At 63.3% G+C, this 111,633-nt stretch carries 110 protein-coding genes and 4 tRNA genes (2 of these 114 cut by a window edge); 42 read left to right on the top strand and 72 right to left on the bottom strand.

Annotated features, from left to right (window positions below; all coding sequences use genetic code 11):
* Positions 1–1,356, top strand: partial view of a UvrD-helicase domain-containing protein gene (locus AC07VS_RS01330; protein WP_494749994.1) — the 3' portion only. It extends 603 nt beyond the left edge of the window; 1,356 of the gene's 1,959 nt are visible here — the last part of the coding sequence; its start codon lies beyond the left edge, outside the window; its stop codon occupies positions 1,354–1,356.
* Between the two features lie 441 nt (positions 1,357–1,797).
* Here the strand turns inward: AC07VS_RS01330 and AC07VS_RS01325 are convergent.
* Both AC07VS_RS01325 and hrcA read right to left on the bottom strand, forming a co-directional pair.
* A tRNA-Ile gene (locus AC07VS_RS01325) sits at positions 1,798–1,874 on the bottom strand.
* Between the two features lie 46 nt (positions 1,875–1,920).
* Positions 1,921–2,925, bottom strand: coding sequence for a heat-inducible transcriptional repressor HrcA (hrcA, locus tag AC07VS_RS01320; RefSeq protein ID WP_492347199.1), 1,005 nt, complete (start codon positions 2,923–2,925; stop codon positions 1,921–1,923).
* Positions 2,926–2,954: 29 nt separating this feature from the next.
* Here hrcA and AC07VS_RS01315 point away from each other — a divergent pair, with 29 nt between their 5' ends.
* From AC07VS_RS01315 to rapZ, 3 genes are read left to right on the top strand one after another with little or no spacing between them, the layout of a single operon-like run.
* Positions 2,955–3,851, top strand: a complete 897-nt coding sequence (locus AC07VS_RS01315; RefSeq protein WP_494656657.1) for an NAD kinase — start codon at positions 2,955–2,957, stop codon at positions 3,849–3,851.
* Between the two features lie 2 nt (positions 3,852–3,853).
* The gene (gene recN, locus AC07VS_RS01310) at positions 3,854–5,566 is read left to right on the top strand and encodes a DNA repair protein RecN (RefSeq protein ID WP_494749993.1); all 1,713 of its coding nucleotides are present in this window, start codon (positions 3,854–3,856) and stop codon (positions 5,564–5,566) included.
* 3 nt (positions 5,567–5,569) lie between these two features.
* Positions 5,570–6,421, top strand: a complete 852-nt coding sequence (rapZ, locus tag AC07VS_RS01305; RefSeq protein WP_492347202.1) for an RNase adapter RapZ — start codon at positions 5,570–5,572, stop codon at positions 6,419–6,421.
* On the opposite strand, the gene mutY is transcribed toward rapZ, so the two are convergent.
* The 3 genes from mutY to mutM form a co-directional block, all read right to left on the bottom strand.
* A complete protein-coding gene (gene mutY / locus AC07VS_RS01300) occupies positions 6,415–7,467 on the bottom strand; it encodes an A/G-specific adenine glycosylase (RefSeq protein ID WP_494749992.1) in 1,053 nt (350 codons plus the stop codon). The genes rapZ and mutY overlap by 7 nt on opposite strands.
* Before the next feature lie 4 nt (positions 7,468–7,471).
* The gene (locus AC07VS_RS01295; RefSeq protein WP_492347204.1) at positions 7,472–9,427 is read right to left on the bottom strand and encodes a dynamin family protein; all 1,956 of its coding nucleotides are present in this window, start codon (positions 9,425–9,427) and stop codon (positions 7,472–7,474) included.
* A gap of 71 nt (positions 9,428–9,498) precedes the next feature.
* Positions 9,499–10,314, bottom strand: coding sequence for a bifunctional DNA-formamidopyrimidine glycosylase/DNA-(apurinic or apyrimidinic site) lyase (gene mutM, locus AC07VS_RS01290; RefSeq protein ID WP_494749991.1), 816 nt, complete (start codon positions 10,312–10,314; stop codon positions 9,499–9,501).
* 20 nt (positions 10,315–10,334) lie between these two features.
* Between mutM and AC07VS_RS01285 the strand changes: the two genes are divergently transcribed.
* The 7 genes from AC07VS_RS01285 (at position 10,335) to pth (ending at position 16,154) form a co-directional block, all read left to right on the top strand.
* Positions 10,335–12,098: a tetratricopeptide repeat protein gene (locus AC07VS_RS01285; RefSeq protein ID WP_494749990.1), complete on the top strand. Its 1,764-nt coding sequence runs from the start codon at positions 10,335–10,337 to the stop codon at positions 12,096–12,098.
* Positions 12,099–12,145: 47 nt separating this feature from the next.
* Positions 12,146–12,613, top strand: coding sequence for a lipoprotein insertase outer membrane protein LolB (locus AC07VS_RS01280; RefSeq protein ID WP_494749989.1), 468 nt, complete (start codon positions 12,146–12,148; stop codon positions 12,611–12,613).
* 27 nt (positions 12,614–12,640) lie between these two features.
* Complete coding sequence (gene ispE, locus AC07VS_RS01275) at positions 12,641–13,513, top strand: 4-(cytidine 5'-diphospho)-2-C-methyl-D-erythritol kinase (RefSeq protein ID WP_494749988.1); 873 nt, start codon at positions 12,641–12,643, stop codon at positions 13,511–13,513.
* Between the two features lie 20 nt (positions 13,514–13,533).
* Positions 13,534–13,610: transfer RNA gene (locus AC07VS_RS01270), tRNA-Gln, on the top strand.
* 47 nt (positions 13,611–13,657) lie between these two features.
* Positions 13,658–14,632 (top strand): ribose-phosphate pyrophosphokinase, encoded by a 975-nt coding sequence (locus tag AC07VS_RS01265; RefSeq protein ID WP_019576050.1) that lies wholly within the window; start codon positions 13,658–13,660, stop codon positions 14,630–14,632.
* A gap of 107 nt (positions 14,633–14,739) precedes the next feature.
* A complete protein-coding gene (locus AC07VS_RS01260) occupies positions 14,740–15,363 on the top strand; it encodes a 50S ribosomal protein L25/general stress protein Ctc (protein WP_492347209.1) in 624 nt (207 codons plus the stop codon).
* 134 nt (positions 15,364–15,497) lie between these two features.
* Positions 15,498–16,154 carry an aminoacyl-tRNA hydrolase gene (gene pth / locus AC07VS_RS01255; protein WP_494749987.1) on the top strand — a complete coding sequence of 219 codons (657 nt, stop codon included), beginning with the start codon at positions 15,498–15,500 and terminating at the stop codon, positions 16,152–16,154.
* On the opposite strand, the gene AC07VS_RS01250 is transcribed toward pth, so the two are convergent.
* The gene (locus AC07VS_RS01250; protein ID WP_492347211.1) at positions 16,145–16,402 is read right to left on the bottom strand and encodes a YfhL family 4Fe-4S dicluster ferredoxin; all 258 of its coding nucleotides are present in this window, start codon (positions 16,400–16,402) and stop codon (positions 16,145–16,147) included. The two genes, pth and AC07VS_RS01250, sit on opposite strands and share 10 nt — an antisense overlap.
* 285 nt (positions 16,403–16,687) lie before the next feature.
* Here AC07VS_RS01250 and AC07VS_RS01245 point away from each other — a divergent pair, with 285 nt between their 5' ends.
* The 7 genes from AC07VS_RS01245 (at position 16,688) to AC07VS_RS01215 (ending at position 24,863) form a co-directional block, all read left to right on the top strand.
* Positions 16,688–17,638 (top strand): ABC transporter permease, encoded by a 951-nt coding sequence (locus AC07VS_RS01245; RefSeq protein WP_492347212.1) that lies wholly within the window; start codon positions 16,688–16,690, stop codon positions 17,636–17,638.
* Positions 17,635–18,528 carry an ABC transporter permease gene (locus tag AC07VS_RS01240; RefSeq protein WP_494656651.1) on the top strand — a complete coding sequence of 298 codons (894 nt, stop codon included), beginning with the start codon at positions 17,635–17,637 and terminating at the stop codon, positions 18,526–18,528. Before AC07VS_RS01245 ends, AC07VS_RS01240 begins: the two co-directional genes overlap by 4 nt.
* Before the next feature lie 25 nt (positions 18,529–18,553).
* Entirely contained in the window at positions 18,554–19,570 is a 1,017-nt protein-coding gene (locus tag AC07VS_RS01235) for an ABC transporter ATP-binding protein (RefSeq protein WP_492347214.1), read from the top strand.
* Positions 19,567–20,436 (top strand): ATP-binding cassette domain-containing protein, encoded by an 870-nt coding sequence (locus AC07VS_RS01230; RefSeq protein ID WP_494656649.1) that lies wholly within the window; start codon positions 19,567–19,569, stop codon positions 20,434–20,436. The genes AC07VS_RS01235 and AC07VS_RS01230 overlap by 4 nt, the downstream gene beginning before the upstream one ends.
* A gap of 153 nt (positions 20,437–20,589) precedes the next feature.
* Positions 20,590–22,077, top strand: coding sequence for an ABC transporter substrate-binding protein (locus AC07VS_RS01225; protein WP_492347216.1), 1,488 nt, complete (start codon positions 20,590–20,592; stop codon positions 22,075–22,077).
* A gap of 3 nt (positions 22,078–22,080) precedes the next feature.
* A complete protein-coding gene (locus tag AC07VS_RS01220) occupies positions 22,081–23,505 on the top strand; it encodes an amidase (protein ID WP_494749986.1) in 1,425 nt (474 codons plus the stop codon).
* A complete protein-coding gene (locus AC07VS_RS01215; RefSeq protein ID WP_494749985.1) occupies positions 23,502–24,863 on the top strand; it encodes a tetratricopeptide repeat protein in 1,362 nt (453 codons plus the stop codon). Before AC07VS_RS01220 ends, AC07VS_RS01215 begins: the two co-directional genes overlap by 4 nt.
* A gap of 1 nt (position 24,864) precedes the next feature.
* On the opposite strand, the gene AC07VS_RS01210 is transcribed toward AC07VS_RS01215, so the two are convergent.
* The 8 genes from AC07VS_RS01210 to AC07VS_RS01175 form a co-directional block, all read right to left on the bottom strand.
* Positions 24,865–25,113, bottom strand: coding sequence for a hypothetical protein (locus AC07VS_RS01210; protein ID WP_494656646.1), 249 nt, complete (start codon positions 25,111–25,113; stop codon positions 24,865–24,867).
* 4 nt (positions 25,114–25,117) lie between these two features.
* Entirely contained in the window at positions 25,118–26,122 is a 1,005-nt protein-coding gene (locus AC07VS_RS01205; RefSeq protein WP_494749984.1) for a hypothetical protein, read from the bottom strand.
* 111 nt (positions 26,123–26,233) lie between these two features.
* Positions 26,234–27,100, bottom strand: a complete 867-nt coding sequence (locus AC07VS_RS01200) for a DUF429 domain-containing protein (RefSeq protein WP_492347222.1) — start codon at positions 27,098–27,100, stop codon at positions 26,234–26,236.
* Between the two features lie 2 nt (positions 27,101–27,102).
* Complete coding sequence (locus tag AC07VS_RS01195) at positions 27,103–27,984, bottom strand: EamA family transporter (RefSeq protein WP_494656644.1); 882 nt, start codon at positions 27,982–27,984, stop codon at positions 27,103–27,105.
* Between the two features lie 46 nt (positions 27,985–28,030).
* Entirely contained in the window at positions 28,031–28,453 is a 423-nt protein-coding gene (locus AC07VS_RS01190) for a BLUF domain-containing protein (RefSeq protein WP_027478319.1), read from the bottom strand.
* A gap of 2 nt (positions 28,454–28,455) precedes the next feature.
* Complete coding sequence (gene folE, locus AC07VS_RS01185; RefSeq protein ID WP_492347224.1) at positions 28,456–29,157, bottom strand: GTP cyclohydrolase I; 702 nt, start codon at positions 29,155–29,157, stop codon at positions 28,456–28,458.
* Between the two features lie 140 nt (positions 29,158–29,297).
* Positions 29,298–30,509: a cardiolipin synthase ClsB gene (gene clsB, locus AC07VS_RS01180; protein ID WP_492347225.1), complete on the bottom strand. Its 1,212-nt coding sequence runs from the start codon at positions 30,507–30,509 to the stop codon at positions 29,298–29,300.
* A gap of 2 nt (positions 30,510–30,511) precedes the next feature.
* Positions 30,512–31,267: an endonuclease/exonuclease/phosphatase family protein gene (locus AC07VS_RS01175; RefSeq protein WP_492347226.1), complete on the bottom strand. Its 756-nt coding sequence runs from the start codon at positions 31,265–31,267 to the stop codon at positions 30,512–30,514.
* 132 nt (positions 31,268–31,399) lie between these two features.
* On the opposite strand from AC07VS_RS01175, the gene AC07VS_RS01170 reads away from it, so the two are divergent.
* Positions 31,400–33,178: a response regulator gene (locus AC07VS_RS01170; RefSeq protein WP_494656641.1), complete on the top strand. Its 1,779-nt coding sequence runs from the start codon at positions 31,400–31,402 to the stop codon at positions 33,176–33,178.
* Positions 33,179–33,192: 14 nt separating this feature from the next.
* Here the strand turns inward: AC07VS_RS01170 and nudB are convergent, their stop codons facing one another.
* The 12 genes from nudB to AC07VS_RS01110 form a co-directional block, all read right to left on the bottom strand.
* Positions 33,193–33,654, bottom strand: coding sequence for a dihydroneopterin triphosphate diphosphatase (gene nudB / locus AC07VS_RS01165; protein ID WP_494749983.1), 462 nt, complete (start codon positions 33,652–33,654; stop codon positions 33,193–33,195).
* A gap of 97 nt (positions 33,655–33,751) precedes the next feature.
* Positions 33,752–35,560 carry an aspartate--tRNA ligase gene (aspS, locus tag AC07VS_RS01160; protein ID WP_492347229.1) on the bottom strand — a complete coding sequence of 603 codons (1,809 nt, stop codon included), beginning with the start codon at positions 35,558–35,560 and terminating at the stop codon, positions 33,752–33,754.
* Positions 35,561–35,587: 27 nt separating this feature from the next.
* A complete protein-coding gene (locus AC07VS_RS01155; RefSeq protein ID WP_027478325.1) occupies positions 35,588–36,214 on the bottom strand; it encodes a DUF502 domain-containing protein in 627 nt (208 codons plus the stop codon).
* A gap of 11 nt (positions 36,215–36,225) precedes the next feature.
* Positions 36,226–36,588: an FmdB family zinc ribbon protein gene (locus AC07VS_RS01150; protein ID WP_494749982.1), complete on the bottom strand. Its 363-nt coding sequence runs from the start codon at positions 36,586–36,588 to the stop codon at positions 36,226–36,228.
* Positions 36,589–36,686: 98 nt separating this feature from the next.
* The gene (locus AC07VS_RS01145; protein ID WP_492347232.1) at positions 36,687–38,141 is read right to left on the bottom strand and encodes a high affinity choline transporter 1; all 1,455 of its coding nucleotides are present in this window, start codon (positions 38,139–38,141) and stop codon (positions 36,687–36,689) included.
* Between the two features lie 47 nt (positions 38,142–38,188).
* Positions 38,189–39,754: a ubiquinone biosynthesis regulatory protein kinase UbiB gene (gene ubiB / locus AC07VS_RS01140; RefSeq protein ID WP_494749981.1), complete on the bottom strand. Its 1,566-nt coding sequence runs from the start codon at positions 39,752–39,754 to the stop codon at positions 38,189–38,191.
* Complete coding sequence (locus tag AC07VS_RS01135) at positions 39,751–40,305, bottom strand: hypothetical protein (protein WP_492347234.1); 555 nt, start codon at positions 40,303–40,305, stop codon at positions 39,751–39,753. The genes ubiB and AC07VS_RS01135 overlap by 4 nt, the downstream gene beginning before the upstream one ends.
* Positions 40,306–40,393: 88 nt before the next feature.
* Positions 40,394–41,401, bottom strand: coding sequence for a Tim44 domain-containing protein (locus AC07VS_RS01130; protein WP_494749980.1), 1,008 nt, complete (start codon positions 41,399–41,401; stop codon positions 40,394–40,396).
* A gap of 61 nt (positions 41,402–41,462) precedes the next feature.
* Entirely contained in the window at positions 41,463–42,194 is a 732-nt protein-coding gene (gene ubiE, locus AC07VS_RS01125) for a bifunctional demethylmenaquinone methyltransferase/2-methoxy-6-polyprenyl-1,4-benzoquinol methylase UbiE (RefSeq protein WP_492347236.1), read from the bottom strand.
* Positions 42,195–42,276: 82 nt separating this feature from the next.
* Positions 42,277–42,690 (bottom strand): gamma-butyrobetaine hydroxylase family protein, encoded by a 414-nt coding sequence (locus tag AC07VS_RS01120; protein ID WP_492347237.1) that lies wholly within the window; start codon positions 42,688–42,690, stop codon positions 42,277–42,279.
* 160 nt (positions 42,691–42,850) lie between these two features.
* Positions 42,851–43,837, bottom strand: a complete 987-nt coding sequence (locus AC07VS_RS01115) for a Bug family tripartite tricarboxylate transporter substrate binding protein (RefSeq protein ID WP_492347238.1) — start codon at positions 43,835–43,837, stop codon at positions 42,851–42,853.
* Positions 43,838–43,868: 31 nt separating this feature from the next.
* On the bottom strand, positions 43,869–47,753 hold the full coding sequence (locus AC07VS_RS01110) for a DUF3683 domain-containing protein (RefSeq protein ID WP_494749979.1): 3,885 nt from the start codon (positions 47,751–47,753) through the stop codon (positions 43,869–43,871).
* Between the two features lie 440 nt (positions 47,754–48,193).
* Between AC07VS_RS01110 and ugpB the strand changes: the two genes are divergently transcribed.
* From ugpB to ugpQ, 5 genes are all read left to right on the top strand, one after another.
* Positions 48,194–49,501 (top strand): sn-glycerol-3-phosphate ABC transporter substrate-binding protein UgpB, encoded by a 1,308-nt coding sequence (gene ugpB, locus AC07VS_RS01105; RefSeq protein WP_494749978.1) that lies wholly within the window; start codon positions 48,194–48,196, stop codon positions 49,499–49,501.
* A gap of 147 nt (positions 49,502–49,648) precedes the next feature.
* Complete coding sequence (ugpA, locus tag AC07VS_RS01100; protein WP_492347241.1) at positions 49,649–50,530, top strand: sn-glycerol-3-phosphate ABC transporter permease UgpA; 882 nt, start codon at positions 49,649–49,651, stop codon at positions 50,528–50,530.
* A 48-nt stretch (positions 50,531–50,578) separates the two neighbouring features.
* Positions 50,579–51,427: a sn-glycerol-3-phosphate ABC transporter permease UgpE gene (gene ugpE, locus AC07VS_RS01095; protein WP_492347242.1), complete on the top strand. Its 849-nt coding sequence runs from the start codon at positions 50,579–50,581 to the stop codon at positions 51,425–51,427.
* 12 nt (positions 51,428–51,439) lie between these two features.
* Positions 51,440–52,456, top strand: a complete 1,017-nt coding sequence (gene ugpC, locus AC07VS_RS01090) for a sn-glycerol-3-phosphate ABC transporter ATP-binding protein UgpC (RefSeq protein WP_492347243.1) — start codon at positions 51,440–51,442, stop codon at positions 52,454–52,456.
* Between the two features lie 25 nt (positions 52,457–52,481).
* The gene (gene ugpQ / locus AC07VS_RS01085) at positions 52,482–53,231 is read left to right on the top strand and encodes a glycerophosphodiester phosphodiesterase (RefSeq protein WP_492347244.1); all 750 of its coding nucleotides are present in this window, start codon (positions 52,482–52,484) and stop codon (positions 53,229–53,231) included.
* A gap of 68 nt (positions 53,232–53,299) precedes the next feature.
* Here ugpQ and AC07VS_RS01080 read toward each other — a convergent pair whose 3' ends face one another.
* Positions 53,300–53,578: a hypothetical protein gene (locus tag AC07VS_RS01080; RefSeq protein WP_492347245.1), complete on the bottom strand. Its 279-nt coding sequence runs from the start codon at positions 53,576–53,578 to the stop codon at positions 53,300–53,302.
* A gap of 120 nt (positions 53,579–53,698) precedes the next feature.
* On the opposite strand from AC07VS_RS01080, the gene hemA reads away from it, so the two are divergent.
* The 6 genes from hemA (at position 53,699) to paeA (ending at position 59,893) form a co-directional block, all read left to right on the top strand.
* The gene (hemA, locus tag AC07VS_RS01075; RefSeq protein ID WP_492347246.1) at positions 53,699–54,973 is read left to right on the top strand and encodes a glutamyl-tRNA reductase; all 1,275 of its coding nucleotides are present in this window, start codon (positions 53,699–53,701) and stop codon (positions 54,971–54,973) included.
* A gap of 119 nt (positions 54,974–55,092) precedes the next feature.
* Positions 55,093–56,178: a peptide chain release factor 1 gene (gene prfA, locus AC07VS_RS01070; protein ID WP_494749977.1), complete on the top strand. Its 1,086-nt coding sequence runs from the start codon at positions 55,093–55,095 to the stop codon at positions 56,176–56,178.
* Positions 56,175–57,017, top strand: coding sequence for a peptide chain release factor N(5)-glutamine methyltransferase (gene prmC, locus AC07VS_RS01065; protein WP_494749976.1), 843 nt, complete (start codon positions 56,175–56,177; stop codon positions 57,015–57,017). The genes prfA and prmC overlap by 4 nt, the downstream gene beginning before the upstream one ends.
* Before the next feature lie 48 nt (positions 57,018–57,065).
* Entirely contained in the window at positions 57,066–57,392 is a 327-nt protein-coding gene (grxD, locus tag AC07VS_RS01060; RefSeq protein ID WP_492347249.1) for a Grx4 family monothiol glutaredoxin, read from the top strand.
* Positions 57,393–57,522: 130 nt separating this feature from the next.
* Entirely contained in the window at positions 57,523–58,518 is a 996-nt protein-coding gene (locus AC07VS_RS01055; RefSeq protein WP_494656631.1) for an AAA family ATPase, read from the top strand.
* Between the two features lie 73 nt (positions 58,519–58,591).
* On the top strand, positions 58,592–59,893 hold the full coding sequence (gene paeA / locus AC07VS_RS01050; protein WP_494749975.1) for a polyamine export protein PaeA: 1,302 nt from the start codon (positions 58,592–58,594) through the stop codon (positions 59,891–59,893).
* A gap of 31 nt (positions 59,894–59,924) precedes the next feature.
* Here the strand turns inward: paeA and AC07VS_RS01045 are convergent, their stop codons facing one another.
* Both AC07VS_RS01045 and AC07VS_RS01040 read right to left on the bottom strand, forming a co-directional pair.
* A complete protein-coding gene (locus AC07VS_RS01045) occupies positions 59,925–60,569 on the bottom strand; it encodes a lytic transglycosylase domain-containing protein (protein WP_492347252.1) in 645 nt (214 codons plus the stop codon).
* Between the two features lie 27 nt (positions 60,570–60,596).
* Positions 60,597–62,342: a proline--tRNA ligase gene (locus AC07VS_RS01040; protein WP_492347253.1), complete on the bottom strand. Its 1,746-nt coding sequence runs from the start codon at positions 62,340–62,342 to the stop codon at positions 60,597–60,599.
* Positions 62,343–62,434: 92 nt separating this feature from the next.
* Here AC07VS_RS01040 and AC07VS_RS01035 point away from each other — a divergent pair, with 92 nt between their 5' ends.
* A complete protein-coding gene (locus AC07VS_RS01035) occupies positions 62,435–63,100 on the top strand; it encodes an RNA pyrophosphohydrolase (protein WP_492347442.1) in 666 nt (221 codons plus the stop codon).
* A gap of 57 nt (positions 63,101–63,157) precedes the next feature.
* Here AC07VS_RS01035 and proB read toward each other — a convergent pair whose 3' ends face one another.
* The 4 genes from proB to rplU all read right to left on the bottom strand — a co-directional run bounded on the left by proB (position 63,158) and on the right by rplU (position 66,085).
* A complete protein-coding gene (gene proB / locus AC07VS_RS01030) occupies positions 63,158–64,294 on the bottom strand; it encodes a glutamate 5-kinase (RefSeq protein ID WP_494656630.1) in 1,137 nt (378 codons plus the stop codon).
* A gap of 43 nt (positions 64,295–64,337) precedes the next feature.
* Entirely contained in the window at positions 64,338–65,408 is a 1,071-nt protein-coding gene (cgtA, locus tag AC07VS_RS01025) for an Obg family GTPase CgtA (protein WP_494749974.1), read from the bottom strand.
* 92 nt (positions 65,409–65,500) lie between these two features.
* Positions 65,501–65,761 (bottom strand): 50S ribosomal protein L27, encoded by a 261-nt coding sequence (gene rpmA, locus AC07VS_RS01020; RefSeq protein WP_019576099.1) that lies wholly within the window; start codon positions 65,759–65,761, stop codon positions 65,501–65,503.
* A gap of 12 nt (positions 65,762–65,773) precedes the next feature.
* Positions 65,774–66,085: a 50S ribosomal protein L21 gene (gene rplU, locus AC07VS_RS01015; RefSeq protein ID WP_084461703.1), complete on the bottom strand. Its 312-nt coding sequence runs from the start codon at positions 66,083–66,085 to the stop codon at positions 65,774–65,776.
* Positions 66,086–66,302: 217 nt separating this feature from the next.
* Here rplU and AC07VS_RS01010 point away from each other — a divergent pair, with 217 nt between their 5' ends.
* The 8 genes from AC07VS_RS01010 to AC07VS_RS00975 all read left to right on the top strand — a co-directional run bounded on the left by AC07VS_RS01010 (position 66,303) and on the right by AC07VS_RS00975 (position 72,996).
* A complete protein-coding gene (locus AC07VS_RS01010) occupies positions 66,303–67,232 on the top strand; it encodes a polyprenyl synthetase family protein (protein ID WP_492347443.1) in 930 nt (309 codons plus the stop codon).
* Positions 67,233–67,301: 69 nt separating this feature from the next.
* Positions 67,302–67,378, top strand: a tRNA-Pro gene (locus AC07VS_RS01005).
* A gap of 131 nt (positions 67,379–67,509) precedes the next feature.
* Positions 67,510–69,240, top strand: coding sequence for a type IV-A pilus assembly ATPase PilB (pilB, locus tag AC07VS_RS01000; RefSeq protein WP_494656629.1), 1,731 nt, complete (start codon positions 67,510–67,512; stop codon positions 69,238–69,240).
* Positions 69,241–69,257: 17 nt separating this feature from the next.
* Positions 69,258–70,472: a type II secretion system F family protein gene (locus tag AC07VS_RS00995; RefSeq protein ID WP_492347257.1), complete on the top strand. Its 1,215-nt coding sequence runs from the start codon at positions 69,258–69,260 to the stop codon at positions 70,470–70,472.
* Positions 70,472–71,329, top strand: a complete 858-nt coding sequence (locus tag AC07VS_RS00990; protein WP_494749973.1) for a prepilin peptidase — start codon at positions 70,472–70,474, stop codon at positions 71,327–71,329. The genes AC07VS_RS00995 and AC07VS_RS00990 overlap by 1 nt, the downstream gene beginning before the upstream one ends.
* A 5-nt stretch (positions 71,330–71,334) precedes the next feature.
* Positions 71,335–71,955, top strand: a complete 621-nt coding sequence (gene coaE, locus AC07VS_RS00985) for a dephospho-CoA kinase (protein ID WP_494750092.1) — start codon at positions 71,335–71,337, stop codon at positions 71,953–71,955.
* A 20-nt stretch (positions 71,956–71,975) separates the two neighbouring features.
* Positions 71,976–72,731 carry a cell division protein ZapD gene (gene zapD / locus AC07VS_RS00980; RefSeq protein WP_492347260.1) on the top strand — a complete coding sequence of 252 codons (756 nt, stop codon included), beginning with the start codon at positions 71,976–71,978 and terminating at the stop codon, positions 72,729–72,731.
* 43 nt (positions 72,732–72,774) lie between these two features.
* A complete protein-coding gene (locus AC07VS_RS00975) occupies positions 72,775–72,996 on the top strand; it encodes a DNA gyrase inhibitor YacG (protein ID WP_494749972.1) in 222 nt (73 codons plus the stop codon).
* A 19-nt stretch (positions 72,997–73,015) separates the two neighbouring features.
* On the opposite strand, the gene AC07VS_RS00970 is transcribed toward AC07VS_RS00975, so the two are convergent.
* The 5 genes from AC07VS_RS00970 to AC07VS_RS00950 form a co-directional block, all read right to left on the bottom strand.
* A complete protein-coding gene (locus AC07VS_RS00970; protein ID WP_494749971.1) occupies positions 73,016–73,453 on the bottom strand; it encodes an NUDIX domain-containing protein in 438 nt (145 codons plus the stop codon).
* Positions 73,446–74,321: an ATP-binding protein gene (locus AC07VS_RS00965; protein WP_492347263.1), complete on the bottom strand. Its 876-nt coding sequence runs from the start codon at positions 74,319–74,321 to the stop codon at positions 73,446–73,448. Before AC07VS_RS00965 ends, AC07VS_RS00970 begins: the two co-directional genes overlap by 8 nt.
* A gap of 18 nt (positions 74,322–74,339) precedes the next feature.
* Positions 74,340–75,569 carry a bifunctional glutamate N-acetyltransferase/amino-acid acetyltransferase ArgJ gene (gene argJ / locus AC07VS_RS00960; RefSeq protein WP_492347264.1) on the bottom strand — a complete coding sequence of 410 codons (1,230 nt, stop codon included), beginning with the start codon at positions 75,567–75,569 and terminating at the stop codon, positions 74,340–74,342.
* Positions 75,570–75,674: 105 nt separating this feature from the next.
* On the bottom strand, positions 75,675–78,428 hold the full coding sequence (gene secA, locus AC07VS_RS00955; RefSeq protein ID WP_492347265.1) for a preprotein translocase subunit SecA: 2,754 nt from the start codon (positions 78,426–78,428) through the stop codon (positions 75,675–75,677).
* A 163-nt stretch (positions 78,429–78,591) separates the two neighbouring features.
* Positions 78,592–79,542 (bottom strand): M23 family metallopeptidase, encoded by a 951-nt coding sequence (locus tag AC07VS_RS00950; RefSeq protein ID WP_492347266.1) that lies wholly within the window; start codon positions 79,540–79,542, stop codon positions 78,592–78,594.
* Between the two features lie 32 nt (positions 79,543–79,574).
* Here AC07VS_RS00950 and AC07VS_RS00945 point away from each other — a divergent pair, with 32 nt between their 5' ends.
* Complete coding sequence (locus AC07VS_RS00945; RefSeq protein ID WP_492347267.1) at positions 79,575–79,883, top strand: hypothetical protein; 309 nt, start codon at positions 79,575–79,577, stop codon at positions 79,881–79,883.
* Positions 79,884–79,908: 25 nt separating this feature from the next.
* Here AC07VS_RS00945 and AC07VS_RS00940 read toward each other — a convergent pair.
* The 6 genes from AC07VS_RS00940 to petA form a co-directional block, all read right to left on the bottom strand.
* A tRNA-Thr gene (locus AC07VS_RS00940) sits at positions 79,909–79,984 on the bottom strand.
* 61 nt (positions 79,985–80,045) lie between these two features.
* Complete coding sequence (locus tag AC07VS_RS00935; RefSeq protein ID WP_492347268.1) at positions 80,046–80,546, bottom strand: ClpXP protease specificity-enhancing factor; 501 nt, start codon at positions 80,544–80,546, stop codon at positions 80,046–80,048.
* Between the two features lie 24 nt (positions 80,547–80,570).
* Positions 80,571–81,182, bottom strand: a complete 612-nt coding sequence (locus tag AC07VS_RS00930) for a glutathione S-transferase N-terminal domain-containing protein (RefSeq protein ID WP_019576115.1) — start codon at positions 81,180–81,182, stop codon at positions 80,571–80,573.
* 94 nt (positions 81,183–81,276) lie between these two features.
* Positions 81,277–82,059: a cytochrome c1 gene (locus AC07VS_RS00925; protein WP_492347269.1), complete on the bottom strand. Its 783-nt coding sequence runs from the start codon at positions 82,057–82,059 to the stop codon at positions 81,277–81,279.
* A gap of 19 nt (positions 82,060–82,078) precedes the next feature.
* Positions 82,079–83,488 (bottom strand): cytochrome b, encoded by a 1,410-nt coding sequence (locus AC07VS_RS00920; RefSeq protein ID WP_492347270.1) that lies wholly within the window; start codon positions 83,486–83,488, stop codon positions 82,079–82,081.
* 11 nt (positions 83,489–83,499) lie between these two features.
* Complete coding sequence (petA, locus tag AC07VS_RS00915; RefSeq protein WP_492347271.1) at positions 83,500–84,114, bottom strand: ubiquinol-cytochrome c reductase iron-sulfur subunit; 615 nt, start codon at positions 84,112–84,114, stop codon at positions 83,500–83,502.
* 236 nt (positions 84,115–84,350) lie between these two features.
* Between petA and mscL the strand changes: the two genes are divergently transcribed.
* Complete coding sequence (gene mscL / locus AC07VS_RS00910) at positions 84,351–84,788, top strand: large conductance mechanosensitive channel protein MscL (RefSeq protein ID WP_494656625.1); 438 nt, start codon at positions 84,351–84,353, stop codon at positions 84,786–84,788.
* A 67-nt stretch (positions 84,789–84,855) separates the two neighbouring features.
* On the opposite strand, the gene pdxA is transcribed toward mscL, so the two are convergent.
* Both pdxA and AC07VS_RS00900 read right to left on the bottom strand, forming a co-directional pair.
* Entirely contained in the window at positions 84,856–85,929 is a 1,074-nt protein-coding gene (pdxA, locus tag AC07VS_RS00905) for a 4-hydroxythreonine-4-phosphate dehydrogenase PdxA (protein ID WP_494749970.1), read from the bottom strand.
* A 13-nt stretch (positions 85,930–85,942) separates the two neighbouring features.
* Positions 85,943–86,695, bottom strand: a complete 753-nt coding sequence (locus AC07VS_RS00900) for a Nif3-like dinuclear metal center hexameric protein (protein ID WP_494656623.1) — start codon at positions 86,693–86,695, stop codon at positions 85,943–85,945.
* Positions 86,696–87,067: 372 nt separating this feature from the next.
* On the opposite strand from AC07VS_RS00900, the gene AC07VS_RS00895 reads away from it, so the two are divergent.
* The gene (locus AC07VS_RS00895) at positions 87,068–88,219 is read left to right on the top strand and encodes a trypsin-like peptidase domain-containing protein (RefSeq protein WP_494749969.1); all 1,152 of its coding nucleotides are present in this window, start codon (positions 87,068–87,070) and stop codon (positions 88,217–88,219) included.
* A gap of 94 nt (positions 88,220–88,313) precedes the next feature.
* Here the strand turns inward: AC07VS_RS00895 and tatC are convergent, their stop codons facing one another.
* The 26 genes from tatC to AC07VS_RS00765 form a co-directional block, all read right to left on the bottom strand.
* Positions 88,314–89,114, bottom strand: a complete 801-nt coding sequence (gene tatC / locus AC07VS_RS00890; protein ID WP_492347276.1) for a twin-arginine translocase subunit TatC — start codon at positions 89,112–89,114, stop codon at positions 88,314–88,316.
* A gap of 89 nt (positions 89,115–89,203) precedes the next feature.
* Positions 89,204–89,659: a Sec-independent protein translocase protein TatB gene (tatB, locus tag AC07VS_RS00885; RefSeq protein ID WP_492347277.1), complete on the bottom strand. Its 456-nt coding sequence runs from the start codon at positions 89,657–89,659 to the stop codon at positions 89,204–89,206.
* Between the two features lie 103 nt (positions 89,660–89,762).
* Complete coding sequence (gene tatA / locus AC07VS_RS00880; protein ID WP_492347278.1) at positions 89,763–90,008, bottom strand: Sec-independent protein translocase subunit TatA; 246 nt, start codon at positions 90,006–90,008, stop codon at positions 89,763–89,765.
* 70 nt (positions 90,009–90,078) lie between these two features.
* Positions 90,079–90,438 carry a histidine triad nucleotide-binding protein gene (locus tag AC07VS_RS00875; protein ID WP_492347279.1) on the bottom strand — a complete coding sequence of 120 codons (360 nt, stop codon included), beginning with the start codon at positions 90,436–90,438 and terminating at the stop codon, positions 90,079–90,081.
* 158 nt (positions 90,439–90,596) lie between these two features.
* Positions 90,597–90,965 carry a phosphoribosyl-ATP diphosphatase gene (locus tag AC07VS_RS00870; RefSeq protein WP_492347280.1) on the bottom strand — a complete coding sequence of 123 codons (369 nt, stop codon included), beginning with the start codon at positions 90,963–90,965 and terminating at the stop codon, positions 90,597–90,599.
* Positions 90,966–90,976: 11 nt separating this feature from the next.
* Entirely contained in the window at positions 90,977–91,381 is a 405-nt protein-coding gene (gene hisI / locus AC07VS_RS00865) for a phosphoribosyl-AMP cyclohydrolase (RefSeq protein ID WP_492347281.1), read from the bottom strand.
* 70 nt (positions 91,382–91,451) lie between these two features.
* A complete protein-coding gene (gene hisF, locus AC07VS_RS00860; RefSeq protein ID WP_492347282.1) occupies positions 91,452–92,231 on the bottom strand; it encodes an imidazole glycerol phosphate synthase subunit HisF in 780 nt (259 codons plus the stop codon).
* A complete protein-coding gene (hisA, locus tag AC07VS_RS00855) occupies positions 92,231–92,977 on the bottom strand; it encodes a 1-(5-phosphoribosyl)-5-[(5-phosphoribosylamino)methylideneamino]imidazole-4-carboxamide isomerase (protein ID WP_492347283.1) in 747 nt (248 codons plus the stop codon). The genes hisF and hisA overlap by 1 nt, the downstream gene beginning before the upstream one ends.
* Positions 92,978–93,011: 34 nt before the next feature.
* Entirely contained in the window at positions 93,012–93,668 is a 657-nt protein-coding gene (hisH, locus tag AC07VS_RS00850; RefSeq protein ID WP_492347284.1) for an imidazole glycerol phosphate synthase subunit HisH, read from the bottom strand.
* 62 nt (positions 93,669–93,730) lie between these two features.
* Entirely contained in the window at positions 93,731–94,354 is a 624-nt protein-coding gene (hisB, locus tag AC07VS_RS00845; RefSeq protein WP_019576132.1) for an imidazoleglycerol-phosphate dehydratase HisB, read from the bottom strand.
* A complete protein-coding gene (gene hisC, locus AC07VS_RS00840) occupies positions 94,351–95,457 on the bottom strand; it encodes a histidinol-phosphate transaminase (RefSeq protein WP_494749968.1) in 1,107 nt (368 codons plus the stop codon). The genes hisB and hisC overlap by 4 nt, the downstream gene beginning before the upstream one ends.
* Before the next feature lie 4 nt (positions 95,458–95,461).
* On the bottom strand, positions 95,462–96,790 hold the full coding sequence (gene hisD, locus AC07VS_RS00835; RefSeq protein ID WP_494749967.1) for a histidinol dehydrogenase: 1,329 nt from the start codon (positions 96,788–96,790) through the stop codon (positions 95,462–95,464).
* Positions 96,791–96,829: 39 nt separating this feature from the next.
* Positions 96,830–97,471 (bottom strand): ATP phosphoribosyltransferase, encoded by a 642-nt coding sequence (gene hisG / locus AC07VS_RS00830; RefSeq protein ID WP_019576135.1) that lies wholly within the window; start codon positions 97,469–97,471, stop codon positions 96,830–96,832.
* Between the two features lie 21 nt (positions 97,472–97,492).
* A complete protein-coding gene (gene murA / locus AC07VS_RS00825) occupies positions 97,493–98,770 on the bottom strand; it encodes a UDP-N-acetylglucosamine 1-carboxyvinyltransferase (protein ID WP_494749966.1) in 1,278 nt (425 codons plus the stop codon).
* 65 nt (positions 98,771–98,835) lie between these two features.
* Entirely contained in the window at positions 98,836–99,078 is a 243-nt protein-coding gene (locus AC07VS_RS00820; RefSeq protein WP_492347288.1) for a BolA family protein, read from the bottom strand.
* A 68-nt stretch (positions 99,079–99,146) separates the two neighbouring features.
* Positions 99,147–99,902 (bottom strand): ABC transporter permease, encoded by a 756-nt coding sequence (locus AC07VS_RS00815; protein WP_494656619.1) that lies wholly within the window; start codon positions 99,900–99,902, stop codon positions 99,147–99,149.
* The gene (locus tag AC07VS_RS00810; protein WP_492347290.1) at positions 99,899–100,828 is read right to left on the bottom strand and encodes an ABC transporter ATP-binding protein; all 930 of its coding nucleotides are present in this window, start codon (positions 100,826–100,828) and stop codon (positions 99,899–99,901) included. Before AC07VS_RS00810 ends, AC07VS_RS00815 begins: the two co-directional genes overlap by 4 nt.
* 90 nt (positions 100,829–100,918) lie before the next feature.
* On the bottom strand, positions 100,919–101,188 hold the full coding sequence (locus AC07VS_RS00805) for an STAS domain-containing protein (RefSeq protein ID WP_492347444.1): 270 nt from the start codon (positions 101,186–101,188) through the stop codon (positions 100,919–100,921).
* 2 nt (positions 101,189–101,190) lie between these two features.
* Positions 101,191–101,832, bottom strand: coding sequence for an MlaC/ttg2D family ABC transporter substrate-binding protein (locus AC07VS_RS00800; protein ID WP_492347291.1), 642 nt, complete (start codon positions 101,830–101,832; stop codon positions 101,191–101,193).
* A gap of 89 nt (positions 101,833–101,921) precedes the next feature.
* A complete protein-coding gene (locus AC07VS_RS00795; protein WP_494656618.1) occupies positions 101,922–102,668 on the bottom strand; it encodes an MlaA family lipoprotein in 747 nt (248 codons plus the stop codon).
* A gap of 23 nt (positions 102,669–102,691) precedes the next feature.
* Positions 102,692–103,180, bottom strand: a complete 489-nt coding sequence (gene mlaD, locus AC07VS_RS00790) for an outer membrane lipid asymmetry maintenance protein MlaD (protein ID WP_492347445.1) — start codon at positions 103,178–103,180, stop codon at positions 102,692–102,694.
* 54 nt (positions 103,181–103,234) lie between these two features.
* The gene (mlaE, locus tag AC07VS_RS00785) at positions 103,235–104,017 is read right to left on the bottom strand and encodes a lipid asymmetry maintenance ABC transporter permease subunit MlaE (RefSeq protein WP_492347293.1); all 783 of its coding nucleotides are present in this window, start codon (positions 104,015–104,017) and stop codon (positions 103,235–103,237) included.
* Positions 104,014–104,838: an ABC transporter ATP-binding protein gene (locus AC07VS_RS00780; protein ID WP_492347294.1), complete on the bottom strand. Its 825-nt coding sequence runs from the start codon at positions 104,836–104,838 to the stop codon at positions 104,014–104,016. Before AC07VS_RS00780 ends, mlaE begins: the two co-directional genes overlap by 4 nt.
* Before the next feature lie 157 nt (positions 104,839–104,995).
* A complete protein-coding gene (locus tag AC07VS_RS00775; RefSeq protein ID WP_492347295.1) occupies positions 104,996–106,462 on the bottom strand; it encodes a glutamate synthase subunit beta in 1,467 nt (488 codons plus the stop codon).
* Between the two features lie 35 nt (positions 106,463–106,497).
* Entirely contained in the window at positions 106,498–111,273 is a 4,776-nt protein-coding gene (locus AC07VS_RS00770) for a glutamate synthase-related protein (protein ID WP_492347296.1), read from the bottom strand.
* A 190-nt stretch (positions 111,274–111,463) separates the two neighbouring features.
* Positions 111,464–111,633: the 3' portion of a transposase gene (locus tag AC07VS_RS00765; protein ID WP_494749965.1), read on the bottom strand. 544 nt of this gene lie beyond the right edge of the window; 170 of the gene's 714 nt are visible here — the last part of the coding sequence; the start codon falls outside the window, past its right edge — the gene reads right to left on this strand; it ends in the stop codon at positions 111,464–111,466.

Below are 111,633 nucleotides of genomic sequence, written 5' to 3'. Positions count from 1 at the left end.
CTGCGAAGGATTCTTCAAGACCGTCATCCGGTTGTGCTTATCGACGAGTCGCAAGATACGATGAAGTCGATGCTCAACGCGCTCATGATTCTTGCCGAGCCGCGTGGAGCGGGCTTGACTCTTGGTCTTCTGGGTGATCATCGACAGCGCATCTTCAGCGACGGCTATGAAGACCTGCCAACCCTCGTGCCAGAAGGTTGGGCAAAGCCGGAGCTGCAAATGAACCATCGCAGCCAGCGTCGCATCGTGGATCTGATAAATCGTGTCTGGGAAGCCAAGCTGGAGGGGCGAACGCAGCCGGCTAACGGTGTTGTGCAGCGGCCTCGAACTGAAAAAGACAGGGGTACGGTTCGCATCTTCGTTGGGAGCACCGCGCTCACGGGGGACGACAAGGCCAAGCTGGAGAACTGGTGTGCAGAACAGATGGCAGATGCTACGCAGGTTGAAGATTGGCGTGATGGCAACTACCAGTTGCTGGCGCTTGAGCACAAGTTGGTTGCCACGCGGGGCTCTTTTCTCAACGTCTACCAAGCCATGGAGCTGCTTGACCCGAATGCAGCGGCTCCCGTCGGAAGCGGCGAGAACAAAGGACCGTCGGCAGCGCGTCTCCTCTTGGACGAACTAGCTGGCCTCGCTCGATGTGTCAGGCCAGACGGGTCGATAGATGAGTCTGCGGCCACCGACCTACTGCGTCACTATGGAAGCCTCGATGGGCTGCCTGTTGATATGCAGCTACGAAATACGCGAATTCAGGAGATGCATGCGAGCATCCTTGAATTCGCTAAGGGTGTGAGCAACCCCGACTCGACTGTGAGAGAGGTGCTTTCACCGATTCTCGCGGCGCGACTTTTTGACGTGGACTCTCGACTCGGGGATGCCTTCGCCGACAAATCTCCTCCTCCCCCGGCTCCGATACCGCGAAAGGAAAAGGAGACTACGGAAGCTCGAATCCGTCGCGGGTGGTGTGCACTTTTCGTGGCTCCGTGGCGAGAGCTGGAGCGGTATCGCCGGTACTTGGCCGGCGAATCCGAGCTGGCCACCCACAGAATTGTGAAGGGGTCTGAGTTCCACCATGTGATGGTGGTGATGGACGACCAACAGGCTGGAACTCACCAGATCTCCTACGACAAGCTGTTTGGGGCTAAGTCTCTTAGCGATACCGACCTGAAGCACGCAGAGAATGGCAAGGAGACGACCATCGATAGAAGTCTACGGCTGCTCTATGTCACTTGCAGTCGAGCGAAAGAGTCGCTCGCGCTGGTGCTCTGGTCGGAAGCGCCCCACGAGGCGCTGAAGAGGATTCGGGGCAGCGGTTGGTTTGAGGCGCACGAAGTGCAGGCGATTCAACCTATATAAGTAAGGCTGCCATGCGGCTTGCCCTAAACGGTCGCCTGCTTAGGGTCGGCAGCGCACCTCGGCAGCATCATGTAGCAGCGGTTATCTGCAATGCCAACAGGGCAAGCTTTCCAGGAGACATATACCGGCAGTTTGGTAGCGTCCTGCGATGTGCCACTGCTGTTGATGTCGAGCGTCTGCTTCCCAGCTGATACCGTGAGTTCAGCGGAAGCCGGCGACCGACAGCTCCCGCTGCACAACAGTCCATCGAAACGAATCAATGCGAGGCATCCGGAAGCCTTGCTTAACCCCAACCTTACGTCATAAAGCCCGGCGCGAAGCCGGGCTATATGACCTTCGACGCGCAGAGCAACACTCGGAATCTGGCTACACAGTGGCTACACGGCCCATGAAAACAAAAATCCCGCTATTGTTTAGATAGCGGGATTTCTTTATGCAGCTTGGTAGGGCGTGAGGGACTTGAACCCGCGACCAAAGGATTATGAGTCCTCTGCTCTAACCAACTGAGCTAACGCCCCCCAACCTGAGCCCGTGACCGGGTCAGGATCTTTGTATTGTAAGAGGCTACTTGTTGTGGCTCAGGGCGTTGGTGACCAATTTCGCTGTGATGTCGACGATCTGGATCATGCGGTCGTAGGGCATGCGGGTGGGGCCGATGACGCCGAGGGTGCCTACGATCTGGCCGTCGACTTCGTACGGTGAACTGACGACCGACAGCTCTTCGAAGGGTACGGTTTTGCTTTCGCCACCGATGAAGATGCTCACGCCGTCGGCCTGGCTGGAGATATCGAGCAGGCGCATGAGCTGGGTTTTCTGCTCGAACAGGTCAAAGGCCCGTCGCAGGTGACCCATGTCGCCCGAAAAATCGCTGACCGACAGAAGGTTGCGCTCACCCGAGATGACCACCTCGTCCTGGGCCTGGGTGAGTGCGTCTGAACTGACATTGACGGCCGCCTGCATGAGCGCCGCGATTTCGGCGCGCAGGCTTTCGACTTCGCCCTTGAGTCGTTCGCGCACCTGTTCGATGGCCAGACCGGCATAGTTGGCGTTGAGGAAGTTGGCCACTTCCAGCAGTTGAGACTGGGTGTAGTCGGCCTCGGTGAAGATGACGCGGTTTTGCACGTCGCCGTCGGGCGAGACGATGATCACCAGCAGGCGGCGATCAGACAGGCGCAGAAACTCGATGTGGCGAAACACCGAGGTGCGCCGGGGGGCCATGACCACGCCCACAAACTGGGACAGGTTGGACAGCAGGTGGGCCGCATTGGCGATCACCTTCTGGGGTTGCTCAGGGGCCAGCTGGGGCGTCAACAATTGTTCACGCTGTACTGTCAACATGGTGTCCACAAACAGCCGATACCCCCGCGCCGTGGGAATGCGACCGGCCGAGGTGTGGGGGCTGGCGATCAGGCCCAGGTCCTCGAGATCGGACATGACGTTGCGGATGGTGGCCGCCGACAATTCCAGGCCCGAAGCCTTGGACAGCGTGCGCGATCCGACCGGCTGGCCATCAGCGATATAGCGCTCGACCAGAGCTTTCAACAACAACTTGGAACGGTCATCGAGCATGGCGCAATTTTAATGATGTAATTTATCGAATGAAGTCCAAATTCCACCACGTTGCCCTGATCGGCAAGTACCAGACTCATGGGCCTGGCGCCAATGCCGTCAACTCGCGTGAGGTGCTGGATGACATCGCGCATTTTCTGGCCCGCCAGGGCTGTGAGGTGGTGCTGGAAAGCGAGACCCAGGCTAACACGGGCCTGGGCTCCTATGCCACGCTGACTGTCGAAGAAATCGGCGCCCGCTGCGATCTGTGCCTGGTAGTGGGTGGCGATGGCACCATGCTGGGCATCGGGCGCAGGCTGGCCTGCCATGGAGTGCCCTTGATCGGCATCAACCAGGGGCGGCTGGGTTTCATCACCGACATTCCCCTGGAAAACTACCAGACCACGCTGCGCCCCATGCTGCGGGGTGAATACGAAGAAGACCATCGCAGCCTGATGCATGCGCAGGTGATGCGTGATGGCCACGTGGTGTTTGATGCCCTGGCACTGAACGATGTGGTGGTCAACCGGGGCGGCACCTCGGGCATGGTCGAGCTGCGGGTGGAGGTGAACGGTCATTTTGTGGCCAATCAGCGGGCTGATGGCCTGATCATTGCCTCACCCACCGGCTCCACGGCTTATGCGCTGTCGGCCGGCGGGCCCTTGATGCACCCGTCGATCCCGGGCTGGATCCTGGTGCCGATTGCGCCCCACACGTTGTCCAACCGGCCGATTGTGCTGGCCGACACGGGCGAGGTGGCGATCGAGATCGTGAGCGGGCGCGATGTGAGCGCCAATTTCGACATGCAATCGCTGGCCTCGCTGATGCTGGGCGACCGGATCATCGTGCGCCGCTCGGTGCACCGGGCCCGGTTTCTGCACCCGCGCGGCTGGAGCTACTTTGACACCCTGCGCAAGAAAATGCACTGGAACGAGGGAGGTTCCTGACCGTGGCGCTCAAACGCATAGCCCTTCGCGACTTCGTGATCGTGGAGCAACTCGAACTGGACCTGGCATCGGGTTTCACGGTGCTCACCGGCGAGACCGGTGCGGGCAAGTCGATCTTGATTGACGCGGTGCAACTGACGCTGGGCGCCCGGGCCGATGCCACGGTGGTGCGTGACGGCGCGGCGCGCGCCGACCTGTGTGCCGAGTTTGACCTGACCCCCGAGGTGCGCCACTGGCTGGAGGAAGCCGCCCTGGAGGGCGACGACCAAAGCCTGTTGCTGCGCCGCACGGTGGACGCCCAGGGCAAGAGCCGGGCCTGGATCAACGGTACGCCGGCCACCGCCACCCAATTGCGCCAACTGGGCGATCTGCTGCTCGACATTCATGGCCAGCATGCTTGGCAAAGCCTGACCCGCCCCGAGTCGGTGCGCAGTCTGCTGGATGCCTATGCCCAGATTGACAGCCGGGCCATGCAGACCACCTGGCAACAATGGCGCACGGCGTTGGGTGCCCTTGAGCACGCCCGCGCCGCCCAGGCCACGCTGCTGCGCGAGCACGAGCGCCTGACCTGGCAGATCGGCGAACTGGACAAACTAGCCCCTGGGGTTGATGAGTGGGACGAACTGAGCAATCAGCACACCCGCCTGTCCCACATGCACACCTTGCTTGAGGCCGCTCAGGGTGCCGTTGAAACACTGGAGGGCGAGGATGCCGGCGCCCTGGCCCTGCTGGCCCGCGCCCAGGCACGCCTGCAAGACCATGAGCACCTGGAGCCCGAATTCAAGGCGATCGCTGATGTGCTGGCCTCCAGCCTGGCCCAGGCCGAAGATGCGGCGCACTCGCTCAACGCCTGGCTGCGCCGCACCGACCTCGACCCCGACACCCTGGCCGAACTGGACCACCGCCTGACGCAGTGGATGGGCCTGGCGCGGCGCTACAAGCGCCCCCCGGCGGATCTGCCCGCCCTGCTGGCTGACTGGAAGCGAGAGTTGCAGACGCTGGACGCCGCGGCCGATCTCGACAAGCTTGAAAGCGCAGCCGCGCAAACCGAAAAAGCCTTTCTGGCCGAGGCACGGCAGGTTTCGCGCCAACGTGCCGTGGCCGCGCCCCAACTGTCGCGAGCCATTACCGCCGCCATGCAGTCGCTGGGCATGAAGGGGGGGCGCTTTGAGGTGGCCCTGCCCGCAGCCAGCAGCCCAGGGGCCTGCGGACTGGAAGACGTCGAGTTTCTGGTGGCCGGCCATGCCGGCACCACGCCACGGCCCGTGGGCAAGGTGGCCTCGGGCGGCGAGCTGTCGCGCATTGCCCTGGCGATTGCCGTCACCACCAGTCGCCTGGGCCAGGCTCAGACGCTGATTTTTGACGAGGTGGATTCAGGTGTGGGCGGCGCCGTGGCACAGACCGTGGGCCAACTGATGCGGCAACTGGGCCAGGACCGGCAGGTGCTGGCCGTGACCCACCTGGCCCAGGTGGCGGCCTATGCGCACCAGCACCTGCAGGTGTCCAAGCTGTCGGGGCCCCGTGGCACCCGCAGCAGCGTGGCCCCCATCGCTGGCGGCACCCGCGTCCAGGAGGTGGCACGCATGCTGGGCGGCGATGTGCAATCGGCCGCCTCGCTGGCGCATGCCCGCGAGATGTTGGACCTGGTGCCACCGGGCGCGCTGCCGGAACCCGTTGTCGCGGCAGTGCCGGTGACGCGCAAGAAAAGGGCCTGAACCATGGAAATCGTCCTCATCACCGGCATGTCGGGCTCGGGCAAATCGGTGGCGCTGCATGCGCTCGAAGACGCCGGCTTCTACTGCGTGGACAACCTGCCCCCCGAGTTGCTGCAGCCTCTGGTGGCCCTGGAGCAAGAGCACCACGCCCACAAGCTGGCCATCGCCATGGATGTGCGCAGCGCCACCTCGCTGCCCCAGGTGCCGCAACAGCTGCGTGCGCTGCGCGACGCCGGCATCACGGTGCGGCCCCTGTTTCTGGACGCCACCACCGACATCCTGGTGCGGCGCTACTCGGAAACCCGGCGCCGCCACCCGCTGTCGCAGGGGGCCACGCAAGAGCGCGCCCTGGTTCAGGCCATCGAACTTGAGCGCGAACTGCTGGCCGACCTGCGTGAGCAGGCCCATGTGATCGACACCAGCTTCATCCGGGCGGCCCAGCTGCAGCGCCATGTCAAGGACCTGGTCTCAGCGCCAGCCAGCCAGCTGACGCTGGTGTTCCAATCCTTCGCATTCAAGCGCGGCATTCCGGTAGATGCCGATTTTGTATTTGACGTGCGCATGCTGCCCAACCCGCACTACGAGCCTGAACTGCGCGCCTTGACCGGCAAGGACCCCGCGGTGGCCGATTACCTGGCGGCCAGCCCTCCGGTGCGCGAGATGCAGCGCCAGGTGGCCGAGTTTGTGGCCAATTGGCTGCCCTCGATGGCCAGCGATCACCGCAGCTACGTCACCGTGGCCGTGGGCTGCACTGGGGGCCAGCACCGCTCGGTGTACCTGGTGGAGCAACTGTCACGGCATTTCGCGACCGACTGGGTCACCCTGAGCCGGCACCGCGAACTCGACAGTCACTGAGCCTCAAGCAGGCGCCGCACTGGCGTGGGCAGGCCCAGCGCAGGCCAGTCGGCGGCCGCTACCCAACGCCCCTCCAGGCCTGGCACCGGGGGCTGATCGGCCTGGGCACAGCGCCATTGAACCGGGTGCAGGTACAGATCGCGGTGGGTGAGCACATGCAGAAAAGCCGGCAGTGCCTGCACCGAGGTGCCAGCCGGGCTGATCGGCAATGCGGCCTCGCTGTCGAAAACGGGCAGGCATTCCAATTCGGCCCAAATGCCTTTTTGCGGGCGACGCTGCAGCCAGACCTGGCCCTGCGGGCCCACTGGCCACAACAACCACCAGCTTTCGGCACGCCGTTTGAGTTTGCGGGTACGCACCGGATACCGTTCGGGCTCGCCCTCGGCCAGGGCCCGGCAGGTACCCTGCAGCGGGCACAGCAGGCAGGCCGGCTTGCGCGTGGTGCAGACCGTGGCCCCCAGGTCCATCAGGCCCTGGGTGTAGGCCGGCATGTCGGGTGAACGGCCAGCATCATCTGGGGCCGGCGCGTCGGGCAGCAGGGCCGTGGCCAGATCCCACAGGCGGCGCTCGTGGGCCGCCACGGCCAGGTCATCGCCAAAGCCCAGCGCCCGGGTCAATACCCGCTTCACGTTGCCATCCAGGATCGCCACCCGCTCTTCAAAACAGAAGGACGCGATCGCTGCCGCCGTCGAGCGGCCAATGCCCGGCAAAGTGGTCAGCAACTCGGCGCTGCGCGGAAACGCGCCGCCGTGCAGGCTCATCACCTGGCGGGCACAGGCATGCAGGTTGCGCGCCCGGCTGTAGTAGCCCAGGCCACTCCACAGGCCCAGCACCTCGTCCTGTTCGGCCGCGGCCAGCGCAGCCACGTCGGGAAAGCGCGCCAGAAAGCGGTCAAAGTAATCCAGCACGGTCGACACCTGCGTCTGCTGCAGCATGATTTCCGACAGCCAGACCCGATACGGGTCGCGGGTGTTTTGCCAGGGCAGATCATGGCGCCCATGCTCGCGCTGCCAACGGACGACCCGTTGGGCCAGTGTTTCAGTCATTTGCTCACCCGGTGATGGTTTCAGGGCGCTGGGGAACCTGGTCGACCGCTTCGAGCAGGTCCTGGGTCAGGCCCTGCAGCTGGCGCGACTGGCGCTCAAGCTGCTGTTCACTGGCCTCGATTTCGGCAATCCGGTCGGCCAGGCTGGTGGCCGCCTGCTGGATGCGATCGATCGCCTCCAGCCGACGGATGAAGCTGCGGCGGCGCTCGCGCACCTGGGCGTCCATTTGCGCCATGGCGGCCCGGCTCCAGAGCTCCAGGTCGTTGGCGGCCGATTCAAGCACCACGCGCAGGCGCGTGCCCAGGGCTCGCACCAGGCGCTCGCCAAACGCCGGCTGCGCCAAGCGCAGCACGTTGCCCAGGCTCAGGTACTGCAGGTGATTGCTCTCGATCCGCAGCAGCTCGGCTTCATAGCGGGTCATGTCGGGCGCGGTGGGCACCTGCAGCGAAAAGCCATATTCGGCATTGAACTGCTTGAACGAGCTCGACAACATGGTCTGCAACTCGCCGCTGGCACTGATGGCGCTTTTCAGCACCCGGCGCAATTCGGCAAAGGTGTCCAGATAGGCCTTGCGCGCGCCCAGCTTGATGCCGGGCTGGCGCAGCGCCTGCGCCAACTGGCTGAGGATGATCTTGAGGTTGCTGGCCGACAGCGTCTGCAAAGCCTCGCGCTGCAGCTTCAGGTGCACCGATTTGACGGCCTGCACACGGGCATTGCTTTCGTCGAACTCACCCTGCTCCTGCTCGATCCGGATGCGCATGCCATGGATCACCGAGGCATTCTTGCCGCGCAGGCCATTGAGTTCGAGCATCTGCTCGGCCAGGTCGCGACGGCGGATGTTGAACACGCGCCCCAGCTCGGTTCGCAAGTCCCCCACGCCCTGCGCCACCGCCTGCTGAAGAATCGCACGGCGACTGCCCAGCAGGCCCTGACCCAGCGCGTCTTCCAGCGCCGGCAGGCGGCTGGCCGCCAGCAAGGCCGCATCGTTCGACACCTTGGCCACCAGCCCCTTCTGGGCCGACACGGCCAGCACCTGCTCGACCGGCACGCCCAGCATCTCAGCCGACTGGGCACGCTGGCGCTGGATCTGGGCCTCGATCTGCTCGGGGCTGCTCAAGGCATCCCACAGGGTGTCGATCTTGTTGAGCACCACCAGGCGCGACACCGACGACCCCTCGGGGGGCGCCAGGTGATCGCGCCACATGGTGAGGTCGGAGCGGGTCACGCCGGCATCGGCGGCCAGGATGAACACCACGGCGTGCGACTGCGGGATCAGGCTGACCGTCAACTCGGGCTCGGCCCCCACCGCGTTCAGCCCCGGGGTGTCCAGGATCACCAGGCCCTGCTCCAGCAAGGGGTGCGCCAGGTTGATCAGTGCATGGCGCCAGCGTGGCACCTCGATCAGGCCTGCCGCATCGGGCAAGGGGTTGTCTTCGGGGGTTTCGTCATGCCAGAAGCCCAGGGCACGCGCCTCGTCCTGGGTGACCCGGATCACATCCGAGACTTTCTCAAGGGTTTGCGCCAGCGCTTCGGGGTCTTGCAGGTCAAGGTCGATGCGAGTCCACTGCGCGGGCCGTTCGCGCCATTCGGCCAACGCCAGGGGTTCAAGCCGCGTCTGCACCGGCAGCAGCCGCAGGCAGGCCGGCAGATCCGGCTCGTAGCCCAGTTCGGTCGGGCACATGGTGGTGCGCCCCGCGGCAGCCGGCATGATGCGGCGCCCGTAGCCGGCAAAGAACAAGGCGTTGATCAGCTCAGATTTGCCGCGAGAAAACTCGGCCACAAAGGCCACGGTGACCTTGTCGGCGCGCACCTGGGCCTCCAGGCGCTGCAGTTGGCCCTGCACGGCGGCATCTGCCAGGCGGTGCGTGCGCGCCCATTCGCCCAGCTGCTTCAGGCGCAGCGCAAAATCACGCCGCCAAGCCCCATGCTGGTCGAATTGTTCATTGAAAGTTGTGCCCACGGCGGCCCCGAAACGATGTGCGATTGACTATAGCATCGGCCCCTGTTGCGCCAAGGCTCATGCCGGCACACTCAGGCATGCTGGCATTGCGGGCAATAGAAGGTGGAGCGTTGACCCTGCTTGAGCTGCCGCACCAGGCTGCCGCAGGCCCGGCAGGGCTGGCCGGCACGCCCGTACACCATGGCCTCCAGCTGAAAGTACCCCGACTGCCCCTCGGCGTTGCTGAAGTCACGCAGGGTGCTGCCGCCTTTTTCGACCGCCCGCGCCAACACGTCGCGGATGGCACCATGCAGGCGCCGCGCCCGCGCCAGGCTGATGCGGTCAGCCCGGGTGGTGGGGCGGATGCCCGCCAGGAACAAGGCCTCGGAGGCGTAGATGTTGCCCACGCCCACGACCACATCGCCCGCCAGCAGCACCTGTTTGATCGCGGAGCGCCGCTGTCGCAAACCGGCATGGAAGTTCTCCACCTGAAAATCATCGCCCAGCGGCTCCAGGCCCAGGTGATCCAGCAGCTTGCGCGCCACGGGGTCCGACTCATCTCGGGCATGCACCACGGCGCCAAAACGGCGCGGGTCATGCAGGCGCAACAGGCCTTGGCTGGTGAGCAGGTCAAAGTGGTCGTGCACCCCCGCCGGGGCTGCGACCGCGCCAAAAGTCACGCTGCCCGACATGCCCAGGTGCAGCAGCAGCAGGCCCTGATCCAGGTCCAGCAACAGGTATTTGCCGCGCCGCCTGACGCCTCTCACCTGCCGACCCACGAGCGTGGAAGGCTCGCAGCCCAAGGGCCAGCGCAGCGGCTTGCCCAGGCTGACAGACAGCACCTGGGCGCCTGCGATGCGATCGGCAAAACTGCGCCGGGTGACTTCAACTTCGGGTAATTCAGGCATTGCACATTTCGTTTGCAAGCATGGATTATTATGAGTCGATGAAGCCTTTTCGCCGCTTGGTTCCTGTTGCCGCCGCCGTCCTGCTGGCCCTTCTTCAGCCAGTTCAGGCCCAGACGCCTCCCGCGCCCAAGCGCGAAGCCCCAGAGCCCCCTTCGCTCATGGATGCCCAACTGTTCTATGAGATCTTGCTGGGCGAAATGAACGCCAAGGGGGTTGACCCTGCGACCGGCTTTGCTCTGATCCTCGACAGCGCCCGCCGCACCAACGACAGCCGTCTGTATCAGCGCGCCATGGAGATCGCACTGCAGGCACGCTCCGGCGACTCGGCATTGCAGGCGGCGCAAAACTGGCGCCTGGCCCAACCCGATTCCCGCGAAGCCAATCGCTACGTGCTGCAGATCCTGCTGGCGTTGAACCGGGTCAGCGACTCGATCCCGGCCCTGCAACGCGAACTGGCACTGGCTTCTGCCGCTCAAAAGCCCCAATTGCTGGCGGCCATCCCCGCGCTGTATGGGCGGGTTGGCGACCGCGCCCTGGCCGCCAAAGTGGTTGAAGAAGCGCTCGACAAAGAACTGCGCGACCCCGAGATGGCCGGCGACGCCTGGGCTGCCGTGGGCCAATTGCGCCTGGCAGCCGGCCAGACGCCGCAGGCCCTGGAGGCCGCCCAGGCCGGCTTGAAGCTGCAACCGGCCTCAGAGGCGCCGGTGCGCCTGGCGCTGCAGATCATGGGCCCCAAGAGTCCCACCGCAGAACCCCTGGTCAGAGGCTATCTGGACCGCTATCCCAAGAAGGGCGAGATGCGGATTGCCTACGCCCGCACCTTGCTGGACGCCCAGCGCTACAACGACGCCCAGCAACAGCTCACCACCGTCACCGTCAACCAACCCGAACTGGCCGAGGCCTGGCTCATCCTCGGTGCCCTGCAGACGGAAGAGAACCAACAAGCACAGGCCCAGAAGTCGCTGGAGCACTATCTCGGCCTGGCCAGCGCACAAGCCGAATCCGAAGCACGTCAGCGCGGGCTCTCGCAGGCCTATCTGTCGCTGTCCCAACTGGCAGAGAAACGGCAAGACTACGCGGCAGCCAACGCCTGGTTGAGCAAGATCGACAGCCCCTCGCTGCAGGCCACGGCGCGCACCCGGCGCGCCGCCATTCTCGGGGCCCAGGGCAAGGTCGACGAGGCCCGCGCACTGTTGCAGACCTTGCCTACCAACACACCCAGCGAAGCACGCACCCGGCTGATGGCCGAGGTGCAATTGCTGCGCAGCCAGAAGGCCTATGACGCCGCCCTGCAGTTGCTGGACTCGGCCCTGCAATCGAGCCCGGACGACACCGACCTGATGTACGACCTGGCCATGATGGCCGAGAAGCTCGGGCGCTTCGAGCAGATGGAAAAACTGCTGCGCGACATCATGGCGCAGCAACCCGAGAACCAGAACGCCTACAACGCGCTCGGCTACTCGCTGGCAGACCGCGGCGTGCGCCTCGACGAGGCCCACCAGCTGGTGAGCAAAGCACTGGAGCTGGCCCCCAACGATCCCTTCATCAGCGATAGCCTGGGTTGGGTGGAGTTCAAACGGGGCCGCTTGCAGGAAGCCATCCAGATCCTGGACAAGGCGTTCCAGAGCAAGCCCGATCCCGAGATCGCGGCTCACTTGGGCGAAGTGCTGTGGGTTGCCGGCCAGCGCAGCCGGGCCACCGCCGTCTGGAAGCAAGGCATGGCACTGAGCCGGGACAACGAAACACTTCAGGACACGATGCGCCGGTTCAACGTCAAGCCATGACCCCAACACCGCGCCACCTGCGCAGACAGTTGCTCATAGCCGGCGCCATGTCTGCGCTTGGGTTGCTGGGCTGCGCCAGCGGCAGGCGCGCTTTGCCCGACGATGGCTCACCGCGCCCCGCTCATTTTTGGAGCGGGCGCCTGGCCTTGAAGGTGGAAGGCGACGCCCCTCAATCCTGGTCGGCCAGCTTCGAGTTGCTGGGCACGCCCGAGCAAGGCTCGCTCGATCTGTTCAGCCCGCTGGGCAGCACGGTGGCTCACCTTGAATGGTCAGCCGATCAAGCCCTCTGGCAGGCGCGGGGCGAAACCCGCCGATACGCCACACTGGAGCAGCTGGCCGCCGACGCCACCGGCACACCCGTGCCGATCGCGGCATTGTTTCATTGGCTGCAAGGCCAGCAGCCCACCCTGCCCGGCTGGCAGGCCGACCTCAGCCAGCTTGACAACGGGCGGCTGACAGCCCGGCGCGAGCAACCTCAACCTGCCCTCGAATTGCGCATCGTGCTGGAGCGCTGAACCGCAGGCGAGCCGGATAATGAGCCCATGAAGGCGATTTACGACGTTCCGGCCCCCGCCAAACTCAACCTGTTCCTGCACATCACCGGGCGCCGCCCGGATGGCTACCACTTGCTGCAGTCGGTGTTCATGCTGATCGATTGGTGCGACACGCTGCATTTCGAGCGACGCCCCGATGGCCGCATCGAACGCACCGACCTGACCGACCCCTTGCCCGCCGATGACCTGGCAGTGCGTGCCGCCCGCTTGTTGCAGCAAGCCGGCCAGGTGCAAGAGGGGGTGCACATCAGCATCGACAAGCAGATCCCGGCGCAGGCCGGCATGGGGGGGGGCTCATCGGATGCCGCCACCACCTTGCTGGCCCTCAACCGACTCTGGAAGCTCAACTTCAGCACCGAACGCCTGTGCGAACTGGCGATCCGGCTGGGTGCCGATGTGCCGTTCTTCATCCGGGGCCGCAACGCCTGGGTCGAAGGAATTGGTGAGATAATCCGGCCGTTGGAAAATTCTGCGCAGTGCCCGCCGGCGCGTTTCATCGTGGTGAAACCTGAAGCCGGACTGGAAACTGCAAAAATTTTTTCATCGCCTTTGCTGGAGTGGTCAAAAAACGCTGCTACAATCGAAGGCTTCGCTGCTGATCACTACCGATACGGTAAAAATGACCTGCAGTCAGTTGCTCAGCAACTTTGTCCTGAAGTTTCAAATGCCATCAATTGGCTGAAACAACAAGATTTAGATGCTAGAATGACGGGCTCAGGAAGTGCTGTGTTTTCACACATCACTGACTCGGTAGATCTGAAAGATGCGCCAGGCATCTGGAAGATCCGAGAGTGCAGCAACATGGAAGCTCATCCATTATTGGGTTGGGCTTCTAGCGAAAAGTTGTCGGTGGGTGTCTAGCTTTAGACATCAACCTGTGTAGGGGAGTCGCCAAGTTGGTTAAGGCACCGGATTTTGATTCCGGCATTCGAGGGTTCGAGCCCTTCCTCCCCTGCCAAATTCTTTGCACGCACAGGCCAATTTCCTTCAGACCGCTGGACGCTCATGCAAGCCACCCCTCCTGATTTCATGGTTTTCACGGGCAACGCCAATCCTGGTCTGGCCGCTGAAATTGCAAAAAACCTCGGCACCACGCTCGGCGCGGCCCATGTGGGTCGTTTTTCCGATGGTGAAGTCACTGTCGAGATCAATCAAAACGTTCGTGCTCGCGATGTGTTCGTGGTTCAGTCCACCTGCGCTCCGACCAACGAAAACCTGATGGAACTGCTCATCATGGTCGATGCCCTCAAGCGTGCATCGGCCGAGCGCATCAGTGCCGTGATCCCCTATTTCGGCTACGCCCGCCAGGACCGCCGTCCTCGCTCCACCCGCGTGCCCATTTCCGCGAAAATCGTCGCCAACCTGTTGCAGACCGTGGGCGTGGCCCGCGTGCTGACCATGGATCTGCACGCTGACCAGATCCAGGGTTTCTTCGACATCCCGGTGGACAACATCTACGCCTCGCCCGTTCTGCTGGGCGACCTGCGTCAAAAGAACTACGAAGACCTGATCGTCGTGTCGCCCGATGTGGGCGGCGTGGTGCGCGCACGCGCCCTGGCCAAACAACTGGGCTGCGATCTGGCCATCATCGACAAGCGTCGGCCCAAGGCCAACGTGAGCGAGGTGATGCACGTGATCGGCGAAATCGAAGGCCGCAACTGCGTGATCATGGACGACATGATCGACACCGCCGGCACGCTGGTGAAGGCGGCCGAGGTTTTGAAAGAACGCGGCGCCAAGAAGGTGTATGCCTATTGCACCCACCCGATCTTCTCGGGCCCGGCCATCGAACGCATCTCCAAGGGCTCGGCCCTGGATGAAGTCGTGGTCACCAACACCATTCCCTTGAGCGATGCCGCCAAGGAATGCAGCAAGATCCGCCAACTCTCCGTGGCTCCGCTGATCGCCGAAACGATCCAGCGCATTGCCCGCGGCGAGTCGGTGATGAGCCTGTTCTCCGATCAAGACGGTCAAAACTGACCCGCATTGCCTCGGTAGAACACACAGAGGGCTGACGGCCATGTGCCGCCAGCCCATTTTCAAATCAGGGTCGCACTGGTCGCGGTCGACCCCATCAGGAGTTCACTATGAAATTCGTCGCTTTTGAGCGCGCCAAGCAGGGTACGGGTGCGAGCCGCCGTCTGCGCATCACGGGCCGCACGCCCGGTATCGTCTACGGTGGTGAGGGCAAAGAACCCCAGCTGATCGAGCTGGACCACAACGCTCTGTGGCACGCCCTGAAGAAGGAAGCCTTCCACGCCTCCATCCTGGACATGGAACTGAACGGCCAAGAAGGCAAGGTTCTGCTGCGCGACGTGCAATACCACCCGTTCAAGCAACTGGTTCTGCACATTGACTTCCAACGCGTCGATGCCAAGACCCGCCTGTCGATGAAGGTGCCTCTCCACTACAGCGGTGAAGAAGAATCGCCTGCTGTGAAGGGCGACAAGTGCCTGATCAACCACGTTGTGACCGAACTCGAAGTCGCCTGCCTGCCGGCCGACCTGCCTGAGTTCATCGCCGTGGACCTGAAGAACCTGACCAAGGGCGTGTCCCTGCACCTGGCCGACATCCAATTGCCCAAGGGCGTGACGGCTGTCACCCATGGCAAGAAGAACCCGGTTCTGGTGTCGGTGGTGGCTCCGGTGGAAGAAGTCATCGCTCCGGTGGCTGCTGCGCCTGCGGCTCCCGCCAAGAAGGGCAAGAAGTAATCTCAGGCCTGGCCTGTTTTTACCCACCCCTCGGATGGCAGGCCTTCAAGCCTGCCCTCTGCGCCAGACGGCCCACCTCGGTGGGCCGTTTTGCATGGAGCATCCCCATCAGACCCCGCAGATAATCTCTCCCCATGATCAAGCTGTTTGTAGGCCTGGGCAACCCCGGCACCGAATACGAAGCCACCCGACACAACGCCGGTTTTTGGTGGATTGACGAGCTGGCACGCACCCTGAAAGTCAGCCTGACGCCTGACAAGGCCTACCACGCCAAGGTGGCACGGGCCAATGTCAGTGGGCAGACGATCTGGTTGCTGGAACCACAGACCTTCATGAACCTGTCGGGCAAATCGGTGTCAGCGCTGGCGCGCTTCTACAAAATTCAGCCTGAAGAGATCCTGGTGGTGCACGACGAACTCGACGTGGTGCCTGGCGAAGCCAAGCTCAAACTCGGTGGCAGCCACGCCGGGCACAACGGGCTGCGCGACATCCACGCCCAACTGGGCACCGACCGCTACTGGCGACTGCGACTGGGCATCGGCCACCCTGGCGTGAAATCGGAAGTGGTGAACTGGGTGCTCAAGAAACCGGCGCCCGAGCAACGCGAAGCCATCGAGATCTGCATCGAGCGCACCCTGAAGGCGGCGCCGGCCTTGATGGAAGGGCAGATGGAGAAGGCCACGCTGCTGATCCACACCAGCAAACCGCCGCGGCCCAAGCCCCCGAAGCCGGCCCCAAAGGCTGAGGCTGAACCAACCCCAGACGCCACGCCCCAAGCGCCTCAGGCCTGAGCCGCGCCCTGAAGGCGCAAGTACTTCTGCATCAGCGTCTCAGAGTTCTCGACCCGCTGCGGATTCACCGGAATGCAGGCCACAGGGCATACCTGCACACACTGGGGCTCGTCAAAGTGCCCCACGCACTCGGTGCATTTGTCGGGGTTGATCTCATAGATCTCGGGCCCCAGAAAAATCGCCTGGTTGGGGCACTCGGGCTCGCAGACATCGCAATTGATGCATTCATCGGTGATCATCAGTGCCATGCGCACTCCTTGGCACGTCGCGCAGACGGCCGCTTCAACGGTAGACAGGGCTTGCAAAGCATAGGCTCCATTATCCCGCGATCGCCCTGCCCACTCTGCGGCCACAGGCATTCAGCGCAAATGCAGGGCGGCTGCCTATTGGTTAAGTGAACACTCCATTCATTTGTCGCTTTTCTGCGGCACTCCGCAAGCGCGACAACCAGACGCGGCAGTTTCCGATATGCTGATCTGCTTTCACGGAAACAACCCCAACGCCACGGCCCTGCCCTGGCAGCCCAGCGGCCCATGAGTCTGTTCCTGTTCAAACGCTTTCTGACCTTTCTGGCCACCCTGGTCGGAGCGTCTGTCGTGATCTTCACCGTGCTGGAGATCCTGCCGGGCAATGCGGCCCAGATGCTGATGGGGCCTGACGCCGCGCCAGAGGCTGTGGCGGCCCTGGCCACCCAGTTGGGGCTCGACCAACCCGCACTGACACGCTACGGCCACTGGGTGGTCGGCATGCTGCAGGGCGATCTGGGCAACAGTTACACCTACAGCACCCCCGTGCTTGAGCTGGTGCTGGAGCGCTTGGCCCTGACCGTTCCCCTGGCCCTGCTGGCCATGCTGATCACCACCTTGATCGCCTTGCTGGCCGGGCTGTATGCCGCCTCGCACCACAACAAGGCCGGCGACGTTGGGGTGATGAGCCTGGCCCAGATCGGCATCGCCATCCCCAATTTCTGGTTTGCCATCCTGTTGATCCTGCTGTTCTCGGTACACCTCAAATGGTTCTCTGCCGGCGGCTTTCCGGGCTGGGAGGATGATCCACTGGAGGCACTCAAAGCGCTGCTGCTGCCCGCCATCTCGCTGGCCGTGGTGCAGGCGGCCATCCTGGCACGCATCACCCGCTCGGCCGTCCTGGAAGTGATGCGCGAAGACTTTGTGCGCACCGCCCGGGCCAAGGGCCTGAGCCGGCGTGCCACCTTGTGGCGCCACGTGCTGCGCAATGCCCTGATCCCGGTGATCACCGTGATGGGCCTGCAGTTCGCCAACCTGCTGGCGGGCACCATCGTGGTCGAGAACGTGTTCTTTCTGCCCGGCCTGGGGCGGCTGATCTTCCAGTCGATTGCCAACCGTGACCTGATCGTGGTGCGCAACTGCGTGATGCTGCTGGCCAGCATGGTGGTGGTGGTGAACTTTGTGGTCGACCTGCTGTATGCCGTGATCGACCCCCGTGTGAAAGCCAGCGACATATGAACCCGCAGCCCCATACGGCCCCACCAGGCGCCCTACCCAACACCGCGGCAAACCCGCCCGGCTTCGCAAAGCGGGCCGCCCGGCACCCCAGCTTTGTGCTGGGGGGTGTGCTGACCGTGCTGCTGATCCTGGCGGCTGCCCTGTCCTACGCCTGGACACCCTGGTCGCCCTACGAGGTCGACCTCAGCCTCAAGTTGCAGGGCCCATCGTGGCAGCATTGGCTGGGCACCGACACCTTCGGGCGCGACGTGGCTTCACTGCTGCTGGTGGGTGCACGCAGCTCGATCGCGGTGGGCCTGATCGCGGTCGGCATCGGCATCGGCCTGGGTACGGCCCTGGGCCTGCTGGCCTCGGCCCGCCGAGGCTGGACCGAGGAACTGGTGATGCGCCTGGCCGACTTCACCTTCGCGTTTCCGGCCATCCTGTCCGCCATCATGCTGACGGCGGTCTTCGGGGCCGGCATGGTCAATTCGATCATCGCCATCGGCATCTTCAACATCCCCACCTTTGCCCGCGTCACCCGGGCCTCGGCCAATGCGGTCTGGTCGCGCGAGTTCGTGCTGGCCGCCCGGGCCTGCGGCCGCAGCACCTGGCAGATCACCCGTGACCATGTGCTGCCCAACATCGTTTCGGTGCTGGTGGTGCAGGCCACCATCCAGTTCGCACTGGCCATCCTGGCCGAGGCCGCGCTGTCCTACCTGGGCCTGGGCACCCAGCCGCCCCAACCCTCCTGGGGCCGCATGCTCAGCGAAGCGCAGAGCATGCTGTTCCAGGCGCCACTGCTGGCGGTGTTCCCGGGCCTGGCCATCGCGCTGGCCGTGCTGGGTCTGAACCTGCTCGGTGACGGCCTGCGTGACCTGCTCGACCCTCGCCTCGCGCGCAAACGCTGATCCAACCGCCCACCCGCAAGCAACGATGGCCCTGCTCGAAGTCCAAGACCTCCACATCCGTCTGCAAACACCGCGCGGCCCGGCCGACGCCGTGCGCGGGCTCAGTTTCTCGCTCGACAAAGGCGACGCCCTGGGCCTGATCGGCGAATCAGGCTGTGGCAAGTCGCTCACCGTGATGGCCTTGATGGGCCTGCTGCCCGAAGGTGCCCAGGTGCGCGGCAGCATCCGCTTTGAGGGCCAGGAGCTGGTGGGCCTGGACGAAAGCCGCTTGTGTCGCCTGCGCGGTGACCGCCTGGCCATGATCTTCCAGGAGCCCATGACGGCCCTCAACCCGGTACACACCATCGGCCACCAGGTGGCCGAACCCCTGCGCCTGCATCGGGGCCTGAGCGCCGCAGCGGCACGCACCGAAGCCATCACGCTGCTCGACCGGGTGGGCATCCCGAACGCAGCCCAGCGCGTGGACGCCTACCCCCATCAGTTCTCAGGGGGCCAGCGCCAGCGCATCACCATTGCCATGGCCCTGGCCTGCAACCCCGATCTGCTGATTGCCGACGAGCCCACCACCGCCCTCGATGTGACGGTGCAGCGCCAGATCCTGGACCTGATCAATGAGCTGGTGGACGAGCGCGGCATGGCCTTGATGCTGATCTCACACGACCTGGGCGTGATTGCCAACAACGTTGACCGCATGCTGGTGATGTATGGCGGCAGCGTGGTCGAAAGCGGCCCGACCGAGGCGGTGTTCGCCCGCATGGCCCACCCTTATACGCGCGGCCTGTTTGCCGCCCGGCCCCGCCTGGGCCCACGCCCGCCCGGGCCGCGCCCTGCCCTGGCCACCATCGCAGGCACCGTGCCCGAGCTGGTCGACCTGCCTGCGGGCTGCGCCTTTGCCGGCCGCTGCGCCCTGAGCACAGCGCAATGCGAACAGCAACGCCCTGTCGCACGCCAGGTGGGCAGCCCCGAAGCATCGGAGGGCCTGAGCCCCCACCTGGTGAGCTGCTGGCACAGCCCCGAACTGCCCACCGAGGCCAAGGCATGAACGCGCGCGCCCCCATCCCGCCAACCCAGGCCCCTTTGCTGCGCGTGCAGCAGCTGGTGCGCGAATACACCCTGCCCCGCGAAAGCCTGTGGCGCCCGCCGGCCAGCGTGAAAGCGCTGCAAGGCGTCAGCTTCGAGATCCAGGCCGGCCGCAGCCTGGGCATCGTGGGCGAATCCGGCTCAGGCAAGTCCACCCTGGCCCGCCTGGTGATGGCCCTCGACCAGCCCACTGCAGGCACGGTCGAGCTCGAAGGCCGGAACCTGCACACGCTGACACCCTCGGCGCTGCGCCTGGCCCGCCAGCATTTCCAGATGGTGTTCCAAGATCCTTATGGCTCGCTCGACCCACGTCAAACCGTCGAGCGCATCGTCACGGAACCGCTGTTCGGGCTGCAGGTGGACACCCGCATCGCCCGAGAACAGGCTCGCCAGCAAGCCGGCGAGGTGCTGCGTGAGGTGGGCCTGCGCCCCACCGATCTCGACAAATACCCGCACGAGTTCTCGGGTGGACAGCGCCAGCGCATCGCCATCGCCCGGGCCCTGATCACCCGCCCGCGCCTGATCGTGGCTGACGAACCGGTCAGCGCGCTCGATGTGTCGGTACAGGCCCAGGTCCTGAACCTGATGCAAGAGCTGCAGACCCACCACGGCATCACCTACATGCTGATCAGCCACGACCTGGCGGTGGTCAACCACCTGTGCGACGACGTGGCCGTGCTGTTCAAGGGGCAGATCGTCGAGCAGGGAGCCCCCGATGTGCTCTTCAGTGCCGCCACCCACCCCTATACACAGACCCTGATGCAGGCCGTTCCCCAGGCCCGCCCTGGCCAGCGCCAGCGCAAGGCACGCCGGACCGACTCAGCATGACGCGCGAGATGATGACACCGCATATCGCCGGCCGGCGGCAGGCTTCTACAATGAAATTTCGACCCACCCGCCTGCCGGAGACCGCCCCCCGGGGCACACGGCGGCGCGGGCGCGACCTCTGTCCATCCCTGGCTTTTTCTGGAGCATGACCCCATGATCAACCGCCGTACTGTCCTGAGCTCTGGCGCCCTCGCCGCCCTGAGCGCGACCACCTCCCTGGAAGCCCTGGCTCAAAGCCGCAAAGACTCGGTGGTCCTGGGCATGACCCTGGAGCCGCCAGGCCTGGACCCTACCGCTGGCGCCGCCTCGGCCATTGCTGAAGTGGTGCAGTACAACCTCTTCGAGACCCTCACCAAGATCAACGCCGACGGCAGCGTCACCCCCCTGCTGGCCGAAAGCTGGGAGGTGTCGCCCGACCTCAAGACCTACACCTTCAAGCTGCGCAAGGGCGTGAAGTTCCAGAACGGCGAACCCTTCAACGCAGCGGCCGTCAAGTTCTCGTTCGACCGCGCTGGCGGTGAAAAAAGCACCAACAAGGACAAGCGCACCTTTGCCGAAATGAGCACCCAGGTGGTCGACGACAGCACGGTGGTGGTGCTGCGCAAAGAGATCGATCCCGACTTTCTGTTCGTGCTGGGCCAGGCCACGGCCATCATCGTCGAGCCCAAAAGTGCCGACACCAACGCCACCAAGCCGGTGGGCACCGGCCCCTACAAGCTCGATGCCTGGAACAAGGGCGCCTCGGTGGTGCTGGGCAAGTGGGACGGCTACCGCAACGCGGCCGCCATCAAGATCAAGAAAGCCACCTTCCGCTTCATCGGCGACCCGGCCGCCCAGGTGGCCGCCCTGCTGGCTGGCGATGTCGATGCCTTCCAGCGCGTGACCCAGCGGGCTGTGCCCCAGTTCAAGGCCAACCCGCAGTTTCAGGTCATCGTGGCGGGTTCACGGGCCAAGACGATCCTGGCCATCAACAACAAGAAGAAGCCGCTCGATGACGTGCGGGTGCGCCGCGCGATTGCCGCCGCCATCGACCGCAAGGCCGTGATCGAAGGCGCCGTGGACGGCTACGGCGTGCCCATCGGCAGCCACTACGTGCCCGGCGCCCTGGGCTATGTCGACACCACCGGCATCAACCCCTTCAACCCCGAAAAGGCCAAGGCCCTGCTCAAGGAAGCCGGCGTCACCACGCCGCTCGAACTGAGCCTGCTCCTGCCCCCCACCCCTTATGCCCGTCAGGGCGGCGAGGTGATCACCTCGCAACTGGCCAAGATCGGCATCGTGGCCAAGACGCAGAACGTGGAATGGGCGCAGTGGCTCAGCGGCGTGTACACCAACAAGAACTACGACCTGACCATCATCTCGCACGTCGAGCCCTTCGACCTGGGCAACTTCGCCAAGCCAGGCTACTACTGGAACTACGAATCGCCCAAGTTCAACGAGCTGTTCAAGAAAATCAACAACACCCCGCGTGAGGCCGACCGGGCCAAGTTGCTGGGCGAGGCGCAGAAGCTGCTGGCCGAAGACTCGGTGCACGCCTTCCTGTTCCAGCCGCAATGGATCACGATCGGCCACAAGAACCTCAAGGGTCTGTGGAAAGACATGCCGGTCTTCGTCAACGACCTCTCTGCTCTCTCCTGGTAAACCATGTCCACCGCCGCCCTTTCGAGCCAGCCCCTGCACAACCTTGAAGCCCACACGCTGATCGAGGCTTACCGGCAACGCGCCCTGTCACCGGTGGAGGTGACCGAGGCCGTGATCCGCCAGATCGAGCGTTGGGAGCCCTCTCTGTGCGCCACCTGGCTGTACCGGCCCGAAGCCGCCCTGGCCCAGGCCCGCGCAGCCGAGGCGCGCTGGCTCAAGGGCCAGCCTCTGGGCCTGCTCGACGGGGTGCCGGCCACCCTCAAGGACAACATTGCCACCGAAGGCGACCCCACCCCCCTGGGCAGCGCCGCCGTCAGCCTGACCCCGGCCACGGCCGACGCCCCGCCTGCCGCCCGCATGAAGGAAGCCGGCGCGGTGATCGTCAGCAAGACCACCATGCCCGACTACGGCATGTTGTCCTCCGGGCTGTCCACCTTCCATGCGCTGGCGCGCAACCCCTGGGACCTGAGCAAGGGCCCCGGTGGCTCCAGTGCCGGCGCAGGGGCCGCTGCCGCGGCCGGCTACGGTCCGCTGCACATCGGCACCGACATCGGTGGCTCGATCCGACTGCCCGCGGGCTGGTGCGGCATCTTCGGCCTCAAGCCCAGTCTGGGCCGCATTCCCATCGACCCGCCCTACACCGGCCGCGCCGCCGGCCCCATGACCCGCAGCGTGGCCGACGCGGCGCTGATGATGCAGGTGCTGTCGCGGCCTGATGCCCGTGACAGCATGAGCCTGCCCTGGCAGGACCTCGCCTGGTCGCAGTTCGATGCCGGCGTCGACGCCTTGCGTGGCCTGCGCATCGGCCTGCTGCTGGATGCCGGCTGCGGCCTGCCGGTCGAGCCCGAGGTGCGCGCCGCCATTGAACGCGCGGCCGCCCTGCTGGCCCAGGCCGGTGCCCACGTCGAGCCCATGGCCCCCTTCATGACCCAGGCCATGCTCGAAGGCATGGACCACTACTGGCGCATGCGCTCGCACATCGACCTGTCGGCCCTGCCCCCCGCCCAGGCCGACAAGGTGCTGCCCTACATCCGCCAATGGGCCGACAGCGCCGCCGGCATGAGCGGGGTCGAGGTCTTCAACGCCAGTCACCAGTTCCACCAGACCCGGCTGGCCAGTGTGAAAGCCTGCAACGCCTTCGACTACGTGATCTCGCCCACGTCCCCCATGCCGGCGTTTGCAGCCGAGCTGCCCTCGCCCACCAACGACCCGCTGCATGGTCTGGAGCACATTGGCTTCACCGTGCCCTTCAACATGTCGGAGCAGCCTGCTGCGTCGATCAACTGCGGCTACACCCGCGCCGGCCTGCCCATCGGCCTGCAGATCGCCGGTGCCCGTTTCAATGACCTGGGCGTGCTGCAGGTGGCCCGAGCCTTCGAACTGATCCGCGATCCGCAACGCCCCTGGCCAGAACCGCCGCAAGCATGACGCCACTGGCCGCCACCGACAGCCTGGGCAACCCGGTCACCCTGCACGACCCGGCCAGCCTGGGGCCGTTGAATGACTTTGTCGAGGGCTTCATCGCCTGCGAGGCCCGGTGTGTGAACGTGCTGGTGGCGGCCGAAGACAGCAGCCCGCTGGTGCAAGCCTATGCGGCGGCCCTGCACATGTTTGCCGAGACCGGTGATGCCCCCACCCAGGCCCGGCCTTTCATCGAACGGGCCGAAGCACAGGCGGCCGGCGCCACCGAGCGCGAGCAGCGCTTCATTGCCGCGGTGGCCGCCTGGGTACGCGGTGACCTGGCCCGCGCCGTGGCCCTGCACGAAGAGCAGGCGCGCCTGTTCCCGCGCGATCTGGCCTCGCTCAAGCTGGGGCAGTACCACCTGTTCAACCAGGGCCAGTCGCCCGGCATGCTGCGCCTGGCACTGGCCGCCCTGCCCCACGCAGCCGATGTGCCCTACCTGCACGGCATGGCGGCTTTTGCCTGGGAACAATGCCACCTGCTGCGCCAGGCCGAATCGGCTGCGCGCACGGCCCTGCGCCTGAGCCCCAAAGAGCCCTGGGCACAGCACGCATTGGCCCACGTGATGCTGACCGAGGGCCGACTGGAGGAAGGGCGTGGCTTCATGCGCGAGGCCAGTGTCAGCTGGGTGGGTCTGAACTCCTTCATGCAGACCCACAACTGGTGGCACCTGGCCTTGTTCGAACTGGAGCGCGGCCACGCCGAGGAGACCCTGCGCTTGTTTGATGAGCAGGTCTGGGGCGTGGTGAAGGACTACAGCCAGGACCAGATCAACGCCATCTCGCTGCTGGCCCGGCTGGAACTGGCTGGCGTGGCGGTCGGCCCACGTTGGCAGGACCTGGGCCAGCACCTGCTGCAACGCAGGCCTGACCACGTGCTGCCTTTTCTGGATCTGCAATACCTTTATGGGCTGGCCCGCGCAGGCCATGGTGACGAGGCCCAGGCGCGGCTGCAAGCCCTGCGCCGCCATGCGGAACAAGCCACCGGCCCCCTGCGCCCCGCCTGGCAGCAGGTGGCGGTGCCTGCCGCCGAAGCCCTGCTGGCCCACGCCGAAGGCCAGTACGCGCACAGCGCCCAGCGCCTGGGCCAGGCGCTGCCGCGCCTGAGCGAGATCGGTGGCAGCCATGCGCAGCGTGACCTGTTTGCCCAGATCCACCTGGATGCGTTGCGGCAATCGGGCCAGTGGGTGGGTGCACAGAACCTGCTGCAGCCCCTTTGCAACCAGCAACCCGAATCGTGTCGCCTCGCCGCCATGGCCACCCAGCTTTACAAGGATCTGGGTCTGGCGGAGGTCGTGGCCCAGACTGGCGCTGCGCCAGGCTGATTCACATCGGCAGCAGGCGGGGTGGCAGCTTGCGGCAGTCGGCGTCCAGAAATGGCCCCCCTTGCTGAATCCAGCCCACCCCTGGCGAAGCCTGGGCACAAACCTCTTTGCCATCCAGCTTGCTGCGCCACACATACCAGGGAGCGGGCCCCGCCTGGGCCAGCCCGACGAGCTGACAGCCCACCAGGCAGCCAACCAGACAGACCCGCCGGAAGACCCAACCTGAAAGGGGTGAGCGCAAGATACCCATGCCCTCACTCGACCAGGTAGCGCCCAGGCAGCAGGTGAACCGACTGCCGCAGGTGTTGGAGAATGCCTTCGTGCTCACGGGGCGTCAGCATGCGGACCCCGAAGGGGGTGTCGACCGTGGACAGCCGCTCGGCCTCCAGCACGCGCAAACCACGCGCCACATCCTGCACCACCCGAACCGGCACCCGCATGTTGCCGCTTTGGTACATCAAGGTCTCCGGGCTGCTCAGGTGCATCGAGTAATCGGGCCCGGTGATGCGCCCGTCAGGCTGCAACTCAGCCTGCGCCGGGTGTGGGCCATCGCGCTCGTCGGCATGGGGTTTGACTGAATAGGCCACGTCGCCAAACTCCGGCGCCACCATGGCGAGTTTGTAGCCGCAGCGTTCGCATTGGTAGTGGTCGGTGCCCGCGTCGCGCAACACGAAGCGCAGGCTGTTCTCGCGGCAATGCGGGCAATGCCGGCGCCCAGCCAGCAAGGCCGGATCAGGTGGCGCAGGACGAGGTGAGAGCGGCATGGCGTCGGCCCGAGGATGCTCAGGTGGGACCGCACCCAGGCTGACCCGTGCCTGGGGCTGCAAGGCGAATGGGTCATCCAGACTCGGCAGCCTCGACGGGTCCGCTGTCACAGCGCCCGGCGCGGCCGGCTTGGGGGAGGGTGCAGAGGGGGGCCGGTCGGGCGTCAGGTCCAGCTCGGGAGAACCATGGCTGGGGGTGATGCGCACCCGCACACCCCAACCCACAGGCTTGCGAAAAAACCCGATCCGACATCCCACCCAAGGCAGGCCATCGTGGGCCAGCGCCTGCGCGAGGGCCTGTGCCGCGGCCTGCACCCGTGCGGGCGCCGGCTGCTCTGCCCCGCCTTCGGGACGCCGCAGCCGACACACCAGGGCAGGCCCCTGCTGGCTCAGGCACAGTTCGCCCTCCGACCAGCCTTCAGGCCGGTCGGCGATGGCGGCCTGCGCCAAGACTTTCAGCAAGGGCTGATAAGACGAGTATCGGGTCGATTTCATGGTGTTGTTCTCCCAGTGCAGGTCGGTCTGAGGCCTGCAGGGTGAAGCACGGTGATACGCCAAGTGTAGCGATGGCCCCGGCCCTATGTCGATGTTCGGTGCCAGTTCGCCTCAAGCGGGCCAGGCAGCGCTGAGGATCCAGCCCTCGAGTGGATCCAGGCCGGGCGGCAAGCCATACAGCGGATCACCGGCGGCATGCTGGCGATGTGCCCAGGCCGCCTGCAGCAGGCACAGCACGGCATCCAGGCTGTCGCCACTGGCGTCGTCCACCAGGGCATCACGCTGGGCATGGCTCAGTTTAAGGCGCAGGCCCAGGCGGGTTTGCCCATGCTCCAGCGCGGTGATCAGGTCTTTGCGCGCGATCAGGCGCTCGGGGGTCTGCTTGGCGGGGTCATCGCTTTTGTACGAGCGTTTGCCCAGCAGCTCGCGCGCCAGCAGGCCGGGGTAGGCTTCCAGAGCCACCCGGGTCGGGGCACCAGGGCACGCCGCGGGCTGCCACAAGCCAGGCAATTGCACGCCCGCAGCCAGCAAAGGGGGCACGCCGGCATGCATCATGTAGGCCACAGGGGGGTTGACCCATTTCATCGACGGGCTGGACCCGGCGGGCCCATCCGTGGCACGGTGGGCAAACTTGCCGCCCACGGGGCGGGCATCACAAAAGGCCGCAAACGCGGCCCGGATCTGCTCCCGCGTCAGGCTGGCGTAGTGCGCCATGCAGGCCGCCCAGTCGGTGGGCCAGCCCAGGGTGCTGACCAGCTCGCGCGGCAGCCCGAAAGGCAGGTCGAAGCCCCCTACCCACGCGCGGGGCTCGGCCAGCCAGGCGGCGTAGGCCTCCAGTGTCTGCAGCCGTTCCAGGTGGCTCAGCACCACCCGGCCCGCACGCTCATGCCCCAATGCCAGCAGCACCGGCTTGCGCCGGGTCGGCCGGCTGCTGAAGTCGCAGCCCAGCAGCAACATCGGGGACAGGGGATCCGCCATGTTCAGCCCAGCCCCAGCAGCACCACACCGGCAGCGATCAAAACCGCCCCCCCCACGCGGGCCAGTCGGTCGCCCTCGCCCAGCAGATGCCCGCCGATCAGTGCGGCAAACAACATCGAGACCTCGCGCGCCGGCGCCACATGCGACAAGGGCGCTGTCTGCATCGCATACAACACCAATACATACGAAACCGGGCTGATGGTGGCCACCAGCAGGGCATGCCGCCACTGCAGGCGCCACAGCCGGGCGGCCTCGGGCCGGTCTCGCCAGACCTGGGGAGCCAGAGCGGCCACCCGCACGAAATTGCCCATGTAATCGATCAGCACCGGCGACATCAGCATCACCTTCACGGCATAGCCGTCGACCACGGTGTAGCTGGCAATGAAGGCCCCGGTGAGCAGGCCATACACCAGGCCCAGGCGCACCCGCGCCTGGTGTTCGGCGTCTCGGCCGGCCCGCCACAGGCCAGGCCCGCCCGCCACCAGAAACACCCCCAACACCACACCCAGCAGGCCCAGCCCGCTGGAGGCAGTCAAATGCTCGCCCAGCAGCACCAAAGCCACGGCCGATGACAGCAAGGGCCCGGAGCCGCGCGCCAGCGGGTACACCACCGTGAGGTCGGCCCGCTGGTAGCCGCGCAGCAGCGTGACGTAATAGACCACGTGCAGCAGGCCGCTGATGACGACCAGGCTCCACTCGGCGAGCCCCCAGGCGCCCACCACGCCCCATCCCATCCACAGGCCCACCGGCGCCCACACCCCCATCATCAGGAACGAGGTGAAGAAGGCAAAGCGAGAGTCACCGCCAGCCCGTTTGGCTGCGATGTTCCACAAGGCATGGATGAGGCCGGCCAGCATGACCAGCGAGAAGGACAGAAGGCTCATGACACCGGCCCAGCGCTCCAGGAGCGCCGGGGACACCCGACCGCGCTCAGGCCCGACCGATGATGGAGGCGGTGGCCATCAACTCTTCGAGCAGGGCCAGGGAAACGCGGCCGGACACGGCATAGGGGTCCAGTTCGGGGCGCTCAGAGTATTTGAGCAGGATGGAGGTATTGAGCTTGGACAGGTTCACCAGGCCCATGGTCCAGCCGCCAAAATGGCGTTCAGAGATTTCTTCGTACACCAGCAACTCGACCTGACTGTGACGGGTGTCGCGCAAGATGTGGCCATACAGCTCATTGACGGCGGAGCGGCCGCCCTCGATGGCCTGCAGAAAAATACCGCCGCCGTAACACAGCACCCCCGTGATGCCACAGCCCGGGTTGTGTTGCCGCGACTGGGCCAGGATGGCGTCGATCGCGGCTGGCGAATTGTCAACCACGCGGCTGGCATAGAGCAGACGAACAAGCATGGTCAGTCCTTGCGAGGAATCAGGGAGAGGAATTCACGGCGCAGCGCAGAGTCTTTGAGGAACACGCCACGCATCACCGAGTTGATCATTTTGCTGTCCATTTCGCGCACACCGCGCCAGGACATGCAGAAATGACTGGCCTCCATCACGATGGCCAGGCCATCGGGCTGGGTCTTCTCCTGGATCAGGTCGGCCAGCTGAACCACGGCCTCTTCCTGGATCTGAGGGCGCCCCATCACCCAGTCGACCAGACGGGCGTACTTGGACAGGCCGATCACATTGGTGTGCTCATTGGGCATCACCCCGATCCAGATGCGGCCCATGACCGGGCAGAAATGGTGACTGCAGGCGCTGCGCACGGTGATCGGGCCGACGATCATCAGCTCATTGAGGTGTTCTGCGTTCGGGAACTCGGTGATCGGCGGCGCCGCCACATAGCGGCCCTTGAACACCTCGTTCAGATACATCTTGGCCACCCGGCGGGCGGTGTTGTTGGTGTTGTGATCCCGCTCGGTGTCAATCACCAGGCTGTCGAGCACGCCTTGCATCTTGTGCTCGACTTCGTCGAGCAACTTCTCAAGTTCACCGGGCTGGATGAAGTCGGCGATGTTGTCATTGGCGTTGAAACGCTTGCGCGCTGCGGCCAGTCGCTCACGGATTTTCAGCGAGACGGGGGTGCCCTCGTCCGGGTTGATTGGGTTCATTGCGGCTTGTACTCTGTCCAAACAGCCAAGGATGGTAACAGCGATTGAATTTTGGGGTTTATGGGCTGATAGCCACTGCAGCGCAAGGGTTTCAAGCTACACAATGAATAGCACTGAAGCCCTGTTGAACGGGCCTGGGCTCAGTAGCGGTAGCCCGTCAGCCACAAGGCCAGCCGCATCAAACCAAAGGCCAGCCTGTCCAGCACCCGCAAATGCCAGGGGCGCTGGGCCAGTAACTCAGGCTGGACCAGGCGCCCAGCCTGCCGCATGGCGGCCTGCAAGGACCGGCGCAAGCCGGCCGCAAACTCGCGGTCATCAATGACCACATTGGCTTCGCGCGCCAGCAACAGGCTCAAGGGGTCGAGATTGGACGAGCCGACCGTGCTCCAACTGCCGTCCACCACCGCCACCTTGGCATGCAGAAAGCTGGGTTCGTACTCGTGGATCTCCACGCCCGCGGCCAGCAGGGGACCGTACACCGGGCGCGCCGCATGGTGTTGCATGAAACTCTCATAGCGCCCTTGCAGCAGCAGCTGCACCCGCACGCCACGCTGCGCGGCCATCACCAGGGCACGGCGCAACTTTCGCCCTGGCAGAAAGTACGCATTTGCAATCAACACCTCTTCGCGCGCCGACCCGATGGCGCGCAGGTACGCCTTTTCGATGCGCGCGCGATGGCGCAGGTTGTCACGCAGCACCAGGGCCGCGCGCAGGCCCTGTGGCGCGCTGCGCAGCGCGCCCGGGGCGGGTGCCGGCAAACCCTGACGCCAGGCCTCCAGGGCATGCGGCAGCCGCCGCGACCGGATTGCCCGGGCGGCCTCCAGCCGCCACCACAACCGGGACATGGTGTCCACGGCCTCCGCCACCACCGGGCCCGACAGGCTCACGGCCAGGTCAAAGCGCGGCTGCCTGAGCGGCCCATGGTGCGGGTCGTACCAGTCGTCCAGCACATTGATGCCGCCGCAGAACAGGCGTTCCCCATCCAGCACACACAGCTTGCGGTGCAGGCGGCGCCAGCGGTTGGGGATCAACAGGCCGCCCGGTCCCAGGGGGGAAAAGACGCGCCACTGCACGCCCGCAGCCTGCCAGCGCTGCAGCCACAGCGCGGGCATGGCATCGGTGCCCACACCGTCCACCACCACACGCACCGCCACGCCACGCTGTGCCGCCCGCTCCAGGGCCTGGGCAACGCCTTGTGCACTGCCCGTGAAATCGAAGATGTAGGTCTCCAGCCAGATGCTGTGGCGACTGGCGTCCATGCCTGAGATCAGCGCCGGAAAAAACTCGGTGCTGCCTTGCAGCAATTGCACCTCATGGCCGGCGCGGTAACTCAAACCATGGGCCCGAGGCATGTCTAGAACCGGAACTCGGTGATCAGGGGCAGATGGTCGGACATGCGTGCCCAGGCCCGCCCGTGTGGCACCTGGGCGCTGATCGGGGCCAGGCCTCGGGCGTAGATGTGGTCCAGTTGGGCCAGGGGCAGGCGCGATGGAAAGGTGGGGTGGCGCGAGGCCTCGAACTCGATCAGGCCATCGTGGCGCAATGTCCTGCTCAGCGAGCCACCAAACTCATTGAAGTCACCCGCCACGATCAGGGGCTCGCTGACCCGCACCTCACGGGCAATGAAGCGGCGCAGCTGGTCAACCTGGCGCACCCGGCTGCCTGGGATCAGGCCCAGGTGCACCACGATCACGTGCAACAGCCGATCGGCCACCTGGATCTCCACATGCAGCAGGCCACGCTGCTCGAAACGGTGGTCAGACATGTCCTCATGCTGATGGTTCACCACGGGCCAGCGGGTGAGCAGGGCATTGCCATGTTCGCCATGGCGGGTAATCGCGTTGGTGCGGTACACCGCCTCGTACCCCTCAGGGGCCAGGTAATCGGCCTGCGGCATGGCAGGCCAACGCGCAAAGTGGCTCTGCTCGCGCCGATGCACCTTGCGCACCTCTTGCAGGCAGACCACATCGGCGTCCAGTTGCTCCACACCATGACCGATGTCATGAATCTCAAGCCTGCGCGTCGGCCCCACGCCTCGCACACCTTTGTGAATGTTCCAGGTGGCTACCCGGAAAACGCCATCTTTGTCCATCCGGGGATTGTGGACCATCCGTCTGGCCGCGAATATGACCGGAATCCGACACACCCTAGGTGATTTTTCTGATTTTCGGATCTGTCGCCCGCTTTACACTGAGCCTGGAGAATATCTGGCTTGTAGCCACTTTCCATTGCACAACACAACATGGCAACAGCCCCACAACGCGACATTGGCGACTGCCTGGCACTGGTCATCGACAGCAATGCCACCTCGCGCAGCATTCTGGCTGGCCAGTTGCGTGACTACGGGGTGGGCAAGGTGGTGCAGTGCAGCCGCGTGCGGGATGCCCGCAACCGGCTGGAACACACGGTCTTCGATTTTGTGCTGTGTGAACAGTATTTTGATGACACCAACGAGTCGGGCCAGACCCTGCTCGATGACCTGCGCCGAGCCCACCTGCTGCCGTTCTCGACGGTGTTCTTCATGGTGACGGCCGAGGCCTCGTACGCGTCGGTGGCCGAAGCTGCAGAATCCGCCCTCGACGGCTACCTGCTCAAGCCCTTCACCCCCGTGGCACTGTTCGACCGGCTCAGTTTGGCCCGCCTGCGCAAGGTGCACCTGATGCCGATCTTCAATGCGATTGAAGACGAGAACTTTGAACTGGCCGCCAGCCTGTGCGTGCAGCGCTTCGAGACCCAGCAGCCCTACTGGCTGTACGCGGCCCGCATCGGTACCGAATTGCTGCTGCGCCTGGGGCGCCACGACGAGGCCCGCACCCTGTTCGAGGCGGTGATTGCCGCCCGTGCCCTGCCCTGGGCCAAGCTGGGCGTGGCCCGAGCCCAGGTCGAGTCAGGCCAGGCCACCCGGGCCATCACCACCTTGATGGGCCTGATCGGTGAAGACGCGAGCTACACCGATGCCTACGACGTGCTCGGACGCGCCCAGGTCGAGGTGGGCAATTTTGCCGAGGCCCTGGAGACCTACCGAACCGCCAGCACGCTGACACCTGACTCGGTCGGGCGGCAGCAGAAGTTCGGCATGATGGCGTTCTACATGGGCGACCGTGTCACCGCCACCAAGGCCCTGGCCCGGGCCACCATCCTGGGCATTGATTCGAAGCTGTTTGACTTTCAATCGATCGTGTTGCTGGCCTTTGCGTATTTTGCGGACAACGACCGCAAGGGCATGGAACGCTGCATGGCCGACTGCGCCCGCATCCTGGAGCGGCACCCTGACAGCCCCCGCGTACGCCGCTTCGTCGAAGTGACGGGTGCGCTGCAGCAGATCCTGCAAAGGCAGTTTGCGCGCGCAGTCGAGATGGTGCGCAACATGGCTGCGCAATTGAGCGCCGTCGACTTTGACTTCGAAGCGTCCTGCAACCTGGCAGGCCTGCTGTCGGTCCTGGCCAACACATCGATCGACCTGTCCGAGGGCAGTGGCTGGATCAAGCAACTGGGCATGCGCTACGCCAACACCCGGGGCCTGAGCGAATTGATGGCCAACGCCTGCCACCTGCACACACCCTATGCGGACACCATCCGCGCGTGCCTGCAAGAAATCAACGGCACCGCCGAACGTGCCATGGGCCTGAGCCTGTCGGGCGATCCGGCCGGTGCAGTGCGCAGCCTGCTGGAACACAGCGAAGCCACCCTGAACGTCAAGCTGCTCGACATGTCGCAGCAGGTGCTGTTGCGCCACCAGGCCCGCATTGCCCAGGCCGAGCCGCTGCAACAACAGATCGACACCTTGCGAAGCCGCTGCGGCACCACCCCGGCTCGGGCCGTGCTGGGTCAGGACAGCGAACGCCAACCCGGCGGAGTGACACTGCGCCTGCGCAAACGTGCTGAAGCCAAAGCCCAGGCGGCCGAGAGCCTGCAAGCCGCCCAAGCGCCAGCAGAGGCGCCACCCAAGCCTCAAGCCGAATCGAAATCAGAGCCCCTGGCGCAGGGCTTGGACGCGCTGCGTCTGCGCCCAGGGCGCTGAGGCCCGGGCTGAAGTCACACCAGGAACCGGGGCAACATCAGACAGGCCTCGGCATTCGACGGGGAGAAACACCGATCCGCCGCCGCCAGCCAGGGCAGCCACTGGCTGGCCGTGTGCTCACGAGGACTCAGGCGCACCGACAAGGGGGTTGGCACGGTCAGCCCCATCACGCGTTCGCGATTGCGCAGCACCCCAGGGGCATAGCGATGCTGCCATTCAGGCCAGATGTCGTAGACATTCTCCAGGCCCCAGTCCCATAACCGATGCCCTGGGGCCAGCGCATCAATCCCGGTTTCCTCCATCACCTCGCGCACGGCAGTGTCGACCCAGCTTTCGCCCATGTGATCCTTGCTGCCGGTGACGGATTGCCAGTGCTCGCCGGCATCGGTGCGCCGGATCAGCAACACCTGCCGGTCGGGCGTATGGATCAGGACCAGCACCGATTCGGGAATCTTGTAGGCGCGCGGCTCAGGCATGGCGATCTCCGAGGCAAGAAAAAAGCGGCCAGGGCTTGCGCCGTGGCCGCTGTGGTCCTGGCAGGCCGCTCGGGGCCGCTCAGGTGATCTGCCGGACTCAGGCGGCGGGCGTGGTGTTGCGCAGGCGGATGTGCAGTTCGCGCAACTGCTTTTCATCCACCGGGCTCGGGGCCTGGGTCAACAGGCACTGGGCACGCTGGGTCTTGGGGAAGGCAATCACGTCGCGGATCGACTCGGCCCCCGTCATCAGCGTCACGATGCGGTCCAGGCCGAAGGCCAGGCCACCGTGCGGGGGAGCACCGTATTGCAGCGCGTCGAGCAGGAAGCCGAACTTCTGCTGAGCTTCCTCAGGGCTGATCTTCAGGGCATCGAACACCTTCTGCTGCACATCGGCGCGGTGGATACGGACCGAGCCGCCACCCATTTCCCAGCCATTGAGCACCATGTCGTAGCCCTTGGAGATGCACTTCTCGGGCGCCGTGACCATCCAGTCCTCATGACCGTCCTTGGGAGCGGTGAAGGGGTGGTGCACCGCATTCCAGCGCTGACCGTCTTCGTCGAACTCGAACATCGGGAAGTCGACCACCCACAGCGGGGCCCAGCGGCTCTCGAACAGGCCATTCTTCTTGCCAAACTCGCTGTGACCGATCTTGATGCGCAGGGCACCGATGGAGTCGTTGACGATCTTTTCCTTGTCGGCCCCGAAGAACAGCAGGTCACCGTCCTGAGCGCCGGTGCGTGCCAGGATCTCGGCGATGGCCTTGTCGTGCAGGTTCTTGACGATGGGGCTTTGCAGGCCGTCACGGCCCTTGCTCAGGTCGTTGACCTTGATCCAGGCCAGGCCCTTGGCGCCATAGATCTTGACGAACTCGGTGTAGCTGTCGATCTCACCGCGCGACAGGCCGGTACCTTCCTTGGCACCGCCCGGCACACGCAGAGCCACCACACGGCCACCCTTGGTGGTGGCGGGGGTGGAGAACACCTTGAAATCGACATCGGCCATCACGTCAGTCAGCTCGGTGAATTCGAGCTTGACGCGCAGATCGGGCTTGTCAGAGCCGAAACGGAAGGCCGCATCCTGGTAGGTCATGACCGGGAACTCGCCCAGGTCCACACCCAGGGTGTTCTGGAACACGGTCTTGATCATGCCCTGGAACATGTCACGGATGTCCTGCTCTTCCATGAACGATGTTTCGATATCGATCTGCGTGAATTCGGGCTGGCGGTCAGCGCGCAGGTCTTCGTCACGGAAGCACTTGGTGATCTGGTAGTAGCGGTCAAAGCCCGCCACCATCAGCAGCTGCTTGAACAACTGGGGCGACTGGGGCAGCGCAAAGAACTGGCCGTCATGCACACGGCTGGGCACCAGATAGTCACGCGCGCCTTCGGGCGTGGACTTGGTCAGCATCGGCGTTTCGATGTCGATGAAGCCATTGGCATCCAGGAACTTGCGCACTTCCATGGCCACGCGGTAGCGCAGCATCAGGTTGTTCTGCATGTACGGGCGGCGCAGGTCCAGCACGCGGTGGGTCAGGCGAGTGGTCTCGCTGAGGTTGTCCTCATCGATCTGGAAGGGAGGCGTGACCGAGGGGTTGAGCACCTTGAGCTCATGGCACAGCACTTCGATCTGGCCGCTCTTGAGCTTGTCGTTGGTCGTGCCATCCGGGCGGGCACGCACCACACCCTTGACCTGCACGCAGAACTCATTGCGCACTTCTTCGGCAACCTTGAACATCTCGGCACGGTCCGGGTCGCAGACCACTTGCACATACCCTTCGCGGTCACGCAGGTCGATGAAGATCACACCACCGTGGTCACGACGACGATTGACCCAGCCCGACAAGGTAACGGTTTGGCCCAGCAGGGCTTCGGTCACGAGACCGCAATAGTGTGAACGCATAGCCATAAGAAACATCCAGCGCCAGCAGGCGCATTACTGAGAAGATTGAGAGAGGATGGCCGGGCCCGCAGGAGCGACCACGCCCATGGAAACGATGTACTTGAGCGCCTCGTCCACGCTCATGTCGAGTTCGATGCAGTCACTGCGCCGCAACATGACGAAATACCCCCCCGTGGGGTTCGGCGTGGTGGGCACATAAACGCTGAGGAAGTCGTCCTTGAGGTAGGTGAGCACATCACCGCCAGGCGTACCCGTGACGAACGCCACGGTCCAGACGCCGTCACGCGGCCACTGGATCAGAACGGCCTTGCGGAATGCATTGCCGCTTTCCGAAAACAGCGTGTCCGAGACCTGCTTGACGCTGGAATAGATCGAACGTACCACCGGGATGCGGTGCACGATGGCGTCGCCCAGCTTGACGAGCTTGCGGCCCAGAAAGTTGCTGGCAACGGCGCCCACCACCAACAGGATGAGCAGCGTGAGCACCACCCCGAAGCCCGGGATGTGGAAGCCCAGCAACTCATCTGGCCGCCATTTCTGGGGCAGGATGAGCAGGGTCTGATCCAGGGTGCCGATGATCCAGTCAAGCACCCAGATGGTGATGGCCACCGGCACGATGACCAACAGACCCGCGAACAACCATTTGCGCATGGCAGCCATGGGGGAGGCCATCAGTGACAGGCGCAACCGCCGCCGCACGAACCACCCGAGGCGGTGGGGGCAGCGTCAGACTTGGCCGTGCTGGCAGACGATGACTCGGCCGGCGCGCTGGAAGTACCCGCTTCTGCGCCCGAGGCCGGGGCTGCTGCTGGGGCACTGGTGCCTGCGCTGGCACCGTTTCCGCCGCTGTTGCCACCCCTGAAATCAGTCACATACCAGCCCGAGCCCTTGAGCTGGAAACCGGCCGCCGTGATCTGTTTGCGGAAGGCCGAAGCATGGCAGGCGGGGCATTCCGTCAGCGGAGCGTCGGAGATTTTTTGCAAGACGTCTTTGCTGTGCCCGCAGGACTCGCATTTGTAGGCGTAGATTGGCATGGCTTTCTGAGCTTGGAAGGGGGTTGCAAAACCCTCAATTATAGGCGGGCGGTCATTCTGCAAGAGGCGCCCGGTCGATGTGCATGGGTTCCCAGGTCTCAAAGGCCCGGCAAGGCGTGGTGCGCAGCATGGCTGTTGCGGATGGCCTGCGGCCCCAGCGAACCAATCAGCATGCCCACCAGCGCGGCCACAAAGCCGGCCAACTGGGCCGGCACCTCTTCCCCGGCCGGGGTCATGATGAACAGCAGCCAGCACAAAATGCCGAGCACGATCGAGAACAGTGCCCCCTGGGTGGTGGCCCGTTTCCAGTACAGCCCGGCCGTCAAGGGCACGATGGCCCCCACCAAGGTGACCTGGTAGGCGCCCGACACCATCTCATAGATGGGCTTGTCCTTGGACAGAATGGCATAGGTGCACACAAAGACGCTGAAGATCAGCACGGTGATGCGCATGGTGCGCAGCTCCTGCCGGTCACTCTGGCGCGGAAAGAACTGACGCCAGATGTTCTCCACAAAAGTGACCGAGGGCGCCAGCAAGGTGGCCGAGGCAGTGCTTTTGATCGCCGACAGCAAGGCACCAAAAAACAGCACCTGCATCACAAAAGGCATGTGCGTGCGCACCAGGGTGGGCAAAATCATCTGGCTGTCCACCTTGCGGCCGGTGGACAACAGTTGCCCCGTGGTCTCGGGCATGATGATCAAGGCGCTGGTGACCAGGAACATGGGCACGAAGGCAAACAAGATGTAGCAGATGCCACCGATCACCGGGCCCCGGGTGGCAGCCCGCTCGTCCTTGGCCGACATCACCCGCTGGAACACGTCCTGCTGCGGGATCGAGCCCAGCATCATGGTCATGCCGGCACCGATGAAAAACAGGATGTCCTTGAACTGCATGGGCGGCCAGAAGGCGAACAGGTCCTTTTCCTGGGCGTAGGCCAGCACCTTGTCCACCCCACCCGCCTGCTGTCCGGCAAACACGGCGAGGATCAGCAACCCGCAGACCAGGATGATCATCTGGATGAAATCCGTCACCGCCACCGACCACATGCCACCGAACAGGGTATAGGCCAGGATGGAGGCCGTGCCGATCAACATGCCGACCGGTTGCGAGATGGCGCCTTCGGACAACACATTGAAGACCAGCCCCAGGGCCGTGACCTGGGCCGCCACCCAGCCCAGGTAGCTGAGAAGGATGATCAGCGAGCAAAGGATCTCGACCACCCGGCCATACCGTTCGCGGTAATAGTCGCTGATGGTGAGCAGCGACATCTTGTACAGCCGCGCCGAGAAGAACAACCCCACCAGGATCAGGCAGAACCCGGCGCCAAACGGGTCTTCGACCACGCCATGCAAGCCCTCCTTGATGAAGGTGGCCGGAATGCCCATCACCGTCTCGGACCCGAACCAGGTCGCAAACGTGGTGGTGACGATCATGAACAGGGGCAGGTGGCGCCCCGCGATCGCGAAATCGGCGGTGTTTTTCACCCGTTTGGCCGCCCACAGGCCGATGGCAATCGTGACGAGCAAGTAGATGATGACCAGGGTCAGCAGCACGGAAACCTCCAGGAAGACGGCGGATTATCCCGAAATCGGGCCTGGCGTCAGAACAGGCGGATCCTGATCACCAGTTGCAACACCAGCAGGCCCAATACAAATCCCATGCCACCGTAAACAATGGACTGCAGCAGGCGGTTGGTGCGCCGCTGCTCGGCCAGCAACAGCGCCAGTTCCTTTTTGTGACCGGCCGGCCCTTGCTCCAGGTAGCCGGCCAGCAAGCGCGGCAGCTCAGGCAACAGCTTGGCGTAGCGCGGAAACTCGTCGCGCAACTGCTTGAACAGGCGCTGCGGGCCCACCTGATCGAGCATCCACTTCTCCAGGAAGGGCTTGGCAGTGCTCCAGAGGTCCAGTTCGGGGTCCAGTTGTCGCCCCAGGCCCTCGATGTTGAGCAGGGTCTTCTGCAACAGCACCAACTGGGGCTGGATCTCGACCTGGAATCGACGTGAGGTCTGGAACAGGCGCATCAGCACCATGCCCAGCGAAATTTCCTTGAGCGGCCGGTCGAAGTAGGGCTCGCACACACTGCGGATGGCGGCCTCCAATTCATCCACCCGGGTTTCCGGAGGCACCCAGCCGCTTTCGATGTGCAACTCGGCCACCCGCTTGTAGTCGCGCCGGAAAAACGCCGTGAAGTTCTGCGCCAGGTACTCCTTGTCGTACTCGGTCAGAGTGCCGACGATGCCGAAGTCCAGCGAAATGTAGCGCCCGAACGTGCCAGGCGCCAGGCTGACCTGGATGTTGCCCGGGTGCATGTCGGCATGGAAGAAGCCATCACGGAACACCTGGGTAAAGAAGATGGTGACGCCATCGCGCGCCAGTTGGGGAATGTTGACCCCAGCCTCGCGCAGGCGTTCAAGCTGGCTGATGGGCACGCCCTTCATGCGCTCCATGACCATCACCTCGGGGTGACAGAAGTCCCAGAACACTTCGGGGATCAGCACCAGATCCAGCCCGGTCATGTTGCGCCGCAATTGGGCGGCATTGGAGGCCTCGCGCACCAGATCCAGCTCATCGTGCAGGTACTTGTCGAACTCGGCCACCACTTCGCGCGGCTTGAGGCGCTTGCCGTCCGAGCTGAGGCCTTCGACCCAACCGGCCATCATGCGCATCAGCGCCAAATCCTTGTCGATCACAGGCAGCATGCCCGGACGCAACACCTTGATCGCCACCTCGCGCTCTTGACCGTTGGCCGCACGGACCAGACCGAAATGCACCTGGGCGATCGAGGCACTGGCCACGGGCTCACGGTCAAAAGACTGAAACACCTGATCCACCGGGCGACGGAAGGCGCGCTCGATGGTGGCAACAGCAATGTCGGAGCTGAACGGAGGCACCCGGTCCTGCAGATGGGCCAGTTCTTCGGCAATGTCGGGTGGCAAGAGGTCGCGCCGGGTGGAAAGCACCTGGCCGAACTTCACGAAGATCGGACCCAGTCGCTCCAACGCCTCGCGCAGGCGTTGGCCACGCGGTGCGTCGAGCGAGCGGCCAACGGTGATGATGCGTGCCAGCCGAATCATCCAGGGCCGCCCGAAATGGGTCAGCGCCATCTCATCGAGGCCGTAGCGCAGCACCACCCAGAGGATGTAGCACCCCCGCAACAGACGGCTCATAGCCCGTCCTTGTCACGCACGATGGAGGTGGCGGGGAAGCGGGTGACGAAGTCCTTGAGGCCGCGGGCCAGGTTTTTCACAGCCTGCACGGCTGCGTGGGCCGGACCATCGCCCACCACACGGGCCAGGTCTTCTTCCAGATCCCAGCGCACGTGATCGACGATCCAGTTGATTTCAGCCGCAAATTGCACATCGCCTTCGATGCGCACCGGCGGCTTTTCACCCGCCACAACCGCCTGCACCAGGGACGCAGGCGAACTCTCGGTGACGGCCAGATGCAGATCAGAGGCTGCCCCCGGCTCGGCCAGGTCGATCAGCCCCGCCGGGGTGATGAGCAGCTTGATGTCGAACAGCCGCCACTGCACGCTGGCCACGCGGCCCTTCTGGCGAGCCAGCCGGGCCATGGCCTCGGGTTCTTGCATCAACACGTGGTTGATGAGCAGCACACCACGGTGCTGCAACTCGCTCACCAGCCAGGCAGGGGGCTGAAATGTGCTGGTGACGCGGTCAAACAGTTGATCGATCAGGGAGAAAGGGGTTGCTTGGGCCATAGCCGGCGATTATTCCCCGAAAGTAGGTCGCCAGCCCGATGACCCTGCACGGGCCTGGGCAGGCGGCAGCCTCAAAGCGGGCTCAGGCTCACTGCAGAGCCTGCACGCCAGCCACCAGCCAGCCTGCACTGCCATCCTTGGGCTTGGTCATGTTCCAGACTTCGCGGAAAGGATTCGGGCCGGCCGAGGGTTCCTCGCGGATCATGCCGGAGAACTCGACGCTGGCCATGTAGCCCTCGCCCAGATCCTCGATGCCCAGCAATTGCGCCTCGATCATGACCACGTCGGTCTTGTTCTGCTGCCCCGGGCGATGGGCCTCACGCTCGTTGAGCTGCACACGGATCTCGTCGAGCATGCCATCGGTCATCATGGCGCGCAGGGTCGGGATGTCGGAACGATCCCAGGCCGCCTGCAGTGACACAAAGTTGCGTTTGGCGGCGCCCAAGAACCCTTCGGTATCAAAACCGGTCGGAATGCCCCAGCTTTGATTGCCCCCCAGCGAAGTGCCGATCAAGGCGCCGCCGGATTGGCGGCCCGCAGCCTCAGCGCCGAACTGGCTCTGACGCTCCCAGGGCCGGGCAGAGGCATCGTTGCCGACGTGATCGGGGCTGTACTGACGCAGGGCAGGCGCCGCCGCGGGTGAGCCCGCCCCCTGGAAGGCGTAAGGGCCGGAGGCTGATGCCGCGCCACGGCGGCTGCGCATGATCCAGCCGATCACGCCCATGGCCACCATGGCCAGCAGGGCCACCATGAGGATCTGACCAAAGGCTTCACCAAAACCAAGCGAGTGCGCGAGCCAGGCCAGACCCAGGCCGGCCGCCAGACCACCGAGCATGGCCCCCCACGGGCGACGCGGCGCCTGCGCCGCAGCCGGGGCGGCCGCCTGTGCTGGTTTCGCAACCGAAGAAGGGGCGCCGGCGGGTGCCACGGAAGGCGAAGCGGGGGTTGCCGGTGCAGGCGATGCTGCCGCGCGCTGGGTCACGTTCGAGGATTGACGCCCGATCGATTGGCCGCCCCCCAGCCTGCGTGCCGCCTCGGCCTCCTGGCCAGCCATCACCAGCGCCAGCGCCAGCACCACAGACCAAAGCTTCTTCATGTCATCTCCATCTTCTCGTACAGTGGGGCAAGCCCCGTTCATTCGGTTCGGGCGCGCGCCCTCAGCACTTGATGCCGACGTGCAGGGCCACCACCCCGCCGGTGAGGTTGTGGTAGTCCACATGACCAAAGCCAACCTGCTTCATGAGGGCCTTGAGCTCTTCCTGCCCAGGGTGCATGCGGATCGATTCGGCCAGGTAGCGGTAGCTGTCGGCATCGCCGGCCACCATCTGCCCCAGGCGGGGCAGGATCTTGAAGGAATACCAGTCGTAGGGCTTGGCCAACGGCGCCGCCACCTTGGAGAACTCCAGCACCAACAACTTGCCCCGCGGCTTGAGCACGCGGTTCATCTCGGCCAGGGCCTGGTCCTTGTGGGTCATGTTGCGCAAACCGAAGGCCACGCTGACCACATCGAAATGGTTGTCGGGGAAAGGCAGCTTCTCGGCGTCGCATACCAGGGTGGGCAGCACCACGCCCGCGTCCAGCAGACGATTGCGGCCGGTGCGCAGCATGGCCTCGTTGATGTCGGTGTGCACCACGCGGCCGCTGCGGCCGACCTTCTTGGAGAAGGCCATGGCCAGATCACCGGTGCCCCCTGCGATGTCGAGCACCTGATCGCCTTCGTGCAGGTTGGCCACCATGACGGTGTAGGCCTTCCAGGCCCGGTGCAGGCCCAGGGACATCAGGTCGTTCATGATGTCGTAGCGTGACGCGACCGAGTCGAAGACCCCACGGACCTTGCGAGCCTTCTCCTGCTCGTCCACCGACTGAAAACCGAAATGTGTCGTGCTCATGGCTGAATGCTATACGTTAGTGCCTCGGGCCTCGGCGACAACCCCGCTTGCGGCAGGGGTGGCCCGGTCCGGGCGGAGGGGTTCAGTGACTGGAACAGCCATGACCGCCCTTGACGGGCATCGGGTCATCGCGGCCGCGGCCAGCGGCTTGCAGGCGGGCCTCGTACTCGGCCCAGAGTTCGGCCTGGCGGTTGCCCAGCGAATACAGGTAATCCCAAGTGAAGATGCCGCTCTCGTGACCATCGGTGAACAAGGGCTTGACGGCGTAGTTGCCCACCGGCTCCAGGCCCAGCAGGCCCACATCGCGTTTGCCGGTCTGCAGGGTTTCCTGCCCGGGCCCATGGCCCTGCACTTCGGCCGAGGGCGAATAGACGCGCATCAATTCAAAAGGCAGGCGAAACACGGCACCGTCCGAAAATGCCACCTCCAGCACGCGCGACTGCCCGTGCACCGTGAGCGCCGTGGGGGTTGGGGCGCCAGCCGTGAGTCCTGCCATGAATACCTACCTGCCTTGCTTGAGGGTGAAACCGCCTGGGGCGGCACAGCCCGCATTGTCCCACCACCCGCAGGAAGCCTGCGACAAGAAGGGGCAAATCGGCCAGACCAGGCCTCCTCGAACCTGACCAGCGTCAAGGCGGCCCCTCAAGTCAACCCACTCACTGAGGCTGGAACCCGCTGGATTTGATGATGCGCGCCCAGGTCTGGGCATAACTGCGCTCGCGGGCAGCCAGTTGAGCCCCGGTCGAGTAGCCCACGCTCAGGCCCATGGCCGTCAGGCGCTCATGCACATCCGCCTGGGCCAGCACCTTGGCGAGTGCGGCAGAAAACTGGTCCAGCGAGGCCTTGGGCGTGCCAGCGACAGCGAAGATGCCGTAGTAGGGCACATCCTCAAAGCCGGCCAAGCCCAGCTCGGCAAAGCTGGGCACATCCGGCAGGGCCGCCTGACGCTTGTCACCCAGCACGGCCACCACGCGCAGCTTGCCGGCACGGTGGTTCTCGATGAAATCTGGCACTGAGGCCACACCTGCACCGATCTGATTGCCCAGCATGTCGGCCAACATGGGCGCACTGCCACGGTAGGGCACCGAGACCAGGTCCAGCTTGTTCTTCTCGCCAATCACCTTGACCAGGAATTCCGGCACCGAGGCCGGTGCCGGCACCCCGACGTTGCCCTTGCCGCCCGCCGCATGCACCGCCGCCACGTAGTCCTTGAACGACTTGGCTGGCGTGCCGCTCGACACCGCAAAGGCATTCACAAAAGTGGCCAAGCCGCCCACAGCCACGAAATCGTGCGCCGGGTCGAAGCCGGGGTTCTTCACCACCAGCGGCAGGATGGAGATGGTGTGGTCATGGCTCAGGAAATAGGTGCTGCCGTCCGGGGCCGAGGCCTTGAGGGCCTGTGCCGCCACCTGCCCCCCCGCACCGGGGCGGTTGTCCACCACCACCGGTACACCGAGCTCGTCCTTGAGCCTGTCGGCCAGGGTACGGGCGATCACATCGGTACCCCCGCCGGCCGGAAAACCCACCAACAGACGGATGGGTTTGGCAGTCTGCGCCCCGACCAGGCCGGCGGCCGTGAGGGCTGCGGCGGCCACCAGGCCGCGCAGGGTGTTGACCATCAGGGCTCGACGAACAATCGACATGACATGCTCCACAACAAAGTTGACGACGAAATCAGACCAGCACGCGCTCGATGCCGCCGGCATTGGCAGCGGACACGTACTGCGGCAGCCAGTCGGCGCCCAGGATCTGCTGAGCCATCTCGATCACGATGTAGTCGGCCTCCAGCAGGCCGGTGTTCAAGTCATCGCCGTAGCGGGTCAGGCCTTGCAGGCAGCTCGGGCAGCTGGTGAGGATCTTGACATTGTCTTTCGGCCCGACGGCGCCCGAGGCACGCAAGGCGGCCTCACCCTTTCGGATTTCCTCTTCCTTGCGGAAGCGCACCTGGGTGGAGATGTCGGGGCGGGTCACGCCCAGGGTGCCCGACTCGCCGCAGCAACGCTCGCTCTTGAGCACCTTGTCACCGATCAGGGCCTTGACGGTCTTCATCGGGTCCTGCAGCTTCATGGGGGTGTGGCAGGGGTCGTGGTACAGATAGCCCACACCGCCGCCCGAGGTGTCGAGCGTGATGCCCTTTTCGAGCAGGTACTCGTGGATGTCGATGATGCGGCAGCCCGGGAAGATCTTCTCGAACTCATAGCCCTGCAACTGGTCGTAGCAGGTGCCGCAGCTCACCACCACGGTCTTGATGTCGAGGTAGTTGAGCGTGTTGGCCATGCGGTGGAACAGCACCCGGTTGTCGGTGATGATCTTTTCCGCCTTGTCGAACTGGCCGCTGCCGCGCTGCGGGTAGCCACAGCACAGGTAGCCCGGCGGCAGCACGGTCTGCACCCCGGCGTGCCACAGCATGGCCTGGGTGGCCAGACCCACCTGGCTGAACAAGCGCTCCGATCCACAGCCCGGGAAATAGAACACGGCCTCGCTGTCCGCGGTGGTGGCCTGCGGATTGCGGATGATGGGCACGTAGTCCTTGTCCTCGATGTCGAGCAGGGCGCGCGCCGTCTTCTTGGGCAGGTTGCCCGGCATCTTCTTGTTGATGAAGTGGATGATCTGCTCCTTGATCGGAGCCGCCCCCACCGTGGCCGGAGGCGCACCGGTCTGCTTGCGGGCCAAGCCTTTCAGCAGATCGTTGGCCACCCGCTGCGCCTTCATGCCCACGCCCACCATGGCCGAGCGGGCCAGCTTGATGGTTTCGGGGTTGGTGGCGTTGAGCATGAACATGGCCGCGGCATTGCCCGGGCGGAAGCTCTTCTGCCCCATCTTGCGCAGCAGGTTGCGCATGTTCATGGTGACGTCGCCAAAGTCGATCTTCACCGGGCACGGGCTGAGGCACTTGTGGCACACCGTGCAGTGGTCGGCCACATCTTCGAACTCCTGCCAGTGCTTGATCGACACCCCCCGGCGGGTCTGTTCCTCGTACAGAAAGGCTTCGACCAGCAGCGAAGTGGCCAGGATCTTGTTGCGTGGGCTGTACAGCAGGTTGGCACGCGGCACGTGGGTGGCGCACACCGGCTTGCACTTGCCGCAACGCAGGCAGTCCTTGACCGAATCGGCGATGGCGCCGATGTCGCTTTGCTGCATGATCAGCGATTCATGGCCCATCAGGCCGAAGCTCGGCGTGTAGGCATTGGTCAGGTCGGCGTGCAGGGTTTCGAGCGTGCCGGCCGGGGCACGCAGAAGCTTGCCCTTGTTGAACCGGCCTTCGGGGTCGACCTTCTGCTTGTACTCGGTGAACGGACGCAGCTCGGCATCGCTGAGGAATTCGAGCTTGGTGATGCCGATGCCGTGCTCACCCGAGATCACCCCATCGAGGCTGCGGGCCAGCACCATGATGCGGGCCACGGCCTCGTGGGCGGTCTGCAGCATCTCGTAGTTGTCACTGTTGACCGGGATGTTGGTGTGCACGTTGCCATCACCGGCGTGCATGTGCAACGCCACCCAGACACGGCCCTTGAGCACGCTCTGGTGGAGGGTGTTGACTTCGTCCAGGATGGGCTTGAACGCCGCGCCAGTGAAGATGCCCTGCAGCGGGCTGCGGATCTGCGCCTTCCAGCTGGCACGCAGGCTGTGATCCTGCAATTGCGGGAACAGGGTGTCGACGTCATTGAGCCAGCCCGCCCACAGGTCACGGGTTTCCTGCAGCACCGCGATGGCCTGGGCCACGCGCTGTTCGAGCAGTTCGGGCGAGGGCATCTCGCTGGCGTCGTCGGCCTTGCCCAGGGGCAGCTTGCCTTGCTTGAAGAAGGCCTCCAACTCGTGGCACAGCTTGAGCTTGTTGCGCAGCGACAGTTCGATGTTGATGCGCTCAATGCCGTCGGTGTATTCGGCCATGCGCGGCAGCGGGATCACCACGTCTTCATTGATCTTGAAGGCGTTGGTGTGACGGCTGATGGCAGCCGTCTTCTTGCGGTCAGCCCAGAACTTCTTGCGCGCCTCGGCGCTGATGGCGATGAAGCCCTCGCCATGGCGCGAGTTGGCGATGCGCACCACTTCGGAGGTGATGCGGGCCACGTCGTCGGCGTTGTCGCCCGCGATGTCGCCGATCAGCACCATCTTGGGCAGGCCGCCGTTGCCCTTCTTGCTCTTGGTGGCATACCCCACCGCCTTCAGGTAGCGGTCATCCAGGTGCTCCAAGCCGGCCAGCAACACGCCGCTGCGCTTTTGCTCGGCGAACATGAAGTCCTTGATCTCGACGATGCTGGGCACCGCATCCTTGGCATTGCCGAAAAACTCAAGGCACACCGTGCGGGTGTGTTCAGGCATGCGGTGCACCACCCAGCGCGCGCTGGTGATCAGGCCATCACAGCCTTCTTTCTGGATGCCCGGCAGGCCGGCCAGGAACTTGTCGGTCACGTCCTTGCCCAGGCCCTCCTTGCGGAAGGTCTTGCCCGGGATCACCAGGCGCTCGGTGCGCACCGGAGTCTTGCCGTCGGCTTCGAAATACTTCAGCTCGAAGGTCGCCACCTCGGCGTCGTGGATCTTGCCCAGGTTGTGGTCCAGTCGCGTCACCTCCAGCCACTGGGCATCGGGGGTGACCATGCGCCAGCTGGCCAGGTTGTCCAGGGCGGTGCCCCACAGCACGGCCTTCTTGCCGCCTGCATTCATGGCGATGTTGCCGCCGATGCACGAGGCTTCAGCCGAGGTCGGGTCGACCGCAAAGACAAAACCACCTCGCTCGGCGGCGTCGGCCACGCGTTGCGTGACCACACCGGCTTCGGTCCAGATGGTGGCCACCGACTCGGCAATGCCGGGCAGCTGCACCTTCTCGACCTCGGTCATGGCTTCGAGCTTTTCGGTGTTGATGACCACGCTCTTCCAGGTCAGCGGGATGGCGCCACCGGTGTAACCGGTGCCACCGCCACGCGGGATGATGGTCAGCCCCAGCTCGATGCAGGCACGCACCAGGGCCGCCATCTCGGCCTCGGAATCCGGGGTCAGCACCACGAAGGGATATTCCACCCGCCAGTCGGTAGCGTCAGTGACGTGGGCCACACGCGACAGGCCGTCGAACTTGATGTTGTCTTTGGCCGTGACCTTGCGCAGGCGCTTGCTGACCTGGGCGCGCAGGGTGGCGGCCTCTTGAAAGGTGGCATCGAAGGTCTTGACGGCCTGTTCAGCCATGCCCAGCACCTCGCCCACCAGCGCATCACGGGCAGCGTCGTCGCCCGGGGTCCGCCGGCGCTCGATCTCGCCCAGGCGGTGGCGCAAGGCCTCCACCAGCAGGCCACGGCGCTTGGGGTTGTCCAGCAGGTCATCCTGCAGGTAGGGGTTGCGCTGCACCACCCAGATGTCGCCCAGCACTTCGTACAACATGCGGGCAGAACGGCCGGTCTGGCGCTCACCGCGCAACTGGCTCAGCAGCTCCCAGGCCCGCGAGCCCAGCAGGCGGATGACGATTTCCCGGTCGGAAAACGAGGTGTAGTTGTACGGAATTTCGCGAAGTCGGGCAGGCTCTGCGGCCTGCGACAAGATGGCGGCCAACGCGGTGGGTGCATTCATGGAGTAAACCTGGGGGGTGGGCATGGACATGCCCATGGACCTTGGGGCCCGGATTTTACGGTACCGGGAAGAAGGGCTCGGATGGAAGGCAGGAAAGCCCGCCGCCAACCCGGCCAGGGCGTCAAAGCCAGCGCCGGGATCGCCAGGAGGACGCACGCACCGACGCCAGCACCCGGGCGGGCTGTTGAGGCAGATCGGACAAGAGCGTGAGCAGTGAGGTCATGGCGGGCATCAGGGTCAGGCAGGGCCTGAATCGAAACTGTTGCAATGCACAATTTAACGCATCCACCCAATCCTTGACGAGTTTCAGGGTTATCTGCGGCAGGGGGCCCAGGGAATCTCCGGATGGAGTGATTGCAACACGTATGACAAAACCGACTTCCTTTTGTCACACCTTGCGACTAGCATCCGCGCTTTTCGTACCCCCCGCAGGAGATTGCATGAAATTCCGCAACCTGGCCCTCGTGGCCGCGCTGGCCACCGTGATCGGTGCACCCGCCCAGGCCCAGACCGAGATTCAGTGGTGGCACTCGATGGATGGCGCCCTCAACGACTGGGTCAATGACCTGGCCAAGCAGTTCAACGAGAGCCAGAGCGAATACAAGGTGGTGCCCACCTACAAGGGCGAGTACGACCAATCGATGGCCGCAGGCATCGCCGCCTTCCGCGCCGGCAATGCCCCCGACATCCTGCAGGTGTTCGAAGTGGGAACAGCCACCATGATGTACGCCAAGGGTGCCGTGAAGCCCGTGGCCGAAGTGATGAAGGAAGGCGGCGTCAAGTTCGACCCCAAGGCCTACATCCCAGCGGTGGCCGGCTATTACACGGCCCCCAATGGCCAGATGATGTCGCTGCCCTTCAACAGCTCGACCACCGTGTTCTATTACAACAAGGACGCTTTCAAGGCGGCCGGCCTGGACCCCGAAAAAGCCCCGGTGACCTGGCCCGATGTGGTCTCGGTCGCCGCCAAGCTCAAGGCCAGCGGCAGCAAGTGCCCCTTCACCACTTCGTGGATGACCTGGGCCCAACTGGAAAGCTTCTCCACCTGGCACAACACCAGCTATGCCAGCAAGGGCAATGGCTTTGGCGGTCTGGACGCCCGCCTGGAGTTCAACTCGCCCCTGCATGTGCGCCACTTCGAGAACCTGGGCAACATGGCCAAGCAAGGCCTGTTCGTCTACAAGGGGCGCGCCAGCAAGGCGATCACCTCGTTCACCTCGGGTGAATGCGCGATGTTCGTGGGTTCGTCGGGCAGCTACGCCAGCATCCAGCGCGACTCCAAGTTCAAGTTTGCCGAATCCACCCTGCCCTACTACCCCGATGTGCCGGGCGCACCGCAGAACACCATCGTGGGCGGCGCCAGCCTGTGGGTGCTGGCAGGCAAGCCGGCGGCCCATTACAAGGGCGTGGCCTCGTTCTTCAACTTCCTGTCCAAGCCGGAGGTTCAGGCCGCCAGCCACCAGCGCACCGGCTACCTGCCCATCACCACCGCCGCTTTCGAGCTGACCGAGAAGTCGGGTTTCTACAAGAAGAACCCGGGCACCGACGTGGCCGTGAACCAGATGATCCGCAAGACCACCGACAAGTCGCGTGGCGTGCGCCTGGGCAATTTTGTGCAGATCCGCGCCATCCTGGACGAGGAAACCGAACAGATCTGGACCGGCAAGAAGACAGCCAAGGAAGCCCTGGACACGGCCGTGACACGCGGCAACGAGCTGCTGGTGAAGTTCCAGGCCGCCAACAAATAAGCCGCTCAGGCGACAAGAAGGCCCGTCAGGCTGCGTTATGCTGCCTGCCCTTCACAAACGTGCATGCGCCCAAAGGGGCGCTGCACGCCCCTTGACAGCCCGCCCGCCACCAGCGGACGGGCTGTTTGACTCACCAGGGCACCCTCCATGGAAAAACGAGTTTTATTCAGGTCCGGCTGGCTGCCTTGGGCCTTGCTGGCACCCCAGCTGATCATCGTCGGCGTCTTCTTCTTCTGGCCCGCAGGCCAGGCCTTGATCCAGTCGCTGCAGCAACAGGATGCCTTTGGCACCACCGTGACCTGGGTCGGGCTGGACAACTTCCGCACATTGTGGGCGGATGCCACCTATGTGGAATCGTTCGAGACCACGCTGATCTTCTCAGCGCTGGTGACCGTGCTGGGCCTGAGCCTGGCCTTGCTGCTGGCGGTGTTTGCCGATCGCATCACGCGGGGGGCCACGTTCTACAAGACGGTGCTGATTCTTCCGTATGCCGTGGCGCCGGTGGTGTCAGGCCTGCTGTGGTCTTTCATGTTTTCGACCTCGATCGGGGTGGTCAGCTATGGCCTGCGCCAGATCGGTTTTGAATGGAACCACCTGCTCAACGACCAGCATGCCATGGCGCTGGTGGTGATGGCCTCGGTGTGGAAGCAGATTTCGTACAACTTCCTGTTCTTCCTGGCCGGGCTCAGCGCCATTCCCAAGTCGCTGATCGAGGCTGCGGCCATCGATGGCGCAGGCCCCTGGCGTCGTTTCTGGAGCATCCAGTTCCCGCTGTTGTCGCCCACCACCTTTTTCCTCGGCGTGATCAACATGGTCTACGCCTTCTTCGACACCTTCGCCATCATCGACGCCACCACCCAGGGCGGGCCGGGCAAGGCCACCTCAACCTTGGTCTACCGGGTGTATTTCGACGGCTTCCGCGGCATGGACTTCGGCGGCTCGGCCGCCCAGTCGGTGGTGCTGATGGTGATCGTGGTGGCCCTGACCATCGTGCAGTTCCGCTATGTCGAAAAGAAGGTGCAGTACTGATGAAGCCCGCCCGCCCTTCCCTTTTCGCCCAGCCCGGAGGCCGCCGTCATGGTTGAACGCAATCCCGCCCTGAACGTGCTGGCCCATCTGGTCATGATCGTCGGCGTGTTGATCGTCGCCTTTCCGATCTACCTGGCTTTTGTGGCCTCCACCCACACCGCACCCGAGATCATGCAAGCCCCCATGCCGCTGTGGCCGGGGCACAACTTCTGGGCCAGCTACGAGGCGGCACTGCGTGGCTCGGGCCGCATCAGTTCCACGCCCCCGGTGGCCCGCATGATGTGGGTGAGCTTGGTGGTGACCATGATCATCACCGTGGGCAAGATCAGCATCTCGCTGCTGTCGGCCTTTGCGGTGGTGTATTTCCGCTTCCCGCTGCGCAACCTGTGCTTCTGGTTGATCTTCATCACGCTGATGCTGCCGGTGGAAGTGCGCATCGGCCCCACCTACCAGGTGGTGGCCGATCTGGGCATGATCAACACCTACGCCGGCATGTCGGTGCCCCTGATTGCCTCGGCCACCGCCACTTTTCTGTTCCGGCAGTTCTTCCTGACGGTGCCCGACGAACTGGTCGAGGCGGCCCGCATCGATGGCGCGGGGCCGATGCGCTTCTTCAAGGACATCCTGGTGCCCCTGTCGGCCACCAGCATTGCCGCCCTGTTCGTGATCCAGTTCATCTATGGCTGGAACCAGTACCTGTGGCCCCTGATCGCAGCCACCAGTGAAGACATGTACCCGGTGGTGGTCGGCATCAAGCAGATGATCGGCGCGGGTGAATCGCCCGTGGACTGGAACGTGGTCATGGCCACGGCCGTGCTGGCCATGCTCCCCCCCGCCGTGGTGGTGGTTCTGATGCAGAAATGGTTCGTCAAGGGCCTGGTTGATACCGAGAAATAAGAGAGCAACACGATGGCTTCCATTTCCCTTCGCAACGTCGTCAAACGCTATGGCCAGGGCCCCAAGGCCAACCAGGTGATCCACGGCGTGAACGCCGAGATTGCCGACGGCGAGTTCATCGTCATCGTCGGGCCCTCGGGCTGCGGCAAATCCACCCTGCTGCGCATGGTGGCCGGTCTCGAGGAAATCAGCGGCGGCGAGATCGCCATCGGCCCCCGGGTGGTCAACCAGCTCGAACCTGCCGAGCGCGACATCGCCATGGTGTTCCAGAACTACGCGCTGTACCCGCACATGAGCGTGTTCGACAACATGGCCTATGGCCTCAAGATCGCCAAGGTCCCCACGGCGGAGATCAAGCAGCGCGTGGACAAGGCGGCCACCATCCTGGAGTTGGGCCACCTGCTGCAGCGCAAGCCGCGTGAGCTGTCGGGCGGCCAGCGCCAGCGTGTGGCCATGGGCCGGGCCATCGTGCGCCAGCCTCAGGTGTTCCTGTTCGACGAGCCGCTGTCCAACCTGGACGCCAAGCTGCGCAGCCAGACCCGCCTTGAAATCCAGAAGCTGCACCGCGAGCTGGGCATCACCTCGCTGTTCGTGACCCACGACCAGGTCGAGGCCATGACGCTGGCGCAACGCATGATCGTGATGAACGCCGGCGTGATGGAACAGTTCGGCACGCCCGAAGAGATGTACCACCGCCCGGCCTCCACGTTTGTGGCCAGTTTCATCGGATCCCCCTCCATGAACCTGCTGAAACACGCCCCCGGGACCCGCGAAGGCGTGATCACGGGCATCCGCCCCGAGCACCTGGACGTGACGAGCACAGGCTGGGCCGTGACGGTGGAAACCACCGAGCTGCTGGGTGCCGAACGGCTGATCTACGGCCGGCTGGGCCAAGGTTCGGCCCAGGAGCAACTGATCGTGCGCATCGAGGAAAGCGCCCAGGTGCCTGCACCTGGCAGCTTGATCCACGTGGCGCCCCGTGAAGACCGCATCCACCATTTCGACGCCGCCACCAGCAAGCGTCTCTGACCCAGACTTCTGCCTTCGCCTTGCCATGAACCCCAGCCTTCCCCACTGGCCCTACCCCCGCTGGATTGCCCACCGTGGCGCCGGCAAGCTGGCCCCCGAAAACACCCTGGCTGCGTTCCGGCACGGTGCAAGCTTCGGCTACACCATGTTCGAATGCGACGTGAAGCTGAGCGCCGACGGCGTGCCGTTTCTGCTGCACGACGCCTCCTTGCAGCGCACCACCAACAGCCGCGGCATCGCCGGTGACCTGAGTTACGGCGAACTGGCCCAACTGGATGCCGGCAGCTGGCATTCGCGCACTTATGCGGGCGAGGTCATCCCGAGCTTCGAAAATGTGGCACGTTACTGCCTGCACAACGGCTACTTTCTGAACATCGAGATCAAGCCCACCCCCGACACCGAGCGCGCCACCGGCGAAATCGTGGCCGCCTATGCCTCGCACCTGTGGGCCTCGGCTTCGGAGCCGCCGCTGTTGACCTCGTTCAAGATCGAGGCCTTGGAAGGCGCTGCCGCCACCGCCCCGCACCTGCCCCGCGGACTGCTGGCCGACACGCTCTTTCGCGGCTGGCTGGAGAAGGCTGTAGAACTGGGCTGTGTGGCCGTGGTCCTGAATCACGCGCTGTGGGATGCCGACACCGTGGCCAAGGCCCAGGCTGCCGGCCTTCGAACGCTGAGCTACACCGTGAACGACGAATGGGCCGCACAACGGCTGATCGAACTGGGTACCGACGGCATCATCACCGACCGGGTGGACCTGTTCAGCCCGCAGGGCTGAGGCCAAACCAGTCGGCCCGCCCCGGTCTCTGGACCTCAATTGACCGATATCAAGAAAACCCGTTTTCCTCAGCGGCGCCAGGCGCCCTGCAAAAACCACTGACTGGTGGTCACGGACAGCACCAGCAGGCCATAGCCCGCCACCTTGCCATCGCGCCCCAAAATCAGCACGGCCAGCATCAACGCTAGCACCCCGACAGCAAAATTGATAGCAAGCTTCCAATGCCAGGCAAGGCGAAAGGGGCTTTCGCCGCCCAAAATCGGACTCACCAAAGTGAGCAACACCGACACGCAAAGTGCCGGTGCAACAAAGTTGGCCAGGTGAAAAAGCAACTCGATAGGGCCCATGTTGATCAGGTTCTGAGGCCCTGACCCGGGTCATTCAAGACCATGCGGGACAATGGCGGCCATAGGAAAGGGCAAAGATAGCGCGCCCGCCTCGACCTCGATCAATTTTATAATCATCCGATGGCAGCAGTCTGGGCTTTGGGCATCAACCACACGACGGCACCGCTCGATCTGCGCGGTCGCTTTGCCTTTGCCGTCGATCAAATGGCTCCCACGCTGCATGGCCTGCGGGAATCCTTTGGCAACCAGCGCCACCCGGACGTCGAAGCCGCCATCATCTCCACCTGCAACCGCACCGAGATTTACTGCGCAGGCGACCAGCAGGCACTGGACCACACTCTGGGCTGGCTGGCCCAGACCGGCGGGGTGACCCCGTCGGTGCTGCGCTCACATGCCTACCTGTTGCAACACGACGAAGTGGCGCGCCACGCCTTCCGCGTCGCCAGCGGGCTGGACTCGATGGTGCTGGGCGAGGCCCAGATCCTGGGGCAGATGAAAGACGCTGTGCGTGCCGCCGAAAGCGCTGGTGCACTGGGCACGACGCTGAATCAGCTGTTCCAGCGCAGTTTTGCCGTGGCCAAAGAGGTGCGCAGCTCGACCGAGATCGGCGCCCACTCCATCAGCATGGCCGCAGCTGCCGTGCGCCTGGCCGGTCAGCTGTTCGAAGACCTGAGCAAGATCCGCATCCTGTTTGTGGGCGCGGGCGAAATGATCGAACTGGCGGCCACCCACTTCGCGGCCCGCAACCCCAAGGCCATTGCCATTGCCAACCGCACCCTGGAGCGCGGCGAAAAGCTGGCCGGACGGTTTGGGGGCGAGGTGATGCGACTGGCCGACCTGCCCACCCGGTTGCACGAATTTGATGCCGTGATCAGTTGCACGGCCAGCACCCTGCCCCTGATTGGTCTCGGTGCCGTGGAGCGCGCCCTCAAGCAACGGCGCCACCGCCCCATGTTCATGGTTGACCTGGCAGTGCCCCGCGACATCGAGCCCGAAGTCAAGGCCCTCGAAGACGTCTACCTCTACACCGTGGACGATCTGGCCACCGTGGTGCAGACCGGCCAGGCCAACCGGCAGGCTGCCGTGGCCCAAGCCGAAGCCATCATCGACGCCGGCGTGCAGAGTTTTCTGCACTGGATGGACCAGCGCGGTACCGTGCCCTTGATCCGGCAGCTCAACAGCCAGGCCGAAGCCTGGCGTGAAGCCGAACTGGCACGTGCCCGCAAGCTGCTGGCGCGCGGCGAAGATGTCGAGGCCGTGCTGCAAGCCATGGCCAAGGGCCTGACCCAGAAAATGCTGCACGGCGCGATGGCCGAGTTGCACACCGGCGATGGCCCGTCGCGTGAACGCGCCAGCCAGGCCATCCAGCATTTCTTCCTGCGCAAAGACCGTTAGCGGCGCAGGTGTGGCGCGGCCCTGTGGCCCGACCTGCTTGCTCTTGCGCCTGCTCGGGCGCAAGCCTTCTCCAGCCTGCCGCTTCTGATGCAACAGCCAGCGGCCCTGCAAAGTGCCCCATGAAAGACTTCCTACGCCAGCAACTTGAACGCTATGCCGCGCGCCTTGAGGAGCTCGACTTTCTGCTGTCGCGCGAAGACATCATGGGCGACATGGCGCAGTACCGCACGCTGTCGCGCGAACACGCCGAGGTCACCCAGGTGGCCGGGCGCTACCAGCGCTATCGGCAGTGCGAATCCGACCTGAAGACCGCCCAAGAGATGCTGACAGACCCGGACATGGCTGACATGGCCCGGGAAGAGATTGCGAGCGCCAGCGAAGAATTGCTGAAGCTTGAAAGCGAGTTGCAGCGCCTGTTGCTGCCCAAAGACCCTGACGACGCGCGCAATGCCTTTCTGGAGGTGCGCGCCGGTACGGGCGGCGATGAGTCGGCCCTGTTCGCGGGCGATCTGGCACGCATGTACACGCGCTACGCCGAGCGTGCCGGCTGGCATTGCGAGATCGTCAGCGCCAACGAAAGCGAACTCGGGGGCTACAAGGAACTGGTCTTGCGCCTGGAGGGTGAGCAGGTCTACGGCGCGCTGAAGTTCGAATCCGGCGGTCACCGGGTACAGCGGGTACCCGCCACCGAGACCCAGGGCCGCATCCACACCAGTGCCTGCACCGTGGCTGTGCTGCCGGAACCCGACGAAGCGCAGGCCGTGCAGATCAACCCCGCCGATTTGCGCATCGACACCTTCCGTGCCAGCGGCGCCGGCGGCCAGCACATCAACAAGACCGATTCGGCCGTGCGCATCACCCACTTGCCCACCGGCATCGTCGCCGAATGCCAGGACGACCGCAGCCAGCACCGCAACAAGGCCAAGGCCCTGCAGGTGCTGTCGGCGCGCATCCAGGAAAAGGAGCGCAGCGAGCGCGCCGCCAAGGATGCCGCCCTGCGCAAGGGTTTGATCGGCAGCGGCGACCGCAGCGACCGCATTCGCACCTACAACTTTCCGCAGGGCCGACTGACGGACCACCGCATCAACCTCACGCTTTACAAGCTGGGCGCCATCATGGAAGGCGATTTGGCCGACGTGCTGGCGGCGCTGCGCGCCGCCCATGAGGCCGAACAACTGGCCGAACTGGAAGTGGGGCTGTCTTGAACGCGCGGCCAACCCTTGCCCGTGCCCTGCGCGAGCTCCAGGAGCAGGGCCTGCCCAGGCTGGAGACCCAGATGCTGGTGTTGCTGGCCGTGCAACGGGCGCCGCACGACCGAGGCTGGCTGATGGCCCACGACACCGACACGTTGACCGAGACGCAACAAGCCCATCTGGCCGGAGTCGTGGCCCGCAGACTGGCAGGCGAACCGATGGCCTACCTCACGGGCAGGCACGAGTTCTATGGGCTGGATCTGGCCGTGGATGCCCGGGTGCTGGACCCGCGCGACGACACCGAAACCCTGGTCGACTGGGGCCTGGAAGTGATGGCCCCATGGCCCCGCCCCAGGGTGGCCGACCTGGGCACCGGCAGCGGTGCGATCGCACTGGCGGTGGCCAGCCAGCGCCGAGATGCCGAGGTCTACGCCGTGGATGCCAGCGCCGAGGCCTTGGCCGTGGCCACGGGCAATGCCCAGCGCCTGGGCCTGGCAGTGTGCTTTCTTGAGGGCAACTGGTGCGCACCACTGGGTGATGCGCCCTTCGCCTTGCTGCTCTCCAACCCGCCCTACATTGCCGACCACGACCCGCATCTGCCGGCACTGCGTCACGAGCCGCTGCAGGCCCTGGTGAGCGGGCCCGATGGCCTGGATGACCTGCGGCGCATCATCACGCAGGCCCCCGCACACCTGATGGCGGGCGGGTGGCTGCTGCTGGAGCATGGCTGGGACCAGGCCCCCCAGGTGCGCGAACTGCTGCAAGCCCGGGGGTTTGAACAGGTGCAAAGCCGCAAAGACCTCGCCGGCATTGAGCGCTGCTCGGGCGGACTCTGGCCAGGACTGAGATAATCTGTCGCTATCTGCCCGCACACCGGGCCCGCCCCAAGAGGAAACTTCATGAGCAACACCCAACAACGCATCGATGACCTGGTCAAGAACAGCCCCGTGCTGCTGTTCATGAAAGGCACTGCCAGCTTTCCCCAATGCGGCTTTTCCGGCCGCGCCATTCAGATCCTCAAGGCCTGCGGCGTCGACCCCAAGAGCCTGAAGACCGTGAACGTGCTGGAAGACCCGGAGATCCGTCAGGGCATCAAGGAATACAGCCAGTGGCCGACCATTCCGCAGCTCTACGTGAAGGGTGAGTTCATCGGCGGCTCGGACATCATGATGGAGATGTACGAATCGGGTGAGCTGCAACAGGTGATCGGCGGCCAGCCCGGCTGAGCCCTGCCCCCACCCTCTCGAAAAGCCACTGTCTACAGTGGCTTTTCTGCTTCTGGCGTCAGCGCCAGCGCTTGAGGACGGGCACGGCTTGTGCTTGAATCAAAGCGTGTGTCCTGATCTGGAGAGCGTCATGGAATCCCGCAGCCTTGTCCCCCATTCGACCGCTTTCAAACTGCCCATCGCCCAGATGCGCAGCGTGTTCGAACCCTCGGAAGTGGAACGCAAGCTGGCCAAGCTCAGCGAGCGCGAACATGAATCCCTGCGCAACACCTACCAACGCATGCTGGAGCGCGGGCCTGATCGCTTCGAGGTTCGTCCCTGCGGGGTTCCGGAGATGACACCTCTTTATGAGGCCTTGCCCAACTTCACCGAGGTGCTGGATGACGTCAAGCGCCACCTGGCCCTGTCTCAGGACAGCCGTGACGGCCTGGAGGTGACCCCCATGCTCCTGCTGGGAGCCCCAGGCATTGGCAAGACCCATTTCGCCCGCCAACTGGCCGAATTGCTGGGCACAGGCATGTCACTGGTGCCGATGAGTTCGATGACGGCGGGCTGGCTGCTCTCCGGTGCGTCATCTCAATGGAAGGGTGCGCGGCCCGGCAAGGTGTTTGAAGCCCTGGTCGACGGTCAATATGCCAACCCGGTGATCGTCATTGACGAGATCGACAAGGCCAGTGCCGACGCCCAGTACGATCCACTGGGAGCGCTTTACAGCCTGCTCGAGCACGACACAGCAGGCCGTTTTGTGGATGAGTTTGCCGAAGTGTCGATCGATGCCAGCCGAGTCGTCTGGATCACCACAGCGAACGATGCGCGCGCCATTCCCGAGCCCATTCTCAACCGCATGAATGTTTTTGAGATCGAGCCGCCGACGCCGGAGCAGGCCCGGGAAATCGCCCGCCGGCTGTACCTGTCGATCCGCGGCAGCCACGATTGGGGCCGCCACTTTGCGGAAGAGGCCCCGACGTCGGTCCTTGATGTGTTGGCCGAAATGGCCCCACGCGACATGCGACGTGCCTTGATGACGGGCTTTGGCAATGCACGGCTCGATGGGCGTGACGAGCTGCAGGTGGATGACTTGCCACGCGGTGGCCCGCAACGTCGCCGCATGGGCTTTGTCCAGTGAGTGGGGCGACCCAACGACATCTGGCCGCTAAACTGGGGGCACGGCGGTCACCGACTGCCGCAAAGCCCGTGACATGAACCTGAGCCAAAGTCTGCTGCTCATCCTGGCCTTGATTGCAGCCAGCGCGTATTTCTCGATCGCCGAAATCTCGCTGGCGGCCTCGCGTCGCCTGCGGCTGCGGCAGATGGCTGATGCCGGTGACCTGCGCGCTGAGCAGGTGCTGCGCCTGCAGGACGAACCCGGCCCTTACTTCACGTTGGTCCAGATCGGATTGAACGCGATCGCCATCGTGGGGGGTGCCGTCGGCGAAGGGGCCTTGAGCCCCTTCTTCAGCGAGCTGATGGCACTTTGGCTGCCCGGTGAAACCGCCTCGAAGGTCGGTGCCGTGCTGTCCTTCGTCGTCGTCATCGGGCTGTTCATCGTCTTTGCCGATCTGCTGCCCAAGCGCCTGGGCATGAGCGAGCCCGAGCGGGTGGCGGTTCGACTGGTCGGCACGATGCAAGGCCTGATGACCCTGTTCAAGCCCCTGGTCTGGTTGCTCAGCCATCTCACCGATCGGCTGTTCTCCCTGCTGGGCCTGCCTGCAGCGAGAGACGAGCGCATCACTCCGGCCGACATTCTGGCCATGACCGAGGCGAGTGCCCGATCGGGCCTGCTGGCTGAGCGTGAACATCAGTTGATCACCAATGTGTTCGAGCTCGACAGCCGCAGCGTGACCAGCACCATGACGCCACGAGAGCGCATGGCCTGGTTCCGGGTGGATGACCCGGAACCCGTGATACGGGCCCGCATCCTGGCAGCGCCCTATTCAAGTTACCCGGTCTGTCGGGACGGCTTGGAACAGGTGCTGGGCTATGTCGATGCCAAGGACCTGTTCCAGCGTGTGCTCAACGGCCTTCCGCTCGACCTGAGCAGTGAGGGGCTGTTGCGCAAGATCCTGGTGGTGCCCGATCGACTCAGTGTGGGTGAAGTCCTGGCCCTGTTCAGGGAAGCTCACGAAGACTTTGCGGTGATCGTGAACGAGTACAGCGTGGTGATGGGACTGGTGACGCTCAATGACCTGATGAGCACCGTGATGGGGGATCTGGTGGATCAGCAGGATGAAGACCTGATCGTGCAGCGCGATGAGAACTCGTGGCTGATCGACGGCATGACGCCGATCGCCGATGTGCAGAGGGTGCTTGAACTGGACGCCCTGCCCCATGCCGACCAGTACGACACGCTGGCCGGCTTTCTGATGGAGATGCTGCGACGCATTCCAAAGCGCACCGATGCCGTGATCTGGGAGGGCTTCCGCTTTGAAGTGATGGACGTGGACAGCTACCGGATCGACCAGGTGATGGTGACCCGCCTGCCCTCAGACAGACCCACGTGATGTCGGCCCGAAGTGCCCGAAGTGGCGGGCCTCAGGCCTGGGCCGGCGATTTGACGGGGTCTGCGAACACCCAGTGGCGCTGGGCCCCGAACACGGCGCCCGGGTATTGCGGCTTGCCGCGGCTGCCGTTGTAACGCCCCAGGGCCAAGTAAAGATCACCCTGCTCTCGGTCAAGATAATGGCGCAGGATCACGCAGCCAAAGCGCAGGTTGGTCTGCAGGTGGAACAGCTTGCCCGGGTCTCCATCGCCGATCACCCGGGTCCAGAAAGGCATCACCTGCATGTAGCCGCGAGCGCCCACGGGGGACACCGCGAATTTGCGGAAATTACTTTCCACCTCGATCAGGCCCAGCACCAGCGAGGTGTCCAGGCCAGCCCGGCGGCTTTCATACCAGACCGTCTGCAAGAACTCCTTGCGCACCAGCCACTCAGGCTTGCGCCGCCAGAGCCGGTCGCTCATGGCCGCCAACCAGCGCAGGTAGACCAGGCGCCCATCGGTATCGACGAACTCAGGCACGGGGGGGGCCTGCTGGGCCACCGCCGAACTCAAGGCGGTGCGCACGGAGTCAATCAGGGGTTCTTCCGCCTGGGCTCCGGCGCGCGCCGATTCAGACCACAAGAACAGAGAAGGCCCGGCGGCCAAAGCAGCCAGGCTTTTTCGCCTTGAAATCAACATGCCATCATCCTCAACCCAGCGCGGCGCTCAAAGAGCCAGTCGCTCCTTCAAGTGAGCCAGCACATCCGCGGCAGCGATCTTGGTGGCCGCCGTGTCGCGGCGGTGTTGATACTCGACCTGACCTTCCTTCAGGCCCCGGTCCGACAGCACCACGCGGTGCGGCACGCCGATCAGCTCCCAGTCGGCAAACATGGCTCCAGGGCGTTCGCCACGATCATCCAGCAGCACATCCACCCCCAATGCCAGCAGGTCGGTGTGCAACTGCTCGGCGGCAGCCTTGACCTCGGCACTGCGGTCCATGCCGATCGGGCAGATCACCACCGTGAACGGCGCAATCGCATCGGGCCAGATGATGCCGCGCTCGTCGTGGTTCTGCTCGATGGCCGCCGCAGGCAGGCGGGTCACGCCAATGCCATAGCAACCCATTTCGAAGAACGCAGGCTTGCCGTCTTCGCCCAGGAAGGTGGCATTCATGGCCTTCGAGTACTTGGTGCCCAGGTAGAAGACATGGCCCACCTCGATGCCACGCTCGATGGCCAGCACGCCCTTGCCATCGGGTGAGGCATCGCCTGCCACCACATTGCGCAGGTCAGCCACCAATTCGGGCTCGGGCAGGTCGCGCCCCCAGTTCACGCCGGTGATGTGGAAGTCGATCTCGTTGGCACCGCAAATCCAGTCGGCCATCACCGCGACCTCACGGTCAGCCACCACCTTGACAGGCTTCTGGAGGTTCAACGGGCCCAGGTAGCCGGGCTTGCAGCCGAAGTGATCTTCGATCTCAGGCACGGTGGCAAAACGGAAGCCGCCTTCCATGCCGGGCAGCTTGCCGACCTTGACTTCGTTCATGTCATGGTCGCCGCGCAACAGCAGCAGCCAGATCTGACTGCGCGTGATCTCGCCGTGTTCGTTCAGTGTGTCGGTGGCGAGCACCAGCGATTTGACGGTGGTTGCCAAAGGAACGTTCAACAGCTCGGCCACGTCGGCACAGGTGCTCTTGCCTGGGGTGGCCGTCTTGGCGAGGGCGGCAGCGGCGGCGGGGCGTGGGCCAGCCGGAGACAGGGCCTCGGCCTTTTCGATGTTGGCAGCGTAGTCGCTGTCCGGGCAGTAGACGATGGCGTCTTCGCCCGTTGCGGCAATCACCTGAAACTCTTCACTCAGGTCACCCCCGATGGCACCACTGTCGGCCGCCACGGCACGGTAGGTGAGCCCGAAACGATCGAAGATCCGCCGATAGGCCTGGGCCATGATCTGGTAGCTGGCCTTGGCCGCCGCTTGGTCACGGTCAAAACTGTAGGCATCCTTCATGATGAACTCGCGACCGCGCATCAGGCCGAAGCGTGGGCGGCGCTCGTCACGGAACTTGGTCTGGATCTGATAGAAGTTCTTGGGCAGTTGCTTGTAACTGCGCAATTCCTGGCGAGCAATGTCGGTAACCACTTCTTCGGAAGTGGGCTGGATCACGAAATCGCGGTCATGACGGTCTTTGATGCGCAGCAGTTCGGGGCCCATTTTTTCAAAGCGGCCCGTCTCCTGCCAAAGCTCGGCGGGCTGAACCACCGGCATGGTCACCTCCACGGCGCCGGCCCGGTTCATCTCTTCGCGCACGATCGCCTCGACCTTTCGGATGACACGCAAGCCGATGGGCATGTAGTTGTACACACCGGCCCCCAGCTTCTTGATCATGCCGGCGCGGGTCATCAGTTTGTGGCTGACAACCTCCGCATCGGCAGGCGCTTCCTTGAGGGTGGAAATGAAGAATTGGGAGGCTTTCATCTGGAGGAATGCGGAAAGTTCAAGAGAAGTCCTCTTGTGACACGTGCGGTGCCGTGCATAATGGACTCAGTTTAAAAATTTGGGGTTTGATTATGCTTGACCGGGACGGCTTTAGGCCGAACGTCGGCATCATCCTGCTCAACCATAAAAACCAGGTGTTCTGGGGCAAGCGCATCCGGACTCACAGCTGGCAGTTTCCACAAGGCGGCATTGATCGTGGCGAAAGCCCTGAGCAAGCCATGTTTCGGGAATTGCATGAAGAGGTGGGGCTCCATCCGGAGCATGTGCGAATTGTGGCCCGAACGCGGGAATGGTTGCGCTATGAGGTGCCAGACCGGTACATTCGGCGAGACGCTAGAGGCCATTACAAAGGCCAGAAGCAGATCTGGTACCTGCTGCAACTGCTGGGACATGATTGGGACCTGAACCTCAGGGCCACCAACCACCCGGAATTTGACGCTTGGCGCTGGAACGACTACTGGGTGCCGCTTGACGTGGTGGTGGAGTTCAAGCGTGGTGTCTATGAGATGGCTCTGACCGAACTGGCCCGCTACTTGCCACGGCCGGAACCACGCAACCGTTTTCTGAGGGGTGGCATGCGCACCCGGGACAACGAGGGCGGCTCGGACAACCACATGTCTCGACTGCCACCTTCGGGCAGTTACGAACTGCCCCCTGGGGCCAGCTTTGAACCAGAACCCAGGCCGATGCACCCCAGTCATTCGGGCCTGCACCTTGATCCGATCAACAAGCACTGATGCCCAACCATCCGACCCTGATCAGGTCGGATTTTTTCTGGGGCCATCGAATCCAGATCAACGGTGAAGCACCAGGTTGTCCCGGTGCACCATTTCCGGCTCGGCGACATAACCCAGCAAGCGCTCGAACTCAACAGACGCTTTGCGACACATCAGGCGAGCCTCTGCACTGGCATAGTTCGACAGACCTCGAGCCACTTCGGTCCCCGATGTGTCCTTGATCGCAATCACATCCCCTCGAGAGAACTCCCCCTCGACGGCCGTCATGCCAATGGGCAAGAGGCTCTTGCCCTCATCACGCAACTTGGCCACAGCACCATCATCCACCACCACCGCGCCACGCATCTGCAGATGGTCAGCCATCCACTGCTTGCGGGCCTGGTTCTTGGCCGTCTGAGCCACCAACAGGGTCCCGATGGACTCCCCCTGGGTGAGGCGAACCAGCGCGTCGGGCTCACGCCCCCAGGCGATCACAGTCGAAGCCCCTGAACCGGCTGCACGCTTGGCCGCCAGGATCTTGGTGATCATGCCGCCCTTGCCAATGCTGGAGCCAGCGCCCCCCGCCATGGCCTCGAGGGACAAATCGCCAGCGCGCGCCTCATGGACAAATTGCGCAGCAGGGTCACGCCGCGGATCCGCCGTGTACAAGCCTTTTTGATCCGTCAGGATCACCAGGGCATCCGCCTCCACCAGGTTGGCCACCAGCGCCCCCAAGGTGTCGTTGTCACCAAACTTGATTTCGTCGTTGACCACCGTGTCGTTCTCGTTGATCACAGGAACCACGCGGTGACGCAGCAAGGTCAACAAGGTGGAACGAGCGTTCAGGTACCGCTCGCGATCAGCCAGATCCGCATGGGTCAGCAAGACCTGGGCACTGCCCAGGCCGTTTTCACGCAACTTGGTCTCGTACATCTGCGCCAGGCCCATCTGCCCCACGGCGGCGGCAGCCTGCAACTCATGCACTTCCTTGGGTCGAACAGCCCACCCCAGGCGCTTCATGCCTTCGGCAATGGCACCGCTGGACACCATCACCACCTCGCGCCCAGACAGGACCAGTTGAGCCAACTGACGACACCACTCACTGATGGCCGCCTCATCCAGGCCACGACCCTCATTGGTCACCAGGCTGGAGCCCACCTTGACGACGATGCGGCGGGCATCCGCCAGCACCCGTGATTCATTTTTAGCAGTCATTTCAGCATCGGCCAGCCATGCCAGCCCCAGGGCACAGGAACATTCAGGAATCAGAGGGTTCGGCGAAGCGCGGATCCACCTCGACAGGCGCCTGCTCGGCCACCTGCTGCGCCTTCACATGCTGGTAGATTGCCTTGATCAAGGCCTCGCAACCCTCACGCGTCAACGCCGAGATCTCGAACACCGGGCCCTTGTATTTGTAGCGCTTGACAAAATCCTTGACCAAGGCCGCCCGTTTCTCCTCTGGCACCATGTCCAGCTTGTTCAAAACCAGCCAACGCGGCTTCTCGTAAAGCGCCTGATCGTACTTCTTCAACTCGCCCACGATGGCTTTGGCCTGAGCAACAGGATCGACGGCTTCATCAAACGGCGCCAAGTCCACCACGTGCAGCAAAAGCCGCGTGCGCTGCAGATGACGCAAGAACAAATGGCCCAACCCGGCGCCCTCGGAAGCCCCCTCGATCAAGCCGGGGATGTCGGCGACCACGAAGCTCTGCTCGGGACCGACGCGCACCACCCCCAGATTGGGGTGCAGCGTGGTGAAAGGATAGTCAGCGATCTTGGGGCGGGCATTCGAGATCGCAGCGATCAAGGTCGATTTGCCCGCATTGGGCATGCCGAGCAGGCCCACATCGGCAAGCACCTTGAGCTCAAGTTTCAGGCTTTTCTTCTCACCCGGCCAACCTGGCGTCTTTTGGCGTGGCGCCCGGTTGATCGCACTCTTGAAACGCAGATTGCCAAAGCCGCCATCGCCACCCTTGGCAATCGTGATGGCCTCCCCCGGAGCCAACAACTCGTAAAGCACCTCGCCCGTCTCAGCATCGGAAATGATGGTGCCCACCGGCATCTTCAACGTGATGTCATCACCTGCCGCACCAAACATGTCCGAGCCCATGCCGTGCTCGCCACGCCGGGCTTCATGCCTGCGGGAATAACGAAAGTCAACCAAGGTATTGAGGTTGGGATCTGCGACCGCATAGACGTGGCCACCACGCCCCCCATCCCCGCCATTGGGACCGCCAAACTCCTTGTACTTTTCATGACGAAACGAGACGCAACCGTTCCCGCCATCGCCCGCAGCAATGTCTATATAGGCTTCATCAACAAATTTCATGTCATGTCCAGTCTAGAAAAATGGGGACCCAACGAAAAAAGCCCCGACCAAGCGGGGCTTCGACAGGTCGCTGAGTGACCGCGCCGTCAGACTCAGGCTGCGGGCGTCACGTTGACCGTGTGCTTGTTCAGCGCGCCCTTGGTGGCGAAGGACACATGGCCTTCAACCAGAGCAAACAGAGTGTGATCCTTGCCGATGCCGACATTGGAGCCAGCGTGGAAGCGGGTACCACGTTGACGAACGATGATCGAGCCAGCGCTGATCAGTTCGCCACCGAAGGCCTTCACACCGAGCATCTTGGGCTTGGAATCGCGCCCGTTTCGCGTAGAGCCGCCGCCTTTTTTCTGTGCCATGACCCGTTCTCCTTAGCCTGCAATCGCGCCGATTTGCAGTTCGGTGAACTGCTGACGGTGACCTTGACGCTTTTGATAGTGCTTACGACGACGCATCTTGAAGATGCGAACCTTGTCGTGCTTGCCGTGCGCCACGACAGTTGCCGTGACGGTTGCGCCGGACACCAGGGGCGTGCCAACCTTGAGTTCAGCGCCGTTGCCGACAGCCAGAACTTGGTCAATCACGATTTCCTGGCCTACGTCCGCAGCAATCTGTTCTACTTTGATTTTTTCGCCAGCAGCAACGCGATATTGCTTGCCGCCGGTTTTTATGACCGCGTACATGTAAACCTCTTTGAATTGAAGCTCCGCCGGAGAATTCCGCAGAGCCCGAAACTATAACAAGAAAGTCAGCCACTGACAAGCGGGGCCCTCTGCACGCTCAAGTGCAGGCCAGGTGCGTGGCACGCCTTTCCTATAATTTCGCAACCTGAAAGAGCCCGCCACCTTGACCGCCCCCACCGCATCCGCCTCCCAAGCCCTTGATCTGATCGCTCGCGACATGAGCGAAGTCGACAAGGTCATCGCTGACCGCCTCAACTCAAGCGTCCCATTGGTCGGGCAAATTTCTCAGTACATCATCGCCGCCGGAGGCAAGCGCCTGCGCCCGGCCCTGCTTCTGCTGGTGGCAGGCGCACTGGGCTACAAAGGGACTCAGCACCACAACCTGGCGGCAGTGGTTGAATTCATCCACACCGCCACCCTGCTGCACGACGATGTGGTGGACGAATCCACCCTGCGCCGAGGCCGCGCCACCGCCAACGAAGCCTTCGGCAACCCTGCCAGCGTCCTGGTCGGCGACTTTCTTTACTCGCGCGCCTTCCAGATGATGGTGGATGCCAACGACATGCGGGTGATGGAAGTTCTGGCAGACGCCACCAACGTGATTGCCGAAGGCGAAGTGCTTCAGTTGATGAACATGCACGACGCCTCGCTGGATGAGGCGGGCTATCTGCGCGTCATCCGCTCCAAGACTGCCAAGCTGTTCGAAGCCAGTGCACGCCTGGCCGCCATTCTGATCAAAGCACCAAGCCCTGTCGAAGAGGCTTGCGCAACCTACGGCCAAGCCCTGGGTACCGCCTTCCAGGTCATCGACGACGTGCTGGACTACGCCGGCAACACCGCCGAAATGGGCAAGAACATTGGCGACGACCTTCGCGAAGGCAAAGCCACACTCCCCCTGATCATTGGCATGCAGCGCGGCACGCCCGAACAGGCCGCCACCATCCGCCACGCCATCGAACAAGGCGAGACCGAAAAGCTGCCGCAAATCATCGAGATCGTGCGCAGCACCGGCGCACTGGAAGCCACCCAACAGGCCGCCGCAGCCGAGGCTCAACGTGCAATTTCTGCATTGAGCGCCCTTCCTTCCAATTCTTACACCGAAGGTTTGCTACAATTAGCGGCTCAATTACTTCAGCGTCGAAATTGAAAGATGACGACAAGCCTGAAGGCACATTGAGTTCAATGTGCTTCATCTTTTGAAGCGTCGTTTGACAGTCGGGGTGTAGCTTAGCCTGGTAGAGCGCTACGTTCGGGACGTAGAGGCCGGAGGTTCGAATCCTCTCACCCCGACCATGATCAAACGTTTTGCACATTTGTGGCAACTTTCCGCCACCACTCCCTCACGCCACGTTTCATTTACAGACAGTTGCTCCTGAGCGATGATAGGATGCATTTTTTCATTCTGAGCATCCCTCACCCGCCTCATGGCCGCTGTCGAACCAGCCAATAAATCATCGTCCGTTGCACTGCCCGGATTAGGGCGGGCACTGATCACAGCGGGCAAATTGGCCCAAAAGGCGGCCGAGGACATCTACCAGAAGGCGCTGGCTCAACGCACCAGTTTCATTGTCGAACTGATGGGCTCGGGGGCTGTCTCGGCGGCCGACCTGGCCCACACGATGTCACAAGCGTTCAGCGCACCGTTGCTGGATCTTGACGCCATCGATCCTCAACGGCTGCCCAAAGACCTGCTGGACCCCAAGATCTGTCAGGCCTATCGGATCCTCGTACTCAGCAAGCGCAGCAATCGACTGATCATCGCGACAGCGGATCCCTCTGACCAGGAGGTGGTCGAAAAGATCAAGTTCTCGACCCAGATGGGCGTTGACTGGATCATTGCCGAGTACGACAAGCTGTCCAAAATGGTCGAGGCCACAACCGTTTCGGCGGCCGAGGCCATGGACACCATCATCGGCGGTGGCGATTTCCAGTTCGAGGATGAGCCCCTCATCACCGAAGATGTGGCCGAAACCAACAGTGCCGAGGTTGAAGACGCCCCCATCGTCAAGTTCTTGCACAAGATGCTGCTGGACGCCTTCAACATGCGCGCGTCAGACTTGCATTTCGAGCCATACGAGCACTATTACCGGGTTCGATTTCGGATCGACGGCGAGTTGCGGGAAATTTCCACGCCTCCGATCGCCATCAAAGACAAACTGGCCTCGCGGATCAAGGTGATTTCTCGCCTGGACATTTCCGAAAAGCGGGTTCCTCAGGACGGACGCATGAAGCTGAAGATCGGAGCCGATCGTGTGATCGACTTCCGGGTCAGCACCTTGCCGACGCTGTTTGGCGAGAAGATCGTGATCCGTATTCTTGACCCCAGCAGCGCCAAGCTGGGCATCGAGGCACTGGGCTACGAACCCGAAGAGAAGGAGCGCCTGATCCACGCGATCGGCCGTCCTTACGGCATGATTCTGGTCACCGGCCCGACAGGCTCAGGCAAGACGGTGTCGCTGTACACCTGCTTGAACATGCTCAACAAGCCCGGCGTGAACATTGCCACCGCCGAAGACCCATCGGAAATCAACCTGCCGGGGGTCAACCAGGTCAACGTGAACGAAAAAGCGGGCCTGACTTTTGCTGCCGCCCTGAAATCCTTCCTGCGGCAGGATCCGGACATCATCATGGTGGGTGAAATCCGCGATCTGGAGACGGCCGATATTTCCATCAAGGCAGCCCAGACGGGCCACTTGGTGTTGTCGACCCTGCACACGAACGATGCCCCCACCACGCTGACCCGGATGCGCAATATGGGCATTGCGCCCTTCAACATTGCCTCCAGTGTCATCCTCATCACCGCCCAGCGTCTGGCCCGTCGCCTCTGCCCCAACTGCAAGGCGCCAGCCGACATCCCGCGCGAAACCCTGCTTGAATCGGGCTTTCGGGAGGATGAGCTGGACGGCAGCTGGGTGACCTACCGCCCCGTGGGCTGCTCGGCCTGCAACAACGGCTACAAGGGCCGGGTCGGCATCTACCAGGTCATGCCGATTTCAGAGGAAATCCAGCGCATCATCCTGCGCGATGGCAGCGCACTGGAAATTGCCGAGCAATCCCGCCGGGAAGGGGTGCGCAGCCTGCGTGAATCCGGACTGTACAAAGTGAAAATGGGCTTGACCTCGCTGGAGGAAGTACTGGCCGTGACAAACGAATAACCAGAATCAACAAGCCAATGGCAAGCACAAAAAAAGACATCAAAGAGTTTGTCTTCGAGTGGGAGGGCAAGGACCGCAACGGCAAACCCGTGCGCGGTGAATTGCGTGCGGCCGGCGAAAACCAGGTACAGGCGTCGCTGCGTCGCCAGGGCGTGTTTCCGACCAAAATCAAGAAGCGCAAGATGCGCTCGGGCAAGAGGATCAAGCCCAAGGACATCGCCCTGTTCACGCGCCAACTGGCCACGATGATGAAGGCCGGCGTTCCACTGCTGCAGACCTTTGACATCGTGGGCCGTGGCAATGCCAATCCCAGCGTCACCAAATTGCTCAATGATGTCCGATCCGATGTGGAGACCGGTACCTCGCTGAGCGGAGCATTTCGCAAGTACCCGATGTACTTCGATGACTTGTACTGCAATCTGATCGAAGCCGGTGAGGCGGCCGGTATCCTGGAATCGCTGCTGGATCGACTGGCGATCTACATGGAAAAGACCGAGGCGATCAAGTCGAAGATCAAATCGGCCTTGATGTACCCGATCTCAGTGATCATCGTCGCCTTTGTCGTGATCGTGGTGATCATGATCTTCGTGATTCCAGCCTTCAAACAGGTGTTCTCATCGTTTGGCGCCGACCTGCCAGCCCCCACCCTTTTTGTGATTGCCATGAGCGAGTTTTTCGTTCAATGGTGGTGGCTGATCTTTGGCCTGATGGGAGGAGGCGGTTACTTCTTCATGCAATCCTGGAAGCGCAATGAAAAGATGCAGATGGCCATGGACCGTCTGATGTTGCGCATTCCCATCTTTGGCGCCCTAATCAACAAATCCTGCATTGCGCGCTGGACCCGCACCCTGTCGACCATGTTCGCCGCGGGTGTGCCGCTGGTCGAGGCACTGGACTCGGTGGGTGGCGCCTCGGGCAACTCGGTCTATGCCATCGCCACCGAGCGCATTCAGCAGGAGGTCTCGACGGGTACCAGCCTGACGGCGGCCATGACCAATGCCAATGTGTTCCCGTCGATGGTGCTGCAGATGTGCGCCATCGGCGAAGAATCCGGCTCGATTGACCACATGCTGGGCAAGGCAGCCGACTTCTATGAGGCCGAAGTGGACGACATGGTGGCAGGGCTTTCCAGCCTGATGGAGCCCATCATCATCGTCGTGCTCGGCACCATCATCGGCGGCATCGTTGTATCGATGTACCTGCCTATCTTCAAATTGGGGCAGGTGGTTTGATGACTTGGTTTGGTGACTGGGACCCCGCCTTGGCGGGGCTGGTGGGCTTGCTGTTCGGCAGCTTTTTGAATGTCGTCATCTACCGACTGCCCAAGATGATGGAAGCCCAGTGGGACCGCGATTGCGCGGAGCACCTGGGGCAAACAGCGGCAACACCGGCGGCCACCTTCAATCTGATGGCCCCGCGGTCGCGCTGCCAGTCCTGCGGGCACACCCTGAGCTGGTACGAGAACATCCCCGTTCTGAGCTATGTCGTCTTGCGAGGCCGCTGCAAGGCCTGCAAAGCTGCCATCAGCCCGCGCTACCCACTGGTTGAGCTGACCACAGCCGGCCTGTTTGCCTTGTGCGCTCTGCGCTGGGGCTTCACTTTCAGCACCCTGGCCTGGTGCGGTTTTGCCGCCACATTGCTGACGCTGGCGCTGATTGACTGGGACACCACGCTGCTCCCCGATGACCTGACCCTTCCCTTGTTGTGGGCAGGCCTGATCGCAGCCGCAGCGGGTTGGACCCAGGTGGATCTGCGCACCGCGCTGTGGGGTGCGGTTGCGGGCTATCTGTCGTTGTGGCTGATCTATTGGGGTTTCAAGCTCCTGACCGGCAAGGAAGGCATGGGCTACGGGGATTTCAAACTCTACGCAGCCCTGGGCGCCTGGTTTGGCTGGCCAGCGCTGCTGCCCATCATCCTGATCTCATCGGTGATCGGGGCCGTGATTGGCATCGCCATGAAATTCTCCAGCGGCCTGCGCGAGGGGGGCTACATTCCGTTCGGACCTTTTCTGGCGGGTGCTGGCTTTGCAGCCATGATCTGGGGGCCGGACCGCCTGCAAAGCCTGCTGCTCGGTTGGATCGGCGGTTGAGCACGATGGCATCGGCGCTCCGTCAGGTCAGGCACCTCGGGTTGACCGGAGGGATAGGTTCGGGCAAAAGCACCGTGGCCAAGCTGCTGTCCGAGCATGGCGCGGGACTGATTGATGCCGACGCCGTGGCCCGTCAACTGACGCAGGCCGGGGGAGAGGCCATGCCAGAGATCGAGGCCCGCTTTGGTGCAGGCGTACTCGCCTCGGACGGAGCTCTGGACCGCGATGCCATGCGCGCGCTGGTTTTCAGCCAGCCCGATGCACGCGCCCGGCTCGAAGCCATCATCCACCCACTGGTCGGCAAGAACCTGCAGGCCGAGGCGATCGCGCATGAAGCGGCTGGTGCCCCTTTGGTGGTGTACGACATCCCCTTGCTTGTCGAATCCAAACGCTGGCCCGCAGAACTCGACGGGGTGGTGGTGGTCGACTGCCTGCCCGAGACCCAGATCAGCCGGGTCCAGCAGCGCAGCGGCCTCAGTCGCGAGGCCGTGCAGGCGATCATGGCCGCGCAAGCCAGCCGTGAACAACGCCTGGCCTGCGCAGATGCCGTGATTTTCAATGAGGGTTGCACCCTGGAGGCCCTGGGCCAGCAGGTGGCCGATTTGGCCCATTACTTCGGGCTATGATGCGCGCAACGGAACGAGCAGTGATCCTCTACGAATACCCCTTCAACGAACGCATTCGCACCTACCTGCGCCTGGAGCAACTCTTCCGGCGCCTGGGTGAACTGGTCTTGCGCGATGCCGCACTGGACCACCATTTCGCCCTGGCCACGATCTTCGAAATCATGGACGTTGCGGCACGAGCCGACCTCAAGTCGGACGTGCTCAAAGACCTCGAAAAACAAAAATCCGCGCTCAACGGTTACCGGGGCAACCCCTCCATCTCTGAGCAGATTCTCGATGGGGTGATCGCCCAGATCGATGCCGACTTTGCGGCCCTCAATGGGCAGCCCGGCAAGGCCGGCCAATCGTTGACCGAAAACGAATGGCTGATGAGCATCCGCAGCCGCATCGGCATTCCGGGTGGCACCTGCGGCTTTGATCTGCCAGCCTACTACGCTTGGCAGCATGCGGATCCAGCCCAACGACGCGACGACCTCCAGGGCTGGGCGGGGACCCTCGGGCCGCTAGCCGAGTCCATTTTTCTGCTGCTGAAGATGCTGCGCGACTCAGGCACGCCCCAAAAGGTGGTGGCCGAGCGCGGGCAGTTCCAGCAGACATTGCCCCAAGGGCGTACCTTCCAGTTGATGCGCCTGCGCCTGAACCCGGCTTGGGGATTGATTCCTGAAATCAGCGGCAACCGCCTGCTGGTGTCCGTCAGGTTGATGCGTCAGGAGGCAGATGGACGTCTGCATGCCTGCAGCGAAGACGCCAACTTCGAACTGGCCTTGTGCGCGTGACCTGCCCGAGTGCGGCAGACGCCTGCCCCCTCCGTCGAATCCCATGAGCACCGACAACTCCGCCCCTCAACCTCAAGGCGCTCGCACCGTGCGGTGCCCCGCCTGTGGAGGCCCCAGCCTCTACCACCCCAGCAATGGCTACCGGCCATTCTGCAGTGAACGTTGCAAGAGCCTCGACTTTGGCGCCTGGGCCAGCGAAACCTTTCGCATGCCCACCGAGGCGCCACCAGACGACGCGCCTTACGGCGATCCTCGCCTGCAGTGAATTGGGCGGCGCAGCCGCGTCATTCAGACCGGGCGGCCGTGACCACAGGCCCCACATGACCTCGCTCGGCGGCCAGCCAATCCAGCACCGGAAAAGCGCCCGGCAGAACCGGCGCCACGGTCAAGGGAAACTGTTGCCACGCCATGCTTTGGCCCTCGCGCATTTCAAAGTCACCCTGCCACTCATGCACCTTGCACCAATGCAAGCGGACCAGGGCATGGGGATAATCGTGCTCCGTGACTTTCCAGGCCTGTGCAGCACCAATCACCACGCCCAATTCCTCTTCCAGTTCGCGGCGCAAGGCCTGCTCCACCGTTTCACCGGCTTCGAGCTTGCCCCCCGGAAACTCCCAATACCCCGCATAGGGCTTGCCCTCAGGGCGGGAACTCAACAGCAGCGCGCCGTCAGCTCGGATGAGAATCCCGACAGCCACTTCTGTGTGTTGGCGCTCAGCCATGGGCACGCCCTGCAAAATCACGCGCAAACTGATAGGCCACCCGGCCGCTGCGAGATCCACGCTCCAGAGCCCATACCAGGGCCTCCGGGCGGGCGGCCTCACGCGCACCCTCCGAGACCCCGAAAGAGCTCAGCCACTGCCCCACGATGGTGAGGTATTCATCCTGCGAGAAAGGGTAGAAGCTGACCCACAGCCCAAAGCGCTCCGACAGCGAGATTTTCTCCTCGACCACTTCACCCGGGTGCACTTCGCCGTCTTCGGTGTGCGTGTAGGTGAGGTTTTCCGTCATGTACTCGGGCAACAGATGACGCCGGTTGCTGGTGGCATAGATCAGCACATTGGGCGTCGCCGCCGCCACCGAGCCATCCAGGATCGACTTGAGCGCCTTGTAGCCGGCCTCACCCTCTTCAAAGCTCAAGTCATCGCAAAAGATGAGGAACTTCTCGGGGCGGGCAGAGACCACGTCCACGATGTCGGGCAAATCCGTCAAATCCGCCTTGTCAACCTCAATCAGACGCAAGCCCTCGGGGGCGTATTCATTCAAGCAGGCCTTGATCAACGAGGACTTGCCGGTACCCCGGGCCCCTGTCAGCAGCACATTGTTGGCCGGCAGGCCGCGCACGAACTGCTGGGTATTGCGCTGGATCTTCTCCTTCTGCGGCTCGATCTCCTTCAGGTCTTCGAGCTTCATCACCGCCACGTGACGCACAGGCTCCAGCACGCCATGCCCGGAACCACGCCGACGGTAACGCCAGGCAATCGATGCGTTCCAGTCAGCCGGTGCCGACAGGGGCTGAGGCAACACGGATTCGATGCGCGCGATCAACTGCTCGGCGCGCAGCATCAGGTGTTCAAATTTTTCGTTCATGGGCTTCGCGCCTGAGGCTCAGGACCGGTAGTCAGCGTTGATGCTCACGTAATCGTGGCTCAGATCACAGGTCCAGACGGTGTCCGCTGCGGCACCACGGCCCAGCACCACACGCACGGTGATTTCGCTTTGCTTCATGACGCGTTGGCCGTCTTCCTCACGGTAAGCCGGGTTGCGCCCACCTTGGACGGCCACATGCACATCGTCCAGATACAGGTCGATGCCGGTCTGATCGAGGTCGGCAATGCCTGCATAGCCCACCGCTGCCAGGATGCGGCCCAGGTTGGGGTCACTGGCGTAGAAAGCGGTTTTGACCAAGGGCGAGTGGGCGATGGCATAGGCCACCAGGCGGCACTCTTCCGCCGTCTTGCCACCTTCAACACGCACAGTGATGAATTTGGTGGCACCTTCGCCATCACGCACGATGGCCTGCGCCAACTTTTGCGCCACCTCCAGCAAGGCGGCCTTGAGCAAGGCCCCATCACCCGAATCCAGCGACTGGATGAGCGGATTGCCCGCCTTGTGGGTGGCCATCAACACAAAGGAGTCATTGGTGGAGGTGTCGCCATCGATGGTCACCCGGTTGAACGAGCCTTCGGCCAGGTCACGCACCAACCCCTGCAGCAAGGCCGGATCCAGCGCCGCATCGGTAGCCAGAAAGCCCAGCATGGTGGCCATGTTGGGGCGGATCATGCCCGCGCCCTTGCTGATACCGGAAATCGTCACCGGCACGCCGGACAGGGTGATGCGCCGGCTGAACGCCTTGGGCACGGTGTCGGTGGTCATGATGCCTTCGGCGGCACGGCCCCAATGGTCTTCGCGGGCATCGGCCAAGGCGGCTGGCAGGCCGGCTTCGATGCGATCCACCGGCAGGGGCTCCATGATCACGCCTGTCGAAAACGGCAGGATCTGATCGGGCGACAGGGTCAGTTGGCGGGCCAGGGCGATGCAGGTGGCGCGAGCACGCACCAGACCATCCTCACCCGTGCCGGCATTGGCATTGCCAGTATTGATCACCATGGCGCGCACACCGGCACCACGGCTCAGATGCTCACGGCTGATCTGCACAGGCGCAGCGCAAAAGCGGTTCTGGGTGAACACACCGGCCACGCTGGTGCCTTCATCCAGCAAGAAGACGGTCAGGTCCTTGCGGTTGGCCTTGCGTACCCCGGCCTCGGCCACGCCGATGCGCACGCCGGGAACCGGAAAAATCTCATGGGGAAGCGGAGCAGAAAGATGAACAGGCATGGTCGACTTTCAAAACAAGAGCCCTTGCCAGCGGTGGATTGCCATGCGCCAGCGAGGCCCGAATGAACAACACGGGCCGCAGCCCGTGTCAGGAGTGTGCAGGGCTCAGGCCAACTTGCCGTGACACAGCTTGAATTTCTTGCCACTACCGCAGGGGCAAGGATCGTTGCGCCCCACGCGCAACAGCGCATCGGCGGGCAAGGGTGCGCCCGACTGATCGGCCACCGTCTCGACCTCGCCGGTCTCGGTGGGTGCCGTGTAGGTCACGTTGGAGATGTGCTCGGCACGGGCCTCCAGCGCCTGGGCGGCTTCACCGACTTGATCGTCAGATTGCAGACGAACTGTCATCAACAGGCGAGTGACTTCGTTCTTGACTGAATCCAGCATCTGGCCGAACAGTTCAAAGGCCTCGCGCTTGTATTCCTGCTTGGGTTGCTTCTGGGCATAGCCGCGCAGGTGGATGCCTTGGCGCAGGTGGTCCAGCGAGCTGAGGTGTTCGCGCCAGTGGCTGTCAATGGTCTGGAGCAGGACAACGCGCTCGAACTGGGTGAAACTCTCGCCGCCCACCACATCCACCTTGGCCTGGAAGACCTCGCCGGCCGCTTTTTGCACGGCCTCGAGGATGTCATGGTCCATGATGGCACTGGATTTTTCGACCAGCGCCTGCAGATCGACTTCGATCTGCCACTCATCCTTCAGCACCCGCTGCAAACCCGGCAGGTTCCATTGCTCTTCAACCGACTCGGCCGGCACATAGGCGCGGACCAGATCGTCAAAGCAGCCCTCGCGCAAGCTGGCAATCTGGGCCTCCAGGCTGCCCGCATCCAGAATGTCGTTGCGCTGCTGGTAGATCACCTTGCGCTGGTCATTGGAGACATCGTCGTATTCCAGCAATTGCTTGCGGATGTCGAAGTTGCGGGCCTCCACCTTGCGCTGGGCCGACTCGATGCTGCGCGTGACGATGCCGGCTTCGATGGCCTCACCTTCGGGCATCTTCAGACGATCCATGATCGCCTTGACACGATCGCCCGCAAAGATGCGCATCAATTGGTCGTCCAGGCTCAGGTAGAAGCGCGAGGAGCCCGGATCACCCTGGCGGCCCGAACGGCCGCGCAACTGGTTGTCAATGCGGCGGGACTCATGGCGCTCGGTAGCGATGATGCGCAAGCCACCCTGCTGTTTGACAACTTCATGGTCACGCTGCCATGCCTCGCGCAGCTGGGCGACCTTCTGTTCGCGCTGTGCTACGTCCAGCGATTCATCAGCCTCAGCCTCGGCCAGGGCCTTTTCGATGTTGCCACCGAGCACGATGTCGGTCCCGCGGCCTGCCATGTTGGTGGCAATGGTGATCATCTTCGAGCGACCTGCCTGGGCCACGATGTCAGCCTCACGGGCGTGCTGCTTGGCGTTGAGCACCTGATGCGGCAACTTTTCGCGATCCAGCAACTGAGAGATCAGCTCGGAGTTCTCGATCGAGGTGGTGCCGACCAGCACGGGCTGCCCACGCTCATAGCAATCGCGAATGTCCTTGACGGCGGCGTCGTACTTTTCCTTGGTGGTCTTGTAGACGCGGTCGAGTTGGTCGTCACGACGACTGGGCTTGTTCGGCGGGATGACCATGGTCTCAAGACCATAGATCTCCTGGAACTCATAGGCCTCGGTGTCCGCCGTGCCCGTCATGCCGGACAGCTTGCTGTACAGGCGGAAATAGTTCTGGAAGGTGATCGAGGCCAGGGTCTGGTTCTCGGCCTGAATGGCCACGCCTTCCTTGGCTTCAACAGCCTGGTGCAAGCCATCGCTCCAGCGGCGACCCGACATCAGGCGGCCAGTGAACTCGTCAACGATCACGATCTCGCCGTCCTGCACCACATAGTGCTGGTCACGGTGATAAAGGTGGTTGGCCCGCAGCGCTGCATACAGGTGGTGCATCAGCGAGATGTTGGCCGGGTCGTAAAGCGAGGCCCCCTCGGGCAGCAAGCCGGCGCTGTAGAGAATGCGCTCGGCGTTCTCATGGCCCTGCTCGGTGAGCACCACCTGATGGGTCTTCTCGTCGACGGTGAAGTCACCAGGCTTGGTCACACCCTCGCCCGTGCGAGGATCGGCCTCACCCTCCTGGCGAACCAGCAAAGGCACCACGCGGTTGATCGCGATGTACTGGGCCGTGTGGTCATCGGCCTGACCACTGATGATCAAAGGCGTACGCGCCTCGTCGATCAGGATCGAGTCCACCTCGTCCACGATGGCGTAGTTGAGGCCACGCTGCACGCGATCCGTGGTCTCGTAGACCATGTTGTCGCGCAGGTAGTCAAAGCCATATTCGTTGTTGGTCCCGTAGGTGATGTCTGCCCCGTAGGCCGCCTGCTTTTCAGCCCGCGGCATCTGCGGCAGGTTGACGCCGACGGTCATGCCCAGGAAGTTGTACAGACGCCCCATGTTGGCCGCGTCTCGCCCCGCCAGGTAGTCGTTGACCGTGACCACATGCACGCCCTTGCCGGACAACGCATTCAGATAGACCGCCAAGGTCGCCGTCAGCGTCTTGCCTTCCCCGGTGCGCATTTCAGCGATCTTGCCGTTGTGCAAGCCCATGCCGCCCAACAACTGCACATCGAAGTGGCGCATGCGCATGACCCGCTTGGAGCCTTCACGAACCACCGCAAAGGCCTCAGGCAGGATCGCGTCGAGACTTTCCCCCTTGCTGACCCGCTCACGGAATTCGTCAGTCTTGGCCCGCAGCGCCTCGTCCGACAATTTTTCGTACTCAGGCTCCATCGCGTTGATGCGATCCACCGTCTTGCGGTACTGACGCAGAAGCCGATCGTTGCGGCTGCCGAAAATTTTGGTAAGGAAATTAGTGGCCATGAAAACAAGACCGCTCTGCCTGCTATGCGCCATGACAGAGCGACCAAAATCCCTAAAACAATGCTGAATTCAGGTGGAGCCGACTTCCTGGATTGCAAGCGTGCGTGCAACAACGCGCCAAGCCAGGATACCGGCACAAGATGGAGATTCTACCTTTTGGCCCCTACTGCGCCGTGACAGCGCCACGCCGGTCTGCCAGCGTGGTGGAGGCACTCGATCCGGCGCGCAAAAAGCGGTTCGGATCCTGCGGGACGCCCTGCACCAACAACTCGAAGTGCAGGTGGGGACCGGTGGAGCGCCCCGTGGTGCCCACTTCGGCAATGCGCTGGCCACGCTTGATCAGATCGCCCTTGTGCACAAACACCCGTGAAGCGTGCGCATATCGGGTGACAAGATCATTGCCATGATCGATCTCGATCATCTGTCCATATTCGGGATGGTAGGCCTGCGTGACCACCACACCCCCCGCGGCGGCCAGAATCGGCGTGCCGACATCCGCCTGGTAGTCCTGCCCGGTGTGCAGCGCAGAGCTGCCCGTGATGGGATCAATGCGCCACCCGAAACCAGAACCCAGCGGGCGTCCCGGAACGGGGGTCTGGGTGGGAACCATCATCTTGCGGATCTTCTGGTCGAACAAGCGGGATTCAATCACCGTCATCAGATCGACACGCTGGTCTGCCACGCGCTCAAGCTCATCCAGTGTGCTTTGCAATTCTTCAAAAGTCATGGGGCGGGCGGCGACCAAGGCCCCACCACGCCCCGGCGTCGACTTCAGATCGGCACTCACCCCCGCAAGACCCGACACGCGCTCCCCAAGAGATTCGAGTTGCATCATCCTGGCCTGCATTTCACCGACCCTTCGGGCCATGACATCCAGGTTCTCGCGCAAGTAGCGATCACGCTGCTCGTTCTCGTCCTTCACAATCAGTTTGACCACCGAGCCGATGACAGGCCAACCTTCACGCGCCCCTTTGAGAAAAACCCAGTGGTAAAGCCCGGCGGCAAACAGCATCAGCCCCAACGAAGCCAGCAGGGTTGCCAGCAGCAAATGCCAGCCACTCAAGTGCAAGGCCCTGCTCTTGGCCAACCAGGCATCCGTGATAATCAGTTGCAATTCAGTACCTCTCCAGAAAACCGGGTCCCCACATGAACCGTCGACATCAAGCTGTGACGCTCGCCCAGGCGTCGATGGAATCGCCCACCCTGGCCAGATTGTCAGAATTGGTGCGGGATTCGTCGTTGCGCCTGAAGGCCATCGAACCCCTGATCCCTCCCTTGCTCAGATCGGCCATCAAGGCCGGGCCCATTGACGGACCAACCTGGTGCCTGCTGGTTGAATCAAACTCGGCTGCAGCCAAGCTGAAACAACTGTTGCCGGCCTTGCAGGCGCATTTGAGAAGTCGGGGGTGGGAGGTTACCGCAATCCGACTCAAGGTTCAAACAGCGAACCGTTGAATGGAGGGGGTGACAAAAGAGAAGATGGTGCCGGTTGTCGGATTCGAACTGACGACCTACCGCTTACAAGGCGGGTGCTCTACCAACTGAGCTAAACCGGCTGACCCCAGAGGGTACGGGCAGGATTCTAACTGCCAGAACCCCGGGGAGAAATGAAAATGCCTACTTAATTCGCTTCAACGCCGGCCTCGCACCCGCGGGCGAAGCAGGCTTGGGAGGCTCGGGCGGTGTCTCCGCAGAGGGTGCAGCGGCCTCGTCCACCGACACCAACTGCACGACACGCTCATCAGATGAGGTTTCGGACAGAACAGGCTTGGCATCGGCCTTCGGTTCGGACGGAGTATCCGCGATCGGAAAAGCCATCCCTTGACCGTTTTCACGGGCGTAGATGGCCATCACACGCTCGATCGGCACCAGGATTTCGCGTGGCACGCCGCCGAAACGCGCCTTGAATGCGAGGAAATCGTTGCCGATGTTGAGGCCGCTCGTGGCGTCATAGCTGACGTTGAGAACGATCTCCCCCTCCTTGACGAACTCACGCGGCACCTGAACCGACTCATCCACAGCAACCGCCACGTAGGGCGTGAACCCGTTGTCAGTGCACCACTCGTACAAAGCGCGGATCAGATAAGGACGGGTCGATGGAGACTCCTGGGCATTCATGGCGTTCTTTCGCAAACAGAGGGCTTACTTGCGCATGACCTTTTCGGACGGCGTGAGCGCTTCGATGTAGGCCGGACGCGAGAAAATACGCTCGGCGTACTTGAGCAGAGGCGCGGCGTTCTTGCTCAGTTCGATGCCGTAGTAATCCAGACGCCACAGCAGCGGGGCAATCGCCACATCCAGCATGGAGAAATTCTCGCCCAGCATGTACTTGTTCTTCAGGAACACCGGAGCAAGCTGGGTGAGGCGGTCGCGGATGTGGGCGCGTGCTTTTTCCAGGGCCTTTTCATTGCCCTTGGTCAGACGCGACTCGAGGGCGCTCACGTGCACAAACAATTCCTTCTCGAAGTTCAGCAGGAACAGGCGGACACGGGCACGATCCACCGGATCGCCGGGCATCAGCTGAGGATGAGGAAAGCGCTCATCGATGTACTCGTTGATGATGTTCGATTCATACAGAATCAGATCCCGTTCGACCAGGATAGGCACCTGACCGTAGGGATTCATCACATTGATGTCTTCTGGCTTGTTGTAGAGATCCACGTCGCGAATCTCGAAGTCCATGCCTTTTTCAAACAAGACAAAGCGGCAGCGGTGGGAAAAGGGACACGTGGTCCCCGAGTACAACACCATCATGGTAACGGCTCCTCAAAATCAAAAAGAGTGGGGCGCCCAAGGCGGACCCACTCTGCGGGCCTGATCGACCGAGTCGATCAGGCAGGTGACGGAATTACTTGACGTCTTTCCAGTAAGCAGCGTTCAGACGCCAGGCGATCAACGTGAAGAAAGCCAGGAAGATCAGAACACCCACGCCCACCCGGACACGTGTATTTTGCGCTGGCTCGCCCATCCACTGCAGATAGGCCACGAGATCCCCTACGGCCTGATCATATTGCAGGGGCGTCATGGTACCCGGAGTCAGCTGCTCCCAGCCCTTGAACACCTCAACCTTGTGGCCATGCTCCTCGGATTCTTCATATACCGGACGGCGCGCGCCTTGCAGTTCCCAGAGCACGTGCGGCATGCCCACGCTCGGGAAGACCAGGTTGTTCCAGCCGGTGGCCTTGGTCTCGTCGCGGTAGAAAGTGCGCATGTAGGTGTAGAGGTAGTCGGCACCCGTGCCACCATGACCCGCACGCGATCGGGCGATCACGGTCAGATCGGGCGGGTTGGCACCAAACCAATCCTTGGCCTGCTTGGGATCGATCGCAGCCTTCATGGTGTCACCGACCTTTTCGGTCGTGAACAGAAGGTTGTCCTTGATCTGCTGCTCGGTCAGGCCGATGTCCCTCAGGCGGTTGAAGCGCATGAAAGCAGCCGAATGGCAGTTGAGGCAGTAGTTGACGAAGATCTTGGCGCCGTTTTGCAGGGCAGCCAGATCATTGGTCTTGTTGGGTGCCTTGTCCCAAGCCACACCACCTTCGTTGGCTTGGACGCCAGCAACCAGACCGACAGCCATGGCCAAACCAACGATCAGGTGACGGGCGAAGCCCAGGTTTGCAAGCTTTTTCATTGTTTTTCTCTCCAGCAAATCAATGGGCAGCAAAAGTCACACGATCAGGAACCGGCTTGGTTTCACCGATCTGACTCCACCACGGCATCAACAGGAAGAAGCCAAAGTAGAACAAGGTACCCACTTGGGACACACGCTCGCCAATCGGAGACGGCGGCTGCACACCAAGGTAGGCCAGCACCACGAACACCACCACGAAGACGGCATAAAGGTATTTATGCCAGCTCGGGCGATAGCGGATGGATTTCACCGGGCTTTGATCCAGCCAAGGCAGGAAGAACAGGATGATCACTGCGCCACCCATGACCACCACACCCCAGAACTTGGCGTCGATGGACAACATCAGGGCGATGACCACCACCGCTGCGCCCACGACACCCGCCTTCAGGAAGGCCGGCAGTTTGGATTTGACGGCACCGAAGAAGGCGCCAGCGGCCACGCAAGCGATCAACGCATACATCATCTCGCCCGTGATGGCACGCAGCATCGAGTAGAACGGCGTGAAGTACCAGACCGGGGCGATGTGGTTCGGCGTCTTGAACGGATCGGCCGGGATGAAGTTGTTGTATTCCAGGAAGTACCCACCCGCTTCAGGGGCGAAGAAGATCACTGCCGTGAACACCATCAGGAACACACTCACGCCCAGGATGTCGTGAACGGTGTAGTACGGATGGAAAGGAATGCCATCCAGAGGGTGACCGTTGGCATCGCGGGGCGCCTTGGGGCCCTTGATTTCGACGCCATCCGGGTTGTTCGAGCCCACTTCATGCAAGGCAATGATGTGAGCGGCCACCAGACCCAGCAGCACCAGCGGAACCGCAATCACGTGGAAGCTGAAGAAACGGTTCAAGGTCGCATCGGACACCACGTAGTCGCCGCGGATCAGCAAAGCCAGATCAGGGCCGACAAAGGGGATGGCAGAGAACAGGTTCACGATCACCTGAGCGCCCCAGTACGACATCTGCCCCCAGGGCAGCAGATAGCCCATGAAGGCCTCGGCCATCAGACACAGGAAAATGGCGCAACCGAAGATCCAGACCAGTTCCCGCGGCTTGCGGTACGAGCCGTACAGCAGACCCCGGAACATGTGGAGGTAGACCACGATAAAGAATGCCGAAGCACCGGTGGAGTGCATGTAACGCACCAGCCACCCCCAGGGCACATCACGCATGATGTACTCGACCGAGGCAAATGCCAGCGTGGCATCCGGCTTGTAGTGCATGACCAGGAAGATACCGGTCACGATCTGAATCACCAGCACCAGCATGGCCAGTGAGCCAAAGAAGTACCAGAAGTTGAAGTTCTTGGGTGCGTAGTACTCGGAGAGGTGCTCTTTGTACAGCTTGGACGCCGGGAAGCGGTTGTCCACCCAGTTCAGCAGCTTTTCGCCTGCCGAGGCGTTGGGGGAGATTTCCTTGTATTCAGCCATGATGTGTTCCCTCAAGCCTTCTTGTCTTCGCCGATCAGCAGGCGCGTATCGGACAGGTACATGTGAGGAGGCACCGGCAGGTTGTCCGGTGCCGGCTTGTTCTTGAACACACGCCCGGCCAGGTCAAAGGTCGAACCGTGGCAAGGGCAGAGGAACCCCCCCTCCCAGTTGTCGGGCAGCGAGGGCTGCGGACCCGGGGTGAACTTGTCAGACGGCGAGCAGCCGAGGTGGGTGCAGATGCCCACCACCACCAGCACTTCCGGCTTGATCGAGCGGGTCGTGTTGCGCGCGTACTCGGGCGTGAATTCGTCGGGATGGCGCTCAGACTTCGGGTCTGCCAGTTGGCCGTCGAGCTTGGAAAGCTCAGCCACCATCTCTGGTGTGCGCTTCACGATCCACACGGGTTTGCCCCGCCACTCGGCCGTCATCTTCTCGCCAGGCTTGAGGTTGGAAATATCCACCTCGACAGCGGCACCCGCCGCCTTGGCCTTTTCAGAAGGAGACAAAGTACTCACGAAGGGAACGGCGGTTGCAACGCCGCCCACGGCACCAGCACAGGTTGAGGCGATCAGCCACGTCCTCTTGCTGGAGTCGATCCGCTGGGTGTCGACTGGGGTGTCACTCATGGGGTTGTTCCTCGATGAACATCGCTTATTTGGGTCAACCGCGGATTGTACCGGAGGGCCTCTCGTAAATTCAACGCGCTTTTGCCACGTGTATCGTCCCGGAGAATGTGCATAAATACCGAGAAATCAGGGCAAACCCTTGGATTACCCCCTGCATATCGTAAAGACTGTGCAGAATTGATACTCAGCCGCCCGCGGCAAAAAAATTCATACAAAGCAAACAAAGGAAACTTTCCATGAGCATCGTCAAGGAATTCAAAGAATTCGCCATCAAAGGCAATGTGATTGACCTGGCTGTCGGCGTGATCATCGGCGGCGCCTTCGGGAAGATCGTCGACTCGGTGGTGGCTGATCTGATCATGCCGGTGGTCGGACTGGTGTTTGGCAAGCTCGATTTTTCAAATCTCTATATTGCCTTGGGTCAAATTCCAGCAGGCACGTCCGACACGCTGGAAGGCCTCAAGAAAGCCGGTGTGCCTGTTTTTGCGTATGGGCATTTCATCACCGTGGCGGTGAATTTCCTGATCCTGGCTTTCATCATTTTCATGATGGTCAAACAAATCAACCGCCTGAAGCGTGAAACACCGACCGAAGCGCCGGTCGAAGCCGCGCCGGCCGCCCCTGCTGAAGATATTGTCTTGCTGCGCGAAATTCGCGACAGCCTGCGCAAGTAAGCCCCCCCACGAAGCCCCGGACAACCAGGCCGCCCAGGTCGCCTGACACCTTGCGGCGCGACCTCGCTCAGGCGTGGATCAGGCGCCGGGCCATGCGCAGCGCCTCGATCAAGCTGGACGGGTCGGCCTGCCCTGTGCCGGCGATGTCGAATGCGGTTCCATGATCAGGACTGGTGCGCACCAGAGGCAAGCCCAAGGTCACGTTGACCCCCTCCTCCACCCCCAGGTATTTGACCGGTATCAGCCCCTGATCGTGGTACATCGCCACCACCACATCGAACTCGCCACGCCGGGCTCGCATGTACACCGTGTCGGGGGCCACCGGCCCCACAACCTGCATCCCCTGTGCACGAGCGGCCTGCACGGCGGGCTCGATGATGTCCAGCTCCTCGCGCCCAAACATTCCACCCTCTCCCGCATGCGGGTTCAGGCCTGCCACCGCGATGCGGGGCGCCCTGCCCAACACGCGCCGCAATGATTCCTGGGTGATTCGCAGGGTGTCCAGCACGTTGTCGTAGGTCACCGCATCGATGGCCTGGCGCAGCGAGACATGGATGCTCACCAGCACGGTTCGCAGTTCCTGATTGGCCAGCATCATGCGAACCGGCATTGCCTCCAGTCCCACCCCAGCATGGGCCGCCGCTTCAGCCTGCAAAAGTTCGGTGTGCCCCGGAAACGACACGCCCGCCGCGTGCAGTGCCTCTTTGTGCAACGGCGCCGTCACCATGGCGGCCACCGCCCCACGCAAAGCCGCCCGGGCCGCCCAAAGGACAGCTTCAGCCGCCTGGCGGCCTGCCTGATCACTGACCTGCCCCCATTCAGGCAGGCCATTCGGCATGGGGGTCCCGGGATCGATCACCGGCAGGCAGCCCGGTGGGCACTGCGCCAGATCGGCCGGCTCGGAAAGCACCACGACCGGCACCGTTGCCTGCCCACCGCCACGAACCTGCCGCACCACCTGAGCGGCCCGACGCAGCACTTCCGGCTGCCCCACGACCAGAACGCCCATCATGAGCGACGGCTCAAGCTCAAACGCTTTGACGATGGTCTCGGGCCCGATGCCGGCCGGGTCGCCCTGGGTCAAGGCCAACCAGGGCCCATGGGCAGGAACGCTGGCCACTGTGGGGGGTGAATCAGACATGTGCGGGTGCCTTTCAGGCGGGGTTGTCAATGTCGATGAAGTGATGTGGAACACCCAGTTGGCGGGCCACCTCACCCGCCAGCGCGGGGGCTCCATAGCGTTCGGTGGCATGGTGTCCAGCGGCGAGGTACGCCACCCCGGTCTCGCGGGCGTAATGGGCCTGCGGCTCGGAGATCTCTCCGGTGATGAAAGCATCCGCCCCGGCCGCAATGGCCGCTTCAAAATAGCTTTGGGCCCCGCCGGTGCACCAGGCCACCCGCCTCACCGGGCGACCATCCCCCGGCACCCAGGTCACGGGTCGCCCCAGTGCGGTTTCTACCCGCTGCGCCAGGGCCGCGCCTTCCAGGGCACCCAGCGGCGCCATCCAACCCAGGTTCTGCTCACCAAAACAGGGAGCCCCGCCCTCCAAGCCCAGCACCCGCCCCAGTTGGGCGTTGTTACCCCATTCCGGATGCGCATCCAGTGGCAGGTGATAGGCCAGCAGGTTGATGTCGTGGGCCAACAACCTCTGCAGGCGTTGCTTCATCCAGCCGGTGACGCGCCCGTCCTGCCCACGCCAGAACAGACCGTGGTGCACCAGAATGGCGTCAGCTCCGGCAGCAATGGCGGCTTCAATCAGGGCCAGGCTGGCGGTGACGCCGGACACCAGCCGCCGCACCTCTTGACGCCCCTCCACTTGCAGGCCATTGGGGCCATAGTCCTTGAAGCGCTCGGGCTGCAGCAAGGCATCGCAGGTCTGCAGCAAGGTGTGTCGGTCAGTACTCATGCGCCGAATTGTCTCAGAGCCTGTTCACGATCTCCCACGGGTCGTGCAGCGGTCTTTTCGGGATGGAATGCAAGGCGTGGTGCGCCGTCGATCGCCCGGCTATCGACTGTGCGCCGCAACGCCGCAGACCGCCTGAAAAGACCACGGCCCGAAGGGTTGGAGCGACATCGGGCCCGAACTCGGATTTGTGGCGCCCCGCCCGATTGCGCGCCAACGCGGACCGTGCGAGATCGTGAGCAGGCTCTGATTTGCGCCTCATCCTGCGACCCATGGCTTGAGTGACAATAGCAGTCCAACTTCACCCGCCAGCCCGGATTCCGCCCGCTCCAGCCCCATCTGGGGGGCCCGGTCGACGCCCACCACACCCCATTCATGAAGCGCATCTGGCAGCTCTTTTCTCAAACCGTCACCGTGGTTCTGGCCGCCTATTTCGTGGTCGCCACGCTCCAACCCCAATGGCTGAACCGCGGCCCTCTGCGTGTGGGCACCATGGGTGTCGCGTTGCTGGAGGCACCGCCCTCCCCGGCCGGCAGCACCGCTCCGGGCAGCCTCAGTGGCGCCGCCCGCAAGGCTTCGCCAGCGGTGGTCAGCATCAACACCAGCAAGATCAGCCGCCAGCCTCGCAGCAGTGATCCCTGGTATCAGTTCTTTTTCGGCGACCAGGGCGCAACCCAGCAACAGAGTGGACTGGGCAGCGGCGTGATCGTCAGCACCTCAGGCTACATCCTCACCAACAACCATGTGGTCGAATCAGCCGATGAGATCGAGGTCACCCTCAACGACAGCCGCACCACCCAGGCTCGGGTCATCGGCACCGATCCCGACACCGATCTGGCGGTTCTGAAGATCGACGTCGACAGGTTGCCGACGATTGTGCTGGGCAATTCGGACTCGCTGCAGGTCGGAGACCAGGTATTGGCCATCGGCAATCCCTTCGGCGTCGGGCAAACCGTGACCGGCGGCATCGTGAGTGCGCTAGGACGCAATCAGCTGGGCATCAACACCTTCGAGAACTTCATCCAGACCGACGCGGCCATCAACCCAGGCAATTCGGGTGGCGCGCTCGTCGACGTGTACGGCAATCTGCTGGGCATCAACACCGCCATCTATTCACGCTCAGGCGGCAGCATGGGCATCGGTTTTGCCATCCCGGTGTCCACCGCGCGCCAGGTGCTCGACAGCATCATCAAGGACGGACGGGTCACACGAGGCTGGATTGGGGTCGAGCCGAATGAGCTGTCCGCGGAATTGGCCGAGACCTTCGGCATCCAGCCCGTCCCGGGCGTGATCATCACCGGCGTGCTGCAAAACGGCCCCGCGGCCCAGGCGGGCATCCGGCCCGGCGATGTGATCACGCAGGTGGGGGGCCAGGCCGTGCGCAGCGTGCCCGAACTGTTGTCACGTGTCTCGGGGCTGCCGCCCGGACAATCAACCCCTTTCAGCCTGCTGCGCCAAGGCAAAACACTGCAAGCCGAGGTGGTTCCGGGCGTGCGCCCCAAAGCCCACCCCCCGGCCCGGCGCTGAACAACAGGCGGCCGTCAATAGACCCAAAGAAAAGGGGGCCGATACCGGCCCCCTTTTCTTTGACTGGATTCAGCTCTGTCGAGCTGCCTGCACATCACGTCCCTTCAGAGGCCGCCGCTTCGTCCTCGGCAACCGGGGCTTTGGTGGCCTTGACGAAAGCCTGAGCCGCCAGAATCCCGACCTCGTACAGCCCTCCCACCACCGCGAGCAGCATGAGCATCGAGCCAGCATCCGGGGGCGTCACCAAGGCCGTGCCAACCGCCGCAGCCACCCAGAAGTAACCGCGGTACTGGCGCAATTGCGATGTGCTGACCACGCCCATTCGCACCAGCAGAATCACCGCCACGGGCACCTCGAAGGCCAGACCAAAGGCCAGGAACATGCCCAGCACAAAACTCAGGTACTCCTCGATGTCAGGCGCTGCCGTGATCGATTTGGGTGCAAAGCTCTGGATGAAGGAAAACACCTTGCCAAACACGAAGAAGTAGCAAAAAGCCACCCCCACCAGGAACAGCAAGGTGCTGGAGATGACCAGGGGCAACACCAGCTTCTTCTCATGCGAATAAAGGCCGGGCGCCACAAAGGCCCAGACCTGGTAGAGGACGTAAGGCAAGGCGATCAGAAAGGCTGCCATGAACAGGATCTTGATCGGCACCACAAACGGCGACACCACGTTGGTAGCGATCAGGGTAGCGCCCTTGGGCAGGTAAGCCACCAACGGTGCCGCCAGCAGGTCATACAGCTCGCCGGCCCCTGGGTAGAAGGCCAAGGCCAGCGCAACCACGCCGACAGCGATCAACGCACGCACCAGACGATCGCGCAGCTCCATCAGGTGCTGCACAAAAGGCTGCTCGGTGCCAGCCAGCTCGTCATCTTGTTGGGGGGATTCGGACATGGTGGATGGTGATAGGGAGGAAGACCCCCGGACCGGGACTCGGGCCGAGCAGAAGATTGAATGTACCGGTCGTGCTTGCCGGCACGGGCTCAATTGAACTTGCGCGGCCGATACCGGGCCACCCGGGCCGCCCCAGACAAGGCCTTGGTACGCACGCCGCTGCGCGCCTTGTACCACTGCGGCGTGGCGCCCCGCTTGACGCGCCAGTTCTTGCCAGGATGCCGGTACACCGGGGCTGCCGGCTCCACTGAACTTTCCAGGGCGGCATCGGTGGTTTCACGCCAGCTTTCCTCGAACTCTCGGGTGCTGGTGTGGATCGAATTCTCCACATCGCGCGCAGCACTCTCGACGGTGTCCTTCATCTTGCGAAGCTCGTCGAGCTCCATCGAACGATTGACCTCGGCCTTGACGTCATTCACGTAACGCTGGGCCTTGCCGAGCAGGGTGCCCACGGTGCGCGCCACGCGCGGGAGCTTCTCAGGGCCGATGACGATCAAAGCCACCGCGCCGATCAGCGCCATTTTGGAAATGCCAAGGTCAATCATGAAGGGATCTGTCCATTAAAAAGCGCTAGCGCCCAAGGCCGGCTGGGGCTGCATCACAACCCGCCGGAAAGTCCGGGATCAGCCCCGGGCAAGCACTTGAAACTCAGGACTTGGTCTTGGCTTCAACGTCGATCGTTGTCTTTTCTGCGACACCTTGGGCCACTTGAGCGGCCGGAGCAGCCGCTGCGGGCGGGGTCGCCTCGGAGGTGCCCCCCTCTTTCATGCCGTCCTTGAAGCCTTTCACGGCGCCCCCCAGGTCAGAGCCGATGTTCTTGAGCTTCTTGGTGCCGAACACCATCACCACGATCAACAGCACGATCAACCAGTGCCAAATAGAAAACGAACCCATGGATTTCTCCTGAAGAATTGACTGGATTTTAGACGCCGATGGCGAACCCCTGGGCGCAGGGGCTCAAGTATCACCCCCGCAGCCAAGGCCGCGGACCACCCATGACATGGACGTGGAGATGATGCACCTCCTGCCCTCCCTCGGCACCCGTGTTGGTCACGATGCGGAAACCGCCCTGCGGATAAGGGTTGCATCCCTGCTCCATGGCCAGTTTGGGCGCCAGCGTCATGATCTTGCCAAGCAGAGAAGCATGTTCCGCGCCCACATGGGCCATCGACGGGATGTGCAGCTTCGGAATGATCAGAAAATGGACAGGCGCCCAAGGCGCGATGTCATGAAAAGCAAACAGGTCTTCATCCTCGAAAACCTTGCGCGACGGGATCTGACCCGCAACGATCTTGCAGAAAATGCAATTGGCATCCACCGACATCCGAGCACTCCATGGGTTGCTGGGCGTCACCTGCGCCTGGTTTGACACCAGACGGCGTGGCAAGCGCCCCAAAAATCAGCCCTCCGGCCAGACTGGGCCGAGAGCGGAAACACATTCATTGTCAGGGCCGGACCAGGGGCACGTCCGACCATCCAGCGTCAGGCCTGATCGGCCTCACGGGACTGCACCTTGCGCAAGGCCTTCTCCTCGATGCCGCTGGTGCCTTCACGGCGCTCCAGTTCGGCAATCACATCCAGCGGAGACAGCCCATAGTGCGCCAGCGCGATCATCGAGTGAAACCACAGGTCGGCCACCTCATAGACGATCTTGCTGCGATCGCCACCGTGGTCCGCGTCCTTGGCAGCCATCACGGTCTCGGTCGCCTCTTCACCGATTTTCTTGAGGAAAGCGTCGGGCCCTTTGTGCAGCAGACGAGCGACATAGCTTTTGTCCGGATCGCCGCCCTGCTCAGGCTTGCGGCTCTCGATCACGGCGGCCAGGCGGGCCAGGGAATCATTGGAACTCATGGGTACGCACGTCACTTGTAAATGGATTCAGGGTCTTTCAGGACAGGATCGACCGCCGTCCAGCCGGCCTTGGCGGCATCGTATTGCTGGAAGAAACAGCTGTGCCGCCCGGTGTGGCATGCAATGCCGGGCTCATGACCTTGCTGCGTGACCTTCAGAAGCACCACATCGTTGTCGCAATCCAGCCGGATGTCGTGCACCGTCTGCACATGGCCAGACTCCTCACCCTTGAACCAAAGGCGCTGGCGTGAACGGCTGTAGTAAACCGCTCGACCCAGCTCAGCCGTCTTTTGCAGGGCTTCGCGGTTCATCCAGGCGAACATGAGCACATCGTTGCTGCCTTGCTCCTGGGCGATCACGGGCACCAGGCCCTGGGCATCCCACTTGACTTCATCTAACCAGTTCATGGGGTCCATTGTCGATGATTTGGAAAAGCCCACCCCCGGGTTGCGGGCGGTGGGCAGGCGTCTGAGGCCGTGGACGACCTCAGAGACGCACCGGAATGCCACGTTCTGCCATGCGCGCCTTGGCCTGGGCCACCGTGAACTCACCGTAGTGGAAGATGCTGGCCGCGAGCACCGCATCGGCCCCGCCCTGCTGCACACCGTCAGCCAGGTGGTCGAGATTGCCCACACCACCCGAGGCGATGACGGGTACGCTGACCGCATCGGCCACGGCACGGGTGAGGGCCAGATCAAAGCCCGCCTTGGTACCGTCGCGGTCCATGCTGGTCAGCAGGATTTCGCCGGCACCGCGGCGAGCCATCTCGCTGGCCCATGCCACCGCATCCAGACCGGTGTTCTTGCGCCCGCCATGGCTGTAGACATCCCAACCTTCGCCGCGCGCCAGCAGGTCTTCGCCATGACGGCGCTTGGCATCGATGGCCACCACGATGCACTGCGCGCCATAGCGTGCCGAGGCGTCACTGATGACTTGCGGGTTGGCGATGGCGGCCGAGTTGAAGCTGGTCTTGTCGGCACCCGCGTTGAGCAGGCGACGCACATCCTCGACCGTGCGCACCCCACCGCCGACGGTCAGTGGAATGAACACCTGGGAGGCCACTGCCTCGATGATGTGAAGAATCAGGTCGCGCCCATCACTGGTGGCGGTGATGTCCAGAAAGGTCAGTTCGTCGGCGCCCTGCTCGTTGTAGCGGGCCGCGATTTCAACCGGATCGCCTGCATCACGCAGTTCGACGAAATTGACACCTTTGACGACCCGACCACCGGTCACGTCCAGACAGGGGATGATGCGCTTGGCCAGCATCAGTTGCGCCCGTTCAGTTCGTCGGCGCGAGCCTGGGCAGCCGCAAAGTCGAGATCGCCCGAATAAATCGCACGACCACAGATCACACCTTCAACGCCTTCGCCCTCGACGGCACACAACTGTTCAATGTCAGCCATGTTCGACAGGCCGCCCGAGGCAATGACGGGAATGGTCAGGGCCTGGGCCAGCTTGACGGTCGCGTCGATGTTGATGCCCGAGAGCATGCCGTCACGCCCGATGTCGGTGTAGATGATGGATTCCACACCCCAATCTTCGAATTTCTTGGCCAGATCAACCACTTCATGACCCGTGAGCTTGCTCCAGCCATCGGTGGCCACTTTGCCATCCTTGGCGTCCAGCCCCACGATGATGTGACCGCCAAATGCGGTGCAGGCATCTTTCAGAAAGCCCGGATTCTTGACGGCTGCCGTGCCGATGATCACGTAACGGAGACCGCCGTCGATGTACTTCTCGATGGTGTCCAGATCGCGGATGCCCCCCCCCAATTGAACCGGAATGTCATCGCCCACCGCCTTGAGGATGGACTTGATGGCCGAATAGTTCTGGGGCTTGCCGGCAAAGGCGCCATTGAGGTCGACCAGGTGGAGGCGGCGGGCGCCCTGGTTGACCCAGTTCAGGGCCATGGCAGCAGGGTCTTCACCAAAGGTGGTGGCCTGGTCCATGTCACCTTGCTTGAGGCGCACGCAGTGGCCGTCTTTGAGATCGATCGCGGGAATGAGTTGCATGGTGCTGTGAGCAGCGTAGGGTGCAGCGGAAAAGTCAGGGATTCCAGTGAAGGAAGTTGTGGTAGAGCGTCAGGCCGTGGCTTGCACTCTTTTCGGGGTGGAACTGGGTCGCAAAAATATTATCGCGGGCAATGGCTGCGGTAAAGCGCCCGCCGTAGTCCGCTTCGCCCACACTGTGGCGCCCGTCGGACGGACGCGCATAGAAACTGTGCACGAAATAGAAATAACTGTTGTCAGGCACGTCGGCCCACAAAACGTGCGGCTGGGTCTGGGCGACCTGATTCCAGCCCATCTGCGGGACCTTGAAGCGACTGCCATCAGGCTGCAAACGACCGGCGAGGTCGAATTTGACCACCTCACCGTGGATCAGTCCCAGGCCAGGCGTGTCCCCCTCGGCGCTGTGGTCCAGCAGCATCTGCATGCCCACACACACGCCGAACATCGGCTTGGTGGCGGCGGCCTCCAGCACAGACTCGAGCAGGCCCGATTCGCGCAGTTCGCGCATGCAGTCGGGCATGGCCCCCTGGCCAGGCAGCACCACGCGGGTGGCGGCACGCACCTCTTCGGGGCGCGAGGTGATGATCACCTTCACACCCGAGCGGTCGGCTGCAGCCTGGACGGCCTGTGACACCGAGCGCAGATTGCCCATGCCGTAGTCGACCACGGCCACGGTATTAGCGACTGGATTCATGACTCAATTTCTTTGACAAGGAGAGGGTGGCAGCATTTCAGTGCCGCAACCGGGTCATCACATCAGAGCGAACCCTTGGTGGACGGGATCACGCCAGCCGAGCGGGGATCCAGCTCGAGTGCCGACCGCACAGCCCGGGCAAACGCCTTGAATATCGTTTCACACTGATGATGGGCATTGACACCCTTGAGGTTATCAATGTGCAGGGTCACGCCAGCATGGTTGACAAAACCCTGGAAAAACTCAAATGCCAGTTGCGTATCGAAAGCACCGATCATGCCACTGGTGAACTTCACGTCCATGTGCAGGCCAGGCCGCCCCGAAAAATCAACCACCACCCGCGACAAGGCTTCATCCAGGGGGACGTAGGCATGGCCGTAGCGGCGAATGCCTTTTTTATCACCCACCGCACGGGCGAAGGCCTGGCCCAGGGTGATGCCCACATCCTCCACGGTGTGGTGGCCGTCGATGTGCAGATCGCCACCACAATCGATGTCGAGGTCGATCAGGCCGTGTCGGGCGATCTGGTCGAGCATGTGATCAAAAAAGCCGATGCCGGTGTTGAGCTTGGACAGACCCGACCCGTCCAGGTTGACGCGCGCACGGATGCGCGTCTCGGCGGTGTTGCGGGTGACTTCGGCGGTGCGCTCGCAAGAAGCGGCAGGGACAAGTGCGGAGGAGGTCATAGAGAGGCCTGAAAAGCCGCCAGCATGCGTGCGTTGTCGTCGGCAGAGCCGACCGTCAGGCGCAGGCAGTTGGCCAGCAAAGGATGCATTTTAGAAACGTTCTTGATCAGCACGCCGAGGGAGCGCATGCCTTCGAAGGTCTTGAGCGCATCGGGCACGCGCACCAGGATCATGTTGGCATCGCTGTCCCAAGCCTTGACCCCGGGCCATGCGCGCAAGGCCGACAGCAACAGGCCGCGCTCGCGGCGCAGTGTGGCGGCCTGCTCGGCAAAGACCTCGGCATGTTCAAGAGCGAACAGCGCGCACTCGCAGTTGAGCACGCTGATGTTGTAGGGCGGGCGCACTTTGTCGATTTCAGCGATCAGCTCGGCCCGCCCCATCATGTAGCCCAAACGGATACCGGCCAGGCCAAACTTGCTCAGGGTGCGCATCAACAGCACATGGTCATTGGCCTCAGGGTGCGCCGTGATCTCACTGAGCCAGCTGTGGCTGGCAAAGGGTTGGTAGGCCTCGTCCATGACCACCAGACCGCCCTGCGCGCCCACCGCCGCGATCAGCCGGCGGATGGTTTCGACGTCCCAGAGGTTGGCCGTGGGGTTGTTGGGGTAGGCCAGGTAGGTGATGGCCGGCCGGTGCTCCGCAATGGCCGCCAGCATGGCGGCCTCGTCGAGTTCGAAATCGGCCGTCAGCGGCACACCGACAAAACGCAATCCCTGCAACTGGGCGCTCATGGCGTACATCACAAAGCCGGGCAGGGGCGCCAGGATGGTCGCGCCGGGCACGTCGCAGGCCAGGGCCAGCAAAGAGATCAGCTCGTCCGAGCCATTGCCCAACATCAGGGCATGGCCCTCGGGCAGGCCGGCGTGGCGGCCCAAGGCTGCCTTCAGATCATTGACGCGATCACCCGGGTAGCGATTGACGGCCAGGCTGCCCAGCCGCTGCCCCAGCGCGGCCTGCAGTGGTTCGGGCAGGCTGAACGGGTTCTCCATGGCATCCAGCTTGAGCTGGCCGCGTGCGTCCTGCACTGCATAGGCGTGCATGGACTGCACATCCTGACGGATGTTGGCCAGAGCGCGAACGAGGTGGGGGGTATTTGAGGTCATGGGGTCAGGCGCGGGGCGTTTTGAGCCGCATCTCAGCAGCCTGGGCGTGGGCCTGCAGCCCTTCGCCGTAGGCCAGTTCGGCCGCGATCAGGCCCAGGGTCTGGGCACCGGCTTCACTCACTTCGATCAGGCTGCTGCGCTTCTGGAAGTCGTACACGCCCAGGGGTGAGCTGAAGCGGGCCGTGCCACTGGTCGGCAGCACATGGTTTGGCCCGGCGCAATAGTCGCCCAGCGACTCACTGGTGTAGGCCCCCAGGAAGATGGCACCGGCGTGCTTGAGCATGGGCTCCCAACGGTGCGGTTCTCGACTGGACACTTCCAGGTGCTCGGGCGCGATTCGGTTGCTGATGGCACAGGCCTCTTCCATGCTGCGGGTGTGGATCAGGGCACCGCGATCGCTCAGCGACTTGGCGATGATCGCCGCGCGTGGCATGGTGGGCAGCAGGCGATCGATCTCGCGCTGGACGGCCTCGATGTAGGCCGCATCGGGGCACAACAGGATGCTTTGGGCCAATTCGTCGTGTTCGGCCTGGCTGAACAGGTCCATGGCCACCCAGTCGGCGGGCGTGCTGCCATCGGCCAGCACCAGGATTTCACTGGGGCCGGCGATCATGTCGATGCCCACGGTGCCGAACACCCGCTTCTTGGCACTGGCCACATAGGCATTGCCCGGGCCCGTGATCTTGTCGACCTTCGGCACCGTGGCCGTGCCATACGCCAGCGCAGCCACGGCCTGGGCTCCCCCGAGGGTGAAAGCCCGGGTGACGCCCGCCACATAGGCGGCTGCCAGCACCAGCGGGTTCTTTTCGCCCTTGGGCGTGGGCACCACCATGATGATCTCGCCCACGCCGGCCACATGGGCCGGGATGGCGTTCATCAGCACGCTAGAGGGGTAGGCCGCCTTGCCACCGGGCACATAGATGCCCACACGGTCCAGCGGAGTGACCTTCTGGCCTAGCAGAGTGCCTTCTTCATCACGGTAGCTCCAGCTTTCGCCCGAGGCCTTTTTCTGCGCCTCGTGGTAGCTGCGTACGCGACGGGCCGCCTGCTCCAGCGCCTGGCGCTGGACTTCGGGCAGGCCATCAAAAGCGTCCTTCAGTTCAGCCTGGGTCAACTCCAGGGCCGCCATGTCGGTCACGCTCAGGCCGTCGAAACGCTGGGTGTACTCGATCACGGCGGCGTCACCACGCTGCTGCACGTCGGCCAGGATGTCGGCCACGCGCTGTTCGATGGCCGCATCGGTGTCGGCAGACCAGTGCAAGCGGGCCTTGAAGTCAGCCTCGAAAGAGGCCGATTCGGTCGACAGGCGAAGGGGGGCGGCTTGCAGGGTCATGGCGAGGGGCTCCGGGACGAGGGGTTCTTCTTCAAAGGATCAGTCGGCTTTCACGGCACCGGCAAAGGCGTCGATGATGCGGCGGATGGGGGCTTGCTTGAGCTTGAGTGCCGCCTGGTTGACCACCAGACGCGAGCTGATGTCCATGATGCGCTCCACCTCCACCAGGTGGTTGGCCTTCAGGGTGCTGCCGGTGGACACCAGATCGACGATGGCGTCAGCCAGGCCCGTGAGCGGCGCCAGTTCCATGCTGCCATAGAGCTTGATCAGATCGACGTGAACGCCCTTGGTGGCAAAGAAGTCACGGGCAATCGAGGTGTACTTGGTGGCCACACGCAGGCGCGAGCCCTGCTTGACGACGCCCGCGTAATCGAAATCGGCCCGCACGGCCACACTCATGCGGCAGCGCGCGATGCGCAGGTCCAGCGGCTGGTACAGGCCCTGGCCGCCGTGCTCGATGAGGGTGTCCTTGCCGGTCACGCCGAGGTCGGCGCCGCCGTACTCGACATAGGTGGGCACATCGGTGGCACGCACCAGCACCACGCGAACATCGGGCTGGTTGGTGGGCAGGATCAGCTTGCGGGATTTTTCAGGGTCTTCGGTGACCTCGATGCCGGCGGCTGCGAGCAGCGGCAGCGTTTCGTCAAAGATGCGGCCTTTGGAGAGGGCGAGCGTAATCATGTGTCTGGTCTTTCCCCGGGGTCAGCGGATTCGTTCGATGTCGGCACCCAGGCCGCGCAGTTTTTCTTCCATGCGATCGTAGCCACGGTCGAGGTGGTAGATGCGGTCCACCACGGTCTCGCCCTCGGCCACCAGACCGGCAATCACCAGGCTGGCCGAAGCGCGCAGATCCGTGGCCATGACCTGGGCCCCCGACAGGCGCGGTACGCCCTCGATGATCGCCACCTTGCCATCGGTCTGGATGTGGGCGCCCAGTCGGACCAGTTCGTCCACGTGCATGAAGCGGTTCTCAAAAATCGTCTCAGTCACCCGCGACACACCGCCCGAGACGCAGTTCAGCGCCATGAACTGCGCCTGCATGTCGGTCGGGAAGCCCGGGTACTCGGTGGTGCGAAAGCTCTGGGCCTTGCAGTAGCTGGCCGCAGGCCCTGGGGCCTGGACGCGGATGCCGCCCTCATGGGCCGTGACCGAGGCACCCGCCTGGATCAGCTTCTCGATCACCGCGTCAAGGTGCTCGGCACGGCCATGGCGCAGGAACACATCGCCGCCCGTGGCCGCCACGGCACACAAAAAGGTACCGGCCTCAATGCGGTCGGCCACCACCGCGTGACGCGCACCGTGCAGACGCGGAACGCCCTGAATGCTGATGCGGCTGCTGCCATGGCCTTCGATGCGGGCACCCATGGCGATCAGCATCTCGGCCAGGTCCTGGATCTCGGGCTCCTGGGCGGCGTTTTCAAGCACCGTCTCGCCCTCGGCCAAGGTGGCGGCCATGAGGAAATTCTCGGTGCCGGTGACGGTCACCATGTCGGTGGTGATGCGGGCGCCCTTCAACCGGGTCTGACCTGCGGGCAGGCGGGCCACCATGTAGCCATGCTCGACCTGGATGTCGGCCCCCATGGCCTGCAGGCCCTTGATGTGCTGATCCACCGGACGCGACCCGATCGCACACCCGCCAGGCAAGGACACCCGGGCACGACCGAAGCGGGCCAGCAAAGGGCCCAGCGCGAGCACCGAGGCCCGCATGGTCTTGACCAGTTCGTAAGGTGCCTCAGGCTGGGTGAGCGCGGAGGCGTCCAGACGCACCGTGCCCTGCTCGCTCTGCTCGGCCAGCACGCCCATGTGGCGAATGAGCTTGAGCATGGTTGCCACGTCCTGCAGGCGGGGCACGTTGTCCAGGGTGACAGGCTCCTCGGTCAGCAAGGCGGCGCACAGTTCGGGCAAGGCCGCGTTCTTGGCACCGGATACAAGGGCTTCACCATTCAGGGAACGGCCGCCGCGGATGAGGAGTTTGTCCATCAGGGGTTGAAAGGGTCAGAGGGCGTGAGCTTGGCTCCAGAGCACCGGCGGTGGTGTCCAGGCGCTCAGCGCGGCTGGGCAGCCCACTCCGCGGGCGTGAAGGTCTTCATGGACAAGGCGTGGACCTCGTCGGTGCGTATTTTCTCACCGAGCGTGGCATAGACCCGCTGATGGCGCTGGATTGCGCGCTTGCCTTCGAACTCGGCCGACACGATGGTGGCGTACCAATGGCGGCCGTCGCCCTCGACCACGAGGTGGTCGCAATTCAGGCCGGCGGCAATGATTGTTTGAAGATCGTCAGAAGTCATGGTGGGAGGCAAATGGGTTGGAGACAAGGCCCCGGACAACCCGTGGGCGCGGGCCGTCAGGATGCGGCTCAGCTGCGAATCTTGTAACCAGTGCGCAGCAGGTGCAGTGCAATGCCACAGATGACCAGCCAGGCACTGCCGACGAGGGCCAGACTGAGCCAGGGCGACACATCACTGACCCCGAAGAATCCGTAACGGAAGCCGTCGATCATGTAGAAAAACGGGTTCAGATGGCTGACCTGCTGCCAGAACGGAGGCAGCGAATGGATCGAATAGAACACGCCTGACAGAAAGGTCATGGGCATGATCACGAAGTTCTGGAATGCGGCCATCTGATCGAATTTCTCGGCCCACAGTCCGGCGATCAGACCCAGCGCGCCGAGCATCGAGGCGCCCAGCGCCGCAAACACGACGATCCAAAGCGGCGCCACGAAACCCGGCAAGGCAAACACCGAGGTGACGATCAAAACCCCCAGGCCCACCACCAGGCCGCGCACCATCGAGGAGCCGACATAGGCCACAAACCAGGCACGGTGCGACAGCGGGGTCAGCAGCAAAAACACCAGATTGCCCATGATCTTGCTCTGGATCAGCGAGGAAGAGCTGTTGGCAAAGGCGTTCTGCAGCACGCTCATCATCACCAGCCCCGGGATCAGAAAGGCGGTGTACGACACCCCCTCATGCACCTGGACGCGCTCATCAAGGACATGGCCGAACACCATCAGGTACAGCACGGCCGTGAGCACCGGCGCGGCCACCGTCTGGAAGCTGACCTTCCAGAAGCGCAGCACTTCTTTGTAGAGCAGGGTTTGCCAGCCGTTCATGCTGCCACCTCCTGCGCGGTCTGGCGGCTGCCCGCCATGACGCTGATGAAGACATCCTCCAGGTCGGCCTTGCGCACCTCGATATCCTCGACCACCAGACCCGACTCCCGCACCAGGGCCAGGCTGCGCTCGATGTCAGCGGCATCGTGCACCGCCAACTGGACGATGCGCCCGGTGACCCGGGCCTGCGCCTGCAAAGAGGCCGGCAACTCGCCATCCACCTTGAAACGCAGCACATTGCCCGAGGCCCGGCTCAGCAGCTCGGAGGTGCGCTCCAGGGCCACCACCCGGCCTTGCTTGAGCATGGCCAGGCGCCCGCACAGGGCTTCGGCTTCGTCGAGGTAGTGGGTGGTCAGCAAAACGGTGTGGCCCTGCTTGTTGAGGCGGGCAATGAACTGCCACAGGGTCTGACGCAATTCCACGTCGACGCCGGCAGTGGGCTCATCGAGCACGATGATGGGGGGCCGATGCACCAGGGCCTGGGCCACCAGCACACGGCGTTTCATGCCACCCGATAGCTGGCGCATGTTCGACTTGGCCTTGTCGGCCAGGCCCAGACTCTCCAGCAGTTCATCGATCCAGGCATCGTTGTTCTTCACACCGAAATAGCCCGATTGGATTTTCAGTGACTCACGCACCGAGAAGAACGGATCGAACACCAGTTCCTGGGGCACGATGCCCAGGCGACGCCGGGCTTCAGCGTAGTCGACCTGAACATCTGCCCCCTGCACCAGCACTCGCCCCGAGCTGGCACGAGCGAGCCCCGCAAGAATGCTGATCAAGGTGGTCTTGCCCGCGCCGTTGGGGCCGAGCAGGCCGAAGAATTCCCCTTCTTCGATGTCGAAGCTGACATCGTTCAAGGCCTGGAAAGGCCCGCGGGGGGTGGAGAAGGTCTTGGAGACCGATTGGAATGAGACTGCAGGCATGGAGTACTTGGGATTTTAAGCCCAGGGCTCGCAACGCTGTTTCCTGAGACCTGCGGCCCCGACAAGACGCAGGGTCATGCCATGCTGAATTCAGGCGGCCGGCAGCAGTTCGCCGACGCCGTAAAGCTGGGCCAGCGTGGCCAGCCGAGGGTGCAGCCCCTGCACCGCAAAGGTCTTGCCCAGGGCCAGCGCCTCGCGCCGGCAACCCAGCAGCACCGCCAAGGCTGAAGAATCAAACACGGTGGTGGCCGAGGCATCAGCCACCACCTGCGGTTCGGCATGCCGCCGCAGGGTTTGCACCAGCATGCCCAGGCAAGCCCCGGCCTGGGCGTGAGTCAATTCGGCAGGCAGGACCAGCACCATCAGCCCTTCTTGGCGTTGTTGGCCTTGTTGCGCTCAGTCAGGGTGGCGATCAGGCCGTCGATGCCCTTGGCATTGATTTCCTGGGCAAACTGACTGCGGTAGGTCTCAACCAGCCACACCCCCATCACATTGAGGTTGTAGATCTTCCAGCCAGCACCCACGCCAGGGGTCTTCTCGAGGCGGTAATCGAGCTGGATCGGGTCCCCCTTGCCACGCACCTCGCTGCGCACCACGACATCGGTATCGTCAGCTGCCGCGCGCAGGGGCTTGATGGAAATGGACTGGTCAGACACCTGCGCCAGCGCGCCCGAATAGGTGCGCACCAGCAAGGTCTTGAACTCTTCCTGCAGACGGGCCTTCTGCTCGGCCGAGGCCTGGCGCCAGGCTGGGCCCACCGCAGCAGCCGTCATGCGCGGGAAGTTCACATTCGGCATGATCTTGGTGTCGACCAGCGCCACCAGCTTGGCCGTGTCGCCGCCTTGAATGGCCTTGTCGGTCTTGATGGTGTCGAGCACGTCAGTGGACAGTTGCTTGATCAGCGCATCCGGAGCTTCGTCGGCAGCCAGGGCGGTCAGAGGAAGTGCCAGGGACAGGGCACCGGCCGCGGCCACCAGCCATGCGCCAAGAGTACGTCGTTGCATAGAAATCCTTTCAAAGCGGCATCAGCCACGGAGTGATAACGGTTCAGACCCGGCGGCGGACGACAAACGGTCCGCGCACCCGGTCAACCTCACGGAAGCGGTTCGGGTGGCAGCGCGCCATCATCCTCATCGGGACGGCCCCGGCCATGCAGGCGTTCGTTGTCGCGCAGTTGCAGGTAGACGTCACGGGTGAAGGAGTATTTGTCCAGGGCCGCCTCGTCGAGCACACGGCTGGCCCCCAGCAGATTGGAGCGGATCGACACCACGCGCAGGGCGTAAAGCGAGTTGCGAGTGGGCACGTGGTCGATGTGCGTCACGACGTCACCCTTCCAGATGATCGGCAGGGCCACGGTGTCGCGCAAGGTGGACGGGCCCAGGATGGGCAGCACGATGTACGGCCCGGTGGGCACGCCATAGCGCGCCAGGGTTTGCCCGAAATCCTGCTTGTGCTGTTCGATCTGCATCTCGCTGGCGATGTCCAGCGTGCCCCCCAGCCCAAAGATCGTGTTGAAGCCAAAGCGCAAAGCCGTGTCGGCCGAACCCTTCAAATCGAGCTGCAACACGTTGTTGACGAAGGACCAGACTTCACCGAGGTTGGAGAAGAAGTTGTTCACCCCCGTGCGCACCAGCGAAGGGGTGACCTCCCGGTAGGCGGTGGCCACCGGCTTGAACACCGCGCTGTCCACGGCATCGTTGAAGCGCGACATGTCGCGGTTGAAGGGCTCCAGCGGGTCACGCGGGTTTTTGCCCGGGCCGGTGGCACAGCCAGCCAGCACGGCCAAGATCACCGCAGCCATGGCCATGCGCAGCCATCCTCCAGCGCGGTTCAAATTCATATTTTTAGGATCGTCACTCATTTTTACTTTTTAGCTCCGTTGGCCGGCGTTGAAGGGCCGTCTGCAGCCTTGCTGTACAAGAACTGGCTGATCAGGTTCTCCAGGACCACGGCCGATTGCGTCGTTCCGATCTTGTCGCCCGGTGCCAGGTTCTTCTCGTCAGCGCCCGCCTCGATTCCGATGTACTGCTCGCCCAACAGGCCAGCCGTCAAAATCTTCAACGAGCTGTCCTTGGGGAAGGCATAGCGATTTTCCAGGGCCAAGGCCACCTGGGCCTGGAAGGACTTGTCGTCGAAAACAATCGACTCCACGCGACCGACCACCACCCCTGCGCTCTTGACAGCGGCTTTGGGCTTGAGCCCGCCAATATTGTCGAACTTCGCAGTGACCCTGTAGGTGGACTGGAAATTCAGGCTCAGCAGATTGGCCGACTGCAGTGCCAGAAACACCACCGCACCCAGGCCCAGCAGAACGAACAGACCTACCCAGATATCATTTTTGGAGCGTTGCACAACACTCTCCTTTGCTACGTCGAGGGTCGGCCAGACAGCCAACCCGGTTGAATCTCAAACACTGAACATCAGTGCGGTCAGGATGAAGTCCAGGCCCAACACGGCCAGCGATGCCACGACCACGGTACGGGTGGTGGCACGCGACACCCCTTCGGGCGTGGGCATGGCCTCAAAGCCCTGCAGCAGGGCCGTGAAGGTCACGGTGAAACCAAACACCACGCTCTTGATCACGCCATTGCCCACATCGGACCACACATCGACCCCGCCCTGCATCTGACTCCAGAACGAGCCCGAATCGACCCCGATCAGAGGCACTGCAATCACCCAGCCACCGATCACGCCCACAGCACTGAACACTGCGGTGAGCAAGGGCAAGGTGATGACGCCCGCCCAGAAACGCGGCGCCAGAATGCGGCGCACCGGATCGACTGCCATCATTTCCATGGCACTGAGTTGCTCGCCGGCCTTCATCAGGCCGATCTCTGCCGTGAGCGAGGTGCCGGCGCGCCCGGCAAACAGCAAGGCCGTGACCACGGGCCCCAGTTCGCGCACCAGAGACAGCGTGACCAACTGACCCAGGGCTTCGGACGACCCGTAGCGCTGCAAGATGTTGAAGCCCTGCAGACCCAGCACAAAGCCGATGAACAGGCCGGACACCGCAATGATGGCCAGGGAATAGTTGCCCAGGAAATGAATCTGATCGCGCACCAGACTGAAACGACGCATGCAGGCGCCAAAGTCCATTACCAGGCGGGCAAACAGACGGGCGCCGTGGCCGATCGCAGCCAGTTGCCGGCGCGTGGCCAGCCCGACATCGGAAGGGTTGAACCAGCTCATGCCCTGCCCCCCTGGCCTGGGCCAAAGTCATCGGCCACGCTGGGGCCCGGGTAGTGGAAACGCACCGGCCCCTCAGGCAGGGCATTGACGAACTGGTGCACCAGCGGATCGTCGCTGTGTCGCACCTCATCAGGTGTGCCCTGGGCCACGATGCGGCCATTGGCCAGCACGATGACCTTGTCGGCAATGTGGAAGGTCTCGTCAAGATCGTGCGAAACAATGATGCTGGTCAGGCCCATGGCGTCGTTGAGCTCGCGGATCAGGCGCGCGGCCGTGCCCAGCGAGATCGGGTCCAGTCCTGCAAAAGGCTCGTCATACATGACCAACTCCGGGTCAAGCACGATGGCGCGCGCCAGGGCGACGCGCCGAGCCATGCCGCCCGAGACTTCGCTCGGCATCAGATCACGGGCGCCGCGCAAGCCCACGGCATTGAGCTTCATCAGCACGATGTCGCGAATCAGGGCTTCAGGCATGTCGGTGTGTTCACGCAGGGGGAAGGCCACGTTGTCGAACACGCTGGAGTCGGTGAACAGCGCCCCGAACTGGAACAACATGCCCATGCGGCGACGCACCTTGTACAGCCCCGCCAGATCGAGCTGCGCCACGTTCTGGCCATCAAAGCTCACCTCGCCGGCCTGGGGCCGAACCTGGCCACCGATCAGGCGCAGCACGGTGGTCTTGCCGCCGCCTGAGGCGCCCATCAAGGCCGTGACTTTGCCACGTGGAATGGTCAGCGAAACGCCGTCCAGAATGACACGCTCCCCATACCCGAAGGTCAGGTCGCGCAATTCGACTAAAGAAGGGGTAGGTGTTGAGGACATGAAGCAAAAACGCCGGACGGGGCCCGGCGGTTCTGAATCATAAAGGATCCGGGTGAACACTTGGTCAAGCCCGGATTGACCCTCAGATACAACAACGCTCCCACCAGGGGAGCGTTGTTGATTCACCTCTTGTGAATGAGGCTGGTCAGCCTGACGATCAGCGTGGCAGGTCGCTGAAGCCCATCAAGAACTCATCCACGGCGCGAGCGGCCTGGCGCCCTTCGCGGATGGCCCAGACCACCAGCGACTGGCCGCGGCGAATGTCGCCTGCAGCGAAAACCTTGGCCACGTTGGTGGCGTAACCGCCGGTGAACTCGGTGCTGGCCTTGGCGTTGCCACGGGCGTCCTTGTCGACACCGAAACCGTCCAGGATGGTGGCCACCGGGTTCACGAAGCCCATGGCGAGCAGGACCAGATCAGCCTTGTACTCTTTCTCGGTGCCCGGAATCTCGACCAGCTTGCCGTCCTTGAACTCGACATGCACCGTCTTCAGGCCGGTGACCTTGCCCTTGTCACCGATGAACTCCTTGGTGGAGATGGCGAACTCACGGGTGCAGCCTTCGTCGTGGCTGGAGCTGGTGCGCAGCTTCAGCGGCCAGTAAGGCCAGGTCAGCGGACGGTTTTCCACTTCGGGCGGCTGGGGCATGACCTCGAACTGGGTCACGCTGGCCGCGCCGTGGCGGTTGCTGGTGCCCACGCAGTCGCTGCCGGTGTCACCGCCACCGATCACGATGACATGCTTGCCCTCGGCGCGCAGTTGGCCCTTGAGTTTGTCGCCCGCATTGACCTTGTTCTGCTGGGGCAGGAATTCCATCGCGAAATGGATGCCGTCCAGGTCACGACCCGGCACGGGCAGATCGCGAGACTGCTCAGAGCCGCCGGTCAGCAGCACAGCATCAAAATCCTTCTTGAGCTGCTCGGGGCTGATGGTTTCCTTGGCCCAGTTGGTCACCTTGGAACCTTCGGGCATCTTGCCCACCAGCACGCTGGTGCGGAGGGTCACGCCTTCGGCCTCCAGTTGCTTGGCGCGGCGGTCGATGTGCGACTTTTCCATCTTGAAGTCAGGAATGCCATAGCGCAGCAAGCCGCCGATGCGGTCGTTCTTTTCGAACAGGGTCACATCGTGGCCGGCGCGTGCCAGTTGCTGGGCGGCGGCCATGCCGGCGGGGCCAGAGCCCACGACAGCCACTTTCTTGCCCGTCTTGTGCTTGGCCGGACGGGGCTGCACCCATCCCTCGGCCCAGGCGCGGTCGATGATCGCGTGCTCGATCGACTTGATGCCCACGGCGTCGTCGTTCACATTCAGCGTGCAAGCAGCTTCGCAAGGCGCCGGGCAGATGCGGCCCGTGAACTCAGGGAAGTTGTTGGTGCTGTGCAGCACTTCGATGGCGTTCTGCCAATCGCCGCGGTACACGAGGTCGTTGAAGTCCGGAATGATGTTGTTGACCGGACAGCCGTTGTTGCAGAACGGTGTGCCGCAATCCATGCAGCGTGCACCCTGCACCTTGGCTTGCGACTCGTCCAGGCCGACGACGAATTCCTTGTAATGCTTCAGGCGCTCGGCAACGGGCTTGTAGCCCTCTTCGATGCGCTCAAATTCCATGAAGCCAGTGACTTTTCCCATGATGTCTGAGTCCTTGATTCGTGTGGTCGGTCGGATTACTTGGCTGCGGCGGCTTCTTTGGCCGATGCCTTGGCCTTGGCCGTGGTGGCAACCGCCTGTTTCTTGGCGTTGATTTCGCCCAGGGCACGCTTGTATTCGGTCGGGAACACCTTCACGAACTTGGCGCGCGCCTCAGCCCAGCTGTCCAGCAGTTCGCGGGCGCGCTTGCTGCCGGTCCAACGGTGGTGGTCTTCCAGCAGCTTTTTGAGCTGGGCTTCGTCGGTCTGCTCGCGGTGCCAGACGGCACGGTCGATGCTGGCCTCTTGCTCGGCCGCCGGCAGCACCTTCTCGAGGGTCACCATGGCGGTGTTGCAACGGCTGGCAAAGCTGCCGTCGTCGTCATAGACGTAGGCAATGCCACCGCTCATGCCGGCAGCAAAGTTGCGGCCCGTCTTGCCCAGCACGGCCACGGTGCCACCGGTCATGTACTCGCAACCGTGGTCACCCGTGCCTTCGACCACGGCCGTGGCACCCGACAGACGCACGGCGAAACGCTCGCCGCCCACGCCGCTGAAGAAAGCCTCACCGCTGGTCGCACCGTACATGACGGTGTTGCCGACGATGATGTTGCGCGACGATTCACCGCGGAAGTCGATGCTCGGACGCACCACCACGCGGCCGCCCGACAAGCCCTTGCCGGTGTAGTCGTTGGCGTCACCGATCAAATACATGGTGATGCCGCGGGCCAGGAAGGCACCGAACGACTGACCACCCGTGCCTTCGAGCTGGATGCGAATCGTGTCGTCCGGCAGGCCTTCCGGGTGCACCTTGGTCAGGGCACCCGACAGCATGGCGCCGACCGAGCGGTTCACGTTGCGGGCCACTTCGATGAATTGGACCTTCTCACCCTTGTCGATGGCTGCGCGCGACTTGGCGATCAGCACATTGTCGAGGGCCTTGTCGAGGCCGTGGTCCTGGTTTTCGATGTGGAAGCGCGACACTTCCGGGCCCACCTGGGGCATGGCGAACAGGCGGCTGAAATCCAGGCCCTGGGCCTTCCAGTGCTCAACGCCCTTCTTCATGTCGAGCAGGTCCACGCGGCCGATCATGTCGTCGAACTTGCGGATGCCCAGTTGGGCCATGATCTGGCGCACTTCTTCGGCGATGAAGAAGAAGTAGTTCACCACGTGCTCGGGCTTGCCCGAGAACTTGGCGCGCAGCACCGGGTCTTGCGTGGCCACGCCCACCGGGCAGGTGTTCAGATGGCACTTGCGCATCATGATGCAGCCTTCGACCACCAGCGGGGCGGTGGCGAAGCCGAACTCATCAGCGCCCAGCAGTGCGCCGATGGCCACGTCGCGGCCCGTCTTCATCTGGCCGTCGGCCTGCACACGGATGCGGCTGCGCAGGCGGTTCAGCACCAGGGTCTGCTGGGTTTCGGCCAGGCCGATTTCCCACGGGCCGCCGGCGTGCTTGATCGAGGACCAGGGGGAGGCACCAGTGCCGCCGTCATGGCCGGCGATCACCACGTGATCGCTCTTGCACTTGGCCACGCCTGCCGCGATGGTGCCCACACCCACTTCAGACACCAGCTTGACGCTGATGCTGGAGTGGGGTGCCACGTTCTTCAGATCGTGGATCAGCTGGGCCAGATCTTCGATCGAGTAGATGTCGTGGTGCGGCGGGGGCGAAATCAGGCCCACACCGGGCACCGAGTAACGCAGCTTGCCGATGTACTCGGACACCTTGCCACCAGGCAGCTGGCCGCCTTCACCGGGCTTGGCACCCTGGGCCATCTTGATCTGGATCTGGTCGGCCGACGACAGGTATTCGGCGGTGACACCGAAGCGGCCCGAGGCCACTTGCTTGATCTTGGAGCGCAGCGAGTCGCCCGGCTGCAGCGGCAGATCGACCTCGACCTGCGATTCGCCGATCACGCTCTTGAGCGTGGCACCCTGGGCAATCGGGATGCCCTTGAGTTCCTGGCGGTAACGGGCCGGATCCTCACCGCCTTCACCGGTGTTGCTCTTGCCGCCAATGCGGTTCATGGCCACGGCAAGGGTCGCGTGGGCTTCGGTGGAGATCGAACCCAGCGACATCGCGCCGGTGGCGAAACGCTTGACGATTTCCTTGGCCGACTCGACCTCTTCCAGCGGAATGGCCTTGCTTGGATCGACCTTGAACTCGAACAGGCCGCGCAGGGTCATGTGACGACGCGACTGGTCGTTGACGAGCTGGGCGTATTCCTTGTAGGTGTTCCAGTTGTTGGCGCGGGTGCTGTGCTGCAGCTTGGCAATCGCGTCAGGCGTCCACATGTGCTCTTCGCCGCGGGCGCGCCAGGCGTACTCGCCGCCCGCATCCAGCATGGTGGCCAGCACCGGGTCGTCACCGAAGGCCGCCTTGTGCATGCGGATGGCTTCTTCGGCGATTTCAAACACGCCGATGCCCTCGACACGGCTGGCGGTGCCGGTGAAGTACTTGTTGACGGTCTCGGTGTTCAGGCCGATGGCCTCGAACAGCTGGGCACCGCAGTAGCTCATGTATGTGCTCACGCCCATCTTGGACATGATCTTGGACAGGCCCTTGCCAATCGCCTTGATGTAGTTGTAGATCGCCTTGTCGGCCGACAGGTCGCCCGGCAGGTCCTTGTGGATGACCTGCAGGGTTTCCATGGCGAGGTAGGGGTGCACGGCTTCAGCGCCGTAGCCTGCCAGCACGGCAAAGTGATGCACCTCGCGGGCGGTGCCGGTTTCGACCACCAGGCCGGCGGTGGTGCGAAGGCCCTCGCGCACCAGGTGCTGATGGATGGCCGAGAGGGCCAGCAGCGCGGGGATCGCCACCTGGGTGGCGCTGATGGCGCGGTCGCTGATGATCAGAATGTTGTGGCCGCTCTTGATGGCGTCCACGGCTTCGGCACACAGCGAGGCCAGCTTGGCTTCCACGCCTTCACGGCCCCACACCACGGGGTAGGTGATGTCGAGGGTGTAGCTGCGGAATTTGCCCTGGGTGGTCTTTTCGATGCTGCGCAGCTTGGCCATGTCGGCGAAGTCGAGCACCGGCTGGCTCACCTCAAGGCGCATCGGCGGGTTGACCTGGTTGATGTCCAGCAGGTTGGGCTTGGGGCCGATGAAGGACACCAGCGACATCACGATGGCTTCGCGAATCGGGTCGATCGGCGGGTTGGTCACCTGGGCAAACAACTGCTTGAAGTAGTTGTACAGCGGCTTGTTCTTGCTCGACAGCACGGCCAGCGGGCTGTCGTTGCCCATCGAGCCGATGCCCTCTTCACCGTTGGTGGCCATCGGGCTCATCAGGAACTTGATGTCTTCCTGGGTGGTGCCGAAGGCCTGTTGGCGGTCCAGCAGATCGGCACTGAAGGATTCAACGCCGGCCGCCTGCGGCTCGGTCGATTCGACAGAGCCCTGGGTAGCCGACTCGCCAGCCACCGGTGCCGCCACGTCGTCGAGGCGGATGCGCAGGTTTTCAATCCACTGCTTGTAGGGCTTGCTGTTGGCCAGACCGGCCTTGAGCTCTTCGTCGTCGATCATGCGGCCTTGCTCCAGATCGATCAGGAACATCTTGCCGGGTTGCAGACGCCACTTGCGCACGATCTTGTTCTCAGGCACGGGCAGCACGCCCGATTCGGAACCCATGATCACGAAATCGTCGTCGGTGATGCAGTAGCGCGAAGGGCGCAGGCCGTTGCGGTCCAGGGTGGCGCCGATCTGGCGGCCATCGGTGAACACGATCGAGGCCGGGCCGTCCCAGGGTTCGAGCATGGCTGCGTGGTACTCATAGAAGGCCTTGCGGCGCTCGTCCATGGTGGTGTGTTGCTCCCAGGGCTCGGGGATCATCATCATCACGGCCTGGCTGATCGGGTAACCCGACATGGTCAGCAGTTCCAGGCAGTTGTCGAAGGTGGCGGTGTCGGACTGGCTGGCAAAGCTGATCGGGTACAGCTTTTGCAGGTCAGCCCCCAGCACCGGCGAGGACATCACGCCTTCGCGGGCCTTCATCCAGTTGTAGTTGCCCTTGACGGTGTTGATTTCACCGTTGTGCGCCACATAGCGGTACGGGTGGGCCAGCGGCCATTCAGGGAAGGTGTTGGTCGAGAAGCGCTGGTGCACCAGGCCCAGGGCCGAGACGCAACGCTCGTCCTGCAGATCCATGTAGTAGGTGCCCACCTGGTCGGCCAGCAGCAGGCCCTTGTAGACCACGGTGCGGCTGGACATGCTGGGAACGTAGTATTCCTTGCTGTGCTTCAGGCCCAGGGCCTGGATGTTGGCACTGGCGGTCTTGCGGATCACGTACAGCTTGCGCTCCAGGGCGTCCTGCACGATCACGTCGTTGCCACGGCCGATGAAGACTTGGCGCAGCACCGGCTCTTTTTCACGCACGGCGGGCGACATCGGCATGTCGCGGTTCACCGGCACATCGCGCCAGCCCAGCAGCACCTGGCCTTCGGCCTTGATGGCGCGCTCCATCTCCTGCTCGCAGGCCAGGCGGGAAGCGTGCTCCTTGGGCAGGAAGATCATGCCCACGCCGTACTCGCCGGGCGGAGGCAAGGCCACGCCCTGCTTGGCCATTTCTTCGCGGTACAGCGCGTCGGGCAGCTGGATCAGGATGCCGGCGCCGTCGCCCATCAGCTTGTCGGCCCCCACGGCGCCGCGGTGGTCGAGGTTCTCGAGGATCTTCAGACCTTGCTGAACGATGGCGTGGCTCTTGACGCCTTTGATGTGGGCCACGAAACCGACGCCACAAGCGTCATGCTCGTTGGTCGCCGAATAGAGACCGTGTTGTTGGAGATGCTGAATCTCTGCAGCCTTCGTCATGGCATGTCCTGATCTGTGGGGCCAGTCGCTGGCCTGCCTGCAAAGGCAGCGCCGGCGCGACCCGGGTTACACGATATTTCGCGGGGAAGCGAAGGATAGTGCAGTGCAATAAAAATGCCAAGAAAATTAAATTGGGGTCAGATACCAATTTAAAAATCAGACAGTTTCGGCAGAATAAATTAGGGACAGATCAAATAGCCTCGTTGGGCGCCGCTTTGCGTGAGCCGGGTGGGCGCCCTGCAGGCACCCGCGTAAGGCGCCTTTCCACCTGGGCTTGCAGCTTCTGCACAAAGGCCGCATCGCCCAGCACCCAACCATGCTGGGTGGCCTGCCCCAAGGCCTGCAGATCGGCCGCGGACA

The organism is Curvibacter sp. GW821-FHT01G03 (assembly GCF_059422285.1).
Note: the sequence above shows the minus strand (reverse complement) of the source record. Positions and strands in the feature narration are given on the sequence as shown.

What these genes read in the sequence shown, in the direction of transcription:
- AC07VS_RS01115 (WP_492347238.1), bottom strand. Translation starts at nt 43,837, where the DNA reads ATGTCGATTGTTCGTCGAGCCCTGATGGTCAACACCCTGCGCGGCCTG.
- AC07VS_RS00875 (WP_492347279.1), bottom strand. Translation starts at nt 90,438, where the DNA reads ATGTCGGTGGATGCCAATTGCATTTTCTGCAAGATCGTTGCGGGTCAG.
- AC07VS_RS01240 (WP_494656651.1), top strand. Translation starts at nt 17,635, where the DNA reads ATGAACCCGCAGCCCCATACGGCCCCACCAGGCGCCCTACCCAACACC.
- AC07VS_RS01010 (WP_492347443.1), top strand. Translation starts at nt 66,303, where the DNA reads ATGAGCGAAGTCGACAAGGTCATCGCTGACCGCCTCAACTCAAGCGTC.
- mutM (WP_494749991.1), bottom strand. Translation starts at nt 10,314, where the DNA reads ATGCCTGAATTACCCGAAGTTGAAGTCACCCGGCGCAGTTTTGCCGAT.
- AC07VS_RS01135 (WP_492347234.1), bottom strand. Translation starts at nt 40,305, where the DNA reads ATGGCCCAAGCAACCCCTTTCTCCCTGATCGATCAACTGTTTGACCGC.
- tatB (WP_492347277.1), bottom strand. Translation starts at nt 89,659, where the DNA reads ATGATTGACCTTGGCATTTCCAAAATGGCGCTGATCGGCGCGGTGGCT.
- hisH (WP_492347284.1), bottom strand. Translation starts at nt 93,668, where the DNA reads ATGAATCCAGTCGCTAATACCGTGGCCGTGGTCGACTACGGCATGGGC.
- AC07VS_RS01205 (WP_494749984.1), bottom strand. Translation starts at nt 26,122, where the DNA reads ATGAAATCGACCCGATACTCGTCTTATCAGCCCTTGCTGAAAGTCTTG.
- mutY (WP_494749992.1), bottom strand. Translation starts at nt 7,467, where the DNA reads ATGACTGAAACACTGGCCCAACGGGTCGTCCGTTGGCAGCGCGAGCAT.
- pilB (WP_494656629.1), top strand. Translation starts at nt 67,510, where the DNA reads ATGGCCGCTGTCGAACCAGCCAATAAATCATCGTCCGTTGCACTGCCC.
- AC07VS_RS00795 (WP_494656618.1), bottom strand. Translation starts at nt 102,668, where the DNA reads ATGAATTTGAACCGCGCTGGAGGATGGCTGCGCATGGCCATGGCTGCG.
- ubiB (WP_494749981.1), bottom strand. Translation starts at nt 39,754, where the DNA reads ATGAGCCGTCTGTTGCGGGGGTGCTACATCCTCTGGGTGGTGCTGCGC.
- hisA (WP_492347283.1), bottom strand. Translation starts at nt 92,977, where the DNA reads ATGCAACTCATTCCCGCGATCGATCTCAAAGACGGCCACTGCGTGCGC.
- AC07VS_RS00900 (WP_494656623.1), bottom strand. Translation starts at nt 86,695, where the DNA reads ATGAGTACTGACCGACACACCTTGCTGCAGACCTGCGATGCCTTGCTG.
- AC07VS_RS00920 (WP_492347270.1), bottom strand. Translation starts at nt 83,488, where the DNA reads ATGGCTGAATACAAGGAAATCTCCCCCAACGCCTCGGCAGGCGAAAAG.
- AC07VS_RS00775 (WP_492347295.1), bottom strand. Translation starts at nt 106,462, where the DNA reads ATGGGAAAAGTCACTGGCTTCATGGAATTTGAGCGCATCGAAGAGGGC.
- AC07VS_RS00770 (WP_492347296.1), bottom strand. Translation starts at nt 111,273, where the DNA reads ATGACGAAGGCTGCAGAGATTCAGCATCTCCAACAACACGGTCTCTAT.
- AC07VS_RS00995 (WP_492347257.1), top strand. Translation starts at nt 69,258, where the DNA reads ATGGCAAGCACAAAAAAAGACATCAAAGAGTTTGTCTTCGAGTGGGAG.
- AC07VS_RS01120 (WP_492347237.1), bottom strand. Translation starts at nt 42,690, where the DNA reads ATGGCAGGACTCACGGCTGGCGCCCCAACCCCCACGGCGCTCACGGTG.
- ugpE (WP_492347242.1), top strand. Translation starts at nt 50,579, where the DNA reads ATGGTTGAACGCAATCCCGCCCTGAACGTGCTGGCCCATCTGGTCATG.
- rpmA (WP_019576099.1), bottom strand. Translation starts at nt 65,761, where the DNA reads ATGGCACAGAAAAAAGGCGGCGGCTCTACGCGAAACGGGCGCGATTCC.
- AC07VS_RS00970 (WP_494749971.1), bottom strand. Translation starts at nt 73,453, where the DNA reads ATGGCTGAGCGCCAACACACAGAAGTGGCTGTCGGGATTCTCATCCGA.
- AC07VS_RS01215 (WP_494749985.1), top strand. Translation starts at nt 23,502, where the DNA reads ATGACGCCACTGGCCGCCACCGACAGCCTGGGCAACCCGGTCACCCTG.
- hrcA (WP_492347199.1), bottom strand. Translation starts at nt 2,925, where the DNA reads ATGCTCGATGACCGTTCCAAGTTGTTGTTGAAAGCTCTGGTCGAGCGC.
- rplU (WP_084461703.1), bottom strand. Translation starts at nt 66,085, where the DNA reads ATGTACGCGGTCATAAAAACCGGCGGCAAGCAATATCGCGTTGCTGCT.
- AC07VS_RS01110 (WP_494749979.1), bottom strand. Translation starts at nt 47,753, where the DNA reads ATGAATGCACCCACCGCGTTGGCCGCCATCTTGTCGCAGGCCGCAGAG.
- prfA (WP_494749977.1), top strand. Translation starts at nt 55,093, where the DNA reads ATGAAAGACTTCCTACGCCAGCAACTTGAACGCTATGCCGCGCGCCTT.
- AC07VS_RS01035 (WP_492347442.1), top strand. Translation starts at nt 62,435, where the DNA reads ATGCTTGACCGGGACGGCTTTAGGCCGAACGTCGGCATCATCCTGCTC.
- cgtA (WP_494749974.1), bottom strand. Translation starts at nt 65,408, where the DNA reads ATGAAATTTGTTGATGAAGCCTATATAGACATTGCTGCGGGCGATGGC.
- hisC (WP_494749968.1), bottom strand. Translation starts at nt 95,457, where the DNA reads ATGACCTCAAATACCCCCCACCTCGTTCGCGCTCTGGCCAACATCCGT.
- ugpB (WP_494749978.1), top strand. Translation starts at nt 48,194, where the DNA reads ATGAAATTCCGCAACCTGGCCCTCGTGGCCGCGCTGGCCACCGTGATC.
- paeA (WP_494749975.1), top strand. Translation starts at nt 58,592, where the DNA reads ATGAACCTGAGCCAAAGTCTGCTGCTCATCCTGGCCTTGATTGCAGCC.
- AC07VS_RS00930 (WP_019576115.1), bottom strand. Translation starts at nt 81,182, where the DNA reads ATGATGGTGTTGTACTCGGGGACCACGTGTCCCTTTTCCCACCGCTGC.
- AC07VS_RS01055 (WP_494656631.1), top strand. Translation starts at nt 57,523, where the DNA reads ATGGAATCCCGCAGCCTTGTCCCCCATTCGACCGCTTTCAAACTGCCC.
- AC07VS_RS01220 (WP_494749986.1), top strand. Translation starts at nt 22,081, where the DNA reads ATGTCCACCGCCGCCCTTTCGAGCCAGCCCCTGCACAACCTTGAAGCC.
- AC07VS_RS00780 (WP_492347294.1), bottom strand. Translation starts at nt 104,838, where the DNA reads ATGTCCTCAACACCTACCCCTTCTTTAGTCGAATTGCGCGACCTGACC.
- AC07VS_RS01250 (WP_492347211.1), bottom strand. Translation starts at nt 16,402, where the DNA reads ATGGCACTGATGATCACCGATGAATGCATCAATTGCGATGTCTGCGAG.
- AC07VS_RS00810 (WP_492347290.1), bottom strand. Translation starts at nt 100,828, where the DNA reads ATGCCTGCAGTCTCATTCCAATCGGTCTCCAAGACCTTCTCCACCCCC.
- ugpQ (WP_492347244.1), top strand. Translation starts at nt 52,482, where the DNA reads ATGAACCCCAGCCTTCCCCACTGGCCCTACCCCCGCTGGATTGCCCAC.
- AC07VS_RS00975 (WP_494749972.1), top strand. Translation starts at nt 72,775, where the DNA reads ATGAGCACCGACAACTCCGCCCCTCAACCTCAAGGCGCTCGCACCGTG.
- AC07VS_RS01155 (WP_027478325.1), bottom strand. Translation starts at nt 36,214, where the DNA reads ATGGCTGCCATGCGCAAATGGTTGTTCGCGGGTCTGTTGGTCATCGTG.
- AC07VS_RS01040 (WP_492347253.1), bottom strand. Translation starts at nt 62,342, where the DNA reads ATGAAAGCCTCCCAATTCTTCATTTCCACCCTCAAGGAAGCGCCTGCC.
- hisI (WP_492347281.1), bottom strand. Translation starts at nt 91,381, where the DNA reads ATGGACCCCATGAACTGGTTAGATGAAGTCAAGTGGGATGCCCAGGGC.
- AC07VS_RS01260 (WP_492347209.1), top strand. Translation starts at nt 14,740, where the DNA reads ATGAAATTCGTCGCTTTTGAGCGCGCCAAGCAGGGTACGGGTGCGAGC.
- mscL (WP_494656625.1), top strand. Translation starts at nt 84,351, where the DNA reads ATGAGCATCGTCAAGGAATTCAAAGAATTCGCCATCAAAGGCAATGTG.
- AC07VS_RS00925 (WP_492347269.1), bottom strand. Translation starts at nt 82,059, where the DNA reads ATGAAAAAGCTTGCAAACCTGGGCTTCGCCCGTCACCTGATCGTTGGT.
- ugpA (WP_492347241.1), top strand. Translation starts at nt 49,649, where the DNA reads ATGGAAAAACGAGTTTTATTCAGGTCCGGCTGGCTGCCTTGGGCCTTG.
- AC07VS_RS01230 (WP_494656649.1), top strand. Translation starts at nt 19,567, where the DNA reads ATGAACGCGCGCGCCCCCATCCCGCCAACCCAGGCCCCTTTGCTGCGC.
- coaE (WP_494750092.1), top strand. Translation starts at nt 71,335, where the DNA reads ATGGCATCGGCGCTCCGTCAGGTCAGGCACCTCGGGTTGACCGGAGGG.
- clsB (WP_492347225.1), bottom strand. Translation starts at nt 30,509, where the DNA reads ATGCCTCGGGCCCATGGTTTGAGTTACCGCGCCGGCCATGAGGTGCAA.
- murA (WP_494749966.1), bottom strand. Translation starts at nt 98,770, where the DNA reads ATGGACAAACTCCTCATCCGCGGCGGCCGTTCCCTGAATGGTGAAGCC.
- mlaE (WP_492347293.1), bottom strand. Translation starts at nt 104,017, where the DNA reads ATGAGCTGGTTCAACCCTTCCGATGTCGGGCTGGCCACGCGCCGGCAA.
- AC07VS_RS01245 (WP_492347212.1), top strand. Translation starts at nt 16,688, where the DNA reads ATGAGTCTGTTCCTGTTCAAACGCTTTCTGACCTTTCTGGCCACCCTG.
- proB (WP_494656630.1), bottom strand. Translation starts at nt 64,294, where the DNA reads ATGACTGCTAAAAATGAATCACGGGTGCTGGCGGATGCCCGCCGCATC.
- AC07VS_RS01170 (WP_494656641.1), top strand. Translation starts at nt 31,400, where the DNA reads ATGGCAACAGCCCCACAACGCGACATTGGCGACTGCCTGGCACTGGTC.
- AC07VS_RS01280 (WP_494749989.1), top strand. Translation starts at nt 12,146, where the DNA reads ATGTCTGCGCTTGGGTTGCTGGGCTGCGCCAGCGGCAGGCGCGCTTTG.
- pdxA (WP_494749970.1), bottom strand. Translation starts at nt 85,929, where the DNA reads ATGTCTGATTCACCCCCCACAGTGGCCAGCGTTCCTGCCCATGGGCCC.
- AC07VS_RS01315 (WP_494656657.1), top strand. Translation starts at nt 2,955, where the DNA reads ATGAAGTCCAAATTCCACCACGTTGCCCTGATCGGCAAGTACCAGACT.
- hisF (WP_492347282.1), bottom strand. Translation starts at nt 92,231, where the DNA reads ATGCTGGCCAAGCGCATCATCCCCTGTCTGGACGTGACCGGTGGTCGG.
- secA (WP_492347265.1), bottom strand. Translation starts at nt 78,428, where the DNA reads ATGGCCACTAATTTCCTTACCAAAATTTTCGGCAGCCGCAACGATCGG.
- AC07VS_RS00800 (WP_492347291.1), bottom strand. Translation starts at nt 101,832, where the DNA reads ATGCAACGACGTACTCTTGGCGCATGGCTGGTGGCCGCGGCCGGTGCC.
- AC07VS_RS01175 (WP_492347226.1), bottom strand. Translation starts at nt 31,267, where the DNA reads ATGGTCCACAATCCCCGGATGGACAAAGATGGCGTTTTCCGGGTAGCC.
- ugpC (WP_492347243.1), top strand. Translation starts at nt 51,440, where the DNA reads ATGGCTTCCATTTCCCTTCGCAACGTCGTCAAACGCTATGGCCAGGGC.
- tatA (WP_492347278.1), bottom strand. Translation starts at nt 90,008, where the DNA reads ATGGGTTCGTTTTCTATTTGGCACTGGTTGATCGTGCTGTTGATCGTG.
- tatC (WP_492347276.1), bottom strand. Translation starts at nt 89,114, where the DNA reads ATGTCCGAATCCCCCCAACAAGATGACGAGCTGGCTGGCACCGAGCAG.
- AC07VS_RS01195 (WP_494656644.1), bottom strand. Translation starts at nt 27,984, where the DNA reads ATGAGCCTTCTGTCCTTCTCGCTGGTCATGCTGGCCGGCCTCATCCAT.
- AC07VS_RS01190 (WP_027478319.1), bottom strand. Translation starts at nt 28,453, where the DNA reads ATGCTTGTTCGTCTGCTCTATGCCAGCCGCGTGGTTGACAATTCGCCA.
- AC07VS_RS00935 (WP_492347268.1), bottom strand. Translation starts at nt 80,546, where the DNA reads ATGAATGCCCAGGAGTCTCCATCGACCCGTCCTTATCTGATCCGCGCT.
- AC07VS_RS01285 (WP_494749990.1), top strand. Translation starts at nt 10,335, where the DNA reads ATGGATTATTATGAGTCGATGAAGCCTTTTCGCCGCTTGGTTCCTGTT.
- AC07VS_RS00965 (WP_492347263.1), bottom strand. Translation starts at nt 74,321, where the DNA reads ATGAACGAAAAATTTGAACACCTGATGCTGCGCGCCGAGCAGTTGATC.
- AC07VS_RS00990 (WP_494749973.1), top strand. Translation starts at nt 70,472, where the DNA reads ATGACTTGGTTTGGTGACTGGGACCCCGCCTTGGCGGGGCTGGTGGGC.
- AC07VS_RS01200 (WP_492347222.1), bottom strand. Translation starts at nt 27,100, where the DNA reads ATGGCGGATCCCCTGTCCCCGATGTTGCTGCTGGGCTGCGACTTCAGC.
- petA (WP_492347271.1), bottom strand. Translation starts at nt 84,114, where the DNA reads ATGAGTGACACCCCAGTCGACACCCAGCGGATCGACTCCAGCAAGAGG.
- AC07VS_RS00815 (WP_494656619.1), bottom strand. Translation starts at nt 99,902, where the DNA reads ATGAACGGCTGGCAAACCCTGCTCTACAAAGAAGTGCTGCGCTTCTGG.
- folE (WP_492347224.1), bottom strand. Translation starts at nt 29,157, where the DNA reads ATGAACCCAATCAACCCGGACGAGGGCACCCCCGTCTCGCTGAAAATC.
- AC07VS_RS01150 (WP_494749982.1), bottom strand. Translation starts at nt 36,588, where the DNA reads ATGCCAATCTACGCCTACAAATGCGAGTCCTGCGGGCACAGCAAAGAC.
- AC07VS_RS01130 (WP_494749980.1), bottom strand. Translation starts at nt 41,401, where the DNA reads ATGAAGAAGCTTTGGTCTGTGGTGCTGGCGCTGGCGCTGGTGATGGCT.
- rapZ (WP_492347202.1), top strand. Translation starts at nt 5,570, where the DNA reads ATGGAAATCGTCCTCATCACCGGCATGTCGGGCTCGGGCAAATCGGTG.
- ispE (WP_494749988.1), top strand. Translation starts at nt 12,641, where the DNA reads ATGAAGGCGATTTACGACGTTCCGGCCCCCGCCAAACTCAACCTGTTC.
- AC07VS_RS00820 (WP_492347288.1), bottom strand. Translation starts at nt 99,078, where the DNA reads ATGACTTCTGACGATCTTCAAACAATCATTGCCGCCGGCCTGAATTGC.
- AC07VS_RS00895 (WP_494749969.1), top strand. Translation starts at nt 87,068, where the DNA reads ATGAAGCGCATCTGGCAGCTCTTTTCTCAAACCGTCACCGTGGTTCTG.
- hisD (WP_494749967.1), bottom strand. Translation starts at nt 96,790, where the DNA reads ATGACCCTGCAAGCCGCCCCCCTTCGCCTGTCGACCGAATCGGCCTCT.
- nudB (WP_494749983.1), bottom strand. Translation starts at nt 33,654, where the DNA reads ATGCCTGAGCCGCGCGCCTACAAGATTCCCGAATCGGTGCTGGTCCTG.
- grxD (WP_492347249.1), top strand. Translation starts at nt 57,066, where the DNA reads ATGAGCAACACCCAACAACGCATCGATGACCTGGTCAAGAACAGCCCC.
- AC07VS_RS00870 (WP_492347280.1), bottom strand. Translation starts at nt 90,965, where the DNA reads ATGAGTTCCAATGATTCCCTGGCCCGCCTGGCCGCCGTGATCGAGAGC.
- hisB (WP_019576132.1), bottom strand. Translation starts at nt 94,354, where the DNA reads ATGACCTCCTCCGCACTTGTCCCTGCCGCTTCTTGCGAGCGCACCGCC.
- AC07VS_RS01225 (WP_492347216.1), top strand. Translation starts at nt 20,590, where the DNA reads ATGATCAACCGCCGTACTGTCCTGAGCTCTGGCGCCCTCGCCGCCCTG.
- AC07VS_RS01045 (WP_492347252.1), bottom strand. Translation starts at nt 60,569, where the DNA reads ATGTTGATTTCAAGGCGAAAAAGCCTGGCTGCTTTGGCCGCCGGGCCT.
- argJ (WP_492347264.1), bottom strand. Translation starts at nt 75,569, where the DNA reads ATGCCTGTTCATCTTTCTGCTCCGCTTCCCCATGAGATTTTTCCGGTT.
- AC07VS_RS01235 (WP_492347214.1), top strand. Translation starts at nt 18,554, where the DNA reads ATGGCCCTGCTCGAAGTCCAAGACCTCCACATCCGTCTGCAAACACCG.
- AC07VS_RS00945 (WP_492347267.1), top strand. Translation starts at nt 79,575, where the DNA reads ATGAACCGTCGACATCAAGCTGTGACGCTCGCCCAGGCGTCGATGGAA.
- aspS (WP_492347229.1), bottom strand. Translation starts at nt 35,560, where the DNA reads ATGGCTATGCGTTCACACTATTGCGGTCTCGTGACCGAAGCCCTGCTG.
- hemA (WP_492347246.1), top strand. Translation starts at nt 53,699, where the DNA reads ATGGCAGCAGTCTGGGCTTTGGGCATCAACCACACGACGGCACCGCTC.
- hisG (WP_019576135.1), bottom strand. Translation starts at nt 97,471, where the DNA reads ATGATTACGCTCGCCCTCTCCAAAGGCCGCATCTTTGACGAAACGCTG.
- AC07VS_RS01265 (WP_019576050.1), top strand. Translation starts at nt 13,658, where the DNA reads ATGCAAGCCACCCCTCCTGATTTCATGGTTTTCACGGGCAACGCCAAT.
- AC07VS_RS01080 (WP_492347245.1), bottom strand. Translation starts at nt 53,578, where the DNA reads ATGGGCCCTATCGAGTTGCTTTTTCACCTGGCCAACTTTGTTGCACCG.
- ubiE (WP_492347236.1), bottom strand. Translation starts at nt 42,194, where the DNA reads ATGAGCACGACACATTTCGGTTTTCAGTCGGTGGACGAGCAGGAGAAG.
- pth (WP_494749987.1), top strand. Translation starts at nt 15,498, where the DNA reads ATGATCAAGCTGTTTGTAGGCCTGGGCAACCCCGGCACCGAATACGAA.
- AC07VS_RS01210 (WP_494656646.1), bottom strand. Translation starts at nt 25,113, where the DNA reads ATGGGTATCTTGCGCTCACCCCTTTCAGGTTGGGTCTTCCGGCGGGTC.